Here is a 112110-nt window from a genome sequence, read left to right on the forward strand (position 1 = left end):
TGATGGGCCAGCAGGACTCCGAGGGTTTCGCGCGCTCCGAGCTCACGTACTCCGTCGAGCCGTTCCGCGCCCTGGAGGGCTGGGACACCGGTTTCGGGGTGGTGGCGCTGCTGCTGACCGTGGTCGCCACCGTGCTGCTGTTCCGCGCGGGCCGGGCCGGGACCATGGCGGCGCACCGCTGGCTGGTGCTGCTGCCGCTGACCGGCGCCGGGCTGTTCGCCGCGTGGGGACACCGGGTGCTGACCGCCGGTGAGATCGGCGCCAACATCGGGGCCGGTCTGGTGCTCTTCGGCGCGCCGTTCGCGCTCGGCCTGGTGGTGGCGGCCCTCGTCCTGGCCGTCCACCAGCGCCCCGCCCGGCCCCGCACCTGACCGCGTTCCACAAGGCCGTGAGCCAGGTGCGAGGCCACCTGGCTCACGGTCTCAGCCGTACAGCTCGACGAGCGCGCCGCCGATCGCGGCCAGTTGGTCCCGCACACCCGGAGGGCCGGTCACCTCCAGCCATTCGACCAGCCCGGAGAGTTCACCGGCGAGCATGTACTCGCTGTGGCCGCGGATCACGACCTCGATGCGGCCGTCGCTCGTGGCACCTCCCACATCGAGCCGGGAGCCGAGCGCCATCCGGAGCACGCGCACCCCGTGGGGCGCGCACACCGCCTGGATCTCCACGGGCGTCCGCCTGCGGTCGACCTCGTCGGCGATCTCGCGCCAGCTCTCGGCGAGGTCGAAGTCCTCGGGCCGGTGCACGGGATCGCCGGTCGGGTCGGCGGACGACACGCGGTCGATCCGGAAGGTCCGCCGACCGGCCTCGGTGCCGGAGACGAGGTACCACGACGGGCCTTTGGCGACGATGCCCAGCGGGTGGACGGTCCTCTCGGTCTCGGCGCCGTCGCGGTCGACGTAGCCGAGCCGCACCTGAACGCCCCGGATCACCGCGTCCTGGAGCTCGTCGAGGAAGCGGGGCGGCCGGTGCTCGATCCGGTCCGACCCCCATCGGCGCGGGTCCGTGACCACGGCCCCCGCCGCTGCCTCGGCCTGCGTCCGGAAGGGCTCCGGCAGGGCGTGGACGAGCTTACGCAGAGCCGCTTTCACGGTCGGCGTCGCGGCCGAGGCCGGTCCGGCGACCAGGAACAGGGCGCGGGCCTCGCTCGCGGTCAGCCCGGACAGGTCGGTGCGGGCGCCGCCCACGAGGCGCCAGCCGCCGCCCCGGCCCTGCACGGAGTACACGGGCACCCCGGCCATGGCCAGGGCGTCGAGGTCTCGGCGGGCGGTGCGCTCGGAGACCTCCAGCTCCTGGGCGACCTCCGCCGCTGTGACCTGCTCGCGGCGTTGCAGCAGGAGGAGGACGGCCACCAGCCGGTCGGTTCGCATACCGACGAAACTCTCACATAAAACCGGTCGCGGGGTGACCGGTTTAGGTCGGCAGGATGGCGGCACGGCCTCACCGACGAGTCCACCGCCCACGACCGCATCGACCCCCCGGCATGTCCGGGGTGCGCCGACGTCGGCTCCGGGTACTTTCGCCGCCTGATCCCGAAAGATGGAGAAGAAGCGCCATGTTCAATCCGGCTGATTTCCCCGAACCCACCCTTGTTCCGGTCAACGGTGTGGAACTCGAAGTGTTCGAAGCGGGCCGGCAGAACGCCGGAAAGCCCATCGTGCTCTGCCACGGCTGGCCGGAGCACGCCTTCTCCTGGCGCCACCAGATTCCCGCGCTCGTCGCGGCGGGCTACCACGTCATCGTCCCGAACCAGCGGGGCTACGGAAACTCGTCCCGTCCGGCCGAGGTGACTCAGTACGACATCGAGCACCTGTCGGGTGACCTCGTCGCCCTCCTCGACCACTACGGATACGAAGACGCCACCTTCGTCGGTCATGACTGGGGCGCCATGGTCGTCTGGTCGCTGGCCCTGCTGCACCCCGGCCGGGTGAACAGGGTGATCAACCTCAGCCTTCCCTACCAGGTGCGCGGCGAGACTCCCTGGATCGAGTTCATGGAAGCCGTGCTCGGCGGCGACTTCTACTTCGTCCACTTCAATCGGCAGCCGGGTGTCGCGGACGCCGTGTTCGAGGAGAACACCTCCCGCTTCCTCCGGAACCTGTACCGGAAGAACGAGCCCCCCAAGGCACCGGCGCCGGGTATGGCACTGATCGATCTCGCCAGAGCGGAGACACCGCTCGGCGAGCCCGTGATGAGCGACGGCGAACTGTCCTTTCTCGTCTCTGCCTTCGAGACGTCGGGGTTCACGGGCGGTGTGAACTGGTACAGGAACCTCGACCGCAACTGGCACCTGCTGGCGGACGCGGACCCGGTCGTCCGGCAGCCCGCGCTCATGATCTACGGCGACCGGGACCCGATCGCGAAGTCCGAGAACCTGGCGGAGTTCGTGCCCCGCGTGGAAGTGGCCAGTCTGGACTGCGGCCACTGGATCCAGCAGGAGAAGCCGGAGGAGACGAACCGGCTGATCGTGGAATGGCTGGAGCAGCAGGATTCCATCCAGCCCCGGCTGGGGTCTGCGTCTCGACCGGAGTCTCCGTGACGTCGTGATCAGTCGGCGGCCTTCAGGAGGTCGCCGACCGGGGGCCGGGGTCCGTAGACGGTGGCCCAGGGCCCGACCTCGGCGGGCCCTCCCCCACTACCCGCTGGGCCTGAACCACCAGATCACGCCCTCGAACTGCTCCCGCAACCACGCGGGGAACGGACCGTACCCACCGATCGACAGACACCGCTCGATGAACCTCCCCTGTGCATGGGCGAGTTGCCTACGCGTCACGACCAAGGACCTACCGGATCCCGCCCCGCAAAGGGGCGGAACCCGGTGACTGATCACGCCATGAAACGGGACCTGGGGGTGGCTTGGCGGGCGACATCGATCGCTGCTGCGGTGAACTGACGCCGGAGGCGGGTTCCGCCGAGGCCGGTCGCGGGCGGCCCTGGACCTCTCGTGCAGCGCCCGCTGCCCTCGCTCCTGTCCGCCGGGGCCTTCCCATGGTCCGATCGAAGCGCTGTCGTGGGGCGGAAGCCATCTGTCCCCACAGAAAGGTGCCCTCCCCATGGCTCTCAAAGCCAACCGGTCTCAGGACTCCGACCACCAGCAGACTGCAGCGCGAGTCCCTCTCCCCACGTCTGAGGCCCTCAACCTCCAACGCACCGCCGGGAACAGTGCGCTGGTTCAACTGCTGCGCCAGGCAGGTCACCCCTGGGCTCAGGAGCAGCACCAGCACACGGCCGGCTGCGGCCACCAGCAGAGCACGCGGGCCGAACAGCCCGCGGTGCAGCGCTCTGCCGTCCACGACGTCCTCGCAGGCACCGGCCGCCCTCTGGGCGCCCCCCTCCGCGAGGAAATGGAAGCCCGCCTCGGCGCCGACTTCGCCGATGTCCGCATCCACGACAACCAGGCCGCCCGCGCCTCCGCCACCGAGATCGGCGCCCGCGCCTACACAAGCGGCAACAACATCGTCCTCGGCGACGGCGGAAGCGACAACCACACCCTCGCCCACGAACTCACCCACGTCATTCAACAACGCCAAGGCCCCGTCACAGGAATAGACCAGGGCAACGGGCTGAAGGTAAGTGACCCGTCGGACCGCTACGAACAAGAAGCCGAATCCAACGCACACCGAGTCATGAACAATCCGGCACCAGTTCAGCGGGACACCTCGTCGACCCGGCCAAATACACGTGACTACGTCACCACCGACGAGACCCCAGCGATCCAGCGGAAGATAACACTCGACCATCCGAAAGATCCTCAGAACTCTCGGAGCCTGGATAGCGTCACAGCCGTCCAGACATTCCTCAGCTCCCACGGAATTTCGATAGTCGAACGCGTCGCCGCCTCCGAGGGAACAACCCTCACCCTCTCCCGGGGGGCGGAAATAGGATACAAAGCGAATGCCGTAATGCATGACATGGTAGAGAACGCGACAGCGCTCACCTACAGCGACGACAAAGAAGGCGCGGAGGCTCTCGCTAAAGACATTTGCGATAAATTCGCCAAACTTCCCCATAGGAGTGACTGGAATTCAGGTGCACCTTCACAGCAGGAGGGCAGCCGGATGGGGATAGCAGACAGGATACTGGGCGCGGTTGGAGACAAAATAGAAGAGAAGACAGGCGATCTCTCATTCGGCGAAGGATTTAAATCGGGAGTGAAAAAAGCATTCAAAGACCGGTCTGACGCACTTCAAGGCAACATGAAGGTTCCGACGAAGGGAGAGCTGGAGACTCTGGCCGAAAATCTCCCGGACGGCGGAAAGCTCACCCTCTATGCCTTGATCAACGGACAGGACGATCTGCAGAAACTAGTGACCAAGGCCGCATCTTACGGAAGTCAGGAAGGGGGTGCGAAATTCAACCAGCAAGCCAACGAAGGGATGGACAGAGTCACACAGAATGCAGGTGGGACGATTGCTGGCAGCATCCTGACATCGGGGGCGTTCGGGGTGCTGGCAACTGTTATCAATCCTGCGTTCGGAACGGCGGTCAGGATCGGTTCCGGGGCGGTTGGAGCTGCAGCTGTCGTCAACGAGGGAGTCCATGCTGCCCAGAAACTGGAAGAGATCAGAAAAACCCACCCCGCAGCCTACAATCGCGCCATGATGGAAGTCGATCAAAGTCTGAACCAGACCTACGATAACGCAGCAAGAACCCTCAACGACAGCGCACAGAACCACAGCGAGGGAATGCCGGAACACTTCAGCAATACTTTCAGTAATTTCTAGGAACGCACTGACCACTCGTTCGGGTGATCACGCGGAATGGTGCGGCCTTCTTCGTGGTCCTGAACTCGGCTACGGGTACGGGAAGTTCACGAGAACGGCCGCAGCGGGCCAGTGTGATGCGGCCGGTGGGTGGACGTGAGGTGTTCGCGAAACTGTCGCGGCTCCGGGCTGACTCGTAGGCGTGGCCGTCGCGCCGGAAGGACGCGTTCTTCGAGCCGGCGGACCCGCTGCTGTGCGCTGACGGCCCGGCCAGGACGCCGGTGGAGCTCTCACTGGCGGCCGGGCAACGGCGCGGCGACGGCTCGGCCGCGATTTCCCGTCCTGGAATTCCGAACTCCTTGCGCCCGCCCGAGCCCGGCCACCAGCATCGGACGAGCAGAGACGGACGTGAGGAAGGAAGCCCACGTGAAGGTCACCAAGCTGGTCGGTTCGTGCGACCTCAAGGACTGCCCGACGATCTATGCCACGGACAGGGGAACCCTGTTGGTGCAGGGTGAAAGGCCAGCTGATCACGGTCTCGACACTCCCGCCCACGAAACCATCGTGGAGATCCCGGAGCAGCTCATCTTCGATCTCATCCGCAAGGGTCTCCGTGGTGTCTGAGACCCTGGGCGACCTGTTCGACTCGTTCCAGGAGGAAGCCTTCCGGCTGGAGACCCTGGACGACTACAGCAGGTCCGGCAACGTGGACGCGTACCGGGCCTTCCTCGCGGGAGAGGCCCGACCGGCCGACTACAACGATGGCTGGGTGGAAGAACTCCGCGGCCACACCAGCGAGGGGAGACGCGTCTACCGCGTCCACGTCCTCTCCCGGCCCCTCACCCCGTACCTCAGGTTCGAACTCGGCTGGGGCTACCGGAAGAACGCCACCGGCGGGGAGGAGTTCTTCATCCTCGACACCACGGACCGGAGCGATCCGCTGCACGGCGTCCCGGACTTCTGGCTCTTCGACGGCGCCACCGCAGCCGTGATGCGCTACGGGGAGGACGGCTCGTTCACCGGGTCCGACGTCCTCACGGACGCCCGGTCACCGGAGTTCCGCGCCTACCGGGACACCGCCCTGGCGAACGCCGTGCCCTTCGCCGACTGGTGGGCGCGGCACGGCGAGTGAACAGAGCACGGCCCGGCTCCGCGCTGCGGGCACGCACCGGGGCCGGTCCGGCGGTCTTCCGCGCACCCGAGGCCCGGACGTTCGCCCGCCCCCGGGACGAGGTGCCGGAGCCCCCGTCTTCCGGTCCTCCCCCGGGGCGGGGAACCGCCCGTACGTCGTGAAACGGCGCTTCCGCCCTCGGAGACCGGTCGTCCTGGGGGCGGAAGCGTGTCGGGGTCGGGGGACGTTCAGTCGCGGCTGCCCCGGTCCTTGTCGTCCTTGTCCTTGGGCTTGACCTTGCCGTGGGTCGTGCAGCGCGGGTCGGTGCCGTAGGCCGGGCAGTTGTTGCCCGGAGTGGCGGAGACGACCGTGTTGTCGAGCTTCAGGTCGCCGAACGGGCGGGCGTTGGTGGTGATGGAGAAGGTGATCGTCGCCTTCTGTCCGGGCGTGAGGGCGCCCCGCCAGGTCAGTGTCGGCGCCTGGTAGGAGACGGAACCGCTGGTCGCCTTGGCGTCGTTGTCGTACCTGGCGTCGTCGAGGAGGTCGCTGAGGTCGTCCGTGAGGACCGCGGGCGCCGAGGCGGTGTAGGTGGTGGTGCCGGTGTTGGTGACGGTCAGGGTGTACGTGACCTTGTCACCGGGCTTCACCGTGACGGGCCCGTTCTGCTTCTTGACGATCGTGAGCCCCGGCTTGCCGTTCACCGTGGTGGTGACGGTGTCCTGGTCGTTGTCCGGGTTCGGGTCGGGCTCGTTGCCCTTCACCTTCGCCGTGTTGGTGATCGTGGTGGGGGAGTTCGCCGCCGTGCCCGTGAGGGCGATGGTGCTGCTCGCGCCGACCGCCAGCGGGCCACCCGTACACGTCAGGGTGCCCGACGCGACCGCACAGCCCGCTGTCGTCGTGGCCGCGTTGGTCAGCCCGGCGGGGATCGTGTCCGTCACCGTCCAGCCGGACGACGCCGAGGGGCCGTTGTTGGTGACCTTCAGCGTGTACGAGACGTTCGCGCCGGTGTCCACGCTCGCCGGGCCGCTCTTGTCGATGCCCAGGTCCACCACCGGGTTCACCGTGGTCGTGGTCGTGTCCTGGTCGTTGTCCGGATTCGGGTCCGGCTCGTTGCCCTTGACCTTCGCCGTGTTCGTGATCGTCGTCGCCGAAGGCGCCGCCGTACCCGTGAGGGCGATGCTGCTGCTCGCGCCGACCGCCAGCGGGCCACCCGTACACGTCAGGGTGCCGGACGCGACCGCACAGCCCGCCGTCGTCGTCGCCGCGTTGCTCAGACCGGCGGGGATCGTGTCCGTCACCGTCCAGCCCGACGAGGGCGAAGGCCCGTTGTTCGTGACCTTCAGCGTGTACGAGACGTTCCCCCCGGCGTCCACGCTCGCCGGGCCGCTCTTGTCGATGCCCAGGTCCACCAGCGGGTTCACGATCGTCGTGGTGGTGTCCTGGTCGTTGTCCGGGTTCGGGTCCGGGTCGTTGCCCGCGACCACCGCCGTGTTGACGATGGTGGTCACGCCGGGTCCCGCCGTGCCGGTGAGCGCGATGGTGCTGCTCGCGCCGACCGCCAGCGGGCCGCCCGTGCAGGACAACGATCCGTTGGTGACCGTACAGCCCGTCGTGGTGGTGGCCGCGTTGGTCAGACCGGCCGGGATCGCGTCCGTCAGGGTCCAGCCGGACGACGGGTTGGGGCCGTTGTTCGTGACCTTGATCGTGTACGAGACCGTCCCGCCCTCGCTGACCGATACCGGCCCCGACTTGTCCACGCCGAGGTCCACGGGTGCGTCGTAGCAGGAGGTGGCGTCGACCGCGATGGACATGGCGGGCGCGGCCTGTGTCGACAGCTGGGTCAGGACGGGGGTGTCCGGGGTGTCCAGCTGGACCCGGATGATGGTGCCGCCGTTGTTGTAGAAGCCGAGGTCGCCGTTGCCGTAGGTGAACGCGCCGCCGAAGCCGGTGCCGGGCGCCGGTCCCGTCAGGATGCCGGGGTAGGAGGTGACCGTGCCGGTCGCCGGGTCGATCCGGATGATGTCGTTGTCGAGGTCGGCGCCCCAGAAGTAGCCGCCGCTGTACGCGATGTCGATGACACCGTTGAGGGTCTGGTCCAGGGTGATCGGCGTGGACGTCTTCGTAGCGATGTCGACCCGGTACAGCATGTTGTTGTAGCCGTTGCCGACGACGTAGCTCCCGGCCCCGTCGAAGGCCCCGGCGGCGTAGTTCTTCGCCCCGGTGGTCGGGGTCGGCAGCCCGGCGGAACCCAGGTCCGTGACCGCGCCCGCGTTGTCGATGCGCAGCAGGTTCAGGGAGACCCGGTCGATCGCGTAGATGTACTTGTCGTCCGGGTCGACGCCCATGCCGTTGTACTTGGCGGTCGCCGGGCCCACGGGCGTGAAGTCGATCGTGCCCGGCCCGGTCATCCCGTCGTACAGCTGGGTCGCGGTGTCGCCCGCCGCCAGCAGGATGTCACCGGCGCAGGACAGCGGCGCCCGCGCGCGGCTCTGCGGGGCGGCGGGGTGCGGTGCCACGGGCGGCGGAGCGGCCGTGGTCCGGGCCGTCTGCGGGGCGAGAGCGGTGGCGGGGGCGGGGGCGGTGGCATGGGCGGGGGCGGTGGCCGTCAGGGAGGCACAGGCCATGGAGACCGCCGTGCTCACCGCCAGCAGCCAGCTTCTCGTGATCATCCGGGGGGAGCCTTCTTCCGTGCGGGGGACCCGTGACCACGGGAACGGAGGAGGCAGGGGGCTCCGGGCCGTCTGTGGTCCACAGGGTCACTCCCCTGGCCCGCCGGAGGACGCAACCCGGACCGGGCAGGACAACACGCACGCCGCAGCCGTTCACTCGGCGGGGCGCGGCCGTACGGGGGCACGCCGGGTTCCTGGGCCGTCCGGGCGGGGCCTGGCCGGAGTCCGCCGTCGTGGGGGGTGGCGGGGCCGTACGGGTGACTCGCCGCACCCAGGACTGTGGCCCCGGAATCCTGCCCCGGACTCGGCTTCGGCTTCGGCTTCGGCTTCGGCTTCGGCTTCGGACTACGGGCTACGGCTCCGGGCTCCCGTCCCGGCGGGCCGGTGTTCAGCCGTCCGAGCGCGAGCCCCAGACGTAGACGGCGTCCCCCTCGCGCAGCAGGTTCCACAGGACGCGGGCGTCCTCGTACCGGAGGTTGACGCACCCGTGGGAGCCGGGGTCCTCGAAGATCGGGCGGTAGCTCGCGTGCAGGGCCTGCCCGCCGCTGAAGAACTGCGCGAAGGGCATCGGCCCGTCGAACTGCGTCGACCAGAACTCCTTCTCCCGCTGGTAGACCGTGAACCACCCGGACCGGGTCTCGTAGCCCGGCCTGCCCGAACGCGCGGGCACGGGCGCGACGACGAGCCGCCCGCCGTCCTCGACCCAGAGGATCTGGCGCGTCTTGTCCACGCACACGACGAGCCCGCTCCGGTCGGGGCACCCCTTGATCGCGCTCCCCTCCGCGACGGCCCGCTCCCAGACGATCGCCCGGTACGTGTAGAGGCCCGCGTACCCCTCGGCGGGCTCGATCTCGACCCGCCGCTGGAACGCGGCGATGGCCCGGCAGTCCTCCGGGGACTGCTTCCCGTCGACCGGCAGCCCGAGGTGGCGCTCGGCCTCGCGCTGGTACGGCCCCGTGGACGTCGAGCACGCGGCGGCGCCCGCCGGGGCGGCTCCCGAGCGGACGGGCCGCACCGGATCCGCCTCCCCGGGCACCGCCACGGCGGCCACGGGTATGAGTGCGGCCGACACCGCTGCCACCAAGGCCGTGAGCGGCCTGACCCACGTCATGCGACCTGGACCTCCACCGAGAGGACGGAGCCGTACCGGTGACGGCGCACGGCCCGGACGGTGCATCCCTAACCGGGCGGAGGACCCTGTCAAACCGCCACGCCGTGATGTCACTCGGACGCCGCAGTGCTGGGGGGACGGCGCCGCCGCTCCCGGCCCCTCCCGGTGGGCGGGCGGATCGGAGGGCGGGGCGCGACCGCGCGCGGGGAGACCCGTACCGGCATCCGGCCAAAGCCCCTACGGGCTTGCTGACAGGCATTCAGCCCTCGGGCCCGTCCCGCTACCCTGAGCGCCATGACGGGGGAAACTGAACAGAGTTCACGTCCTGACGGGCTGGACGGAAGCGGGGCCATACCTCTGGAACCGGGCGACCCCCGGCAGATCGGCGCCTTCCGACTGCTCGGCGTCCTCGGCTCCGGCGGCATGGGCCGCGTGTACCTCGGGGCCGTACCGGGCACGTTCGCGGCGGTGAAACGGGTCCTGCCCGTGCTCGCCGAGGACCCCGACTTCCTGAGCCACTTCGGGCACGAGCTGGACAACCTGGCCCGGCTGCCCGCCGGGGCCAACACCAAGCTCCTGGCCAGCGACCGAACGGCCAAACCACCCTGGTTCGCCACGGAGTTCATCCCGGGAATCACCCTCAACGAAGCGGTCCGCCTCCATCGCGGGCCGCTCCCGCCGGACTCCCTGTGGCGGCTGCTCCACCACGCCGCCGCCGGGCTCGCGCTCGTCCACGGCGCCCACATGGTCCACCGGGACCTGAAACCCTCGAACGTCATGCTGACCGCCTCCGGGCTGTCCCTGATCGACTTCGGGGTGGCCCGCGCCGCCGACCAGAGCAGACTGACCAAGACCGGCATGGTCATCGGGACGCCCGCCTACATGGCACCCGAACAGGCCGTCGCCGACCGCGAGTTGACCGGCGCCGCCGATGTCTTCGGGCTGGGGAGCCTGGTCCTCTACGCGGCGAACGGACGGCCCCCGTTCGGCGACGGCTCCGGTCCCGGCCTGCTCTACCGGGTCGTCCACGGAGAGCCCGACTTCGGCAGGCTCACGGAGGCGGACCCCGAGCTGACCGCACTGGTGCGGACCTGCCTCGCCAAGGACCCGGCGGACCGGCCCACCGCCGCCGAGCTGGCCGGGCTCACCGCCGCACGGGCGGAGGACGCCGTCTGGCCCGCCGCCGTCGCGGAACGGATCGCACGGCGGGCGGCCTTCGCCGCCGGGGCGCCGACCGCCGAGCACCTGGCGGAACTGGCGGCGGCCGATCCCGCCGAGGACATCGCCACGCTCCCCCTGACCCCTCGGGGCGGGAAGGAGCCCGCGACCGTACCGCCGGAGCGGGTGGTCGTGGTGCCGGGACCCGTCTCCCGGGAGAAGCGGCGCAAGCGGGCGCTCCTGCTGATCGCGCCGATCGTCGTGACGACCGGCGCGACGCTGACGATGGCCCTGGGCCCGTACGAGATCGGCCGGCTGGGCGCGGCCCCCGGCCCCTCGTCCGCACCGCCGTCCACGACGGCCTCGCAGCCCGCCGGGGTGCCGTCGTCGGGCGGAACGGGCTCGCCGTCCGGGAAGACCCCGGGCACCGGTCCGTCCTCCTCGCAGCCGCCGGGCGCCACCTCCCCGGGCGTGCCCCCGCCCGGGGACGGGGGCGCCGCCGGGGGTGGCGTGGGCGGTGCGGTCGGGGGCGGCGTCGGAGGCGGCGGTGGCGCTGTCGGAGGCGGTGGCCCCGGAGGCACCGGCACGGGGCCCGGCGGCTCGGGGAACGGGGCGGGGAACGGGAACGCGGGCGGTGGCGGAACCCGTACGACCGCGCCCGCCGGTGGGGGCACGACGACCCGGCCCGCACCCCGGCCCACACCCACGCCCACCCCGCGCCCGACGACACCCCGGCCCACCCAGCCAGGCGGCGGCTCGACGACGCCTTCGGGGACGTACTCGCTGGAGAGCGCGAGCGAGGGCACCTGCCTGGCCGAGTACGACCAAGGCTTCGCCGTCACCGTCAACGACTTCGAGTGCGGCTCCGCACCAGCCTCGGGAACGGTGGCGTACTCCTGGACGTACAAGGGGAACGGCAACGGCACCTTCCGGCTGGTCAACCGGAGGACCGGGCACTGCCTCCAGCCGTCGAGCGGCGGCCCGCCCGGCGGCGGAGCCTTCGCCTGCAACGGCTCCAGCGCGCAGAACTGGAAGGTCTTCGCGACGACGTCCTCGGGCCGCGCGCTCCAGAACGTGGGCAGCGGGCAGTGCCTCGCGGCCGGGCCGCCGTTCGTCATGTCGTGGGACTGCGACGCGGGGAACAGCAGGATGCTCTGGCGGAACATCTCCGCCCGATGACAGAAGCCCGGCGGAGGGGGCCGCCGGGCTCCTCGGCGGCCGGGTCCCCATCTCCGGGGGCCCGGCCGGCCGGTCACTTGGACTGCGTGGAGAGCGTCACCCCGCTGAAGTTCTGCGTGGCGGCGAGGGTGAAGTACACCCAGCCGGACGGCGGGTTGTCGATCGTCAGGGTCTCGCCGTTCCCGGCGTTGGTGGACTTCGCCAGGAAGCTGGTGGGCGTGGCCCAGCTGCCGCCGCCGTAGTACAGGTCGGCGTTGCCGGTGCCGCCGCTGCTGGTGATCTTCAGCTGCTTGACCCCGGCCGGCAGGTACACGAAGTGGTAGCTGTAGTTGCCGGTGGTGGCGGCGAGGTTGTCCCGGCGGCAGTTCTGGTCGAACTGGCGGATGTCACTGCCCGTGCAGAGCGGGATCGTGGTGGCCGGGGGCGTGGCGTCCGGCAGCGGACCGCAGTCGTTCGTCGCGCAGTCGTTCGTCAGCCAGGTCTCGAAGTCGGCGTCGTAGCGGGTGCCGATGGTCTGCTTCAGGAAGGTGCGGGCCCCGGTCCAGTCACCCGTGCGGTACTTGCCGAGCACGGTCTCCATGTCGGCGGGGTGCTTCTGGAGCATGTAGCGGACCGCGAGGAAGCCCCAGCGGTAGACCCGGTTCGAGTTGACCTCGGGGTCCTCCTCCTGGCCGTACACGGTGTCGAAGAGGTCGCTGAGCCTGTACGTCTTGCGGGCGGCCTCGGCGATGGCGTCGGCGTTGCGCTCGTTGCGGTAGCCGAAGGAGATGTTCTCCGCGATGCCCTCGACCCACCAGATGGTCGGCGTGGTCATGCCCGCGTCGAAGTCGCCGTGCATGTTGAAGCGGCCGTCGAGGTAGTGGGTGTACTCGTGGTTGAGGTTCCAGATCTGGAAGTCCGGGCGCAGCCAGCTGGCCTCGTGGGCGATGAAGCGGGCCTGGTTGCCGGGGACGGCCGGGTTGCCCTCCTCGTACATGCCGCCGTTGTCGACGTCGATGTTGTAGATGGCCCAGGCGTACAGCGCGTACTGGGTGTAGTCGTCGAAGGCGACGACCTCCAGGTCGGTGTTCACGTCACCGGGGATCGCGCCCTTGTCGCCGATGATCCGGTGGAAGTAGGCGTCCTGGCCGACCAGGCTCGTACAGGTGCTCGCGAGCTGGCCGGGGGACATGTCCTGGGCGCGGATCTTGAGGCCCGGGGTACAGGTGTGCTGGATCGGCAGGACGGCCGGGAGCACGCGCTGGCCGAGGTCGCAGATGGCGTAGGCCGCGCAGTTGTTCTTGTCGTACTGGCGGGTGTACCAGCCGAGGTTCATGGTGATCGGCGCGGTCGGGCCGACGTTCGGGTAGCGGTTGATCAGGTCCTTGAGGAGGGGGCGGACCCGCTCCTTCAGCTCGGGGACGTCCAGGACGTTGCCGAGGTAGCGGCCGACGTTGCTGACGACGTCGAGGCGGTTGAGCTGTGCTTCGTTACGGGTGATGAACCCGGCCCAGGTGTCGACGATCGTGGGGTCGGCCTTGAGGGCGGCGCGCCAGCCACGGGCGTCGTTCTTGGCCTTGAAGGCGTTGTCGACGACCCACTCGACGTGCTGCATGGCGAGGTTCATCTGGCCGGGCCAGGTGCCGTTGTAGCTGCCCAGCATCCACTTGACGACACCGGCGTAGCGGCCCGCCTCGTGGGTGCTGTCGATGAGCGTGACGACCTCGTTGAGGATCTCGCCGTTGGCGTCGGTGACGTCCTTGCTGCGCGGGGAGGCGAAGTAGGCGTCGAGGGCGCCGCGCGCGGCGGTCGCGAGGGGGGTGCCGTAGTCGCCGACGGTGGCGGCGTTGTTGTCCTGCACGTAGTAACCGGCGCGCAGGAACAGCACCAGCTGGCCGGTGGAGGTGCTGTTGTTGCCCGCGTACGTGGCCGCGTTGTCGCGCAGGGCGTTGGCGACGGTCACCATCTGGTCTTCGCGGAAGGCCTTCCGCGCGTTCTCGCCGGTGAGGTTGAACAGCGGGTAGGTGCAGGTGATCTGCGGCAGGGCCTTGAGCTGCTGGACGAGCGCGGCGCCGGTGGAGTTGATGACGCCGGAGAGGTCGCCGCAGGCGTTGGCGGCGGCGAGCTTCGACGTCTTGGCGGTCCCGGCGGCGGACGTGGGCGCGGGCCTCGGGCCGGTCTCCTCGGTGCCGTCCTGCGAGGAGAGGCGGAAGCGGGGATTGGCGCTGATCGCGTCGGGCGACTTGGGGACCGGGATCGCCCGGGGCGCCGAGGCTCCCTGGAGGTTCCCGGCACCCGGGGCGGTGACGCCGACGGGGGCGGCCTGGCTCTGCGGCGCGAGCAGACCGAGCGAGAGGAAGGCGGCGGCGCCGAGCACGGTAAGTCTTCGCGCTCGCGTCTTCGATATCCGGAAGGGGGGAAGCATCGGTGGGGGCCTCCGAGGCCGTTGTGCCACGTGATGGGAAACACGGGCCGCTGTCATGTGACGTGTAAAATTTCACATGTCGCATTGTTCTGGAAGTCCTCTGGCCGGATTGATCGGTCACGGACGAGAAAAATTTGGAACGCCGCTGGTCAGGGGCGGGGAGTTGAGGGCCGTAGCACGAGCGGGGGCGGGCGGGGGCCGGGACTCCGCTCCTGCCCCGCACCCCGCGAGGTGACCACCGCCTTGCTGTGCGGCGCGGCAGCCGGGCCCGTGGCCTGCCCCGGGCGCGTCCGCGAGTGCCGGTCGTCCTCCGCACCCGTAGGGCCGGATCCGCGTACGCGGGCGCTCTCGTCAGTGGCCGGTCCCGCCCAGGACCTCCTCACCCAGGACCTCCTCGTCCACGGGCGCCACGGCCGACCGGGGACTCGTCGGCCCGGGGCTCGTCGGCCCGGGACTCGTCGGCCCGGGACTCGTCGGCCCGGGACTCGTCGGCCCGGGACTCGTCGGCCCGGGACTCGTCGGCAGGTGGGACGTCGGCAGGTCGCGGAGTGTCGGCGGGCAGGGTGTCGGCGGGCGGGACGTCGGCAGGTCCCGGTGCCGCCGGATCCAGGAGAAGAGTGGGATCGGTGCGGCGAGCGGGATCAGTGCCGCGAGCGGGACCCCTGCCCCCGTTCTGCCCTCGGGTCTGCCCTCCCGGCCCTTCCCGTCCGTCCCGGGCGCCGTGAGGCTCGGCGACGGCACGGCAGGCCATCCGGAGGCAGGAGAACCATGCACGCACGGCGGGAAGCGGAGACGGACAGGGCGAACACCGCCCCTCGGGCGAGAACGGAACGGCTCGGCCAACAGGCCGACCGGATAAGGGCGTTGCAGCGGACGGCGGGCAACGCGGCGGTCGTCCAGACGATGCCGGACACCATCCTGGGCCGGGGCAGCGGCGGGCGGGGCCCCGCCGGGCTGGTGGCGAACAGCGGGGCCGCGGAGCGCGAGAGGGAGCTCAGCGAGAGGTTCGGCGTCCGCATCGGGCCGCCCCCGAGTCGCCCGAACGACCACTTCAGCCACTCCATGCTCCATCGGATCGAGACGGTCCTGAGCAGCCTCCCGGAGGCGGACGTCCGCGACAACGAGGAGTTGCGCGTGATCGAACCCGCCGCGGCCGACTCGGACAGCACGGCCAGCACGGCCAGCACGGCCAGCACGGCCAGCACGTACAACGAGGAAACGCGGACCATCACCATGGTCAGCCCCTTCGGGATGCCCTCCTGGCTCTACACGGAGCTGAACCGGAAGGTGCCCTGGCAGCGGAAGCTGATGGACCAGGGCGCGATGGCCGACTACGACGGGATCAGCGAGGCCGGGGACGAGGCCCTCGGCATCGACGGGCGGGAGCGCGAGGTCATGGGCGGTTTCGGCAACGTCCTGGCCAACGGCAACCTGGTGAAGTGGACGCTGCGGCACGAGATCGGCCACTCCGTCGACAAGCGGACGCAATGGCTGGACGGGCTGAAGCACCTGCCCCACTTCGGAGGCTGGGAGACCTACGGAAAGGCAGGGAACCAGAACATCGAGCCGATAGTGAACGCGGTCCTGCGCAGGGCCGGGCTCGGAGACCACCTGACGGTCAGGGACAAGTACCACGCCACCCTTCCCCATGCCGTGGCACTGGAGCTGAACTCGGAGAGGGCGTGGCCCGACCCCGCGCTGCTGCTGAAGCTCGCCGAGAACTTCCCAGGGCAGGGCAAAACGTTCCACGACGGGCTCGCCAAGGTCGTGGAGTTCGGCCGGCTCGCCCTCGCGCAGCCGTGGACGCTGCCGGACGGCGGCGGGGACGTCCTCACCATCGACGGCCGGACCTACCACGTCGACCACTACGGGAACTGGGTCAGCTACCTGCGAGAACAGCGGCAACTGCATGCCGTGTCGAACTACATGTTCTCCACGCCGGACGAATGGTTCGCGGAGGCGTACGCGGCCTTCCACGACCCCAAACAGGGTGCACGCGACCGGCTCCACCCGGACGCGCAGGCATGGTTCGAGGATCCCGCCGCCTAGAGGAGCGTGCGGAACCACGGGCTGCGCGCCGCTCCCCAGGGACCATGTAGAGTGGTCCTACCGACGCGGGGTGGAGCAGCTCGGTAGCTCGCTGGGCTCATAACCCAGAGGTCGCAGGTTCAAATCCTGTCCCCGCTACTATCCGAAGGGCCCGGCATCAGCCGGGCCCTTCGTCGTGTCCGGACACGACGCTCACCGGGCGGGATGCGCGGAACCGGTGCCATGACGGCGACGAGCGCACCGGCATCAGCGGACTTTCGGCCAAGGATCCGAGCGGGTCCACCAGCCCCGGTCGGGTCGGTTACGTTCACGGCGGCGGCGTCCGCCGTCCGCCCCCGGCCCGGGGCCGGGAGGTCCCGGCGCCGCCCCGGGCGATCCGTACGAACGGAAGAAGCACGCCCGTGAAGAAGACACGTCTCCTGGCCGCCGTCCTCCTGACCGTGGGCGCCCTGGCCGTCCCCGCCACCGCCCAGGCCACGGAGCCCACCGGCCCGCACCCGATCTGCGGCGGCAACTACTACGCGCCCTACCCGGGCGACGTGACGAAGTACTACCAGTGCGACGACTTCGGCAAGGTCTTCGTCCTCCAGTGCCCCCCGCACTCGGCCTTCGTCGCCGACCTCAACACCTGTGTCCCCGACTTCTTCCGTGGGGAATCGCGCTGACGGCACGGGGGCCGGTCCCGACTCCCCGGACCGGCTCCCGTGGGCGCGGATCAGCAGACGGAGTTCCCTTCGGCGTCCGGACGGGCCGGGGCGAGGGAGCTGACCTGACCGCGCCGGCCCTCGGGGAGGACGTCGACGGAACCGCCCGCCTTCCACAGGCCCTTCTCGCCCCGGTAGCCGTAGTCGGCGTACCAGCAGAAGTCGTACGGGGTGTTGTTGCGGTACGAGGCCGTGGCGTCGTTCATGTCCCACCAGGACAGGTCGGTGACATCGGGAGCGTCGACGAACCGCACGCCCCCACCAGCCCCCGAGTCCTCCCGGTACAGGCACAGCTCGCCCTCCGGGCAGACGGTCCCGTCGTACGTCCGCCAGGCGGCGCGGTGCTCGTCCCAGTCCGCCCAGGGCTGGTTCTTCTTCACCTCCGGGCCGATCTTCAGGAACGTCTTCTCCACGTCGTCGTGCGGATCGAACCCGGCGAACACCCAGCCCTTGCCCCAGATGCCGGGACGGTCCGCCCAGTAGACCCGGAGCGTCAGCTTCTCGATCGGGGCGGGTGCGCACCCGGGCGCGTCCCAGGTGCCGTTGACGATGAAGACATGGGTCGTGTGCACGATCGCCTCCCGGTAGCGGGTGGCGTCGGCGGCCGTCCGCCACTGCCCGAGCGGACACGCCCCGGCCTCCACGGCCCGCGTCACCCCGGGCGCCGCCTGCCCGGCCCGTACGGCCTCGGGCCGTGGCGCGGCCTGCGCGGCCGATGCCCCGGCCGCGCCCAGCACCGAGGCGGCCACCGTCCACCGCACCGCGCGCCGCAGACTCCTGGTCCGTCGCTCCGGCATGTCGGCATCCCTCCTCACGGACGGGCCGCCCGACCTGGCCACGGGCACCGAAACCCGTCCTCGGGAGCGCAACGACCGCACGAGGGGGCACGACACGCCGGTCGCGCCCCCGGCGCACTCACGAGAACGTTCCGGGATCAGCAGATGAGGAGAAGGGCGGTCACGGCGGCGCAGGAGCGGACCGCCGTGTTGTTGCCGGGGACCGGGTCGGCGGGTGTGATGTCGGGGAGGGCCGCGGTGACCGGCAGGGGCAGGCCGATGGTGAGGAGTCCGGCCGTCAGGCCGAGCGTCCGGGTGACGCCGGCGCCGTTGGCGAGGGGGCCCAGATCGCAGCTGGCGGTGCGGGTGGTGGCGTCGGTGGTGCAGCCGGTGGCCGTCGGCAGGCGGAAGCCGGGGCTGTACGTGAAGTTCAGTTTCGCGTGCGCGGTCGCGGGGCCGTTGTTGGTGACGGTCGCGGTGAAGGCCGCGTTCACCGAGCCCAGGCCGTGGGGCGAGGCCGCGAGGGTCACGCCCAGGTCGGCCGCCGCCGGGACGGGCGGGGTGATGTCGACCGTTCCCTGGCCGATGTCCACGGGGTTGACGCCGGTGCTCGCCGCCCTGCCGCCGATGGTCAGCGGGCCCGAGGTACCGGTCCGGACCGTCATCCCGACCTGGGTGGTGGCCGTCGCGCCGGGCGGGACGGCGGCCCAGGTGACCTGGAAGACGCTCTCGCTGTCGAACACGGCGGGGCTGCCGCCGTAGGTGTAGCCCTCGCCGCCGTCGACGTACGAGGAGTCGTTGACGTCGATCTTCGCGTTCTGCGGGGACGGGAAGGAGATCGTCAGCGTGGCCGACGGCACGGTGTAGTCGTAGGTGTTGGTGAAGGAGGCCAGCACGTCCAGGGACTCGCCCGGCGCCACGGTCCTCGGCACCGTCAGCGTCGTCTTCCCGACCGTGCCCAGGACGAACGTCTCCGCCTCCGCGCCGACCGGCACCGCACCCGCCACCGGTCCGGGTGCGGCTACCAGGCCGGATGCGGCCACCGGGCCGGGTGCGGCCGACGCCCCCGTCTGACCGCCCCACAGCGCCAGGCCCGCGACCGCCAGCCCGGCGGCCACCCTGCCCACCCGTCCGCCGGCGGTCGTCCATCCGCTGCCGGTCGTCCGTGCTCTGCCGGTCGTCCGTACGCTGCCGAACATCCCGCCACCACCCTTCAGCCCCACCCGGGGCACTCGGCACCACCGGACCGCACACCGGCCGGGACGGCCCCGGCACCACGGCCCCGGGCGATCATTCACCCGGCGCGCCCGCCGGACGCCCCGCTCGGCGAGGAACGCCCGGATAGGGCCACCGCCTGGCGGGAAAAGGCGGTGGGCGTCGACGGACGGAAGCGCGAGGTGACGGGTGGCCGCTCCGGCGAGGTCATGGGCGGCGGCCCAGGCAACGTCATGGGTGGCGCCCCGGCGAGGTCATGGGGGGCTCCGGCAAGGTCATGGGGGGCGGCTCCCGTGACGCCCCGCCCCGCCCCACGGCAGACGGATGGATCGGCCACCTCAGCACCCAGCGGGTACAGCACCACTCCCTGGCCCGCTGCCAGTTACCCGTTGCCCGCTGCCCGCTGCCCGCTGCCGGTTGCCGGTTGCTCACACCGGACGCGTGGCCGACGGGCGCGCACGCGGCCTTCCCCTGCCCCTGCCGGGAAGCACACGACCGGCGGCGACCGCGCCCCGCCGGTACCGCTCCCGGAGACCGAAGCCCGGCACCGCGACCACATTCGCGTGACGATCATGATTCTGGCTCGTTGGAGTGACAGTGCGCCGATGAGCTGACGGTCGCGCGGGGCGTGCCGTGGCCCGAGGGGGCGCGCGGCCGGGGCCGGAAGCGGTCGCCACCGCCTGCTGGTCGGCTCGTCAGTGCCCTATGACCTACGGCGATGGCCCGGAGAGCGTGAACGGGTGTGCCATCAGCCGCCGTTCGCTCACCACGTCGAACTCTCCGCGCGATGTGATGTCTGATCAGGAGGCCCCCATGCTGCAGCTGCCCGTCGAGGACATGGAGCCGGCCCCCGGACACGCCGTGGAATGGACGGTGTCCGCAGCGGGAACCGCCGGGCGCGCCGGGGGCTCCTGTCCGGGTGCCCTCGCCTCGTACAACCAGAAGGACCACTTCTCGGTCGCCCAGGGTCTCCGGGCGGCGGACATCGGCTACTCCTCGTACATCGGCGGTTCCTTCGAGATCCGGGGACGTGTCGATCTCGACGCGCTGGAAGCGGCCCTGCTGCACTTCGTGCGCCGCCACGACGTGCTGCGCTGCGACTTCGGGGAAGCCGGGCAGGACGCGGAGACCGGGCGGGGCGCGGACGGTCCCGAACCGAAGGTCGTCCCGCCGCACGACGTGAAGCTGGAGCGCGTCGACGCCGGGCGGCTCGACACCCCGGCCGAGGCCCGCGCCTACATCCAGCGCTTCCTGCAGGGCACCGACACGCTCCGGGGACCCTGGATCGTCATGGGCGCGACGGTGCGGGACGACTCCGCCACCGTGTACCTCGCCTGTGACCACCTGCTGGCCGACGGGGTCTCGACTCCCGTCGCCGTGCGGGACATCGCCGTGGCGTACGAGGCGTACGCCCAGGGCCGGGAGCCGGTGCTGCCCGAGACGGGCGGCTTCGTCGGCTACGCCACGGCCGAGCGGCACCGGGGCGCGGCGATGGGCCCCGACGACGCGCTCCTCGACCACTGGAAGGGGTTCGTCGCGCGCAACGGCGGGGAGCTGTTCCCCCGGTTCCCGCTGGACCTCGGGATCGAGCCGGGGGTGGTGTACCGCGCGGTGAACGAGGCGGACGCGCTGCTCCCGGCCGACCGCCTCGACGCGATGGAGGCGCACTGCCGTGCGGTGGGCGGCAGGGTGTCGACCGGTGTCCTCGCCGCGCTCGGCGTCAGCCTGCGGAGGGAAGGCGGGCCGGACGTCCACCGGGCGCTGCTGCCGGTCAGTACGCGTGACCGCGGCCCCGGCGCCCACAGCATGGGCTGGTTCGTGAACACGCTCCCGGTCGAGTTCCGCGTGGCCGCCGGGACGGACTTCGCGGGCGTCATGGCGGGCGCGCAGTCCGCCCTGGACGCGATGCGGCCGTACGCCGAAGCCCCGTTCGTCCGTGTCTTCGACCTCCTGACCTGCGACCAGGACGGGCCCCAGGTCTGGCCGTACGCCGTCAGCTTCTTCTCGTACCTGGACTTCAGGACGACCCCGGGGGCCGACCGGCACGAGGAGTGGAAGGCGCGCAAGTACGTCTCCACGTCGCACAGCAACGGCATCTTCTTCTGGTTCCACCGCAACCACACCGGGCTCCACCTGAACTCCATCTTCGTGGACACCCCGCAGGCCCGGCGCACCAAGACCGCCCTCGTCGGGACGCTCGTACGGTCGCTGGAGAGCGTCGCGCGCAGCGGCCGGTTCTGACGGTTCCACCCAGGTCACGGGCGGACGCCCACCATCGAAAGGGGCGCCGACCGGTGCTTCAACTCCCCAGCTCGGAGCTGGTGCTCGCACCCGGGCACGCCGTCGAATGGCGTGTGCACACCTCCGCCGCACGGACCGCCGCACCGCGCGGCACGGCCGGACCCGGTGTCCCGGAGCCGTCCCGCCCCCTGCCCTCGTACAACCAGGAGTACCACTTCGGCGCGTTCGCCCCTCCGGCCGGCGAGGCCGGGGCCGGGGGCCCCGAGCGGAACGGGAGCCGCACCGACTCCTACGCCGGGACCTTCGAGATCCGGGGCGGGCTCGACCGCCCGGCGCTGGAGGCGGCCCTGCTCCACTGCGTGCGGCGCCACGCGGCGCTGCGCGGCGCGTTCCGCCCGTCGCCCGGCGGTCTCGTCATCGAGATCGCCGCGCCGCAGGACGTCAAACTCGAACCGGTCGACCACGGGCCGGTGGTCTCGGCCGCAGCGGCCCGCGCCCACGCGGAGCGGTTCCTGCGGGCCACCGACACCCGCGACGGCCCCTGGATCGTCATGGGCGCGATGGTCCGCGAGGAGTCGACGACGGTCCACTTCGCCTGCGACCACCTCGTGACCGACGGCACCTCGATGATGATCGTCCTGAACGACATCGCCACCGCCTACGAAGCCTTCGCGTCCGGCCGCGAACCGGACCTTCCCGAGGCGGGGAACTTCGCCGACCACAGCCGGGTGGAACGGCAGCGGACCGTGCCGGTGCGCGCCGACGACGGCGCGCTGGACCACTGGAGGGGCTTCATCGCCCGCAACGGCGGCCCGTTCCCCCGGTTCCCGCTGGACCTCGGGATCGAGCCCGGCACCGGCGGTCCCGCGCGCAACACGACCGACACGCTGCTGGACGGCTCCGGCGCGGCGGCCCTGGAGGCCCGCTGCCGGGAGGCCGGTGCGAGCGTGGCGACCGGTGTCCTCACCGCCGTCGGCGTCGGCATGAGGAAGCTGGGCGGGCCCGAGGTCCACCGCACCCTGGTGCCCGTCGGCACGCGCGGTCGCGGGCGCCACGCGCACAGCGTGGGCTGGTTCGTGAACCTTCTCCCGGTCGAGTTCCCGGTGCCCGAAGGGGCGGACCTCGCGCGGACCGTGGGAGCCGCCCGGGACGCGTCGACGCGGATGATCCGGGGCGGCCGGGTCCCCTTCGTGGCCGTCCTGCGGCTGCTGGCCCCCGAGCACTACGCCCGCCCCTGGCCCCACGCCGTCAACTTCTTCTCGTACATGGACTTCAGGGACGTCCCCGGCGCGGACCGCCACGCCGACCGGGAGGCCGGTGTGTACACCTCGGTCCCCGCGACGAACGGCATGTTCCTGTGGCTGCACCGCACCCACGACGGCATCCATCTGAACACCGTCCACGTGGACAACGCGCGGGCCCGCCGGACCAAGGCGGCCCTCGTCGACGCCCTGACCCGGACGCTGGAGAACATGGCCGCCCACGGCACCCTGTGAGCCGCCGCCCCCGGAGGGGCGGCCGTTGGGAGGGGAGGCCGCCGGGGGCGGGCCGGTTCGGCGGCGGCTCGTGGCTCACCGGCCCGTGACGGACCCGTGCGTGACGGACCGGCCCGTGGCTCAACGGTCCATGGCTCACCGGTCCGTCACGCCGGGTGGGCGGCGGCGGTGAAGACCGGGACCGTGACGCCGTCCTCGCCCGTCCGGAAGCGCACCACCAGCTCCATCCCGATCCGCAGGCCGTCCTCCGGGACGTCCACGACCTCCGTCATCATGCGCGGGCCCTCCGCCAGGTCCACGACCGCCGCCACGTACGGGACGCGGTCGCCGAACGGCGGGAGGTCGTTGCGGTGCACGACCGACCAGGTGTAGAGCGTGGCCCGCCCCTCCGCCGCCACCCAGTGCACGTCCTCGCTCCAGCAGGACGGGCAGAACTCGCGCGGGTAGTGGTGCACGCGGTCGCAGGCGGCGCAGTGGCGCAGCAGCAGCCGCTCCTCGGCGGCGGCGTCCCAGTAGGGGCGGGTGAAGGCGTCGACGTCGGGGGTGGCCGTCATCAGAAGAGTCCGATCGCGTGGTCGAGGGACCAGGTCTGCCAGGACATCGCGAGGAGGGCGACGAGGGAGATCAGCGCCATCATCGCGTTCTGCCCCTGCTCGGCCCAGTCGTGGATCATCAGGACGAGGTAGAGGAGGTTGAGCAGCAGGCCGCCGACGAGGGCGACCGGGGTGAGGAAGCCGGTGACGAGGCCGAGCCCGAGGGCGAGTTCGGCGTAGACGACGACGTACGCCATGAGCTTGGGGCGGGGCGCGACGACCGCGTCGAAGCCCTTCCGGACCACGGGCCACCGGTGCCGCCCCGCGACGTCGGCGGCCCAGGCGATGCCCGTACCGCGCTCGAACCAGCCCTTGCGGTCCTTGTGGCGCCAGCTCTCCAGCCACCACAGGCCGAGGCCGATGCGGAGGACGGCGAGCCACTCGGCGCCGGTGAGCCAGACGGTCTGCATGTGCGCTCCCTCGGAAGCCTGATCTGACAGTACGTCAGTTCAGCGCAGGAGGACGCGGGGCGCAAGAGGCGGGGACACGGACGGGGTTCGGGACGCCGGATCGGACGGGACCCCGGGCGGGACCGGGGTCCGGGCGGGACCGGGGGCCGGGACGGAGCACGGGGGCCGAGGTGGGGCCGGGGGCTCTCACTGCCGGGCGCGCCCGGCCACTCCGAGCGCTCCGGCCACTTCCACCTCCCTGACCACTCCGGTCACTCCAACCGCTCCGACCGGACGCGGCTGTGGGCTGGATCACCGTTGAGGTTGACCTTGGGGCAGGGTGGAGGGTCGTCACATCGGCACGACGCCGAGCCGGGTACGACCGATGTGAAGGAGCACCATGTCCACCAGCGTTTCCCACCAGGGGCAGGACCGTCCGGAGCTGCGGAAGGCGGTCGAGGAGGTGGCCGGGTCCGGTTTCGCCGGCGTCCAGCTCCGGGTGGGCGACGAGCGGGGCGAGTGGGTCGGCGGCGCCGGGGTGCGCGAGCTGGGGCAGAGCGCCGGGGTGCGGACGGACGGACATTTCCGTATCGGCAGCAGCACCAAGAGCTTCGTGGCCGCCACGGTGCTCCTGCTGGTGGCCGAGGGCAGGATCGGCCTGGACACCCCGGTCGGCAACCATCTGCCCGAGTTCGGTCTCGACCGGCGGATCACGGTGCGGATGCTGCTCCAGCACACCAGCGGGATCTTCAACCACACCGGTGAGCTCTACGAGGACGGGACGATCGTGCGGGGGATCCCCTGGCAGGGCAGGGAGTGGGTGGACAACCGGTTCACGACCTATCCGCCCGAAGAGCTGGTCCGGCTGTCGTCGTCCAAGCCCGCGCGGTTCGCGCCGGGCACGGGCTGGAGCTACGCCAACACCAATTACGTGCTGGCCCGGCTGGTGGTCGAGAAGGTCACCGGTCATTCGTTCGCCGAGGAGCCGCGGCGGCTGGTCCTGGGGCCGCTGGGGCTGACCGGCACCGTGGCGCCGGGCGCCTCTCCGGAGATCCCCGAACCGCACAACCACGGCTACTACCGCTACGAGGAGGCCGGGAAGGAACGGACGGTCGACGTCACCCGCCAGAACCCGTCCTGGGTCGGAGCGGGTGGCGACATGATCTCGACCACCAAGGATCTGCACACCTACTTCTCCGCGCTGATGGGCGGCAGGCTCCTGCCGGCCGGGCTGCTGGCCGAGATGCGCACGCCCGAGGCGACGGCCGGCTACGGCCTGGGGATCTTCGCGCAGGAGACGCGGAACGGCACCCTCTTCCACCACAACGGCGCCGTCATGGGCTCGGCGGCGCTGATGTACGGCACCCGCGACGGCAGCAGGACCCTCACCGCCGGGCTGACCTGGACCGACGACGCCGACCTGTCGATCGCACCGGCGTTCCAGGCGGCCCAGGAGCGTCTCGTCGACGCCGTGTTCTGCGGCAAGCTGGGCTGATGCGCAACGGAGTGACGATCGGACAGGCAGCGGCATTCGTCGGCGTCACGGTGAAGACCGTGCGTCACTACCACAGGCTCGGCCTGGTCGCGGAACCGGAACGTGACGGCTCCGGCTATCGGCGGTACGGATCCGGCGAGCTGCTGAAGCTGGTACAGGTGCGGACGCTGGCCGCCGCGGGCGTGCCGCTGGCCGAGATCGGGCCCATGCTCGGCGCCGGTGCCGAGCGGTTCGGCGCCGCGCTCGCCGACGTCGAGCGGCGGCTCACCGAGCGCATCGACGAACTGGCCGCCCGCCGCGACACGCTGCACCGGCTCGCCGACGGCGACCGGGCCCTGCTGCCCGAGCGCGCCTGCGCGATCCTGGAGCGGATGCGCGGCCTCGGCTTCGGCCCCTCCTACGTGGCCGCGCAGCGCGAGGCCCTGGTACTGGCCCGGGCACTGGTGCCGGAGGGTTTCGACGGCTTCCTGACCCAGCTCGAACACGGGCTGGACGACCCCGAGTACATCGGCCTGACCCTGCGCGGCCAGGAGGCCGAGAGCTGGGAGCCGGACGACCCCAGGATCGAGGAGCTCGCGGCGGCCATGGCCGACCGCTACCTCGCCAACCCCGCCCTGTTGGGGGACCACGCCAGCCTGCGGGCATGGTCCAGGGCTTCCGCCCAGTACGAGCTGATCAACAACCACCGCGAGGACCAGGCACCGGTCGCGGCCCGGCTGACCGCGCTCACCGAGGCCAGGCTCCGCGCGGCGGGCGTCCGCGTCCCTCACCGCTGAGGTCCCGCACGCCCTCCCTCGCGACTCCACAGCCGACCGGCAGGCGGGGTGCCGGGGGCGAGCAGGCCGCGTACGGGTGGGAATGTGTGCCGACTCCCCCGTGGGCGGCCCCAGTTCCTGGCCGGAGTCACCCCCTCGGGAGCTCGCGTGATCGATTCGCAACCGAAACCCCTCCCCGTCGAGACCCACTCCGTGTACACGTCATTACGCTCAGCGGTCATGGCCTCCACTCCGCGCACCCGTCCCGGACCGCCCGCCCACCCCGTCTACGTCATCGGTGGCGGTCCCGGCGGGCTCGCGGTCGCCGCCGCGCTGGGCGCGCGGGGCGTCCGGGCCGTCGTCCTGGAGAAGACCGACGCCGTCGGCGCCTCCTGGCGCACCCACTACGACCGGCTGCGGCTGCACACCACCCGGCGCCTCTCCGGCCTCCCCGGGCTGCGGATGCCCCGCTCCTTCGGCCGCTGGGTCGCCCGCGCGGACGTCGTCCGCTACCTGGAGAAGTACGCCGAGCGGCACGAACTGGAGATCGTCACCGGCGTCGAGGTGCACCGCGTGGAACGCGCCGGGAGCGAGTGGCTCCTGCACGCCACCGGCGGACGACGGCTCACCGCCCGCGCGGTCGTCGTCGCCACCGGCTACAACCACACCCCGCGCCTCCCCGACTGGCCCGGACTCGACACGTACCGGGGCGAGTTGAGCCACGCGCGCGCGTACCGCAACCCGGAGCCGTACGCCGGGAAGGACGTCCTCGTCGTCGGCATCGGCAACACCGGCGCCGAGATCGCCGCGGACCTCGCCGAGGGGGGCGCCGCACGCGTCCGGCTCGCCGTACGGACCGTCCCGCACATCCTGCGCCGCTCCACCGCGGGCTGGCCCTCCCAGCGCTCCGGCATCCTCGTGCGGCGGCTGCCGGTCCCGCTCGTGGACCTGCTCGGGAAGCTGCTCGCCCGGGTCGCGGCGCCGGACCTCTCCGCGTACGGCCTGCCCCGGCCGGACACCGGTCTCGCCACCCGCCAGCGGGCGGGCGCGGTCCCGGTCCAGGACGTCGGCCTCGTGGCCGCCGTACGGACCGGGAAGGTCGAGATCGTGGCCGCCGTCGACGACCTCGACGGGCCCGACGTGGTCCTCGCGGACGGCACCCGGATCACCCCCGACGCGGTCGTCGCCGCGACCGGCTACCGGCGCGCCCTCGAACCGCTCCTCGGCCACCTGGACGTCCTCGACGACCGGGGCCACCCGCTGGCGCGCGGCGCCCGCACCCTCCGCCGGGCCCCCGGCCTCTACTTCACCGGCTTCACCAACCCGATCAGCGGAATGCTCCGCGAACTGTCCCTCGACGCCGAACGGATAGCCCGCCGGATAGCCCGGACCCGCCCGTCCGCGACCTCCTGACGGAACGGCCCCGCTGAGGCCCGCTCCCGTCCGGTGCTCCCCCGGACGCCGACGGCGGCGGTCCCCCGGTGGGGGCCGCCGCCGCTGGGGTCAGGGGGTGGTCAGGCCGCGGCGCCCTTGGCGGGGCGGATCTTCTGGGCGTCCACGACGGCCCGGTCCAGGATCGCGGTGAGCTCGGTGACCGTGCCCGGCTTCACACCGCCGAACTCCTTGACCTGGACGCTCCGGCTGCCGAGGTAGGTGAAGGTCGTCCGGTCGAAGACCAGCTCCAGGCGCTCGCCGTACTGCGGGTCCAGACGGGCGAGGGCGAGGCCGGTGCGGCCCGCCGCGTCCTGGGAGTTCTGGACGACGACCACACCGGGGATCTTCGCGGCGGCCCGGTAGAGCGCGGCGGCGGTCCGGGCCGGGACGAGCTGCTCGCCGATGATCGCCCTGATCTCCTGGAACGCCCGCTGGTCGCGGTCGCGCGGGCCGCTGCCCTTCGCGTAGATCGACTTCAGCAGCGCGTCGGGGTTGGTGGGCTGGGCCTTGAGCCAGTCGTACGACAGGTGGACGGGGGCCTCGCCGGGGATGTCCTTGCCGTTCACGGGCTTGGAGTGGGGGGCGTCGTCGCCGAGGGGGACACCGCCCTCGTCCTGGTAGCCGGGCTCGTCGAGCCAGCCCTTGCGCCCGTCGGGGGACTTCCAGACCTCACGCTGGTGCAGCGGCTGCACCCACGTCTTCTTCTCGCCCGTGTCGAAGTTGTGCGAGGCCGACATGAAGGAGACCTTGCTGTTGATGTAGATGTACTGGCCCGGCTTCGGCTCCGGGGTCGGCCGCTGGGTCGCGGCGTCGGCGATCCGCTGGACGGTGGAGACGAGCTGGACGGTGCTGCCCGCCTCGACCTTGACGACGGACGCTTCCACCAGGCCGGGCCTCGCGGGTCCGCCGCCCTGGGTCAGCGCGCCGACGGCGAAGACCGCGGTGAGCGCGGCGGCGGTGACCGGGACGCCGATCAGCAGGGCGCGGCGGACCGGGCGGGCCGGGGTCTTCGCCTCGGGTGCGGAGGTGCGGATCTCGTTCAACAGGTGCTCCTCGAAAAGCAGCTGACGGTCGGGCGTCATCCGGGGGGCCGACGGGGCCGGCAGCAGCCGGGCGAGCTCCGCGTGGTCCAGCTCCGGGTGGTCCAGGGGCTCGGTCCGCTTCCAGAACTTGCGGGTCATCCGTACGTCTCCTCATGCGCCTCGTACGACCGGGCCGCGAAGGTGCGGCCACCCTGTACTTGTCCGGGGCCGGGAAGCGGTTCCCGGTATTTTCTGAGTTCCTGTTCGGCGAGTTTGCGCAGTCGCGTGCGGGCGCGGGAGAGCCGCGAACGGACCGTGCCGACGGGGACGCCCAGTGCGGCGGCGGCCTCGGCGTATCCCAGCCCGGACCACACGCACAGGGTGAACACCTCGCGTTCGGTGCGGCGCAGCTTCTTCAGCGCCCGCTGGGCGGCGGCGAGTTGGTCGGCGTCGGCCATGCGTCCGACGATCTCGTCGGAGAAGTCCGGGACGGTGTCGCGGGCGGGCAGCCGCCCGAGGGCCGCCTGGTGACGGCGTGCGGCGCGACTGGTGTTGCGCAGTACGTTGACGGCGATGCCCATGAGCCAGGGGCGCGGTCCGGCCTCGTGGTCGAGGAGCCGCTCCCGCAGCCGCCACGCCTCCAGGAAGGTGAGCGAGACGACGTCCTCGGCGAGGGCGTGGTCACCGGTCACACGGACACCGTGCCGATGGACCAGGGGGGCGTGATCACGGAAGATCTCCCTGAACGCCTCGGGGTCCCCCGCGCGTATCCGGGCGTGCAATGAATAGTCCACGACCTGCCTTGTCCACCGGACGCCCCCGGTTCCGGTGACCTGCCTCACACGCGCCCTCGGCCGGCCCGCCCCCGCCGTACGGCCCCGGGGGCCGGTCGTCGAGGCCTGAAGCGTACGAGGTGCACCGCGCGGGCGGCCGCCGGTCCCACCGGTGACGAGTGACCCACTGCCAGTGATCTACGGCCTGCGGGCCCGGTGCGCGTGATCCATGCGTGTGGCCCGTTCGCCCCTGACCCGCGCCTCCCGGCTCCCGCCCGGCGCGGGCGGCGGCCAGGCGTCGGCGCCGGTCGTCCCGTACGCGACGGGGCTTTTCGTACGGCCCCGGTCCCGCCGGGGTGCCGAACGGGCCCCGCCCGGCCCCGTTCCGCGCCCCGGAACCGCCTCCGACCGTCCCGGGACGGCATCCGGGACGCTTTCCGCGCTCCTTCGCTCATCCCCCGGGGCCCGGCGCGCGTCCTCCCTCCCGCCCTAGTGGTCTAGACCTATCGACAGGGGGCCCGGCGGCCCCCGAAGAGGGACGGAAATGCGACGTCACACGTGCGCCCGGGGAGACTGCGAACTGATCCTCACCCGGCCCGACCCACGACTGCGGCCCGGAGTCGTCGGCTACTGCCTCTACCGCCTGACCGGAGACGGCCCCCGGCAACGGATCTTCGCCCCCGGCGGCGCCGTCTCCCTCTTCCTCGGCCTCGACGGGGAGATGTCGGCGGGCCACACGGGACCGGACGCCCCCGTCTCGCTCCGCCGGTCCTCCGCCTTCTACGGCCCCCACCTCCACCCCAAGCTCCTCGGCCACCGGGGAACCGCCGAGGGCGTCGAGATCAGCGTGCTGCCCTGGGTCGCCCGGCTGCTGTTCGACGCCCCCCTGGGCGACCTCGCCGACGCCGTCGTGGAGGCCGACGCCGTCCTCGGCCGCTGCCTCCCCTCCCTCGCCGAGAACCTCCGCTCGGCCCCCGGCCCCCGCGCCCGCTTCGACGTCCTCGACCGGCACCTGCTGCGCTGGACCGCCTGCGCCGACGCCGCCCGCGCCCCTTCCCCGACCGTCCTGCACGCCTGGGACCTCATCACCCGCTCGGCGGGCACCCTGACCGTCCGGGACATCGCGGCCCGCACCCGATGGAGCAGCAGACTGCTGGAACTCCGGTTCCGCGAACAGATCGGCCTCTCCCCCAAGCGCCTGGCACGGGCCCTGCGGATGGAACGGGCCATCGGCCTGCTCGCCACCGGCCGCAGCCAGACCGACACCGCGCACACCGCCGGGTTCAGCGACCAGCCGCACCTGTCCCGCGAGTTCAGGACCCTGACGGGACTGCCGCCCGGCCGCTTCCTGAACCACCTGGCCCCCGGCTGCGCCTGGCCGACCGTCGCCCAGGACAGCACCTCGTCCTTCGCATTCGTACAAGACCCGGCCGGAACCCCACGACGAGACTCGGACCACGACGGGACACCACACCCCGCGAACGCGCACCAGCACCAGCACCCATATCCGTACCCGTACCCGTACGTCTCCCTCGAGAGGAACCCGCGATGACCCGCGCAACGAACCGCCTCCTCGGCCGCGCCGCCGCCGTGACCACCGGCCTGGCGGCCGTGCTGGGCACGGCGCTCGCCGGGGCACCGACCGCGTCGGCGGTGGGCAGCTCCATCCCCAGCTACCTGACCGACAACAACTCCTGCATCGGGATCGACGGCAACGGCTACGCCATCCTGTGGAGCTGCAACGGCAACCCCGACCAGCGGTGGACGTTCGTCGCCGCCGGCGGCGGCTACGTGCGGCTCGCGAACGAGCAGAACGGCTGCCTCGACATCCCGCAGGGCTCCACGGCCCCCAACACCCAGGCCATCCAGTGGTCGTGCAACAACGGAACCAACCAGCAGTGGAAGGTGGAGAACCTCCCGAACAGCAGCTTCCGGCTGCGCAACCGGAACTCCGGCCTCTGCCTCGACGCGGCGGGAGCCTCCTCCGCCAACGGCACCCGTCTGATCCAGTGGGACTGCAACGGCGGCGACAACCAGCGCTGGCTGTACTGACCCCTTCCGGACGCCCGGGTCCCTTCCGGCCGGACCGGTCGAAAGGGACCCGGGGCCCTGGGCCGACCGGAAGGGGCCCGGGGCCCGGGACCGACCGTAAGGGACCCGGGGCCCGGGACCGGCTGGAAGGAGGCCGAAGGAACCGAAAGGACCCGTCCGGCCGGACGATCGGCACCCCACCCGTACCGTCCGTTCACGCTTCCCCGCGCACAACCATTCCTGACAGACTGTCAGTTCGGTAATCTGACTAAGCGTCAGGTGTATACGGATGGGTGAAGGGCGGGCGGAACACATGCTTGGATCGACTCACGGCACCTTCACGGCCGGACTCCGCGCCCGTGTGGTCGCCTGCGGGGAGCCGGACCGCGAGGCCGTGCACGGCACCACCGCCGCCCCCGGCGACCTGGACGTCAGCGGACGCCCGCTGCACGCCCCCGTACCCGACCTCGACCGCTTCTTCCGGCCCGAGTCCGTCGCCGTCGTCGGCGCCTCCGACACCGAGGGCCGCCCCAACACCGGCATCACCCGGCAGCTCCTCGCCTGGGCCGAACGCGTCGGCGCCCGGCTGGTGCCCGTCCACCCCACCCGTACCAGCGTCTTCGGGATCGACTGCGTCCCGTCCGTCGCCGCCCTCACCGAACCCGTCGACCTCGCCGTCCTCCTCGTCGCCGACCCGCTGCCCGTCATCGAGCAGCTCGCCGACACCAAGGTCAGGTTCGCCGTCGCCTTCGCCTCCGGCTTCGCCGAGACCGGCGAGGCGGGCGCCGCCGCACAGGAACGGCTCGCCGCCGCCGTGCGCCGCTCGGGGCTCCGCCTCCTCGGCCCCAACACCAACCTCAACGCCTTCGAGCACTTCCGCGAGGACCTCGAAGGCCCCGCCGTCGCCCTCATCACCCAGTCCGGCCACCAGGGACGGCCCGTCTTCTCCCTCCAGGACATCGGCGTCCGCCTCTCCCACTGGGCCCCCACCGGCAACGAGGCCGACCTGGAGACCGCCGACTTCCTCTCCTACTTCGCCGGACGCCCCGAGGTCGGCGCCATCGCCTGCTACGTCGAAGGGCTCAAGGACGGCCGTTCCTTCCTCCTCGCCGCCGACCGCGCCGCCCGCAACGGCGTGCCCGTCGTCGCCGTCAAGGTCGGCCGCACCGAGACCGGCGCCCGCACCGCCGCCTCCCACACCGGCAAGCTCACCGGCGCCGACCGGGTCGTCGACGCCGCCATGCGCCAGTACGGCGTCATCCGCGTCGACGGGCTCGACCAGCTCCAGGACACCGCCGCCCTGCTCGCCCGCGCCCGCCGCCCGCAGGCCGACGGCGTCGTCGTCTACTCCATCTCCGGCGGCACCGGAGCCCACTTCGCGGACCTCGCCACCGCCGCCGGACTCCGGCTGCCCACCCTCACGGAAGCCAAGCAGGACGAACTCCACACCTGGATACCGGAGTACCTGAACGTCGCCAACCCCGTCGACAACGGCGGCCACCCCGTCGGCGACTGGCGCGGCCGGAAGATCATCGACGCGATCCTCGCCGACCCCTCCGTCGGCGTCCTCGTCTGTCCGATCACCGGCCCCTTCCCGCCCATGAGCGACAAGCTCGCCCAGGACCTGGTGGACGCCGCCGAGGCCACCGACAAACTCGTCTGCGTGGTATGGGGTTCCCCGGTCGGCACCGAGGACGCCTACCGCACCACCCTCCTCGGCTCCTCCCGCGTCGCCACCTTCCGCACCTTCGCCAACTGCATCGGGGCCGTGAAGTCCTACCTCGACCACCACCGCTTCACCGCCGCCTACCGCTCCCCCTTCGACGAGGCCCCCCGCACCTCCTCCCCCTCCTTCCGCAAGGCCCAGGCCCTCATGCGGCCCGGCCACCGGCTCAGCGAGCACGCCGCGAAACAACTCCTGCGCGCCTACGGGATACGGGTCCCCCGCGAACAGCTCGTCACCAGCGCGGCGGCGGCCGTCCGCGCCGCAGGGCTCGTCGGCTACCCCGTCGTGATGAAGGCCTCCGGCGCCCAGCTCGCCCACAAGACGGAACTCGGCCTGGTGAAGGTGGGACTGACCTCCGCCAGCCAGGTGCGGGACGCCTACCGGGAACTCACCGACATCGCCCGCTACGAGTCCATCGACCTCGACGGCATCCTCGTCTGCCAGATGGTCGGGCGCGGGGTCGAGATGGTCGTCGGCGTCACCCGCGACGACCTGTTCGGCCCGACCGTCACGGTCGGACTCGGCGGGGTCCTGGTGGAGGTCCTCGACGACACGGCCGTACGCGTCCCGCCGTTCGGGGAGCAGGAGGCCCGCTCCATGCTCGGCGAACTGCGCGGCCGGGCCCTCCTCGACGGCGTCCGGGGCGCCCCGCCCGCCGACGTCGACGCCCTCGTCGAAGTGGTCCTGCGCGTGCAGCGCATGGCCCTCGAACTCGACGGCGACCTCGCCGAACTCGACATCAACCCGCTGATGGTGCTGCCGCGCGGCCAGGGCGCGGTGGCCCTGGACGCGCTCGCCGTCTGCCGACAGGAGCCCCTGGCATGACCGCCGACCCCGCGCACACGGACCCTCAGCACTCCGACGGCCCACCGCACACCGACCCGCAGCACACCGGCGACCCGCAGCACACCGACGACCTGCTGCACACCCTCGGGAACGGCGTCTCCCGGATCGTCCTCAACCGCCCCGAGGCGATGAACGCGGTCACCTGGGACCAGCGGGAACGGATCATCGCCCTGCTCGAAGCGGCCTCCGCCGACCCCGCCGTACGGGCCGTGGTGATCACCGCCACCGGACGCGGCTTCTGCGCGGGCGCCGATCTGCGGGGCGCCCCCGCGACCGGCGAACGGACCGCCGGGGACGTCACCCGGACCATCCGGCGCGGGGCCCAGCGGTTCATCGGAGCCGTACTGGACTGCGAGAAGCCGGTGATCGCGGCGGTGAACGGGACGGCGGCGGGGATCGGGGCGCACCTGGCGTTCGCCTGTGACCTGGTCCTGGCCGCCGAGTCCGCCCGCTTCATCGAGGTGTTCGTCCGGCGGGGTCTGGTCCCGGACGGGGGCGGGGCGTATCTGCTGCCCCGGCTGATCGGGCCGCAGCGGGCCAAGGAGCTGATGTTCTTCGGGGACGCGCTGTCGGCGGCGGACGCGCGGGAGTGGGGCCTGGTGAACCGGGTCGTCCCGGCGGAGGACCTGGAGAAGACGGCGACGGAATGGGCGGAACGCCTCGCCCGGGGCCCGACCCGGGCCCTGGCCCTCACCAAGCAGCTGGTGAACGCGGCCCTGGACACCGACCGGGCGACCGCCTTCGCGGCGGAGGCGACGGCACAGGAACTCAACATGACGACGAGGGACGCCCAGGAGGGCGTGGCGAGCTTCGTGGACCGCCGGGAGGCCCGCTACCAGGGGAGATAGTCGCGCGACGAGTGTCGGGGGCTGCCCGTAGGGTGTGACGCGCATATGACACACACCGCTCCGGGGGGAACGGAAACATGCTCCATTCCGCGCGTTCGCGCAAAAGATCCAGACGCTCGCCCAGGACCGCGCTGCTGGTCCCCGCCCTGCTGACGGCCCTACTGGGCCCGATGCTCCCGGCGGGGACGGCGTTCGCGACCACGGGACCGGGAGCGGGAGCGGCCACGGGACCGGCACCGGCATCGGCCACGACGTCGGTCCCGGCGCCCGCCACGGCCCCGGCGAGCGGCGCGCCCGCGCCGGAAGCCCCGGCCACGACGGCCCCCGCGCCCGAGCCGACGGCCACCACCTCGGAGGAGCCGACCGGCGAGCCCGCGCCCGAACCGTCGCTCACCACCGAGCCGACGCCCGAGCCCACGCCGACCAAGGCCCCCTGCCCCGCGCTGCCGCTCGCACCGCTGGGCGATCCGGGCGACGCGGTCAGGGACGTCACCATCGAGGGCGACGGCACCGCGTGCTTCACGGTCACCGTGGAACGGCCCGGCACCCACCGCCTCGCCATCGACGGCAGCCACGACACCTACCCGGCGCTGTACGCGGGTGAGGATCAGGTCACCTGCCAGACCTGGTCCTACAAGGAGGCCTGGTGCGACCTGGCCGCGGGCGCGTACACGCTCCGGCTCACCCACCATGCCTGGGGGACCGCCAAGAACCGGGTCGCCCTCGTCCCGCTGATGAGCAGCACACCGGGTGACTGCCCCGCCATCCCCGGCACCGGGTACGACACCGCGCCGGTCACCGGCACGGGAACGGGCGCGCTCGGCGTCGTCTGCCACTCCTTCACCGCCGCTCCGGGCGATCGGATCACCACGGAGCTGCAGCGCGTCAACTACGGCGAGTCGGCGCAGTGGGTCTCCGACGAGACCGGCGGGCGCCTCTGCGTGCAGCGCAACGAGGACGGCTCAGAGGGCTGCGTCCTGCCCGGGGGGAGCCGCGGCTACCGGGTCTACGGCATCGTCGAGGACGAGTCGGACGGCACCCGCGCCCCGTACACCCTGACGGTCCGGCGGCTGTCCGACCCCGCGGGCTGCGCCACCGTCGCCCCGTCCGTCTACGGCACCGCGCCGGACCGGTCCGGGCCCGCTACCGGCTGCAAGACCTTCACTCCGACCGTGACCGGCGGCTACGACGTGCGGTCCGTGAGCGAGAGCGGCCAGCGCGACAAGGTCTCCGTGTACGAGCGGGACGGCACCTACGCCTGCCGCGGCTACGAGAATCTGTGCACGCTCACGGCGGGCAGGACCTACACCGTCCTCACCGACCAGGCCGTCCAGGTCCTGGGCCGCACCTCCACCAGCGGCTGCGTCGGCGGGGTGACCCTCGCCACCCCGTACCGGGGCACGTTCTCCGCCCCCGGCGAGGTGGACTGCCTGAACCTGGCGCTGCCCCCGGGCGCGCACCTCGCCGTCCAGTCCGACCGCACCACCGACATCACGGTGTACGACGCGAGCGGCGTCGAGCAGTGCCTCAACGCCACGAACCTGTGGGACGCCACCTGTGTGCTCGGCGGCACCGCCCCCTACCGCGCGCTCGTCACCGACGAGGACATGACCGAGGGCGGCGACCGCTACGGACTCGTCGTCCACCGGACCGACGCACCCACCGCCTGCCCGGCCTTCGCCGCCGCCGACTTCGGCGCGGTCCCGGCCCGGTCGGTCATCAGGACCGGCGGCGGAGTCTTCGCCGGATGCCTGACGATCCCCGCCACCGCCCACTCCTCGATGGAGGTGTTCCAGATCAGGCAGGGCGCCGGAGGCTCGTACGCCGAGGCCGTCGTGGTGGACGCCAAGGGCAGGGTCAGCTGTGAGATCCGCAGTTACCACGGCACCTTGTCCGCCTGCGACCTGACGCCGGGCCTCGCCCACACGGTCCTGGTCCAGGGCCGGGACGTGAAGGCCGAGACGCTGCTGACCCGACAGGACGTCACCGCCACCGCGCGCGGCTGCGTCAGCACCCCGGCCGTCGCCGTCGGCGGCCCGTCCACCGGAGGTGTCCCGGCCGCGCCCGGCACCTTCACATGCCACCGGGTCACCACCCCGGCCGCCGGGGACACCCTGCACCTGGACGTGCGGGACGGGAACGATACCGTCCGGCTCATGGCCTTCGACGCCAAGGGCGAGGTGGTGTGCGACTACTTCTCCAGGGGCTGCGCCACCAGCGGCTCCGCCGCCTACCAGGTGCTGCTCCACGTCCCCGTGGGTGGCACCGCACCCACCGCCTACCGTCTCGACGCCGCCCGGATCGCCACGCCGACCGGGCCCGCCCCCGGGTGCGCGAAGGTGACGAACGTGAGCTACGGCTTCGGTCCGCTCACCGGCACCCTCACCGAGCAGCGAGCGACCCAGTGCTGGGCGCTGCCGACCGCCGAGAACGACCGCTTCAAGGTGGCGTTCGGTCCGGCGGGCACCTTCGAGACCATGCCGCGGCCCCGGATGTACGACGCCGTCAGCCGGGTGGACTTCTGCCGCGGGTGGTACACCGGCGAGGGCCAGATCTACCAGTGCTCGCTCTCGGGCTCCCATGCGAAGGCGGCCAAGCCGACCACGCTCGTGATCGGACTTCCGGAGAAGCCCGCGCAGACCTCCCTGCCGGTCCGGGCGCAGTTCTCCTGCGACAGCTTCCTCTGCGGCACCGACGAGCGTTCCATCGGCACCGTGGGCCCGGCCACGGTCGGCCGGGGGAAGATCTCGATGACCGTCACCGGTTCGGCGCTGCCCGACTCGGCCAAGGTCGTCGTGACGAACGGGTCCTTCCGCGCCGAGTCCACCACCCTCTCCGTCGCCCCGGACCGGCGCGGCATGACGGTGGGCCTGGACCTCACCCGGGCCCCCCTGGGCCCGCTGGGCGTCAGCGTGATCATGTCGGGCACGCAGTACTCGATGCCCTCGGTGACCGTCGTCGCCGCCCTGCGCAACACGGCCGTGCCCGGCTACTCCGGTACGGCGGCCGTCGGCGCGAAGGTGACGGCGAAGACCGGGTCGTGGTCGCTGCCGGTGACCTCGCTCGCGTACCAGTGGCGGGCCAACGGGACCGCGATCGCGGGGGCCACGGCCGCCACGTACACGATCCCGGCCGCGCTCCGGGGCAAGCAGCTGACGGTCGCCGTGATCGCGCGGAAGACCGGGCACCCGACGCTCACCTCGGTCAGCGGCTTCCTCGTCGTGAAGGGCGCGGCGCCGAAGGCGACCAAGGCCCCCGCCCTCACCGGGACCGTCAAGGTCGGGCGGACGCTCACCCTGAACCGGGGGACGTGGACGCCCGCGCCGACCTCGTACGCCTACCAGTGGTACGCGAACGGGCGGGCCGTCGCCGGGGCCACCCGGGGCACGTTCACCCTCACCAAGGCGCAGCGCGGCACGAAGATCACCGTCCGGGTGACCGCGCACCGGACCGGGGACCTCTCGGGGGTCGCCTGGACCCGGGCGAGCGGGGCGGTCGCGGGCTGATCCCCCACCGGGGGGACCGGACGGCCACGGGCTGATCCGCTCCCGGGGAGACCGGACGGCCTGCGGGCCGGTCCGCTTCCCCCTCGTCCACGAAGCCCCCGGGGCGACGGAACCGTCCGTCGCCCCGGGGGCTTCCCATCTGACGAGTCGTCAGTTTCAATGGGCGGTGTGATGGGACACGCGGGGATGGCGGCCAGCGCCGTCCGACACCTGAGAGCGGCCGGTTCGCCGACGGCCGTGGAACCACTGCCCCGGCCCGTGCTGCGCGCGGTACGGGACGACGAGCGACCGCCCCTCGACCCGGCCGAGTTCCGCCGCGTCCTGGGCCACTTCGCGAGCGGCGTCACCGTCGTGACCGCCCTCGCCCCGGAAGGACCGGCCGGATTCGCCTGCCAGTCCTTCGCCTCCCTCTCCCTCGACCCGCCGCTCGTCGCCTTCATGGTCGCCCGCACGTCCACGACCTGGCCCCGGATCGCCGCCGCGGGCGCCTTCTGCGTCAATGTGCTCGGCGCCGCACAGGACGGACTGTGCCGGTCCTTCGCCGTCAGCGGCGCCGACAAGTTCGCGGGCGTCGACTGGGCCCCCGCCCCGGTGACCGGCGCGCCCCGGCTGACCGGCGCGCCCGCCTGGATCGACTGCGCGATCACCGCCGTCCACACCGGCGGCGACCATCTGATCGTGGTCGGCCGCGTGGAGGCGCTCGGCGCGGCCGGGGCCGGGGACCCCCTGCTCTTCCACCAGGGCCGGTTCGGCCGGTTCAGCCGCCTCGACGGCTGAGACGGGCCGGTACGGGCGGTCCCCCGGCGAGCGTCGGCTCAGACCGTCACTGCCACCGTCACTGCCACTGCCACTGCCACTGCCACTGCCACTGCCACTGCCACTGCCACCGTCACCAGGCGTCCTCGGCCGCGAACAGTTCCCGTACCCAGTGGGCGCTCGCCTCCCGGCTGTCGGCGAGCGGGGTGCCGGGGAAGAGACGGAACCAGGAGCCCGCGCGGCCCAGCGCCGCCAGCCGTACCGCGAGGAGCGCCGCCCCGCGCAGTTCCCCGGCCGAAGGACCCAGGTCCGCCCACGGCTCCAGATACGCCTCCACCAGCGGGGCCACGGCACCGGGGCCGTACCGCTCGGCCACCGCCCGCACCGGGACGAGGAGACTGCCGAAGGGGTGCGCCACACAGGCGTCCCCCCAGTCGAAGAAGGTGAAGCGGCCCGGTGCCGGGGCGAGGATCTGGCCGTCGTGCAGGTCGCAGTGGTCCAGCGAGTCGGGCACGCCGTACGCGTCGAGTTCCGCGCACCAGTCGACGAGCAGGGACCGCCGCCCCCGCAGCGCGGCCCGCTCGGCCGCGTCGAACAGCGGATTGCCCTCGACGAGCGCGTCGAAGACCTCCGGCAGGTCCCGCGTCCGGGCGCCCGGCACCCCGAGCCCCACCATCCGGTCCGCGTACGGCAGCAGCCGCCGCTGGGTCCGCGCGTACCGGCCGACCGCCGCCGCCCACTCCGCCGGGCCCGCCGCCCCCGCGTCGAGCACCTTCCGGAACAGCGGCCCGCCGTCCGGCAGCAGCGTCCAGCCGCGCTCCGCGTCCACCGCGAGCGGCGCCATCACGTCCTGCGGCACCCACTCCGCGAGCGCCTCGGAGAGCCCCGCCTCGAAGGAGTTGGCCGGCGCACCCGCCTTCAGCCAGGCCGCGTCCCGCTCGCCCTCCCCCGTACGGAAGCGCACCAGGACCGACCAGGGGCGCACCCGCACCTCGCGCGGCCCGGTCGCGGTCCTGCCGTGCGCGGCGAGTTCCCGCCCGGCCCAGCCGAGGGCCTCCCGCCGCCACTCCCGGTCGTCCCAGGGCGTCACCGCGTCCGGGTACAGCCCCCGGTCCACCACCGTCTCGGGCTCTCCACTCGTCCTCATCGCCCGATTCCACCACCGGCGTCCTGCCCGGCGCACCGGATTATGGGGGGGGCTCAGGCGGCGATCACGCCCGTGCTCAGGCCGACGCCCCCGAGGGCCAGCGTGCCCAGGACCGCGAGGGTGCCCCAGTACAGCAGGCGCACGAACCAGCCCCGGCGGGCCGGGCGGGTCAGCAGGACCGTCACCGCCAGGACCGCCGCGCCCACCGGCCAGGCCCACCATCCGGCGAACGGGACCAGGAGGGCGCCCGCGGCGCCCGCGAGCGTCAGCTGCCAGCCGATCGGGCACCCGCCCGCCTTCCGCGCGAGGCCCTCGCCGCCCAGCACGGCGGGCAGGACGACCGCCGCCGACACCACGACCGCCGCCAGCAGACCCAGCAGCGTCACGAACGGAAGCCCGAAGAGCTGGAGCGGACTGAGCAGCGACCCGTCCTCCGCCGGCCGCCCGGCCTCGCCGAACACCACCCCCAGGACCATGAACAGCGCGCCTTGCAGCGCCAGGGCCAGCACCGAGACCCTCACCATGCGGGCGTACGTGCGCCCTTCGACCGGACCGCTCATCGCGATCACCCCCTGAGGGTCATCATGCTCCCGCCATGACCGGCGACTGTGCCCGGGGCCGCCTGATCACCAGCGCCATCAGCGCCGCCGCCGCGCACAGCGCGCCCGAGGCGTACCAGACCACGTCGTAGCTGCCGAAGACGTCCCGGGCGAGCCCGCCCGCGAACGCGACCACCGCCGCGCCGACCTGGTGGGAGGCGAGCACCCAGCCGAAGACGATCGCCGAGTCCTCGCCGTAGTGCTCACGGCAGAGGGCGATCGTCGGCGGGACCGTCGCCACCCAGTCCAGACCGTAGAAGACGATGAAGAACACCATCGGCGGCTGGACCGTCGGCGCCAGCAGCATCGGCAGGAACAGCAGCGAGATCCCGCGCAGCGCGTAGTAGACGGCGAGGAGCCTGCGCGCCTCGAAGCGGTCGGTGAACCAGCCCGAGGCGATCGTCCCCACCACGTCGAACACACCGATCACCGCGAGCAGTCCCGCCGCCGCCGTGACGGGCATCCCGTGGTCATGGGCAGCGGGCACGAAGTGCGTCTTGACCAGGCCGTTCGTGGAGGCCCCGCAGATCGCGAAGGTGCCCGCGAGCAGCCAGAAGGGGCCGGTGCGGGCCGCCTTGAGGAGCACGCCGACCGCGCGCCGGGCGGCGCCGGGCACGGGCGCGGGCTTCTCCGCGTACTCCCCGCCGTACGGGGCGAGCCCGACGTCCGCCGGGTGGTCGCGCAGCAGCAGCCACACGAACGGGACCACCGCGAGCGCGGCGAGCGCGACCGTCACGGCGGCGGGCCGCCAGCCGTGGTGTTCGACCAGCCAGGACAGCAGCGGCAGGAAGACGAGCTGCCCGGAGGCCCCGGCGGCGGTGAGGATGCCGGTCACCAGACCCCGGCGGGCGGTGAACCAGCGGTTGGTGACGGTCGCCGCGAAGGCCAGCGCCATGGAGCCGCTGCCGAGCCCGACGAGGACGCCCCAGAAGAGGACGAGCTGCCAGGCGGCCGTCATCCACACGGTGAGCAGCGATCCGACGGCGATGACCGTCAGCGCGACGGCGACCACCCGGCGGATGCCGAAGCGGTCCATGAGGGCGGCGGCGAAGGGGGCGGTGAGTCCGTAGAGGGCCAGGTTCACCGAGACGGCGAAGCCGATCGTGCCCCGCGACCAGTCGAACTCGGCGTGCAGGGGCTCGATCAGCAGACCCGGCAGGGAGGCGAAGGCCGCCGCCCCGATGATCGTGACGAAGGTGACCGCCGCGACGAACCAGGCGCGGTGGACACGGGCGGTGCGGGTGGTGCGGGGTGTCCGCCCGTCGGGCGTACGGGCGGGCGTCTCGGTTGTCTGGGCCATGCCACGAGCATCCCGGCCCGCCCGGCACCGGACCATTGGCCCGAATGACAGCTTTCGAACGGATCGGGACACGGGACCGGGGCCCGCCGGGCGGGCGGGGGCACAGGACGGGACCCCGCCGGGCCGCCGGGCCCTCCCCCGCTCATCCCCCGCCCTGGTCCGTCCCCCTACACCCGTGGCAGCGTCTGCACCCGTGGCAGCGTCCTGATCGGACGGACCACCAGCAGCGCGCACACCACGAGTACCGCGATGCCCGCGCCGGTGAGCAGGACCGCCTCCGTGCCGACCAGCCCCGCCACCGGGCCCGACAGGGTGCGGCCGACGCCCATCATCAGGAGCGAACCGGCCACGTCGTGCGCGTGCATCCGGTTCAGCGCCTCCTGCGGTACGTGCGTCTGCACCGCCGTCGACCACATCACCAGCCAGAACGCGAAGGCCGCGCCGCCGATGAACTGGCCCGCCCCGAGCAGCGCCACGGGCGCGCCGAGCCCGAGCAGCACGAGGCCCACGGGGAGCCCGAGGAGGGCGACCGCCCCCGCCGCGAGCGGCTTGCGCGGGCGGACCCGGAGCGCGAGGAGACCGCCGACGGCACTGCCCGCCCCGTTGACGGCCATGAGCACGCCGTACGTGGCCGCGCCGTGGTCCTCGGTGACCAGGCTCGCGGTGAGCGGCACCATGGGCCCCGCGACGGTCAGCCCGTACACCGTCCAGATGGAGATGACCCCCCAGAGCCACTTCCGGGCGGTGAACTCCCGCCAGCCGCCGACGAGTTCGACACCGAGGGAGGCGCGCCGGATCGAGTCGGAGGGCAGCGGGGCCATCCGCAGCAGGACGAGGCAGAGGGCGCTGGCCGCGAACGTGGCGCCGTTGACGGCGAAGGCGGAGCCCGCGCCCCAGAGGGCGACGAGCAGACCGGCGGCGGCCGGTCCCGCCATGGTCATGAGGGCTTCGGCGACGCGCAGCACCGCGTTGGCGCGCTGCACGTCGGGGGCTATGCGCGGGATCGTGGAGGCGACGCCCGGCTGGAAGAGGGCGGCGCCGACGCCCATGAGGACGGAGAGGGTGTAGACCGCCCACAGGGGCGGGCTGCCGAGGGCGAAGGAGACGGCGAGGACGGCGGCGCCGGGCAGCCGCAGCAGATCGGCGAGGATCATCATCCGGCGGGCGGTGAACCGGTCGGCGAGGACCCCGCCGAAGAGGACGAAGAGCGCGAAGGCGGCGGTCCAGCCGCCGAGCGCGTAACCGACGGTGGCGCCGGAGTGCCCGGCGCCGAGGAGTCCCGCGGCGAAGGCGACCGGGACGGTGCCCTCGCCGAAGACGGCGACCGCGCGGGCGACGAAGAAGAGCCGGAAGTTGCGGTTCCACAGTGCGGGCGGCTCGGCCGGTACGGGAATCCGTTCGGCGGCCTCAGACTTGTACGTGTTGTCCGTCACGGACACGAAGAGCTACCAGTGACTGGTCTGAACCACCACTGAATTTCGGAGGGAGCACCGCCCGTGCCGTCGCCGCACCGTGTCGCCGTCCTCGCCCTGCCCGGCCTCCTCCCCTTCGAACTGGGCATCCCGCACCGCATCTTCGGGCGCGCCCGGGACGCCTCGGGGAACCCGCTGTACGAGATCGTCACCTGCGCCCCGACGGCCGGGCCGGTCCCCACCGACGCCGACTTCTCCATCCACGTCGAGCACGGTACGGAGGTCCTCGCCACCGCCGACACCGTCGTCGTCCCCGCCTCCTACGAGCTGGGGCCGGTCTTCGACGAGGGGCGGCTCACCGGGGAGCTGGCCGCCGCCCTCGCCCACATCCGGCCCGGCACCCGGCTGGTCTCCATCTGCACCGGCGGGTACGTGCTCGCCGCCGCCGGGTACCTCGACGGCCGCCCGGCCACCACCCACTGGGCGACCGCCGCGCACTTCCAGCGGGTCTTCCCCCGGGTCCGGGTCGACGCCGACGTCCTCTTCGTCGACGACGGCGACGTCCTCACCTCGGCGGGCGTGGCCGCCGGGATCGATCTGTGCCTGCACATCGTGCGCCGCGACCACGGGACGGCGGTCGCCAACGACGTGGCCCGCAGGACGGTCGTGCCGCCGCACCGGGACGGCGGGCAGGCCCAGTACATCGAGCGCCCGCTGCCGCAGGCGGGCACCCACACCACGACCGCCGCGCGGGCCTGGGCCCTGGCCCGGCTGCACGAGCCGATCCAGCTGCGGGACCTCGCGGAGAAGGAGGCGATGAGCGTACGGACGTTCACCCGCCGGTTCCGCGACGAGGTCGGCATCAGCCCCGGCCAGTGGCTCACCCAGCAGCGCGTGGAGCGGGCCCGGCACCTCCTGGAGACCACCGCGCTGCCCGTCGACCGGGTGGCCAGGGACGCGGGCTTCGGCACGGCCCAGTCACTGCGGGTGCACCTGATGGGCGCGATCGGCGTGACCCCGACGTCGTACCGGCGCACGTTCCGGGCAGGGACGGAGACAGGGGTGGAGACGGAGACGGTCTAAGGGGTCCGGCCGGTACGGCCGGTCTGCCCGTACGGGCCCGGGCCGGGCACTAGGGGACACCCGTACGGGGTGGCCTACCGGTTCGCCTTCCGGGCCAGAGTCTCCTCCGGAAGCGGTGCGGGGCTCCGGCGGTCCGCGCGGTGTTCGCCCAGCGCGCCGGCGAGGGTGAGCAACAGGGTCAGGCCGACCCCGCAGAGGATGGCCGTGGAGGGGGCCACCACGTGGAGCAGCCCGCCCGCGAGGGCGCCGCTCACCGCGTAGCCCGCGCCGACGGCCGCGTACATCACGGAGTACCCGGCGGCGAGCGCGGACGGCGGCAGGAGCTGCCGGAGCGTCAGGTTGCGGGCGAGGCTGGCGGGGGCCATGAGGAGCCCGGCGCAGGCCAGGGCGATCCCGATGGCCGGTGTTCCGGGCAGGACGGCGACCAGGGCAACCCCGGCGGTCACGCCCAGGATCAGGACCAGCGACTGCACCGGCAGTCTGCCGGGCCAGCCGCCCCGGAGGCCGTACACGAAGGCGCCGACGGCCGAGGCGACCGAGAACCCGGCGAGCAGCGGGCCGGTCCAGCCGATCCCGATCCCGCGCTGTTCGAGGAGGGCGGGCAGGGTCAGTTCGGCGAGCGCGAGCAGGGTCATGGCGCCCGCGCCCATGAGGTACACGGGCCAGGCGGCGAGCAGCGCCCGCCGTACCGACGCGCCCTTCTCCTGCGGCCCACCGGCCCAGCCGGGCGGGAGCAGCCACAGTCCGGCGGTGGAGAGCGCCATGGACGTCCCGGCGAGCAGCAGCGGGAGGGCGGGGTCGACGCCGAGCGCGAGCCCGGTGGCGAGGGCGGGGGCGGCGGCCCAGATGCCGAAGGTCAGTACCGATTCCATGCTCATCGCCTGGGTGACGGCCCGCTCGGGGACCAGCCGGGTGAGCAGGGCCCGCATCCCGCCGGGCACGGCGGCCGGACCGGCGCCCGCGAGCAGCGCGAAGGCGGCGAGCACGACGGGGTGGGCGTCGGGCCGGAACCCGATGCCGAGGAACCCGGCGGCGCCCGCCGCGAGCCCGGCGGCGAGCTGTGGCCGGGCCCGTTCGGCCTTCATCCGCAGCCCGAGGACGGGTGCGGCGAGGATCTCCCCGAGGACGTACGCGGCGGCGAGCACCGCCCCGAGCGCGTACCCGCCGGGCCGCTCCCGCACCAGGAACACCAGCGCGAGCGGCGCCATGGCGACGGGCAGCCGCCCGGTGACGGTGACGGCGGACCAGACGAGGACGGGACGGGTGGCGAGCGAACGGTAGGACATGCCCAGGACCGTAGGGGCTGACGCCCCTGTTGCCCAGGGGGTGCCGGGCCGCCGGGCCGCCCGTACGGGAGGACCCGCCCCCGCCGGACCCGCCCGGCAGGCGGCCGTCCGGCGACCGGCCGGTGTGCGGTCCGCCCGCCGTGGTCAGAAGGTCAGGACCCCCCGGGCCACCTTCCCCGCCTCCGCGTCCTCCACCGCGCGGGCGAAGTCCTCCACGGGGTAGGTGGCGGTGACGAGTTCGTCGAGCAGGAGGGTGCCCGTGCGGTACAGCTCCGCGTACAGCGCGATGTCCCGCTGGGGGCGGGAGGAGCCGTAACGGCAGCCCAGGATCGACTTGTCGAGGAACATCGCGGCGGGCAGGAACGTCGCCTCCGCCTTCGGGCCGGTCATGCCGAGGAGGACCGCCTGCCCGTGCCGGTCGAGCAGGTCCACGGCCGTGCGGACCAGTCCGGTGTGCCCGACGCACTCGAAGACGTGGTCGGCGCCGGTCGGCAGGATCTCCCGCACCCCGTCCGCCGAGGACAGGAAGTGGGTCGCGCCGAACCGCCGCGCCACCTCCTCCTTCGCCGGGTTGGTGTCCACGGCCACGATCGTCAGGGCGCCCGCGATCCGGGCCCCCTGGAGGACGTTCAGCCCGATGCCCCCGGTGCCGATGACGACGACGGTCTCGCCCCGGCCGACCCTCGCCCGGTTCAGCACCGCCCCGACCCCGGTCAGCACCCCGCAGCCCATGAGCGCGGCCGAGGTCAGCGGGATGTCCTCCGGAATGCGCACCGCCTGCACCGCCTTGACGACGGTCCGCTCGGCGAACGACGAGTTCGACGCGAACTGGTACAGCGGGGTGCCGTCGCCGGTCCGCGAGAACGGGCGGCCCGGCCGCCCGATGGCCTTCCGGCACATCGTGGGCCGCCCCCGGTCGCAGTCCGCGCAGGCACCGCAGTTCGCGAGCGTGGACAGGGCCACGTGGTCACCGGGGACGACATGGACGACCCCGGGACCCACCGCCTCGACGACCCCCGCGCCCTCGTGCCCGAGCACCACCGGCACCGGGAACGGGATGGTCCCGTCGACCACCGCGAGGTCGCTGTGGCACAGTCCGGCGGCGGCCACCCGGACCAGTACCTCACCGGGCCCGGGGTCCCGGACCTCCAGGTCGTCGACGACCTCGATCCGCTTCCCGTCGAAGACCACCCCCCTCATGACGACGCACCCGTCTCACCGGAAGCACCGGACGCACCCGACGCACCGGACGCACCGGACGCACCAGAGACACCAGAAGCACCAGAGGCCCCCGCCGGGCCCCCCGCACCCGGTGCTCCTCCCCCGCCCGCGTCCGGGCGGGCACCCGCGTCCGGGCGGGCCCCCGCGTCCGGGCGGGCCCCCGCGTTCGGACGGGCTCCCTCCGCCGCCGCCCTGGCCATCTCCTCCAGCCGGGCCAGCATCGGCATCGGGTCGACGCCCACCGTGCCCGGCAGGAAGTCGGCGATGCGCTCCGGGGTCCAGCCGCCCTCCGCGTACCCGGCGCGCAGTTCGCGCGGCTGGGCCCAGACCGCGATCTTGGGACCGGCGATCGTGTAGACCTGCCCGGTGATCTTCTCCTCCCTGGCCCGGTCGGAGAGGAGGTAGACGACGAGCGCGGCCACGTCCTCCGGCTCCCCGATCTCCTTCAGCTCCATCGGCACGTTGGCCGACATCCGGGTCCGCGCGACCGGCGCGACCGCGTTGGCGGTGACCCCGTACTTGTGGAGGCCGAGCGCCGCCGAGCGGACGAGCGAGATGATCCCGCCCTTGGCCGCCGAGTAGTTGGCCTGGGCCACGGAGCCCTGGTGGTTGCCGCTGGTGAAGCCGATCAGGGTGCCGCCGCCCTGCTTGCGCATCACCGCCGAGGCCGCCCGGAAGACGGTGAACGTGCCCTTGAGGTGGGTCGCCACGACCGGGTCCCACTCCTCCTCGGACATGTTGAACAGCATCCGCTCGCGCAGGATGCCCGCCACGCACACGACCCCGTCGACGCGCCCGTACTCGGCGAGGGCCACGTCCACGAGCCGCTGCCCGCCCGCCATCGTCGCGATGTCGTCGGCGACCGCGACGGCCGTGCCGCCCGCCGCCTCGATCTCCTTCACCACCCCGAGGGCGACCTCGGAAGCGGGCTCCCCGCCCTCGATGGACACCCCGTAGTCGTTGACGACGACCTTCGCCCCCTCCGCCGCGCACGCGAGGGCGACGGCACGGCCGATGCCCCGCCCCGCGCCCGTCACGGCGACGACCTTGCCAGCCAAGAAGTTCCCCATGCCCGGCCCCTTCCCGCACTTTCTGACGGTCCGTTAGATTCATTCGTCGAACCGGATTCTACGACCCGTCAGATACCGGATAACAAGACCCCGGAGGCCCCCGATGTCGCTGCCCGCCGCATTCCACGAGATCGCCGCGCGCGTCAACAACTGGGGGCGCTGGGGCCGGGACGACGAGATCGGCACCCTCAACCTGATCACCGACGAGGTGGTGCGGGAGGCCGCCGCGACCGTCAGGAGCGGACTGCGGGTCCCGCTCGCCGTGGAGCTGAAGCAGGACGGCGTGCAGACCGGAATGATCCCCGGGCGGGTGAACCCGCTCCACGCCATGGTCCAGATCAACCAGGAGCTCTTCGGCCCCGGCACGGTCGCCACCAGCGACGACACCGCGACCCTGGGCCTCCAGGCGGGCACCCACTGGGACGCCCTGACCCATGCCTCGCACTCGGGCCGCCTCTACAACGGACGCCCCGCCGACTCCGTCACCCCGCACGGCCGGTCCGCGTACAGCGGCATCCACACGGCCCGGCACCTGGTCTCGCGCGGGGTCCTGCTGGACGTGGCCGCCGCCAAGGGCGTGGACCGGCTGCCCGGCGACCACGCCGTCACCCCGGAGGACCTGGACGAGGCGGCCGACTTCGGCGGGGTGACCGTACGCGCCGGTGACGTGGTGCTCGTGCGGACGGGTCAGATGCGGCTGTACCTGGCGGGGGACCGGCACGGGTACGCCTTCCCGTCCCCCGGGCTCTCGATCCGCACCCCGGAGTGGTTCCACGCGCGGGACGTGGCCGCCGTCGCCGACGACACCCTCACCTTCGAGATCTTCCCGCCGGAGATAGAGGACCTGTGGATGCCGGTGCACGCCCTCGACCTGGTCGAGATGGGGATGCTCCAGGGGCAGAACTGGAACCTGGAGGAACTGTCCACAGCCTGTGCACAGGAGCGGCGCCACTCCTTCCTGCTCGCGGCGACGCCGGAGCCCTTCACCGGTGGCACCGGCGCTCCGGTGGCGCCGGTGGCGGTCCTGTGATCCCCCCACGGTCCTCGCGGGTGGCGGCGCGCTCGCACGCGCCCCGAGCGCGGCACGGACGCCGCCACCCGGTCACGACCCGCACCTGTCGAGGGCCCGCCCGGACAGACGCCGGACCGCGCGGCCCTCGGCTCCCCTCGCCACGAATCGCTCACTCCAGAGTGGGCAGAACGCCATGAACCGTCAACAGCGCACCCGTCCGGGGGACATCGTTCCCGGCCCGTGCCCGGGGGCCGCCGGCGCCCGGTCCACCTCGCACCAGATGTTCTTGCCGCGCCCCTCGGGCTCCCAGCCCCACCGGTCCGCGAGGCCGTCCACCAGCTCCAGACCGCGCCCGTTGGTGTCCCCGCCCCGCGCGTGCCGGGGTCTCGGCGGGCGGTCGCTGCGGTCGGCGACCTCGACCCGTACCCCACCCTCGGACCCGAACAGCATCCGGAGCACGGCCGGGCAGCCGGTGTGCACCACGGCGTTGGTGACGAGTTCGGAGATGAGCAGCACCAGCGTCTCGGCCAGCGGCTCGTCGTCGCCTATGCCCGAGCCCGCGAGCCGCGAACGGGCCCACCTCCTGGCCCGCCCCACCTCGGCCGGGTCGGCCCCGACCTCCAACTGCATCTGAAGCACCTGCACCGCTCACACCATCCGAACCGGCGGACACACCTTCACGGAACGTGATTCCCTTGTGGGACAGCATGGTTGACGTAAAGTCACCGCAACAAGCGCTTCGGGCATATTCCAGCGCGAAGGAGTACGTGTGCTCCATACTGTGCGACGCACGTCGCGGGGAGTCGAACGCCGGGCGCGAGAAGCGGGCGTTCCCCGTCGCGGGGCCGCCCCGGGGGCGGCGCCGGGACGATCCGGGCAGACGAGCACGCGCATCCCACGGAGAGTACCGGAGGCGGGGGCCGACTCCGGGCCGTGACGGCCCCGCCCGAGGACACGACACGGTATCGACGGTGCGTGATCCGGCGGACGCGGAGCGCGACTCCCCCGGTCACCCTGCGGAACCGGCCTCCGCCCCGGGCGGAGGGCGGCGGCCCCGCCCGGTCACAGCGCGGCGGCGAGCACCTCCTCCGCGCGAGCGGCGGGCAGCCGCAGACCGGCCCGTACCCAGGCCCGTTTCAGATGCAGATGGACGTCCGCCTCCCAGGTGAAGCCCATGCCGCCGAAGACCTGGAGGCAGTCCCGGGCGTTGGCGGCGGCGGCCGTGTCGGCGAGCAGTTTCGCCCCGGCGATCTCGACCGGGTGGGCGGTGAGCGAGGCCGCGCGGACGGCGACCCGGGCCAGCTCGGCGCGTACCAGCATCCCGGCGCACAGGTGCTTGACGGCCTGGAACCCGCCGATCACCTGTCCGAACTGTTCCCGCTGTGTGGCGTGGGCCACCGCCAGGTCGGTGGTGGCCGTCGCGCCGCCCACCTGTTCGGCGGCGGTGAGCAGGATCTCGACCGGTCCGCCCGCGTCCCGCCCGCCGGGCACCCGGTGGAGCGGGGTGAGGGGGTCGAGGGAGCGGATCGGGACGGCGCCCGAGGCGTCGCCGACGACCACGTCGGCCTCGTCCAGCCAGGCGACCAGGCCCTCCCCGACGGAGGTGACGACGACGGAGCCGTCCGCCGCTCCCGGCACGGTCCCGGCCGCCGCGTGGGTGGCGGCCAGCGGGCCGGGCAGCAGGGCCCGGCCCGCCTCCTCGAAGACGAGGACCGCCTCGGGGAGGCCGAGGCCCACGCCGCCGTCGGCCTCGGGGAGCCGGAGCGCGAAGAACCCGGCCGCGCCGAGTTCCCGCCAGAGGGCGCGGTCCAGGGTCCCCCCGGAGTCGACGGCGGCCCGTAGTCCGGTCCGTCCGAAGCGGCCTTCGAGGAGGTCCCGCACGCCCCGGCGCAGGGCCCGCTGGTCGTCGGTGAGTCGGAAGTCCACGGCGGGTCACCGGCCCTTCGGCAGGCCGAGGAGGCGCTCGGCGACGATGTTGCGCTGGATCTGGGAGGTGCCCGCGGCGATCGTGTACGAGAGCGAGGACAGCCGGTCCAGGGTCCAGTCGCGGCCGAGGTCGAGCGCGTCGGGGCCGAGGACGTCGGCGGCGGTGTCGTACAGCTCCTGGCGCGCGTGCGAGTAGTGCAGCTTGAAGACGGAGCCGCCCGTGCCCGGCACCCCGCCGGTCGCCCGGGCCTCGCTGACATTGGCCTGGGTGAGCCGCCAGAGGGCCAGGAACTCGGCGGAGAGCCTGCCGAGGCGGCGGCGCAGGACGGGGTCGTCCCAGGTGCCGTTCTTCCTGGCCGTACGGGCGAGTTCGCCGAGGAGGCGGCGGCAGGCGACGACCTCGCCGACGAAGGCGGTGCCGCGTTCGAAGGAGAGGGTGACCATGGTGACGCGCCAGCCGTCGTTCTCCTCGCCGACGCGGTTCTCGACGGGGACGCGCACCTCGTCGAGGAAGACCTCGGCGAACTCGGTGGAGCCCGCGAGGGTGCGCAGGGGGCGCACGGTGACGCCGGGGGCGTCCATGGGCATCGCGAGCCAGCTGATGCCCCGGTGCCTGGGGCCGGCCGCCGGGCCGGTGCGGACGAGGAGTTCGCACCAGTCGGCGACCTCGGCGTGGGAGGTCCAGATCTTCTGGCCGGTGACGACGTAGTCGTCGCCGTCGCGGACGGCCCGGGTGCGCAGGGCGGCGAGGTCGGAGCCCGCCTCGGGTTCGCTGAAGCCCTGGCACCAGACCTCGTCGCCGCGCAGGATCGGCGGGAGCCAGCGGGCGCGCTGCGCGGGGGTGCCCTCGGCGGCGACGGTGGGGCCCGCGTGGAGGAGTCCGACGAAGTTGGCGCCGACGTAGGGGGCTCCGGCGCGTTCGGTCTCCTCCAGGAAGATCAGGCGCTGGGTCGGGGAGGCGTCCCAGTGGACGTCGGCCCAGCCCGCGTCGTGGAGCCTGCGCTGCCAGCCGCAGTCGTAGGCGCGGCGGGCGGGCCAGTCCAGCGGGTCGGGGCGGGCGGGGAGGTCGGGCAGGGCGGTGGCGAGCCATTCCCTGAGGCGGGCCCGGAACTCCTCCTCCTCGCCGGTGCTGCCGAGGTCCATCAGACGATGCCGAGGTCGAGCATGCGGATGGCGTTGCCGCGCATGAGTTTGTAGACGGTCTCGTCGTCGAGGCCCCGGACGTGGTCGAGGGCGACCTCCTTGGTGTGCGGGAAGGTCGAGTCGACGTGCGGGTAGTCGGTCTCGAAGGTGGCGTTGTCGCGGCCGACGACGTCGAGCGAGGCGATGCCGTGCTTGTCGCGGAAGAAGCAGCAGAAGATCTGCCGGTAGTAGTACGTGGAGGGGGGTTCGGGGATCAGGTCGCGGACCCCGCCCCAGGCGCGGTGCTCCGCCCACACGTCGTCGGCGCGTTCGAGTGCGTACGGGATCCAGCCCATCTGGCCCTCGCTGTAGGCGAGCTTGAGCCGGGGGAACTTCACCAGGACGCCGCTGAAGAGGAAGTCCATCATCGAGGCCATGGCGTTGTTGAAGCTGAGGGAGGCCTGGACGGCGGGCGGGGCGTCGGGGGAGGCGGCGGGCATCTGGCTGCTGGAGCCGATGTGCATGTTGACGACGGTGCCGGTCTCCTGGCAGACGGCGAAGAAGGGGTCCCAGTACCCGGAGTGGATCGACGGCAGGCCGAGGTGGGTGGGGATCTCGGAGAAGGTGACGGCCTTGACGCCCCGGGCGGCGTTGCGCCGGATCTCGGCGACGGCGAGGCCGATGTCCCAGAGGGGGATGACGCAGAGCGGGATGAGGCGTCCGCCGCTGTCCCCGCACCACTCCTCGACCATCCAGTCGTTGTAGGCGCGGACGCAGGCGAGGGCGACCTCCTTGTCGTGGGCCTCGGCGAAGGTCTGCCCGCAGAAGCGGGGGAAGGTGGGGAAGCAGAGGGAGGCCTCGACGTGGTTGAGGTCCATGTCCTTCAGCCGGGCGGCCGGGTCCCAGCAGCCCCGGCGCATCTCCTCGCGGGTGATGCCCTCCAGGGTCATCTCGTCGCGGTCGAAGCCGACGGCGGCGATGTTCCGCTTGTACGGGAACTTGAGGTCCTCGTAGATCCACCAGTCGGTGGGCGGTCCGGCGGGGTCCATGGTGATCCGGTACTTCCCGCCGACGTACTCCAGCTCGCCGATCCCGGCGGTGAGCGGGCGGGGGCCCCGGTCCCGGTACTTCTTCGGCAGCCAGGTGTCGAAGAGGTGGGCGGGCTCGATCACATGGTCGTCGACGCTGATGATGCGGGGCAGTTCCGTCATGGCCCGTCCTCTTCCCGAAGGCTTTTCTGATGACCCGTCAGATATCGGCTGGACATCAGGCTAGCCCCGCACCCCTGGACCGACAAGGACCGGACCTCTACGCTCTCCGCACGATCTGACACTCCGTCAGTCACGAGGGGGTACGGGCATGAACGCCACCGCACACGCCCTGAGCGGGTCCCGCACGCTCTGGGAACTCGTCGAACGCCGCGCCGCCCTCACCCCCGACCGGCCCGTCCTCCTCCAGGACGACCGGACCCTCACCTTCGGCGGGCTGCGCGACCGGGCCGAGCGGTGCGCCGCCGGTCTGTACGGCATGGGGGTGCGGCCCGGCACGGTCGTCGCCTGGCAGCTGCCCACCCGGATCGAGACCGCCGTGCTGTCCTTCGCGCTCGCCCGCCTCGGAGCCGTACAGAGCCCGGTCATCCCCTTCTACCGGGACAAGGAGACCGGCTTCGCGCTGCGCGCCTCGGCGGCCGAGTTCTTCGCCGTGCCCGGCGTCTGGCGCGGCTTCGACCACACGGAGATGGCCCGGCGGCTCGGCGCGCGCGGGATCTTCGAGGTCCACGGCCCCGGCACCCTGCCCGACGGCGACCCGGCGGTGCTTCCCCCGCCGCCCGCCTCCGGCACCGACGTCCGCTGGATCTACTGGACCTCCGGCACGACCTCCGACCCCAAGGGCGTGCTGCACACCGACCGCTCCCTCCTCGCGGGCGGCTCCTGCCTCGCCCACGCGCTGCGGCTCACCGACGCCGACGTCGGCTCGATGGCGTTCCCGTACGCGCACATCGCCGGGCCCGACTACACGGTGATGCTGCTGCTCTACGGCTTCCCCGCCGTCATGTTCGAGCAGTTCGCGCTGCCCGCCGCCCTCGACGAGTACCGGCGGCACGGCGTCACCGTGGCGGGCGGCTCCACCGCCTTCTACGCGATGTTCCTCGCCGAGCAGCGCAAGCGGCCCGACGAGCCGGTCATCCCCACCCTCCGGCTCCTCGCGGGCGGCGGCGCGCCGAAACCCCCGGAGATCTACCACGCCGTCCGCAAGGAGCTGGGCTGCCAGCTCACCCACGGCTACGGCATGACGGAAGTCCCCATGATCACCATGGGCGACCCGGACGACACCACCGAGAACCTCGCCACCACCGAGGGCCGCCCGCCCGCCGGGATGGAGATCCGGATCACCGGCTCGGGCGAGGTCCTGCTGCGCGGCGAGGCCGTCTGCGCGGGCTATCTCGACCCGGCGCAGACCGCCGCCGCCTTCGACGCGGACGGCTTCCTCATCACCGGGGACCTCGGACACCTCACCCCGAGCGGCCACCTCGTCCTCACCGGACGCCTCAAGGACATCATCATCCGCAAGGGCGAGAACATCTCCGCCAAGGAGATCGAGGACCTCCTCCACGAGCACCCCGGCGTCGGCGACGCCGCCGTCGTCGGGCTGCCCGACCCCGAGCGCGGGGAACGCGTCTGCGCCGTCGTCGAACAGCCTCCCGGCGCCGCCCCGCTGGACCTCCCGGCCGTGACCGCCTTCCTGCGCGGGGCGGGTCTCGCCCCGCACAAGCTGCCCGAACAACTGGAGGTGGTGGACGCGCTGCCCCGCAACGAGACCCTGCGGAAGGTCCTCAAGTACCGGCTCAGGGAGCGGTTCGGCGCGCCACGCTGACGCGCCGGGCGTGGGGCCCGCGCGCGAGGGGCACCCGGGCGTCGCCCCCGGGGGCGCCGGGCCCGGCCTCCACCGCCTCGGCCACGCTCCCGTACACCTCGAAGAGGCGGCGGACGCCCAGGGTGGCCAGCACCTTGCCGACGTGTCCCTCGCGGTCCTCCGGCAGGATCAGCCGGAGCCGCCCGCCGCAGGACCGCAGCAGTCTGCGGGCCGCGATCAGCACGCCGACCCCGCTGGAGTCGCAGAACCGCACCCCGGACAGATCGACCACCAGATCGTGCCGGCCGCCCGCGACCGCGTCGTGGACCCGGCGGCGTATCCGGGGGGAGGTGATCAGGTCCAGCTCCCCGCGCACCCGGAACACCGTCCAGGCGCCGTACTCGTCCTCGTCGACCTCGATCGTCGTCACGCCCCCCGCCTGCCCCGACGGGAACGGACGAAACCCCCGGACCGACCGTGACGCCCTCCTTACCACCCGCGCCCGCGTCAAGGGCGCACTTGCGGCAAACAGGCGTGCGCCGTCCGCACGGCCGTTACTTTGGAAGGGCACCCGGAGAACCGGGAGACCGCGGAGCCGCACGGAGGCCGGGAGGGGCTGGAGGACCGGATGGCGATGGACACACCACCGCGCTGGGACCGCAGGATGCAGCAGCGCCTGGCGCGCGGCGAGGCCGCCGCGCTCGGCGAGCTGTACGACCGGTTCGCCTCCCTGGTGCACAGCCTCGCCCACCGCGTCCTCGACGACGACGACGCGGCCGACCAGGTCACCCGCGAGGTCTTCGGCTACATCTGGGAGAACGCCGACGCCTACGACCCCAAGCAGGGCAGCATGAGCTCCTGGGTCGCCGGGCTGACCCAGCGGCAGGCCGTCCAGCGGCTCCGGCAGACCGAGGCGACGGCGTACGCGGAGACCGGCCGGGGCTCCGCCGAGGAGCTGGAACAGAAGGTCCGCCGGGCCTCCGCCGCCGCCCGCGCGGACTACATCGTCACCTCCATGCCGACCCCGCTGAGAGCCGCCCTCGAACTGGCGTACTTCCAGCGCCGCGACTACCGTCAGACCGCCGCCGACCTCAGCATCACCGAGGACGAGGCCCGGCGGCGGCTCAGACTCGGTCTCCAACTGCTCTCCTCGGCCAACATCCGGCCCTTCGAGGGCGGGGCGCCGCCCGGCTTCGGGCGGACCCGGTGACCGGGGCGAACGGCGGCGCGGAGGACGTCGCACGCGCCTCCCGGGCCCCGGTTCGACACCGGGCCCCGGACCACCGCGCGGACCTCCCGTCCGGCTCGACGGCGGACCTGGCCGGGGACCCGGCGGCCCCCGTGGGGGGCGCGGCGCACGGCGACGACACGGAGGGGAAGTCCGGGGTGGCACCCCACGAGACGTCCGGCACGGAGGCGGAACCGGAGCCCGAGGTGCCGGTCCTGACCCATGGAGTGCTCAAGTCCCTGCTCGGGGCCTGGGCGCTCTCGGCGTGTTCGGCGGGCGAGACCAGAGCCGTCGAGGACCATCTGACCTCGTGCGCGCCCTGCGCCGACGAGGCCCTCCGGCTGCGGGACGCCGTGGCCCTGCTCCACAAGGACCGCGAGCTGGACCTCGACCCGCTGCTGCGGTCCCGGGTCCTGGAGAACTGCCTGGGCCGCCGCCCGGCCCGCATCCCCGTACCGGACTGGGTCACCCCGTACGACGCGGAGACCGCGCGGCTCGACGCCCTCCTCCGGGACATCGACGAGTCCGAGTGGCACGCGCCGGTGCGCCTCAAGTGGTACGAGGAGGACCGGCCGGTGCGCCGCAAGGCGACCGTCGCCGGGGTCATCGGGCACCTGCTGGCCGTCGACGGTCTGGTGACGGCCGCGCTCGGACTCGACGACCCGCTCGGCGCGGGCACCCCCGAACTGTCGCCGACCGAACGCACCGAGACGTTCTGGTCGGGGCTCGACCACCCGCCGGGCCGGACCCTGCGGGGGCCCTGGCGGGACCAGACCCACACCCTGATCCGCACGGTCTCCTTCGCGGGCCGGGACACGGCGGACCTGACGGTCACCTACAAGGACTTCGCGCTGCCGCTGCGGGACTCGCTCCTGGAGCGGGCCTTCGAGTGCTGGGTACACGCGGACGACATCGCGAACGCGGTGGCCTACCCGTACGCCCCGCCGAGCAGCGCGCATCTGCACGGGATGATCGACCTGGCGGCACGGCTGCTCCCGGCGGCGCTCGCGGGCCGACGGCGGGCGGGCCGGGCGGCCCCGGCGCGCCAGCTGGTCGCGGCGGGCGCACCGGGCCGTTCGCTCCATCTGGAGGTGGAGGGCGCGGGCGGCGGCCACTGGTACATCGCCCTGGACTCGCCCGCCGCGATCGGCTCCCCGGACCTGTCGGTGGCCCAGGTGGCGATGGACGGGGCGGAGTTCTGCCAGCTCGTCGCGGGCCACATCTCCCCGGAGGACGCGGCGGCGGGCCAGGACGGCGACCGGGAGGCCATCCGGGACGTCCTGTCGGCGGCGGCGTCCCTGAGCAGACTGTAGGCGGGGCGGCTCCGCCGGGCCGACGGTGAACGGGCCGCCTGTGGGCGGGCCGCCTCCCGGGCGCCGCCCGCGGGCCGGGTGCCTTCCCCAGGTGGACCCCACAGGCCGGGGGCCTCCCCCGAGTGGACCTCGCAGGCCGGGATCTCCGGCCCCCCCTCGCTCAAGTGGCCCACTCCCAGGGCCCGTCAATGGACCAAGGCGTGCGGGCCATTTCGCCATACCGTCGTGTCCATGGCGAACACTTCCCTCCCCCCGGAACACATCGGCGACGGCCTCGGGACCACCCGCGCGCCCCGCGCGCTGCTCCTCGCCCAGGGGAGCAACTCCGTCGGCGACGGCGCCTTCTACGTGGCCTCCGCCCTGTACTTCACCGAGATCGTCGGGCTCTCCGCCGCGCAGGTCGCCGCCGGTCTCGCGGTCGCCTGGGCCGTCGGCTCGATCGCCGGGGTGCCGCTGGGGGCCCTCGCCGACCGGCGCGGACCGCGCGGCACCTCCGCGCTCCTCGCGCTGGTGACCGCCCTCGCCGTCGGCGCCTTCCTCCTCGTCGGCTCGTTCCCCGCCTTCCTCGCCGCCGCCACCCTGTACGCCTCCGCGCAGACCGGCCTCGCCGCCGCCCGGCAGGCACTGCTCGCCGGGCTGGTCGCCCCCGCCGCCCGCACCGCCGTCCTCGCCCGGCTCCAGGCCGTCCTGAACGCCGGGCTCGCCGTCGGCGCGGCCCTCGGCGGGATCGCCCTGCACGCGGGGACGCGCGGCGCCTACCTCACCGTGTTCGCGCTCGACGCCCTCGGGTTCCTGCTCTGCGCGCTGCTCCTCGCCCGGCTCCCGGCCCCCGTGCCCGCCGCCGCCGGGCCCGTACCGGAGTCGCGGCGGTCCGGGTGGGGGGCGGACGTGCTGCGAGACCGGCCCTATGTGCTGCTCACCCTGCTGAACGCGGTGATGCTGCTGCGGATGCCGGTCCTGAGCCTCGCCCTGCCGCTGTGGATCACCCAGCGGACGGCCGCGCCGGGCTGGACGGTCTCCGCCCTGTTCGTCCTCAACACCGTGGCCGTGACGCTCTTCCAGGTCCGCGCCGCCCGTTCCGTCACCGGTACGGACACGGCCGCCCGCGCGGTGCGGGGAGCGGGCGCGGTCATGGGCGCGGCCTGCGCCGTCTTCGCGGTCACCGCCCTGCCCGGGCTGGGCGCGGGACCGGCCGTGCTGGTCCTCGTCCTCGGTTCGGTGCTGCTGGTGGCCGCCGAGATGCGGCACTCGGCCGGGTCCTGGCAGCTCGGCCTCGGGCTCGCACCCGCCGACCGGGTCGGCGCGTACCAGGGCTTCTACGGCGCGGGCGTCCCGGTGGCCCGTACGCTCGGCCCGCTCGTCGTCACCACCCTGCTGGTCGGCGGCGGTCCGGCGGGCTGGCTGCTGCTGGGCGGGGTCTTCGCGGCGGCGGGGGCGGCGACCGGCCCGGCCGCCCGCCGGGCGGCCCGCCCGGCACCCCGCACGGCCCCGGTCCCCGCGCCGTGAGGCCCGTGGCCCGTACGCCGGACCTTCCGCGACACCTGTCAGGCGAAGACGACCGTCCGGCGCCCGTTGAGGAGGATGCGGCGCTCCGCGTGCCACTTGACCGCGCGGGCCAGTGCCTGGCACTCCACGTCGCGGCCGATGGCGACGAGCTGGTCCGGGGTCACCTCGTGGCCGACCCGCTCGACCTCCTGCTCGATGATCGGGCCCTCGTCGAGGTCGGCCGTCACGTAGTGGGCGGTCGCGCCGATCAGCTTCACTCCGCGCGCGTGCGCCTGGTGGTACGGCTTCGCGCCCTTGAAGCTGGGGAGGAAGGAGTGGTGGATGTTGATGATCCGGCCGGAGAGCTGCTTGCACAGGTCGTCGGAGAGGACCTGCATGTAGCGGGCGAGGACGACCAGTTCGACGTCCTCCTCCCGGACGAGGTCGAGCAGTTCGGCCTCGGCCTCCGCCTTGGTGTCCTTGGTGACGGGGATGTGCCGGAACGGCAGCCCGTAGGAGCCGACGAGCTCCTCGAAGTCGGTGTGGTTGGAGACGACGGCGACGATGTCCACCGGGAGCGCGCCGATCCGGGAGCGGAACAGCAGGTCGTTCAGGCAGTGGCCGAACTTCGACACCATGAGGACGACCCTCATGCGGTCGTCCGCGCGGCTGATCCGCCAGTCCATGGCGAACGAGTCGCCGACGGCGGTGAAGCTGGCGCGCAGCTTGTCCACGTTCACGGGGGCTTCGGCGGAGAAGTGCACCCGCATGAAGAAGAGCCCGGTGTCACGGTCCCCGAACTGCTGGCTGTCCTCGATGTTGCAGCCGGTGATGAACAGGTAGCTCGACACGGCGTGCACGATGCCCTGCTTGTCCGGGCACGAGAGCGTGAGGACGTACTGGTCGGTCATTCCGTCAGCCTGCCACACCGGGGGGTCCCGGGCCGTGCACCGTCCGTCAGACGGACCGCGTCATGACGCGGAGCGCTTCGAGCGAGCACGGGGGCGTGTCGGGGTCGTCGCCGTCCGCCCGCGCGAGGCGGACGTGGGCCTCGCGGGCGGCCCGGACGGCCTCGGGCCAGCCGGGGTCGGCGAGGTAGGCGGAGACGGGGGCGTCGGGTCCCACCTGGTGCGTGATGCGCACCACCCGGTGGACGGCGGCGTCGACGAGCGCCGCCTCCGCGCCGTCGCGGAAGATCGAGCCGACGTACTTCTCGGCGGACCAGTTGTCGAGCCAGGTGTCCTCGACCAGGCGGTAGACGGCGTCGGTGACGTCGCCGTACCCGTCCCGGCCGGCCAGCCAGGTCGTCTCGTGGAACACGGGGTCGGAGAGCATGTGCAGCGCCGAGCGCACGTTGCTGCGCCAGCGCCACCACGGCATGTCGTTGAGCGGCATGACCCCCATGGTGGAGGAGCGACGGCCGCGACGGGAAGGGTTCTCCGTACCGGAGGCGGGAGGAGAGGCCGGGCCGGAGGCGGGCGGGGAGGCTGGACTGGACACCTTCCGATCGTACGGTCCCCCGTCCGGTCACCGGACGCACCCCCTCGCCGCCCCCGCAATTCACCCTCGCGTCACCCACCGTTGAACCCCGCTCACTCCCGCGTTACCCCGGGGGCGGAAGCGTACGGGTCCATGACCGGCAGGCGACTGACCTCACTCCTCGCGTACGTCACGACCACGGCGGCCGGAGCCTCGTTGCTCACCGGGTGCGGCGTGCTCCCCGGGACCCCGGGTGGCTCCAGGGAGCCCATCACGGTGATGACGTGGGCCCCCGACCGGACCCGTGCGACCAACATGCCCGGGATGCCCGCGATGGCGCAGGCGTACGCCCGCTGGGTCAACTCCCGGGGCGGCATCGACGGGCACGAACTGCGCGTCCTCACCTGCAACGAGCACAACACCCCCACCGGCGCCGCCGACTGCGCCCGCCGCGCGGTCCGCGAGCGGGCCGTCGCCGTCGTCGGCTCGTACAGCCAGCACGGCCGTGCTTTCATGGCCCCGCTCGAAGCGGCCGAGATCCCGTACATCGGCGGTTACGGGCTGGCCAAGGACGAGTTCAGCAGCCCGCTGTCCTACCCCGTGAACGGCGGACAGGCCTCGCTCGTCGCGGGGCACGGCATGCAGCTCGCCGAGTCCTGCCGGACGGTCTCCCTGGTCCGCCCCGACACCCTCGCGGGGAACCGGCTGCCCGCGCTGCTCGACTCCGGGCTCCGCGAGGGCAGCCACCGCGGCGCCGTGGACATCCCGGCCGTGGAGGACGCCGCCGAGTACGCCGCGCAGGCGTCCCGCGCCCGGGAGAGGGCCGGGGACGACAAGGGTTGCGTCGCCGCCGTCCTCGGCGAGCGCACCCAGACCTTCTTCGACTCCTTCCGCCGCCTCCCCGAGGAGGAGGCCGGGCGGGACGGCGACGGCGACGGCGACGGCGGGGAACGGAACGGGGTGCGGATCTCCTCGGTGCTCGGCAGTGTCGACCAGCCCCTGATCGACCGTACGGGCGGCGCGCACAGCCCCTTCGAGGGCGCGTTCGTCACCGGCTGGTACCCGGATGCCGAGGACCGCAGCTGGGCGCCGATGCGGGAGGTCATCCGGGAACACGCCTTCGTCGACAACCGGGTCGATCCCACCGACACGGGCGTGCAGACCACCTGGATCGCCTACACGGTCCTCAAGGCGGTCGTCGAGTCCCTCGACACGGACCGCGTCACGGCCGTCCGGATCGCCCAGGCCCTCGACCGGGGCCAGCGGATCGACACCGGCGGCCTCACCCCGGACCTGCGCTGGAAGTACGAGGACCTGCTCGGCGCGGCGGACTTCCCCCGGATCGTCAACCACGAGGTGACGTTCCACGTCGTGCGCGAGGGACGGCTGGTGGCACAGCGCCCCGGCTTCGTGGACGTCGGGGAGACCGTCCTCGGCGCGCAGTGAACGGGCGGGCCGGGCGACGGCGGGGCCCGGACAGCGGGCCGCCGGTGCCGGGCCCGGTGGGGGTCCCGTCGGTGAGGGGCCCCGGCGGCGGACCGTTCCCGCCGCCGGGGGCGGCCCTCAGAGCTGGGTGAACGTCCGCTTCTCCAGGCCGTACTTGGCGGCGGTCGGGTTCCAGAGCCCGGCCGCCTCCTTCTTGGCGGTGGTGGCCTCGCCGCTCTTCGCGTTCGCCGCCGCCGTCCGGTTCGTGGAGCGGGCCTTGCCGCCCTTGCACGCCTTCTTCGACTTCATCTGGTCGGCCCAGGCCGCGTAGTGGTCGTCCGCCTCGGCGGACGCCCGCCACGCCTCGGTGAGCGCCTCGGTCAGCGCGGGGCTGTCCGGGATCTTGTCGACGTCGAGGGACTGGAGCCGGGTCACCAGGCCCCGGCGCTGCTCGGCGGCGCCCCGCAGGTCGTTCGCCGCCTTGTCCAGGTCCTCGCACCGCTTGATCAGCTCGACCGAACTGATCACCGTGTCACGGCTGTTGCTGCTGTCCGCGAGGAGCTTGCTCAGCTCCCGCGCCTGCGGCTCCGCCGGGTCGGCGGGCTTCTCCTCGGCGGGCTTCTCCCCCTCGGAGGGGGCGGCGGAGCTCGCGGCCACGTTCTGGCCGGGCTTGTCGGACGGCTTCTCGCCGCCGCTGAGCAGCGCACCCGCGCCGAGCCCGACGACGGCGCAGCCCGCCACGACGGCCGCGATCAGCGCGACCGGCGACTTGCGGCGCGGCGGCTCGGGCTCGCCGGGACCGTTGTCGTAGTACGCGTCCTGGTAGGCGTACTGCTGGGGCGGCGGCGGAGGCGCCTGATGCTGCTGCTGGTACGGGGCGGGGGGCTGCTGGTACGGAGGAGGGGTGTGCGGCTGCTGGTACGGGGGCGGGGTGTGCGGCTGCTGGTACGCCTGCGCCCGGGGCTGCTGGGGGGCCCTCGGCGCCTCCGTGCGGAAGAGGCTGTCGAACTCGGGGGGCGGCTGACGCTCCCCGGGCTCCCGCGCCGGTACGGGAGCGATGTACTGGGTGGCGTCCGACGCCCCGGCGGGCCCGGCGCCCTGCCCCGGGACCGGCCCGCCGCCCGGGAACCGCGCGGCTCCCGCGTCCTGGGCCGGCGGCACCGGCGGTATGTGCTGCGTGGCCCCCATGTCTCCGGCGGGCGGTGGATAGCCGTATCCGGGCTGCGGTCCCGGCGGGTAGGCGGGGGGCATCGAGCCCGGCACGGGGGCGATGTGCTGGGTGGCGCCCATGTCCCCGGCGAAGGGCGGCGGATAGCCGTACCCCGGCTGCGGCGGGACCGGCGGCAGGTACTGGGTCGACTGCGCGTCGGCGCCCCCGGGGGTCGCCTCGGGAGGCAGCGGCTGCGCGGGCGGCAGCGGCTGTCCGCCCGGCTGCCCGGCGGCGGGGCCCCAGGCTCCGCCGTCCCACGACGGTGTTCCCCCGTGGGCGTCGTACGCCGGGGGCACCGCCGGGTACTGCGGCTCCGGACCCTGTCCGTTCTGCGTCACCGGGACTCCTACTGATGGACCAACGGAATCGTCGGCTCACGCTACCGGGTGGGCGCGGGGCTCCGCACACACGTGTGAGCCCGGTTACACCTCCCTTCACGAACGGCCGCGCCCGGAGGGCTCCTTCCCGTTCGCGGGCCGGTCCGTACGGCTCTGGCGGCCCGGGGCGCCGCCCGTGGCCGCCGGGCCTCCGGGCGGTTCCGGCAGGGCCGCGCGGAGCCGGTCGAGAAACACCCTGGCCGCGGGCCCCGAGGGTCCGGCGGCGCGCCAGGCGACCGCGACACGGGCCCGCACCCCGGGCCGGACGATCCGCAGGGTACGGAGCCCGGGGCCGGGGCCCTCCTCCCCCGCCGGGAGCACGGCGACGCCCAGACCCCGGGCCGCGAGCTGGGCCAGCACCCGGGGGGCCGCCGCCTCGAAGGCGACCCGTGGCCGGAACCCCGCCCGCGCGCAGCCGTGTTCGAGGGCCGCGCGCACCCCGGTGCCACGCGGCAGGCAGATCAGCGGGCGGTCGCGCAGCGCGGCGAGCGGGACGGTCGTACGGCCCCGGCGGCCGAGGAGCGGATCGCCGGGCGCGACGGCGGCGGCCAGTGGGACGTCGAGCACGGTCCGGAAGGCCACTCCGGGCCCCGGCGCCTCCGCCCCGAGACCGAGGACGGCGAGGTCGAGCTCGCCGGACAGGAGCGCGGCCGTCATCCGTTCCGTGGTGTCCTCGGTGAGCGCCACCTCGACCGAGGGGTGGTCGTCGTGGAAGTCCGCGAGGAAGGCGGCGATGTCGAAGGCGTGGCCCGTGGCGCCGGAGACCAGCCCGAGCGCGACCCGGCCGCGCAGCAGCCCCGTGCAGGCGTCCACCGTCTGCCGCACCGCGTCCACGGCGGCGAGCGCGGCACGGGCGTGGGGCAGGACCGCCCGGCCCACCTCGGTCGGTGTCACCGTACGACCGGAGCGGTCGAGCAGCGGCTGGCCCAGTTCCCTCTCCAACTGCCGGATCTGGGAGCTGAGACCGGGCTGGGCCAGGTGCAGCCGGGCGGCGGCCCGGGTGAACCCGCCCTCGTCGACGACGCTGACGAAGTAGCGCAGTTGGCGGAGCTCCATAAGCGCTGATTCTAGGTGGCAGCAGAACTGTCTACTGGAGTTGTGGGCGGTCCGGTCACAGGCTTGGCCCATGGGAAACGTGACGGCACGCGAGGAGAAGAACGCCGGGACCAGGGCCGCCATCGCGGCGGAACGCCGGGAGCTGGCCGACCTGTTCGACAGCCTGCGGCCCGTTCAGTGGGACGCGCCGAGCCTCTGCGGGGGCTGGCGGGTGCGGGAGGTCGTGGCCCACATGTCCATGGGCTTCCGGCTGTCGCTGCCCGCGACGCTCGGCGAACTGGTCAGGGCGGGCGGGAGCCTCCACCGGATGACGGACCGCGTCGCGCGCCGGGACGCGGGCGCCCACGCGCCCGCCGCGCTCGCCGCCTTCCTGCGGGACAACGCCCACCACCCCTGGAAGCCCCCGGTCGGCGGGCTCCCGGCGGCCCTCGGCCACGACGTGGTGCACGGTCTCGACGTCACCGTCGCCCTCGGCATCGGCCGTCAGGTCCCCGAGGAGCGGCTGCACCCGCTCCTCGGGGAGATCCGGCCCAGCGGCCTGAGGTTCTTCGGCGCCGATCTGGACGGCGTACGGCTGTGCGCGGAGGACCTCGACTGGTCGTACGGCTCCGGCCCGCCGGTGTACGGCCGCGCCCAGCACCTCCTGCTGCTGGCCTACGGCCGCCGCCTCCCGGCCGGACTGCTCCGGGGAGAGGCGGCCGACCGCTTCACCCGCGCCCCGGACCGCACCTGAACGACGGCCGTCCCGCCCGCCGCCGTCACCGCCCGCCGACGGGTCGGCCCCGGACCCACCGAACCCACCGAACCCGCCGGACCCGCCCGACTGGCCGGGAAGGTCCTGCCGGGCCGACGGAGCCCGGCGGGGCGCCCCGGCCCGGCGGGCTACGCCGCGTACATCTCCATCCGGGCGCCGAACTCCCTCACCACCGGCTCCCCCGCGTACGGCGACAGGCGTTCGCGCAGGTCGTCCAGGTACTCCGCGCCCCGTGACGACCGCAGGGTGCCCAGGAGTTCCAGGGCCTCCGTGCCGATCCGGCACGCCTGCTCCACCTCCCGCTGCTGCACCCGCGCCGAGGCCAGCAGGGCCAGGCCGATCGCCCGGCGCCGGGCCCGGGTCTGCGGATGTCCGGCGATCGACTCCTCCGCGGCCCGCGCCGCCGCCTCCGCCTGCCCCAGGTCCCGGTGGCAGTGGGCCAGTTCGTCCGCGAGGTACGCCCCGTCGAAGTGCGCGATCCACGAGGGGTCGTCGCCCGCCGCCGGTTCGGCCCGCTCCAGCGCCTCCAGCGCCCGGCCCGCCGCCGTCTCGAAGGCGCGGACGTCACCGAGCAGCGCGTGTCCGCGCGCCTCCGCCGCGAAGAACATCGCCTCCGCGCGCGGCGGCACCTTGCCCCGCGCGCCCTCCTGCGCCGCCCGCGCGAGCTGCGCGATCTCCCGGGGGTTGCCCAGCTGGGCGGCGAGGTGGCTCATCGAGGCGGCCAGCACGTATCCGCCGTAGCCCCGGTCACCGGCCGCCTGCGCCATCCGCAGCGCCTGGATGTAGTACCGCTGCGCCAGGCCCGGTTCACCGGTGTCCACCGCCATGTACCCGGCCAGTTCGGTGAGCCGGGCGACCGCCGCGAACAACTGCCTGCCGACCGCCTCCCGGTAGGAGCCGGACAGCATCCCCGACACCACGCTGTTGAGGTAGTGCACCACCACCTGGCGCACGTGTCCGCTGCCGAACCGCCGGTCGAGATCGACGAGCGCGTCCGTCATCTCCCGTACGGCCGCGACGTCCGCGACCCCGACGCGGGCTCCCGCCGTCCTGGCCACGTACGGGTCCGGGCCCGTGATCAGCCAGTCCCGGCTGGGTTCCACGAGCGCCGACGCGGCCACCACCGAACCGGACAGGAAGTCGCGCCGCCCCACGTCGCTGCGCCACAGCTCGCAGACCTGCTCGATCGCCCCGGGCACGGTCGGCGCGAACTGGAGCCCCACGCCCGCCGCGAGGTTGCGGCCGTTGGCCATGCCGACCTCGTCGATCGTGACCGTGCGGCCGAGCTTGCGGCCCAGCGCCTCGGCGATGACGCCGGGCGCCCGGCCGCGCGGTTGTTGCCCTCGGAGCCAGCGGGCCACCGAGGTCTTGTCGTACCGCAGGTCGAGGCCGCGTTCCGCGCCGACCATGTTGACCCTGCGGGCGAGGCCGGCGTTGGAGCACGCGGCCTCCTGGATGAGCGACTGGAGCCGTTCGTTGAGCTGACGCGGAACGAGTGGCCTGGCTGCCATGAGTACCCCCTGAGCCGTGCGGAGATCACCGGAGGAGTGATCAATGCCCGGCGGATATCCGGTCAATGCCGATGTGAACACGCGAAACCGGACACGCCGGTCGCGCACGCTCCGGCGCCCCCCTCCTCTCCGTACCCACCCCCGCTCCCGGCCTCTCCACGCGCCCCCGCACGTGCTCCGATGCGCCCCGCGTGCGGGATCGATGCCCCGGACCGCCGCACGCCCCGCCCGTAACTCCCGGTGGTGGGCGGAGTTGTGCTCAGCGTGGAAGAGACCATGGGAGTCACGGACGTCGCCCAGATCCCCGGGCAGCGGGGCGAGCAGCTGCTGGACAGCGCCGTGCGGTACGCGGAAGAGCGGCACTGGGACGTGTTCCCCGGGACCTGGCTGGAGGCCGTCGAAGGCCGGGAGCGCTGCTCCTGCGGCGCGCAGGAGTGCGTCACGCCCGGCGCCCACCCGGTCCGGCCCGACTGGTCGACGCAGGCGACCGGCAGCGGCGTCGGCGCCCGCCGGATGTGGTCGAAGCAGCCGAAGTCCTCGATCCTGCTGCCGACCGGCCGCACCTTCGACGCGATCGAGGTGCCCGAGTCCGCCGGGTTCCTGGCGCTCGCCCGCATGGAGCGGATGGAGCTGACGCTGGGCCCCGTGACCTGCTCCCCGGACCGGCGCATGTACTTCTTCGTCCTGCCCGGCGCCGCCACGAAGGTGCCGGACCTGGTCCGCAGGCTCGGCTGGGCCCCCGCCTCCCTCGATCTCACCACCCTCGGCGAGGGCCACTACGTCGCCGCCCCGCCCACCCGCGTCGGCGGCAGCGGCGCCGTGCAGTGGGCCCGGCGCCCCACCCAGGCGAACCGCTGGCTGCCGGACGCGGAGGAGCTGATCAGCGCCCTCGCGTACGCCTGTGGCCGGGAAGCGGCGGAGACCAGGGCCCGGACGGTCTGACCCCTGGGAGCCGTGACGCCTCACCCGTAGGGTGGTGCCCGTACGAACGGGGACCACCGAAAGGGTGACGCACCATGCCTGACCAGGCATCTGACGGAAAGTTCGACGTGGCGGGCGCCGCACCGGGAGACAGTGCGACGCCCGCCGTCCGCGTCGAAGGACTATGGAAGCGTTTCGGCCAGCAGATCGCGGTGAACGGGATCGATCTGGTCCTGCCCGCGGGCAAGTTCATCGGGCTCGTCGGACCGAACGGCGCGGGCAAGACCACCACCCTGTCCATGATCACGGGCCTGCTCCGGCCCGACCACGGCCGCATCCTGGTCGCCGGGCACGACGTGTGGGCCGACCCGGAGTCCGTCGCCCAGGTCAAGGCGCGGATCGGCGTCCTGCCGGAGGGCCTGCGGCTCTTCGAGCGGCTCTCGGGCCGTGAACTCCTCGCGTACAGCGGACGGCTGCGGGGGCTGCCCGGTGCCGAGGTCGACAAGCGGGCCGCGCAGCTCCTCGACGTCCTCGACCTGACCGGCTCGCAGAACAAGCTGGTCGTCGACTACTCCACCGGCATGCGGAAGAAGATCGGCCTCGCGGCGGCGCTCCTGCACAACCCGGAGGTCCTCTTCCTCGACGAGCCGTTCGAGGGCGTGGACCCCGTCTCGGCGCAGACCATCCGCGGTGTCCTGGAGCGGTACACCGCCTCCGGCGCCACCGTCGTCTTCTCCAGCCACGTCATGGAACTGGTCGAGTCGCTCTGCGACTGGGTCGCCGTGATGGCCGCGGGCCGGATCCGGGCCCAGGGCACGCTCGCCGACGTGCGGGGCGACGCGCCCTCGCTCCAGGCGGCGTTCCTCGAACTGGTCGGCGCGCACGGGCGCGACACGGCCGGGGACTCGCTGGACTGGCTGGGCGGCGGTGCCGGGCGATGAGCGCCGTCACGACCCCGGCCGCCCCGGCGCAGTCCCTCACCCGGGTCTTCGTCCTGCTGAAGCTGGCGCTGCTGCGCAACGGGCTGCGGCAGTCGGGCGGCCGGACCGCCGCCTACATCGCCACGATCGTCTTCGGCGCGGTCTTCGCGGCGGGTGCCGTGCTGGGCTTCGTCCTGCTGCGGGGCCGTACCGACGCGGACACCGTCGCGGTGCTCCTCACCGGGGTCATCGCGCTGGCCTGGACCGTGATGCCGCTGTTCATCCCGAGCGGTGACGAGACCCTCGACCCCTCGCGGCTCGTGATGCTGCCGCTGCGGCCCCAGCCGCTGGTCCGGGCGCTGCTGGTGGCCTCGCTGGTCGGTGTCGGGCCGCTGTTCACCCTGTTCCTGGTGTCCGGTGCCGTGCTGTCCGTCGCCCAGGGGGCGGCGGGGACGGTGTTCGCGGTGCTCGCGGTGCCGCTGGTGACCGTGACGTGCGTGGCGCTGTCCCGGGCGGTGGCCGCCGCGAACATCCGGCTGCTGACCTCCCGCAAGGGCCGGGACCTGGCGCTGCTGAGCGGTCTGGTGATCGCGGTCGGCATGCAGCTGGTGAACTTCGGCGCCCAGCGGCTCGGCCAGGCCGGTGGCCTGGAGTCCCTGGAGCCCGCGACGGCCGTCGTCGGCTGGCTGCCGCCGGCCGCCGCGATCGGCGCGGTGGACGCGGCGAGCCAGGGCTCGTACGCGGTGGCGGCGGCCCGGCTGCTGCTCACGGCGGGCGCCCTGGCGGCGCTCGTGCACTGGTGGCGGCGGAGCCTGGTGCGGCTGATGGTGGAGCCGGACGGTTCCACCATCGGTGCCGCGCCGGACGCCGGGCGGGAGAAGTCCGCCGGTGCGGGGCGGCTCGGGCGGCTGCTGCCGGGCGGGCGGACGGGCGCGGTCATGGAGCGCAGCCTGCGGTACATCTGGCGCGACCCGAAGACGAAGGCGGCGTGGGTGACCTCGCTGGCGGTCGGTCTGATCGTGCCCCTGTTCAACGCCTTCCAGGGAACGGGCTCCATCTACTTCGCGTGCTTCGCGTCGGCGATGCTCGGCATCCAGATGTACAACCAGTTCGGGCAGGACACCTCGGCGTTCTGGATGGTGGCGCAGACCATCTCGACGGCGGCCGACGCGTACGCCGAACTCCGGGCGCGGGCGCTGGCACTGCTCGCGGTCACCCTGCCGTACACGGCTCTGGTGACGGCGGTGACGGCCGGGGTCCTCGGTGACTGGTCGCAGCTGCCGGAGGCGCTCGGCGTGGCGTTCGCGCTGCTCGGCGCGATGCTGGCGACCGGCGCGGTGGCCTCGGCGAGCTTCCCGTACTCGATCCCGCAGGACAGCGGCTACAAGAACGTGGCGCCGGGGCAGGGCGGGCTCGCCTGGATCTCGATCCTCGGCGGCATGGTGACGGCGGCGGTGCTGTGCGCGCCGGTCATCGCGGCGACGGTGTACCTGCACGTCTCCGACCAGGAGTCGCTGCTGTGGCTGCTGTTCCCGGTGGGCATGGCGTACGGCGCGCTGATCGCCTGGGCGGGTCTGAAGGCGGCGGCGCCGCGCGCGGCCCGGCGGCTCCCGGAGATCCTCGCGGCGGTCAGCAAGGGCTGAACCGTCCGGACGCGCCGGGTCGTCTCCTTGGGGGAGGCGTCCCGGCCGTCCCCGGGCGCGGGCCCCCTCCCGTACGTCACCGCCCCGGCCCGGACGTCACCGCCCCGGCCCGCCCGCGCCGAGCGGCCCGCTACCGCTGAGGGGGCCCGAGGTGGTGGGTCGGCGCGGGGCCGTGGCGCCCGGTCGGGCCTCCGGCGCCGTCCGGCCCCGGCCGCCGGGTCCGGGCGGGGCTGCCCGGTCCGCCCCTGGCCGCCCGTCAGGCCTCCGGCTCCCCCCTGGGGTGCGTGCTCAGCGTCCGAGGAGGTCGAGGGCGGCCCGGACGGTGTCCAGGAGGGGCTGGCCCACCGTTCCCACGGCCACGGCGACGGCCGCGAGGGCCATCAGCGACCGGCGCTGGGCGCCCGGCCCGGCGGCCGGTTCGGCCGCGAGGACCGGCAGCGCCGCGTCGATGGAGGCCCGGTCCTCCTCGGGGACCTCGCCGCGCAGCGCCCGTGCCAGGTCAGCGACGGCTTTCAGCGTCTCCTGGAGCGTGGGCGCCGGGGCGTGATGGTGGTGGACGATACCCTGGTGGTTCTGGCCGCCGTGGATGTTGACCACGTCCCCGAAGTGCCGGTCGCCGCCCGTCACCGGGTCACTCCCGTGTGCCCGCTGCCGCCGTAGATGTTGACCGAGTCGCCGAAGTGGTAGTTCCCGTAGTTGGTGATCGCCAGCGACGCCACCGTGGCGTGGAGTTCCGCGTCCGGCCGGTCGATCGCCTCGGCGATGGTGAGCACCAGACCGTTCAGGTAGTCGCGCCGCCCTGTCACCAGGGCCGTGGACCGGCCGTTCGTCTCCACGGCGAGGACGGGGTGACTCACCGCGAAGACCACCGCGAGCATGTCGCCGATGAAGTAGACGAACAGGCATCCCGCGACGAGGAGGGCGAGCCCCAGGAAGTCCTCGATCCCCGAGGACGATCCGTAGCCGCCCGTCGAGTCACCGATCCACGTCAGGAGCAGGATCAGGAGCAGGGTGAAGCCGCCGCGCTTCAGGAACCGGGCGAACGCCTCGCCCCTGCGCGGTCTCAGTTTGAAGGTGTAGACGCGGACGATGTTCTCCAGCGGATACGCGGCCCCGTGCACCCAGAGCAGCCGCTTGCTGATGACCAGGCCCTGGCGCGGCGGGACCCCGGGCCGGGGTGCGGACGACGGCGCACGGACGGACGGCGGGACCGGCGCGGCCCTCGGCGGCCCGGGAGCCGGGGCCGGAGGCGTGGGGACCAGTGGTGTGGGGGCCGGAGCCGACGGGCGGGCCGGACCGGAGGCAGCGGCCGGACCGGACGAGGGCGCCGGACCGGACGCCGGGACCGGACCGGACGAGGAGGCCGGATCGGGCACGCGCGGCGCGGGCGCCTGCGGCGGCGCGGGCTCGTGCGTCGGTCTCGGCGGTGGCTCTTCGGACGTCCCCATCTTTCCCCCCGAGCTGGAACCGTTGCGGCGTGGCACTCATTACGCTCCCGAACCACCTTTCCCACAAGGCGAGTTCAGGACTGCCGGGTGGTGGATCGCGCCACTGTGCGGGCCGTGGGGCCGTCCGGGTCAGGGGGTCAGGACGCCGTGCAGGAAGGGGGCGACGGCCTCGTGCCAGGCCCCCGGGTGCTCGTAGTGGAGGAGGTGACCCGCGTCGGGGATCTCCGCGTACGCCCCGTGGGGCAGCACCCGGACCATCTCCTGGGCCTCGGCGCGGCCCAGTTCGCCGTCGAGGCCACGGACGACGAGAGTGGGGCAGCGGACCTGGGCGAGCGAGTCCCAGTGGGCGTCGTGCACCCAGGTCTCACGGGAGGCCAGCATCTGTTCCGGGTCGAAGACCGGGCGCCAGCCGTCCGGGTGCTCGACGAGGACTTCGGCGAAGAAGGCGCCCCGGGCCGGATTCGGCCGCTCGACCCACGGGTCCTCCGCGCCGAACCAGCGGCGGGCGTCGTCGAGCGACGCGAACGGGACGGGCCAGCGCGGGAACCAGTCCCGCCACTCGCGCTGCGAGGCCGCCCCCAGCGCCGAGGCGCGCATGTCGCAGATGACGAGCGCGCGGACGAGGTCGGGACGCTCGGCGGCGAGCTGCCAGGCGGTGAGGGCTCCCATGGAGTGCCCGATGAGGGTCACCGGACCGAGCCCGAGCTGCTCGACGGCCGCCGCCGCGTCCGCCACGTACGCCTCACGGGTGAAGGGGGCGGTGGCGGGCTTGTCGCTGTGCCCGTGGCCGCGCTGGTCGAGGGCCACGGTCCGGAGGCACGGGCCGGGTTCTTCGCCGGGCCGGGGGCCGGCCGCGAGACGGGCGACGGCCGGGGCCCAGTGGGCCGCGTGGCCCATGAGCCCGTGGAGGAGCAGGACCCCGGGGCCGGTCCGGGGAGCCGCGTCCCCGGGTGTGAGGTCCCAGGCCGCCAGCCGCACGCCGTCGGCTCCGCTGACGTCGAGTCGTCGCGCCATCCCTGGCACCCCCTCTTTCCGTCGCACCACACCAGACTATCGAACTCGCATTCGAAAATGCGCTCCTGCCACACAACACCCCTCGTTCGAGTGACAGGGCTCAAGGATTGGCCGCCACCGCCGAGGGGAGATCTTGAACGGGAGGCGGACCGCTCGGGGAAGACGGTCCGCGGGGACCGACCTCGGGAGCTCGGGGCTCCAGGTCGGACAAGGGGAGGGCAGGCCCCGGCGCCGCGAGGCGCCGGGGCCTTCTGTCTCCGGGGCGGGCCCGGTCGGGCACACGGAAAGCGCTCGCCGCACGGCCCCACCCCTCCCGGTCTCGCACCTCTCGCCCCAGCGTGGCACGCCGAGGAGTCGGGCGTGGCCCATTCCGGCGTAAACCGGGGCGCACACCCGCCACCTCACCGGAAACATTCGAATATCCGTACCCACTGGCCCCCGCCGGAGCCCCCGGACCCGCCGGAGGACCCGGGCACCGCCCGAGGTTCCCGGAACGGCGAAAGGGGGTGCCCCACCGGGTCGGCCTTCCGGCGACCGGCGGGACACCCCCGAAAGGACGGCGTCCTCAGCGCTTGGCGACGAACACGTGCGCCGCGACCTCCGCGTTCAGCTCCGCCGCCTCACCGCTGCTGCCCACCAGGACACCACCGGCCGACTCCGTCACCGACACCACCGAGCCGGGCTGCACGCCCGCCCTGCGCAGCGTGTACATCAGCTGGGCGTCCGTCTGGATCGGCTCGCCGATCCGCCGCACGACCACGGTCTTGCCCTCGCTCGCGTCCAGGTCCGCGAGCGACACCATCGAGTCGTCCAGGAAGGCCTCGGCCTCCGCCTTCTCTCCCAGCTCCTCAAGGCCCGGGATCGGGTTCCCGTACGGCGACTCCGTCGGGTGCCGCAGCAGCTCCAGGACGCGCCGCTCCACGGCCTCGCTCATCACGTGCTCCCAGCGGCACGCCTCCGCGTGGACCTGCTCCCACTCCAGGCCGATCACGTCGACGAGCAGGCACTCCGCGAGGCGGTGCTTGCGCATGACGCGGGTGGCGAGGCGGCGGCCCTCCTCGGTGAGCTCCAGGTGCCGGTCGCTGGCCACGGCCACCAGGCCGTCCCGCTCCATCCGGGCCACCGTCTGGCTCACCGTGGGGCCGCTCTGGTCGAGCCGCTCGGCGATCCGGGCGCGCATGGGGACCACACCTTCTTCCTCGAGCTCGAGGATGGTGCGGAGGTACATCTCCGTTGTGTCGATCAGTCCGGACATACGTGCCCCTCAATGAGTCGTGCGCTGGCCCTGCACCAATTCTGACGCATCGCGCCGACAACCGGACCGTACCGGCCTCCGGCGGTATTGACAGAGCAATGGTCCAGACCGCACCGTGAGCGGCGACCAGGGCACGACCATGACACGACGGCGACACCACGGCGACGAGAAGGAGCTTCTGGAATGGGCGACAGCGTGGGCGAGAGCAAGCTGGCCGGACAGTTCTTCGACGCCGCGATCGGCCTGCTCCAGCAGGTCAGGGACGGCGACTCGGCCGAGATCGCCGCGGCGGGCGCCGCGATCGCCGGGGCCGTCGAGAACGGCAACCGCCTCTTCGCCTTCGGCGCGGGCCACTCCTCCCTCGCCGCCCAGGACGTCGTCTACCGGGCCGGCGGCCTCGCCCTGATGAACCTGCTCGTCGTCCCCGGCGTCCTCGGCGTCGACGTCATGCCCGCCACCCTCGGCTCCGCCCTGGAGCGGGTCGACGGCCTCGCGGGCGCGGTCCTGGACTCCTCCCCCGCCAAGTCCGGGGACGTCCTGATCGTCATCTCCCTCTCCGGGCGCAACGCCCTGCCCGTGGAGATGGCGATGAACGCCCGCGCGCTCGGCCTCACCGTCATCGGCGTCACCTCGGTGGCCTACGCGACGGAGACGAAGTCCCGGCACGTCTCGGGCACGTACCTCAAGGACCACTGCGACATCGTCCTGGACTCGAAGATCGCCGTCGGTGACGCCGAGCTCAGCCACGAGGGCATCGAGGCCCCCTTCGCCCCCGCCTCGACCGTCGTCACCAGCGCCCTCATGCAGGCCACCCTCGCCGCCGCCGCCGAGGAGCTCGTCCGGCGCGGCATCGAGCCCCCGCTGCTGCGCTCCGGGAACGTCGACGGCGGACACGAGTGGAACGGCCGGGTCATGACGGAGTACGGCGACCGGATCTTCTACCGGCACTGACCGCCGGGGCCCGCCCCGCGGGGCATCCACCGCGCCGCACGGCGGCGCGCGGCCCCGGACGCACGGGCGGGGCGGAGGCACTCCCGCCCCGCCCCGCCCGGCCGCAGGGCGGACCTCGCCCCCTCCGCCGCTTCTCCCGCGCCCCCCGTCACCGGGTGCGCCTCAGCCCCTCGCGAGGAAGGGCCTCCGCGGCGGAGCGCCTCAGTACCGGAGGTCCTTCTGCTCCGTGATCAGGCGGCCGGCGATGGAGAGGTTCCCGTCCGAGTCGAGCACGGCGATGATCTTCTTCGTCGCACCGTGGTGGGTCGTGAAGTAGATCTTATCGGCCTCCTGGGAAGAGGAGTGGTTCGTGTTCACCGAGAGCTCGATGCTCACCGGCGATCCGATGACCAGGTCCTTCTTGTCCGAGTTCGGATAGACCCGGCTCGACTGGAGCGAGATGCGGGCGTGGTTGTCGCCCTCGTTCCAGTCACTTGCCACCCCGAGATCGATGTCGGTCATGATGCGCGTCCCTCCGACGTCCGGTGCATGGGCTTCCAGGCCGGAGGGCACACACATCACCCCCCGAACCGCTACGGAACCTACCCAGCTCCTCCACGGCCGGGCAGGGGACCTGCACGGCAATGACCGATTCCGGAGCCGTCTTCGTCTCGATACGCGACCCTCGGGTCACCACGCGTCACGGAAGGGGCGGGAGGTCCAGGGCCGCCGCCACCCGTGAGGCGACCGCCTCGGCGAAGACCACGTCCTCGCGCTCGAACGCCGGGCGGCAGGCGGCGCGCAGGAAGGTCACGACGCCGAGCGTCCGGCCCCGGGAGCGCAGCACCGCGCACACCGCGTGCGCCGCGTCCCCCGGCCACAGGTGCGCCTCCGCCCACACCTCGGCGGTACGGCCCGCGCTGGCCCGGACCGTGCCCACCCGGTCCCAGGCCTGGAGCGCCGGGTGCCGGGGCCCGTACCGCAGCGGGATGCCGCCGCCCACCACCGGGGACGACGGGCCGGGGGCGGTGGACGCCGGGGTGGTGAGGGTCCGGGTCAGCCGCCGCTCGCCCGCGGGCCGGTCCACGAGGGCGTGGTCGGCGAACCCGGCCAGTGCGAAGTCCAGCAGGACCGCCGCCGCCTCCGCCGGGTCCTCGCACTCGGCCGCCGCCGCGCCCGCCCGGTGCAGCTGGCTCCACCGGAAGCGCAGCCGGTCCGCCTCGCGGGCGGCCAGCCGCTCCTCGGTGACGTCCTGGAACAGCCAGGCCACCCCGAGCGGCACGGGCTCCTCCGCCATCGGCGACGACAGCCGCAGGAAGCCGCTGCGCCAGCACCGGCGCCGCTCCCCCGAGGGGGTCCGCAGCGTCACCCACACCTCGGCGGGCGCGGACGGGGTGCCCTCGGCGAGGACGTGCTGGAGGGCGGCCTCCAGTTCCTCGGCGCCGTGCACGACGACATCGCCGAGGGGGCGGCCCAGGAGGGACGTGCGGCCGGTGCCGAGGGCGCGGCCCGCGTGCGCGTTGACCGTGGCGGGGCGCAGGTCGGCGTCGACGAGGACGACGCCCCAGGGCGCGCCGTCGAAGAGGGCCTCGCTGAGGGCCACCGAGCGTTCCAGGTCGAGCTGGACGTGGACCTCGCTGAACGCGCAGTACACGCCCGCGGGGGCGCCGTCCGCGCCGCGCACGCCCGCCGCCTGGCTGCGGACCAGGACCCGGCCGCCGTCCTTGCGGAGCAGGGCGAGTTCGAGGACCTGGCGTCCGGGGCCGTTCATGACGCCCATGAGTCCCCGGAGGATGTCCTCGGCGTCGGCGCTGCGCGCGGCCCAGCCCTCGAAGCCCCGGCGGCCGACCGCCTCGGCGGCGGTCCAGCCGAGGATGCGTTCGGCCTCGCGGTTCCAGTGGGTGACCGTGCCGTCGGCGGCGAAGGCGCAGAGTGCCGCGTCCATCCCGTCGAGCAGGGCGGCCAGCAGGTCGGCCCCCGCTCCGGGAACGGATGCGGTGTCGCTCGCGGACCCCGTGAATGCGCTCATCCCCCACCCCCCATGCTGCGGCCATTCAACTGGAACGTGACGCAGGGCACATCACCTTCCGGGAAATCGTCGCATCGAAGAGACGAATCAGGGTAGGCCGGGTCTCCCGCGCCGGACGGGTCTGTCAGGTCGGAGCCCCGCGGGGGCCGTCCCCGCCCCGGCGGGGCCCTGGCCGGTCCCGGGAGGGCTCAGGGCGCCAGTCGTTCCACCCGCCAGGTCTCGCCCCGGGGGCCGCCCTCGCGGACGTAGCGGAGACGGTCGTGGAGGCGGTTCTCGTGGCCCTGCCAGAACTCGACGGCGTCGGGGACGACCCGGATGCCGCCCCATTCCGGCGGGACGGGCACCGGGGTGCCCTCGGGGTGGCGGGCGGCGAGGTCCGCGTACCGGGTGAGGAGTTCCTCGCGGGAGCCGATCACCGAGGACTGGTGGCTGGCCCAGGCGCCGAGCTGCGAGCCGTACGGCCGGGTGCGGAAGTAGGCGGCGGTCTCGTCGCGCCCGATGTGCTCGGCGCGGCCCGTGACGACGACCTGACGGGCCAGCGGGTGCCAGGGGAAGAGCAGCGAGACGTACGGGTTGGCGGCGATCTCGGTGCCCTTGCGGGAGCCGTAGTTGGTGAAGAAGACGAAGCCGGACCGGTCGTAGTGCTTGAGCAGGACCGTACGGGAGGACGGCCGGCCGTCGGGGGTGGCGGTGGAGACGATCATCGCGTTCGGCTCGTGGATCGCCGGGTTCGCGGCGGTCTCCTTGAACCAGCGGGTGAACTGTCCGATCGGCTCGGGCGCCAGGTCGTCGGCGGACAGCTCCGTGGTGCGGTACTGCTCGCGCATGTCGGCGGGATCCGGGGCGTCGGGCGCGGGATCGGTCACGGGATCGGTCACGGCCTCATTGTGCGGCAGCGCCTCATTGTGCCCGGCACCGCCCGGCGTCAATCCTCAGTCGCCGGATCGGCGCAGTGTGCCGGATGTCACGCTTCCCCGCATCATCGGAACCGTACAGACTCTGGGGCTGGACGACTGTTGAGACCCGACCATCGACCAGCACTCGGTTGATCGATCATCGATTAGAGGAGCCGCCTGATGTCCGACTTCGTACCCGGGCTCGAAGGAGTCGTCGCGTTCGAGACGGAGATCGCCGAACCGGACAAGGAGGGCGGCGCCCTCCGCTACCGCGGGGTCGACATCGAGGACCTCGTCGGTCACGTCTCCTTCGGCAACGTCTGGGGCCTCCTCGTCGACGGCGCGTTCAACCCGGGGCTGCCCGCCGCCGAGCCGTTCCCGATCCCGGTGCACTCCGGCGACATCCGGGTCGACGTGCAGTCCGCGCTCGCGATGCTCGCGCCCGTCTGGGGCCTCAGGCCGCTCCTCGACATCTCCGCCGAGCAGGCGCGCGACGACCTCGCGCGCGCGGCCGTGATGGCGCTCTCGTACGTCGCCCAGTCCGCGCGCGGCCAGGGCCTCCCGATGGTCCCGCAGAGCCAGATCGACAAGGCGGAGTCGGTCGTCGAACGGTTCATGATCCGCTGGCGCGGCGAGCCCGACCCCCAGCACGTCAAGGCCGTCGACGCCTACTGGACCTCCGCCGCCGAGCACGGCATGAACGCGTCGACCTTCACCGCGCGCGTGATCGCCTCCACCGGCGCCGACGTGGCCGCTTCCCTGTCCGGCGCGGTCGGCGCGATGTCCGGCCCGCTGCACGGCGGCGCGCCCTCCCGGGTCCTCGGCATGATCGAGGAGATCGAGCGGACCGGTGACGCCGCCGCGTACGTCCGGCAGGCCCTCGACAAGGGCGAGCGGCTGATGGGCTTCGGCCACCGGGTCTACCGCGCCGAGGACCCCCGCGCGCGCGTGCTGCGGCGCACCGCCCGCGAGCTGTCCGCGCCGCGCTTCGAGGTCGCGGAGGCGCTGGAGAAGGCGGCCCTGGAGGAGCTGCACAACCGGCGCCCGGACCGCGTCCTGGCGACGAACGTGGAGTTCTGGGCCGCGATCGTCCTCGACTTCGCACAGGTCCCGGCGCACATGTTCACCTCGATGTTCACGTGCGCGCGGACGGCCGGCTGGTCGGCGCACATCCTGGAACAGAAGCGCACCGGCCGCCTGGTCCGTCCGTCGGCCCGCTACACGGGTCCCGGCCAGCGCGACCCGCGCGACATCGAGGGCTACGCCGACATCGCCGACATCGCGGGCTGAGCCCGGCGGCTCGTCCCGGGGCGCGCCTGGGGGTCGGCCTCGGGGTGCGTCCCGGGGTACGTCTCCGAGTGCGTCCCCGGGTACGTCTCCGAGTCCGCCTCGGGGAGCGTCTCGGGGAGCGTCTCGGGGTGCGTCTCCGGGTGCAGGAGGAGGTCCGCGTGGTGGCGGGCCGCCACCAGCGGGTGGGCCCGCATCTTGCCCTTCAGTTCGTTGCGCCCGTACTCGGCGAACAGCGGGTTCGCCGGGTCGGCCGTGGCACCGGGCGCGGTCGACGCGTACGGGAAGTCGAGCGGAGCTATGTGGGCGTCGAGCCTCGGATTGTGGAAGAACGGCACGGAGTAGCGCTCCGTGGTTCCGGGCGGTGACACGACCCGGTGGTCGGTGGCGAGGAGATAGCCGTTCGTCGCCACTTCGAGGAGTTCGCCGAGGTTGACCACGAAGGCGCCCGGCAGCGGCGGCACGTCGTGGAACTCCCCGTCCTCCCGCTGGACCTGGAGCCCGCCGACCTCGTCCTGGAGGAGCAGGGTGAGGAAGCCGTAGTCCTTGTGGGCGCCGACGCCCTGGGCGTCGCCCTCGCCGCTGCCGCCGGGGTAGCGCACCAGCTTGAGGTGCGGGTGGGCGCGCGGTCCGAAGGCGTCGTCGTAGAAGTCGGGGGACGCGCCGATCGAGGTCAGCAGCTCGCGCAGCAGCCGGTCGGCGACCCCGCCGAGCCGGTCGATCCAGTGCAGGGCGGCGGTGCGCAGCTCGGGCAGGGCCCCGGGCCACTGGTTGGGGCCTTCGAGCCACCAGTAGGGGGCTTCCCAGGGGGCGGGGGCGCGCGCGGGCCGTTCGGCGCCGATGTCGAGCTGGTCGCGCCAGTCGCGGGAGCCGCCGGTGCGTTCGTCGCCGACGCGGGTGTAGCCGCGGAAGTGCGGGGAGTTGATGTTGTCGAGGGCGAGCCGGTCCGCCTCGGGCAGCGCGAAGAAGGCGCGCATGGCGGAGGTGAGGGCGCGGGTCTCGGCCTCGGTGACGCCGTGTCCCACGAGCTGGAAGAAGCCGACGTCGTGGGCGGCGGAGTGGAGCTGCGCGTGGAGCAGTCGGCGGGCCTGGGGGCCGCGGTCGGCGGCGGAGAGGTCCACGATCGGGAGCTGCTGGACGTACGGGCTGTGAGTCATGGCTGTGTCCGCGGGGTGTACGGGTGCCCGGGGCGGCCGCCAGGGGTGGGGCGGGGGCCGCGGGTGCCGGTCGGCTGGGGCTCTGGGGGACCCTGGGGCGGCTCGGTGATGCCCTCGGGTCAGGCGGAGCGGCGACAGCTCATGCTCGTGACACGGACGAAGTCCACGTGGCGACGGCGTACGAGCGTTGACATGCGACCAGCGTACTGCGGTGCGCCCGGGGTGACTGTGGCCCGGGTCACTCGGGGCGGGACGGGGCCCGACCCCTCAGGGGCCCGGGGTCGTGGTCCGGGCCCCGGGGGGCTGGGTCGTGGTCCGGCCCCGGGGTCCTGGCCGGGGGCACTACGGGCCGGGCGCGGGCCCGTACCTCCCCGCCGCCGTCCGGCTGCCCGGCCGTACCCCGTACCCCCGTTGCCCCACGCCCCCGCGCCCCCGCGCACGAGGGACTACGACCGCTCCGGCCGACCGTCCTACAGCGCTTCGTCCAGCAGCCGGGACCACTGGGACACCACGCGTTCGCGGCGGGCGCGGTCGTCGGTGAGGAGGGTGGCGAGGCCGAGGCCCCGGGCCATGTCCAGGAGGCCCTGGACGGTCTCGCGGACCCCTGGGCGGGACTCGTCCGCGCCGAGGACGTCGACGGCGACGCGGTGCGACTCGCGGCCGACGCGGGCCTCGAGTTCCGTGACCCGGGCCCGGAGCTGGTCCTCTCCCGAGGCGGCCACCCACAGGTGGAGGGCGGCCCGGAAGAGCGGCCCGGTGAAGAGGTCCACGAGCGCGGCGACGGCCTCGTGCCGGTCGCGGGAGGGCAGGGCCCGCAGGGCGTTCGAGCGTTCCTCGGCGACGTACTCGACGGCGGCGGTGAACAGGTCCTCGCGGGTGGGGAAGTGGTGCTGGGCCGCGCCCCGGGAGACCCCGGCCCGTTCCGCGACGACGGCGACCGTGGAGCCCGCCCAGCCGTGCTCCGCGAGGCAGGCCACCGCCGCTTCCAGGAGCCGCTGCCGGGTGGCGCGGCTCCGGTCCTGCTTGGGTGCGGTCACAGCCGCCATGCGGGGTCCCGTCGTTCGAGGAAGGCCGTCATCCCCTCGCGCGCCTCGGCGGAGGCGAAGAGCGTGGCCGACCTCCGCACCAGGTCCTCCGCGTCACGTTCGAAGGTTTCCAGGACTCTAGCGGTGACCAGCCGCTTCGCCTCGCGCAGCCCCTGCGGGGAGGCGGCGCGCAGGGCGTCGAGGATGCCGGGCAGTTCGTCGTCCCCGGCGGTGACGAGGCCCGCCGCGAGCGCCTCGGGGAGCCCGAACCGTTCGCCCGTGAGGAAGAGGCGGGCCGCCGCGCGGGGTTCGAGCCGGGGCAGCAGGGTGAGGGAGATGACGGTGGGCGCGACCCCGATCCGGACCTCGGTGAGCGCGAAGTCCGCCGTCGGCGCCGCCGCCACGAGGTCGCAGGCGCCGAGCAGTCCGAGGCCGCCCGCGCGCGCGTGCCCGGTGACGTGGCCGACGACCGGTTTGGGCAGGGCGACGATCTGCCGGAGCAGGTCCACGAAGGCGTACGGGCTGGGCGGGCCCTTGAGGTCGGCGCCCGCGCTGAAGGTGGTGCCGGTGTGACCGAGGACGACGGCGCGGACGGCCGGGTCCTTGCCGCAGGCGGTGAGCGCGTCGGCGAGTTCGGTGACGAGCGCGGCGGAGAGCGCGTTGCGCGTGGCCGGGGAGTCCAGGGCGAGCGTGGTGATCCCGCGTTCCTCGGTGATGGCGACCAGGTTCATGTGCGGTCCCTCGTCTCTCTGTCCCGGAGCTCCCTCCGGAGGATCTTCCCCGACGCGGCGCGGGGTACGCCGCCGATGAACTCGACGGCCCGGACCTTCTCGTACGGGGGGACGCGGGCGGCGACGTACGCCATGAGGTCCTCGGCGGTGAGGCCGGGCGCGGTGGCCCGGCGCACCCCGTACGCCTCGGGGATCCCGGGCGCGGGCACGAGTCCGGCGGGGACGGGGTCGTACGGGCTGTGGAACACCATGCGGGCCTCCTGGGGAGGGGAAGGTGAGCACCGGGAGCGCGGTGACCGCCGCGATGCCGGGTGACCCTTCCAGTACCCCGGAGAACAATCAAGCACGCATGCATGATTCGGCCCGGACCGGCACCGCCGACAGCGGCGAGCGCACGGACCACAGACCGGTACGGCCCCGCACCGGAGTGCGGGGCCGTGGGAAATCCAGCGACCGGGAAGCGGCCGGAACTACAGGCGGCCGTCCCGGACCGCGTCCACCAGGGCGCCGAGGGCGCCGAAGCCCAGCAGCAGCGCGGGGCCGGTCGGCGCCTTGCTGTCGCGGACGGCGACGATCCGCCCGGCCTCGTCGACGATCCCGCACTCGACGCACTGCGCGGCGCTGTCCGAGTACGTCGACTTCCACCAGGTGGTGGGCAGGGCGGAGGCGTCGGCGATGTGATTCATAGGGAGTTCCTTATCTCGGTGATCAATTCCGCCGACTGCTCGACGGACTCAGCGGCGGAGGTGAGCCGCTGTATCGCGTCCCGGTACATGGCGACGTGCTCGCGCTCCTCCACGTACAGCGCCGCCGTCAGCGACTCGGCGTGGACGACGTCGAGATCGGGATGGTCCCCGAAGCCGAGGACCGAGAAGCTGCCGACCAGGCCCACGTTCGGCGGGGCGTCGGAACGGAGCACCTGGATGTTCACGTTCGGGCGCTCTCCGAGGAACAGCAGGCGTCCCAACTGGTCGCGCATGATCGCCGGATCGGCCGTCCGCGTGCGCAGCGCGCCTTCCGCGATGATGGCCCACAGGGTCAGCGGCTGTTCCCGCGTGAGGATGGACTGCCGCGCGAGGCGGACCTCCACCAGCGCGTCCACCTTGGCCTCGACCCCGTCCGACATGGCGGTGGCCCGGATGATCTCCCGGGCGTACTCCGAGGTCTGGAGAAGTCCGGGGATGATGCCGATCTGCCAGGTGGCCACGGAGGTCGCGTCGGCCTCCAGACTGATCAAGTCCTCGTAGACGGGGGCGAGAACACCCCGGTACGAGTGCCACCAACCGCGCTGCGCGCCCTCGCGGGTCAGGGTGATGAGCGCCTTGCGCAGCTCGTCGCCGACCTCGGCTCCCAGCCCCGCGAGGACATCGAGGAGGGCCTCGACGTCCTTGGCCTTCGCCGCGTTCTTGGCGTTCTCGAACCGGCTGATCCTCGACACGGTGAAGACACCGCCGGAAGCCGTGGAGACCTCCTCGATGGTCCGGCTGCCGCGCAGAGCGCGCAGCGTCGCACCGAGTCTGCGTCGACGCACCGTAGGCGCACTCACTCTGTCCCCTCCCTGCCCACCTGTCGCCCGGTCAGTCTGCCGTGCGGCGCCGCCCTCTGTCATTCGTCAAAGCTCTCGCCATCGCTATTCGCACGCAAGCATGCAAATTTCTACGATCGAGTGACTTTGCTTGCACAGAGAGGAGTTGGGCGAGCAGCATGAATGCATCAACTGCGTTGTGCTTATGCGGTCATGGCAGAGCCATGTGCGGATGAGCGCAGGAAGCGGAGGGATTCGCGTGACCACCATGCCGCCAGAACGGTTACCCGCGCCCGACCACCCGATGCCGGAGGGTCCGCCCCCGCAGAAGCGGTTCGCCGGGGCTCCGGAGTCCGTGAGAGCCGCACGCGACTACGTCCGCGACATCGTCAACGCCGCTCCCCACACCCTCACCCCCGACCAGGTGAACGACATCCGGCTCGTCGCCTGCGAACTGGCCACCAACGCCGTCCGGTACGGCACGGAGCCCGGCGACTCCTTCCTCGTGAAGGTCGTCGCCGGGCCCGGAACCGTACGGGTCGAGGTGCACGACCCCACCCGGCGGCGCCCCCGGCTGCGGCCCGAGTCGGAGGGCCGCCGCCGGGGGCGCGGACTGCACATCGTGGAGGCCCTGGCCACCGCGTGGGGCGTCGACGACCGGCCCCTGGGGAAGGTCGTCTGGGCCGAGTTCGGGTGACAGGTGTCACCGGCCCGCTCCCCCGCGGCGGGCCGGTAGTCCGTCAGCTCTCGCAGCCCACGCCGTCGCCGTCGCGGTCGAGGTGGCGGCCGTAGCCGGGGTCACCGCGGTACACCGGAGCGGCTCCGGCCGCGCGGGCGGCGGAGCAGTTGCGGTAGTAGGCGCTCTCCTGGGTGGGCTCCGGCTCGGGGGCGATCGTCGGGGGCTCCGTGGTCGGGCGCGGCTTCGGGGGCGGGGTCGGCTTGGGCTTCGGCTTCGGCTTGTGGAGCACCGTGTTCGGGGACGCGGGGCACGGGACGCCCGGCTCCGTCAGGTACACCACCGGCACCGTCGACGTGACCGGCGCACCGGCGTCGGGGCGCTGGAAGCAGACGAGCCAGGTGCCGTGCTCGGCGGGGAGTTCGACGTCCTTGTAGGCGGCGTAGACGCGGCCCTCGTTCTCGGCGAGGACCTCGGCGGCGGCGGCGTGGTCTCCGCCGACAAGCGAAGGCATCATCGGGACTTCAGGGGTCTTCGACGGCGTCGGGGTCGGGGTCGGCGTCGGCGTCGCCGTGGCACTCGGGGTCGCCTCGGCGGTGGCCGTCGGGCGCTCCGCCTTCGCGTCCGCCTCCGGCTTCTCCTCGGAGGGCGTGAGGAGGACCAGGAGGAACCACAGGCCCGAGAGGACCGTCGCCACGATCTTCTGCTTCTGCTTCCAGAGGCTCGTCCACACCAGGGCGATGCCCGCCGGCGCGAAGAACACCAGGAGCACGATGATCAGCGCCGGGCGCTGCCACCAGCGCCGGACGGGCGGGCGCGGGGGCAGGGGCGGCGGCGGAGGCGGGTACGGGTGGCTGGACGGCGGCGGATACACGGACGGATCTCCCAGAAGCATGAACGACATGTGAATGAGCTGTGTGCGAAGTGACGAGATCGTACACACGCTGTTCACGTCAGGAGACCCTCCGTGCGGAAATCGGGGACCATGACAGGGCCTCCGGTCCACCGGGCCGGGCCTGTCGGTCCCGACCCGACGGACCTGGTCCTCTGGCACTCCGGCCCTCCGGGACGGGTCGGGACCGTGCGGGACGGCTCCACCCGACCCTTACCGCCGGAAAAGGTTGTACGCGGAGGATCTTCTTTTCCGCTTGCCACGAGGCTTACGATCCGGACGCTGCCGACACGTCCCGTGTGGCGCCACCTCCGCCGGAGCCCCTCCGCAGCGGCCGTGGGCCCCGCCCCCGTCGGCCCCGCGTACACGGGACCGCGCTCCCGTCACCCCGTCCCAGGAGGGACTTTGCCTCACACGCATCACCCGCGCCGCGCCCAGCGCCTCGCGGTCTGCACGGCTCTCGCACTCGGCATGGGCCTGGTGTCCACGGGGCCGGCCGCCGCCACGAACCCGGCCGGCACCGGCGGCTCCCCCACGGCCCAGTCGTCCACGACCGCCCAGGCCGCCGCCGCGGCCCGCGCGAAGCCCCGCTTCGACCGGGACGGCGACGGCCGCGGCGACCGCGTCTACCGGTCGGCCACCACCGGCAAGCTGGCGGTGATCCTGTCGAAGACGAGCACCAGCGCCTCCTTCTCCCTCGCCGACGACGACGCCGCCAAGAACTCCAGCCTGGAGGTCCTGCCCGCCGACAACCTGGTCGGCACCCCCGCCCAGGACCTGCTGCGGCTCCACCCCGACGGCACGCTCCGGCTGTACGCCACCACGAGCCCCACGGCGGTCGACCGGGCCGTCTACTGGCAGGGCAACGGCTGGCACATCTACAACAAGGTCGTCGCCCCCGGCGACCTCACCAAGGACGGCCGCCAGGACCTGCTGGCCCGTACGCCCGCCGGCACGCTCTACCTGTACGCGGGCAAGGGGACCGTGGCCGACGGCGGACCGTTCCGGACGCGCGTCGAGGTCGGTCAGGGCTGGCAGGCGTACGACCAGGTCGTGGGCACCAACGACCTCGACGGCGACACGATCGCCGACCTCGTCGCCAGAACACCGCGCGGCGACCTCTACTTCTACAAGGGCACCGGCTCCGCCACCGCCCCGTTCAAGAAGCGCGTCAAGGTCGGAGGCGGCTGGAACGTCTACAACCAGATCATCGGCGCGGACGACCTCGACAACGACGGCAGGGCCGACCTGCTGGCCCGCACCCGCGACGGCGGGTTCTACCGCTACCTCTCCGCCGGTGGCGGCACGTTCAAGAAGCGGACGTACTTCGGCGGCGGCGGGCAGAACCTCTCCTACTACCTCGGCCAGGGCGGGGTGCCGGCCCACGGCAAGCGCGGCCTGTTCACCGTCGACGGCGCCGGGACCGCCTTCACCCACCCCGCTTTCGCCAACGGCGTGTTCGGCGCGCGCAAGCAGGTCGGCGAAGCGGGTCAGTACGCCTACCACTGGGGGACGTCCACCGTCCACGGGATGGACGGGGAGGACCGGGGCGTCCTGCTGAGCGCCGACAGCGGCGGCCTGTGGATGGAGGGAAACCGGATCTCGGGCAGCGCGGCCTTCCGCGACTACTACACCAGGCTCTCCGTCCGTGACGTCACCGGCGACGGCAGGAGCGACGTCCTCGGCCTCGACCCGTGGGGCAACCTGTTCCTCCACCCGGGCCTCAAGTACACGATGCCGACGTCCGTCGGCGCGGCCGTGCGGATCGGTACGGCCTGGAAGACGGACACGCTGGTCGGCACCGGGGACGTCACCGGCGACGGCCGCCCCGACCTGGTGTCCCGCTACGACGGACGGCTGTACGTGCACCCGGGCACCGGCTCGGCCACCGCGCCGTTCGGCGCGCGCGTGCTGGTCGGCACGGGCTGGAACGGATACGAGTACCTGGCCGCGCCCGGAGACATGGACGGCGACGGCCGGTCCGACCTGGTCGCCGTCACCCCCGGCGGCGACGTCTACCGCTACTCGGCCACCGGTCTGGGCGGCACCTCCACCTTCGCCGCCCGCGTCAAGATCGCCTCGGGGTGGAAGTACCAGCACATCAGCTGAACCCACCGGTCCGGCGCCCCCCTCCGGGGTGCCGGACCGGCACCGCTCAGTACGACTTCGGCAGCCCCAGCGTCTGGTGGGAGACGTAGTTGAGGATCATCTCCCTGCTGACCGGGGCTATCCGCGCCACCCGGGCCGCCGTGACCAGGCGGGCCAGGCCGAACTCCCGGGTCAGGCCGTTGCCGCCCAGGGTGTGGACGGCCTGGTCCACCGCCCTCACGCACGCCTCGGCCGCCGCGTACTTGGCCATGTTCGCGGCCTCGCCCGCGCCCGCGTCGTCCCCGGCGTCGTAGAGCTGCGCCGCCTTCGCCATCATCAGCCGGGCCAGTTCCAGCTCGATGTGGGCCTGGGCCAGCGGGTGCGCGACCGCCTGGTGGGCGCCGATCGGGGCCTTCCACACCTGCCGTTCCTTCGCGTACGCCACGGCCCGCGCGAGCGCGTACCGGCCCATGCCGATCGCGAACGCGGCCGTCATGATCCGCTCCGGGTTGAGCCCCGCGAAGAGCTGGAGCAGGCCCGCGTCCTCGTCGCCGACGAGCGCGTCCGCCGGGAGGCGCACCTCGTCCAGGGTCAGCTCGAACTGCTTCTCGTTCGCGTCGAGTTCCATCTCGATGTGCCGCCGCTGGAAACCCGGCGCGTCCCTCGGCACGATGAACAGGCACGGCTTCAGGTTCCCCGTGCGGGCGTCCGACGCGCGCCCCACGATCAGGGTCGCGTCCGCGATGTCCACGCCCGAGACGAAGACCTTCCGGCCGCTGAGGACCCAGCCGTCCCCGGTGCGGGTCGCGGTGGTGGTGATGCGGTGCGAGTTGGACCCGGCGTCCGGCTCGGTGATCCCGAACGCCATCGTCAGGGAGCCGTCCGCGAGCCCCGGCAGCCAGGCCCGCTTCTGCTCCTCGGTCCCGAAGCGGGCGATGACCGTGCCGCAGATCGCGGGCGACACCACCATCATCAGGAGGGGCGCCCCGGCGGCCCCCGCCTCCTCCAGGACCACCGACAGTTCGGCCATGCCGCCGCCCCCGCCGCCGTACTCCTCGGGCAGGTTCACACCGAGGTAGCCGAGCTTGCCCGCCTCCGCCCACAGCGCCGCCCGGTCGAAGCCGGGGCCGTGGCGGTGGCCGAGCGCGGAGACGGCGGCGCGGAGCGCGGTCAGCTCTTCGCTTTCGATCATGGAGCTCATGCGGTCTTCTCCTCCTGTGCTGCTGCTTCGGTCGGAGCGTGGTCCTGCGTGATCCCGGTCGGAGCGTGGTGCTGTGTCGTCGGCTCGGTCGGGGCGTGATCCTCCGTCGCTCCGGCCGAGGTGTGGTCCTGTGCCGTCGGCTCGGCCGCCGGGACGTGGCCCTGTGCCGTCACATCGGCCGCCGGGGCGTGATCCCGCGCCGTCGCCTCGGTCCTCGTGTCGTCCGAGACGACGGCGAGCAGGGCGCCGACCTCGACCTGACGGCCGGGGGCGGCGTGGAGCGCGGTGAGCGTGCCGGAGGCGGGGGCGATGACGCGGTGCTCCATCTTCATCGCCTCCAGCCAGAGCAGCGGCTGCCCGGCGGTGACCCGGTCGCCGACGGCGAGGCCGTCCGCCACCCGGACGACGGTGCCGGGCATGGGCGCGAGCAGCGAGCCGGGCGCGGTCTGCTCGCGGGGGTCGGTGAACCGGGGCCGGGCGGTGAACCGGTGGCGTCCGGCGTGGACGATCCCGTCCCCGTACGAAGCGACCTCGAAGTGCCGTACGAGTCCGGCGACTTCGAGGCTCACCCGGTCCGGGGAGGCCGCCGCGACCCGGATTCCGGCGGGGGCGGTGACCTCGTGGCCGCCGTCCCTGGTGGGCCGGTAGCGGACCTCGTGGCCGCCGTACGTCCGGCTCTCGTCCCGCGAGCGCAGATTGCGCCAGCCGCCGCCGAACCGGCCCCGCCGGGCGCTCGCGGCGGCCAGCGCGGCGGCGACCGCCGCGAGCCGCTCGTCGTGGCCCTCCTCGCCGCCCTCGCCCCGGTCGCCCTGATCGCCCTCACCCCCGCCCGGGGTGGTCAGCGCCGTCAGGTTCCGGCCGTAGAAGCCGGTGTCGAGCCCTGCCCCCGTCGCGTACTCCGGGTGCCGCAGCGAGGCCACCAGGAGGTCCCGGTTGGTGACCGGGCCGTGCACCCGGGCCCGTTCCAGTACGTGGGCGAGCTTGCGGACGGCCTCCGCGCGGGTGGCGGCGTGGACGGTCACCTTGGCGAGCATCGGGTCGTAGTGGACCCCGATCCCGTCCCCGGAGACGTACCCCGTGTCCACCCTGACCCGGCCCTCACGGGGTACGTCGAAGGCATGCAGGACTCCCGTCTGCGGGGCCCAGTCCCGGGCCGGGTCCTCCGCGTACAGCCGGGCCTCGACCGCGTGCCCGCGTGGCGACGGCGGCTGCGGCGGCAGGGCGCGGCCCTCGGCCACGGCGATCTGGAGGGCGACGAGATCGACCCCGTACACCTCCTCCGTCACCGGATGCTCCACCTGGAGACGGGTGTTCATCTCCAGGAAGTGCGCCCGCCCGTCCGCGACCAGGAACTCGACCGTGCCCGCGCCGACGTATCCGACCGCCTTCGCCGCGCGGACCGCCGTGTCCAGGAGGGACGCTTCGAGCGCGGCGGGCAGACCCGGCGCCGGGGCCTCCTCGATCACCTTCTGGTGCCGCCGCTGGAGCGAGCAGTCACGGGTGCCGAGCGCCCACACCGTGCCGTGGGCGTCGCCGAGCAGCTGCACCTCCACGTGCCGCCCGTTCTCGACGTACGGCTCGACGAAGACCTCCCCGTCCCCGAAGGCGCTCGCCGCCTCCGCCGACGCCGACATCAACTCGCTTTTCAGTAGTGCCAGTTCGCGGACGATCCGCATACCACGTCCGCCGCCGCCCGCCGCCGCCTTCACCAGGACCGGCAGGTCCTCCTCGGTGACGTCCGTCAGGGGCGCGATGCCCAGGAGTTCCTTCGCCCGGGTCTTCGAGGCCATCGCCTCGATCGCCTCCGGCGGCGGCCCGATCCACGTCAGCCCGGCGGCGAGCACCGCCCGCGCGAAGTCCGCGTTCTCGGAGAGGAAGCCGTAGCCGGGGTGGACGGCGTCGGCTCCCGCCGCGAGCGCCGCCGCGACCACCAGGTCCCCGCGCAGATACGTCTCCGAGGGCGCCGCCCCCGGCAGCCGTACCGCCGCGTCCGCCTCCCGTACGTGCAGGGCGTCGGCGTCCGCGTCGGAGTACACCGCGACGGTGGCGACGCCGAGTTCACGGCAGGTCCGGAAGACCCGGCAGGCGATCTCCCCCCGGTTCGCCACCAGGACGGAGCCGATGGGGGACGGGGGCGGCGCCGGGGACGGGGATGGAGACAGGGGCGGGGACGGAGACAGGGGCGGAGGCAACTTCCCTTCCTGGTAGGGGATTCGCTGGCTTCCCGTCGCCTGGGGGCTCACCTTCGGAAGACTCATCTGGGCCTCACATCCGGAAGACGCCGAAGCCGCCGCGCGCGCCCTCGACCGGTGCCGTGTGGATCGCGGACAGGCACAGCCCGAGGACCGTGCGGGTGTCGCGGGGGTCGATGACCCCGTCGTCGTAGAGCCGTCCGGAGAGGAACATCGGCAGCGACTCGGACTCGATCTGCGCCTCGACGAGGGCCCGCAGTCCCGCGTCGGCCTCCTCGTCGTACGGCTGCCCCTTCGCGGTGGCGCTCGCCCGCGCCACGATCGACAGGACCCCGGCGAGCTGCTGCGGGCCCATGACGGCGGACTTGGCGCTCGGCCAGGCGAAGAGGAAACGGGGGTCGAACGCCCGCCCGCACATGCCGTAGTGCCCGGCGCCGTAGCTCGCGCCCATGAGGACGGAGAGGTGCGGGACCTTCGAGTTCGACACCGCGTTGATCATCATCGCGCCGTGCTTGATGATGCCGCCCTGCTCGTACTCCTTGCCCACCATGTACCCGGTGGTGTTGTGGAGGAAGAGCAGCGGCACGTCCCGCTGGTTGGCCAGCTGGATGAACTGCGCCGCCTTCTGCGACTCCGGGCCGAACAGCACGCCCCGCGCGTTGGCGAGCACCCCGACCGGGTAGCCGTGCAGCCGCGCCCAGCCCGTCACCAGGCTCGGCCCGTACAGCGGCTTGAACTCGTCGAAGTCGGAGCCGTCCACGATCCGCGCGACGACCTCGCGCGGATCGAACGGGGTCTTCAGGTCGCCGGGCACGATCCCGAGGAGTTCCTCCCCGTCGTACCGCGGCGGCTGCGCCGGGCCCGGATCGGCGTGGTGCTTGCGGTGGTTGAGGCGGGCGACGATCCGGCGGGCCTGGCGCAGCGCGTCCGCCTCGTCCACGGCGTAGTGGTCGGCGAGCCCCGACACCCGGGCGTGCATCTCGGCGCCGCCGAGGGACTCGTCGTCGCTCTCCTCGCCGGTCGCCATCCTCACCAGCGGCGGACCGCCGAGGAAGACCTTCGACCGCTCCTTGATCATCACGGTGTGGTCGGACATGCCGGGGACGTACGCCCCTCCGGCCGTCGAGTTGCCGAAGACGACCGCGACCGTGGGGACGCCCGCCGCCGAGAGCCGGGTCAGGTCCCGGAAGAGCGCCCCGCCGGGGATGAAGATCTCCTTCTGGGACGGCAGGTCGGCGCCGCCGGACTCGACCAGCGAGACGAGCGGCAGCCGGTTGGCGAACGCGATCTCGTTGGCCCGCAGGGCCTTCTTCAGCGTCCACGGGTTGGAGGCGCCGCCGCGCACGGTCGGGTCGTTGGCGGTGATCAGGCACTCGACGCCCTCGATCACCCCGATGCCGGTGATCAGGGAGGCCCCCAGGGCGTAGTCACTGCCCCAGGCGGCGAGCGGCGACAGCTCAAGGAACGGGGAGTCGCGGTCCACGAGCAGCTCGATGCGCTCGCGGGCCGGCATCTTGCCGCGTCGGCGGTGCCGTTCGGTGTACTTCTCGCCGCCGCCCGCGAGGGCCTTGGCGTGCTCGGCGTCGAGCGCGGCCAGCTTGTCGAGCATGGCGTCCCGATGGGCCCGGTAGTCGGCCCCGCCGGTGTCGAGGGAGGTGCGGAGCACGGTCACGGGAGTGCCTCCGGTACGGGGACGGGGGCGGGCGGCGTCGGGGCGGGCGAGGCCGGTGGGACGGGGATCTCCCCCGGTGGGGCTGGAACGGTCGGTGGGGTGAGGGCGGCCGAGTGGGAGGGAGCGGCCGGGTGGGAGGAGGCGGCCGGGTGGGTCGGGGCTGCTCCTGGGGCGGGCCCGTAGGGGGTGGTCACAGGAGGTCCTCCGGGACGTCGAGGTGGCGGGAGCGGAGCCATTCGCCGAGCGCCTTGGCCTGGGGGTCGAAACGGGCCTGGGAGGCGACGCCCTCGCCGAGGATCCCGGCGACGGTGAAGTTGAGGGCGCGCAGGTTCGGCAGGACGTGCCGGACGACGTCGAGGCCCGCCGTCTCCGGCAGGAGTTCCCGCAGCCGGTCGACGGTGAGCGCGTGGGCGAGCCAGCGCCACTCGGCCTCGGTGCGGACCCAGACCCCGATGTTGGCGTCGCCGCCCTTGTCGCCGCTGCGGGCTCCGGCGATCCGGCCGAGCGGGACACGACGGACGGGCCCCGCCGGGAGCGGCTCGGGAAGCTCCGGTTCCGGTACGGGTTCCAGGATCCGGCTCGACGGCGGTACGGGGACGGGCAGGCGGGTCCCGTCCGGGAGCACCGCCGTGTGCGGGACGTCAGCCGCGGGCACGTACGCGCTCTCGCACACCCCGTAGGGGGCGCCCCTGCCAGGTGGGGCGGTCACATGGAAGCCGGGGTAGCTGGCGAGGGCCAGTTCGATCGCCGCCCCTGTCAGGGTCCGGCCGGTCCGCTCCGGGTCGGGGTCGCGGACGACCAGCCGCAGCAGGGCGCTGGCGGTCTCCTCGGTGGTGGCGTCGGAGTGGTCGGTGCGGGCCAGTTCCCAGCGCACGTCGGCCGGGGGCGCGGCAGCCAGCGCGTCGGCCAGCTGGGCGCGGACCAGGGCGGCCTTCTCCTCGATGTCGAGGCCGGTGAGGACGAACACGACCTCGTTGCGGAAACCGCCGATCCTGCTGACGCCGACCTTGAGGTCGGGGGGCGGGGCCTCTCCCCGTACGCCCTCGATCCTGACCCGGTCCGGGCCTTCGGCGACGAGCCGCACGGTGTCGAGGCGGGCGGTCGTGTCGGGGCCCGGGTAGCGGGCTCCGGCCGTCTCGTAGAGGAGCTGCGCGGTGACCGTGCCGAGGTCGACGAGACCGCCGGTGCCGGGGTGTTTGGTGACGACCGCGCTGCCGTCCTCGTGGAGTTCGGCCACGGGGAAGCCGGGGCGGCGCAGGACGGCGGGGTCGAGTTCGCGGAAGAAGGCGTAGTTGCCGCCGGTGGCCTGGGTGCCGCACTCCAGGACGTGCCCGGCGACGACCGCGCCCGCCAGTCTGTCGTACTCCTCGGGGCCCCAGCCGAAGTGCCACTGGGCCGGTCCGGTGACGAGGGCGGCGTCGGTGACGCGGCCGGTGACGACGACGTCGGCGCCCGCGCCGAGACAGGCGGCGATCCCGGCGCCGCCGAGGTAGGCGTGGGCGGTGAGGGCGCCTCCTCCGGCGGGCAGCCGGTCGCCCTCGACATGGGCGATCCGGGTCGGCAGGCCGAGCTTCGCGGCGAGCGCGCGGAGGGCGTCGGCGAGCCCGGCGGGGTTGAGTCCGCCCGCGTTGGTGACGATCCGGACGCCCCGCTCGTGGGCGAGTCCGAGGCCCTCCTCCATCTGCCGCAGGAACGTCTTCGCGTACCCGCCGGAGGGGTCCTTCAGCTGGTCGCGGCCGAGGATGAGCATGGTCAGCTCGGCGAGGTAGTCGCCGGTGAGGACGTCGAGCTCCCCTCCGGTGAGCATCTCGCGGACGGCGTCGAAACGGTCGCCGTAGAAGCCGGAGGCATTGCCGACACGGAGCACGGCTCAGCCCTCCCCGGGACGGGGGGCCGCGTGGGGGCGTCCCTGGGGGGCGGGGGTCCCTTGGGGGGTTGCGGGCCCGTCCGGGACGGGCGTCCCCTCCGGGGTGGGGGTCCCGTAGGGGGTGGGGGTCCCGTAAGGGGCTGCGGGACCGTAAGGGTTGGCAGTCCCTTCCGGGGCGGGGGTCCCGTAAGGGGTGGGCATCCCGTAAGGGTCAAGGGCCCTCTCCGGGGCGGCCGTTCCTTCCTGGTCCCCCGGCCCGTCCAGGGCACGGTCACCGCTCCGTGTGCGTCCCGGGCCCGCCGGGCCCGCGAAGGCCTGGGCGATGTCCAGCCAGCGTCCGGCGTCGGCGCCGTGCGCGACGAGGGCGGTGTCGGCGCGGTGGACCCGCTGGGTGACGAGGAGGCAGAAGTCGAGGGCGGGCCCGGTGACCCGGTCGGCGGCGCCCTCGGGGCCGTACGTCCACAGGGTCCCGTCGGGGGCGGCGATCTCGACCCGGACCGGTCCGGCGGGCACGGGGAGGCCCCGGACGAGGAAGGCGTAGTCGCGGGCGCGGTGACCGATCCAGGCGACGTGCCGGAGCCGGGCGGTGGGCGGGCGGACGGCCCCGAGGGCGTCGGCGACGTCCCGGCCGTGCGCCCAGGTCTCCATGAGCCGGGCGGTGGCCATGGCGGGGGCGCTCATCGGCGGCCCGTACCAGGGGAACCGGGCGCCGGGCGGCACCGCGCGCAACGCTTCCTGGAGCAGTTCGCGGCCCGTGCGCCACCGGGTGAGCAGTTCGGCGGGCGGCAGCTTCGCGCCTTCCTCCGCGCCCTCGTCGACGAAGCGTCCGGGTGCGGCGAGCGCCTTGCGGGTCTCGGCGGCGAAGGCCTCTGCGTCGGTGGCGGCGAGGAGCGCGGCGCGGTCGGTCCAGGCGAGGTGGGCGATCTGGTGGGCGAGGGTCCAGCCGGGCGCGGGGGTGGGCCCGGCCCACTGTTCCTCGCTCAAGTCCGCTACGAGACGGTCGAGTTCGTCACTCTCGTCGCGCAGGTCGTCGAGGACGACGGCGGGGGTCGGACACGGTGCGCTCCCCTCGGGGGACGGGCGGTCTCGGGCCTTCGCGAGGAGCATGGCAGCGCCACCATAAACAATCAAGCGTGCTTGCTTTACTCGATGGACGGGGCGGACCGGTGCACGCGCTCCGGGCGGAGTGACGGGCCGGGCGCGGGACGGACGACCGTGGTCAAGGTCGGCCGCGTCACGGCTCTGTCCCGGCGGGTGACAACCGCGCACGGAGCGCGCGGAGTTGGGGAACCACGGCGGGAACCGTCGTCCTGCCAGGTCAGCGGCGCCCCACCGGTGCCGGGCGGGCCTCCCGGCGGGCGTCGCGTGTCACAGGAAGGTACGAGCGGGCGGGCGCCCGGAACGGTTCTCCGGGCCGGGCGCCTCCTGGTGGGCAGAAGCACCCGCTCGTACGGAACAGCCGCTCGTACGGAGCACCCGGAACCGCCGACCGAAACTGGGGAAGAAACGATGCGCGTCCACAAGGTCACCTTCGCCGTCCTGGCCCTCGCCGCGAGCCTCTCGCTCACGGCCTGCCAGAGCACCGACGCCGCTGCGGGGAAGAGCGACCCGTCGTCCGCGCCGTCCTCCTCGGACGCGCGGCCCTCGTCCGGGGCCGCCGCCCCGGCCGGTGGCGCGAAGGCGGACGGCGCCGGTCCGGCCGGTACCGGCCAGGACGGCGGGTCGGGCACGGGCGGGTCGGACGCGGGCGGGTCCACCGCCGGGGGGACGTCCTCAGGCGGTACGCCCTCCGGGAAGAAGGGCTCCGGCGGTACGGGGGCGGGGTCCGGGTCCGACGCGAAGGCCACGGTCCCGAAGTGCACGACCGGCGACCTGAGGATCACCGCCTCGGACCGCACCATCGACGGCGACGGCGAGGGCACCGTCGCCGTGGAGCTGACGAACCGGGGCGGCCGGACCTGTGTGGTCTCCGGCTGGGCGGGGGTCGACCTCAGGACCAGCGCGGGAACGCTGTCCGCGAAGCGCAGCGGCGAGAAGGCCGGTCCGGTCACCCTCAAGAGCGGTGCGTCGATCCCGTTCGGCGTGCACTACCCGCTCAACGAGTCCGGCGGCTCCGGCATCCGCGTCACGGGTCTGGTCGTGACCCCGCCGAACGAGACCACGCCGGTCACCCTCTCCTGGCCGGGCGCCGCCACGCTGCCCGTCACGGAGGGCGGCGGCTCCCCGGTGCGCGTCGGCCCGCTGGGCGGCATCGGCCAGGGCGGCTGATCCGGCCACCTGGGTCCGGCAACCCCGGCCCGGCCGACCCCGGCCCGGCCTCCTGATGCCGACGGACGCCCCGGTCCCTGGACCGGGGCGTCCGCGCGTCCCTCTCCCCCTGCTTCCCAGCCGCCACGGAAACCCGCGGGCGCCCCTGATCTCTTCCAGCAGGCCATTGCCGTTGTAGTCGTAGGTGGCCGAGGTGCCGTCGCGCTCGTTGTCCGCCGAGGCCAGCCGCCCGTAGCTGTCATAGCCCAGCTTCACACCCCGCAAAGACGTCTGCACGGACCTGCCTTGCTCGTCTGCGGGCAGCCGGTCGTCCCCCTGTCCGGGTAGCGGATGTAGGCCGCCCTGTGAGGGAACGTCGAATTTGAATCCGACGGTCTCGACGTTCGTAGTTCCGTCGACGGATTCGGTCCGGACCTCGTGTTCGTCCTCGCCGTAGGTGTGGAACAGCGCGGCAATGGGCTGCCCGTAGCAGTCGACCGGCAACCGGGAGCCCTCGTAGCGGGCCTCGGCGAGCTTGCCATCGTCGGTGGACGTGAAGCTCTCCAGTCCGTCCGCGATGTAGCTCTCCGACATGCCGGTGCCCGCTTCCGCTCACTCGACATGCAATACACACCGAACGGTAACCACGAAGGTCAATGATCAAGAGATCCAGAAGGCCACCCCATAGACTTGCCGGACTTGCCGGACTTGGCAGATAGCTTCTAGCGCTGGTTGAGGTTGATGGGGCGGCGGATCTCGCGAGGCGCCGTCATCAGCCAGGGGCCGTAGCCCTCGAGCAACAGGACGCGGCCATTGGCCCCGCCCTTGCTGCGCATGTCGTTCACGCGCCGGTAACGGTTCTCCAGGAGGACGTAATCACCGATGCCGACGTCGCCGGGCGGGCAGTGCGTTGGCATCGTGCTACCCGGCGGGGTCGGCTTGTTCTCGGGTGTGTCGTCCACAAGCGTGCATCGCTTGGCCAACACTGTCCACGACCGTCCGGCCCTGTTCTGGAGGTGGAGAACCTCACCAGTGCGCTTCCACACCTTGCCCCGCATCACCCTCCCGTGATCCAGAACCACGGCCCCCACGACGAGGGCTCGCGTCCGATCGATGTCGGCTGCGTTCAGCGTCTGCCGGTTCCGTTCGGTGCACGCTTTATCGAATACTGCGCCATTGAGATCTGTCGCCCTTCCGGGGGCTGAAGTAGGCGTTCGGGTGGAGATCTATAGCTAGACTCTGAGACTCCGAGAACCCTCGAAGAGAATGGAGATCTTTCATGCCTAAGATCACCCGTCAAGGTGGAAGTGTTAAATCTCCGGAGGTTCCCCGAATTGCTTCAGCACTGAGGCCTGCGGATGGGGGCGAGCTGGAGGATGACGCGATCCTCAAGGGTCTGAGGTTCGACGGCGACACCTTCGTGGGGATGGAGGTCGAGGCCGTGGAGGCGCAGGGATGCTCCTTCGCCAACGTTCGCTTCACCGGCTCCAGCCTGCGCCAAAGTCAGTTCAGCGACTGCCAGTTGGAGACGTGCGACTTCTCGCAGCTCACTGCCGCAGACGTGTCCCTGCTCCGCTCCACCGTGACTGGCAGCAGGCTCACCGGGTCCTCATGGAAGTCGGGCACGTTCCGGGACGCGAAGTTCTCCGGATGTATCGCGACCCCTGGCGTGTTCCGGCACATGAAGATCTATGCGACAGAATTCGAGGATTGCCGGCTGACTGGAATCGACTTTCAGTTCACCGAATTCCATAACGTCAAGTTCACCAACTGCGACCTGACCGGTGCACAATTCGGAAACGTGAAAGTCGGCTCCGCGCGATTCGAGAATTGTACGCTGCTCGACGTAGGCGGTGCGGGCTTCCTCAAGGGGACCACCGTGGCAGGCCCGGGGGCGATGGAGCTTGCCCTGAGCCTGGCACGGGAGGCCGGTATCGCCTTCGAGTAGGTCAGGCTGGCACCTCCGGGCGGTACCCGGAGAACGCCGGGCTGCTGATGCCCCGGCCGATCTGGGCGAAGCCGATCGGATCGGCCGTGGCCCATTCCGTCATCTCGTCAAGGAGGAGTTGACCGTACTCGGTGAACCGGTCGCGCTTGGTCTGCATGTCGGCGCAGGCCTCGCGGAGCGATGCCGTGTACTGGTCGACGAGGGTGGTTTCGCCCTGGTGGTTCTCCATGTACATGAGCGGCACGGCGACGGCCGCCGCGTGGAAGGCCGCGTGCAGCGGGCGCTTCTCCCCGATCTTCACCGCCGACAGGGCGCGGTGCTCGTCCTTCTCCATCTCGCTGGGAGGGAGGTTGAACATCGGGTGCACGGAGTCCAGGACGAAGATCCCGGAATGCAGGCCCTCGTGGACGATGCACTCCGCGAAGTCGAGGGTGACCCACGCCCCGCCAGGGCTCATCAGCACGACGCCGGGCATCGTGTTGGCAGAGCCGCCGCCGTCCGCACCCGAGTTGAGTGCCACGATGTCCGTGACGAACAGGTCGACCATCTGACGGAGGCCGGGGTCGATCTCCTCGATCAGGTTCAGGGCCTCGGTGATCTGCCGGTCCCACTCCTCGCGAGTCGGCCCGTCTGAGGAGGAGGCGGGGCCGACGATGTGCGAGAAGATCTCCCGCTCCTTGCAGTGCGTGATCCAGGAGCTGTTCTCGTACCCGATCTTGATGCCCTCCGGCTCGGCCGGAAGGTCTGCGGGGCGCAGGGTGTTGATCGCCTCCACATAAGCGGGGCGCAGGCTCCCGAACGAGTCGACGTGCTTGCCGGTGATGGCGTGTACGAAGCGAGCCACGGACTCGACGTGGTGCCCGGTGTTCAGCATGTGCATGGACGTGCCCTTCTTCCATGGGGACGGAGCGCGCGCCCGGAGCGAGACCGACCTCGCTCCGGGCGCTCTGTGCTGGACCTGCGGGCGGGGCAGGGCTAGTTGGTCCAGCCGCCCATCATCACGACCTCCGCGCCGGACATGGCGTCCGAGACGCGGGCCTTGATGCCGTCCGCGACCTCAGTCGGGTCCTCCTTGATGGCCTCCAGCAGCGAGCTGAAGTCGGCGCTGGGCTTCTCGATCTTGACGGGGCTCATCGGAACCACTCCTTGTCTCGTTGGGCATGACGGTGAAACAAACCCGCCTCGAAAGGGACGGGGGTCTTTGGATCAGCCGGATTTCAGTCGGCTGACGAACATGGCGACGACGGTGGCCCAGATTGCTCCGAGGGCGATGTCGCCCAGCGCGGGGCGTCTCCACTTCACCGGGTGCGGCTCTTCGAGGTGTTGGCGGTGCGGTGCTGGGGGCACTCGCACGGCGGCCACACAAACGACACCAAGGGGACGGGGGGCTTCGTCCTGTCGATGTCGTACGTGGTCTTCCTCGCAAAGGTCTCGCCGCTGTCCCGGGAGACCCTGATGGTCATCGTCATGACGATCACCACGAGGCGACGGGCTGACCCCGGTGCGGGTGGTCGTGTATGACCCGGTTGCATTCGCCGTGGCGGCGGAGGTCGCCGTCCGCATCGGCGTCCCTGCAGTCGCTGTCAACCCTGGTGCAGGTGAGACACCTGAGGTGCGGTCGCGGGTCGGTGTGGGGCACCCGCTCAGAGAGCGAATCCAACTGCCGGCCGGACGAAGCCGACGTGGATTGGCGGGTCTGTTCCATCGCGCTGCTCCTGCCTTGAGGTGGGAGGGAGCCGCCCGGGGCTGGGGAGACGGAGTCTGAAGGGTTCGCTCCGAGCGGCTGACACCCAGTGAACGCCCGCACAGCCGCCGGTGACAGGTGAGAGAAGGAGTCGGCCCACCGCTGCACCCCGGTGATTTTTACCTTGGCGCTGTCGTGGTCTGATTGCCCAGCGCTACCTTCACTGTGTGTACGCAAACGTCAAGCTCGAAGCGCGGATGCTCCAACTCGGGTACTCACAGTCCGAGTTAGCGAAGAAGGTCAACCGTGCGATCGACCGACTGACCGGTCGGCCAGGGTCTGTGACCGACGCCGATGTGCGACGCTGGCTCAGGCACGATACGAAGTGGCCGCACGATCGCATCAGGCTGTGCATCGAAGAGGTCCTGGGAGCGTCATCCGAGGACCTAGGGTTCGTCCCTCGACGCAAGCGAAGCACCACCGCACCACCGGAGGACGGGCCAGTGCACCGTCGTACGTTCCTGACCAGCAGCTCCGGTACGGCCCTTGCCGTAGCTACTCCCACCCTCACCAGGCTCGGCATGAGCGATGCAGCGCGCTTCCAGGCTGAGTACGTCAAGATCCTCAAGGAGGACTGGACGATCGGAGGCGCCCACGCCGTCGAGCATCGGGCCGCAGAGCTGTCGCTGAGAATCAAGTCGGCGCTCAGTGCGGGTACCACCTCGACACGCGTGCGCCGGCGCCTGTACTGCCTCGCTGCCGACGCATCCAGTTCGGCGGCCTTCGCCGCTATCGACGCCAAGGTTCAGAGCAGGGCCCGGACCCACCTGGACCGAGCTGTGACCTTCGCAGGTCTGTCCGGAGACAGCGAAACGAAGTACCACGTCTGGAATCACCTCGCCATGACCGCAACCCAGCGCGAGGACTTCAGCGAGGGCGAGGCAGCAGCAGAGGTGATGAAGGTCTTGGTCATCGCCCGCAGAGACCCCCTGTACGCCTCTCTCGGGCACATGCGCAATGCTCGCTGCCTGGCAAAGCGGGAGTATCGAACGGAGGCCGTGCGCGCCCTGCGTGCCGCGGAGCAGATGTTCGAGCGAGCGGAACACATCGAGAGGCCAGAGTGGCTTGACTTCTACGATCAGAGTGAAGTGGACGGACTGGCCGCGAGTGTCTGGTTCACACTCGGGGACTGGGCAAGGGCGGAGTCGTTCTTCCACCGCGCCCTGTCCGCCATCAGGCCGGAGATGGTTCGCAACAGGGCTCTTTACAACGCGCACCTGGCACTGTCCCAGGCGCACCAGGGAGAGCTTGAACTCGCCTGTCACACGGGAAGTCAGGCGCATGAACTGGGAGAGGGGTCAGGTTCCAAGAGGACGAGCGACATGCTGGTCAAGGTACGCCGGGTGCTCGTCACCTCCGGGTCGCGGGCGCCTGAAGTAACAACCTGGGTTGAAAGGTCTCTCCAATGGAGCTGATGTTCTATGGCCACAGTGACGCGCGGGATATCCGATCGCTCCTGTTGGATATACACGACGAGGCATACTTCGACGAGGACGCTGAGTTCCACTCACGTGAACGGTTCGCTGAGTTCGTAGACAGATGGTCCAGTAGCGAGACGTGGTCCTGCGTGATCGGCTATGAGGAGACCGAACCCGCCGGATACGCGTACGGCGCGGCGTTCAGCCCGGGAGGCTGGTGGCGCGGCAGCGAGACTCCGGCCTCCGTGAACGATGACACCAAGGTCTTCGCTCTCTCCGAGCTGATGGTGCTCCCGAAGCGGAGGAGGACAGGAGCGTCGGAGGTGCTTCACCGCGCGCTTGTGGAGCATCAGGGCGTCGACGTGGTGACCCTGTTCGTGGACACGGCGCACCCGCGCGTGAAGAGCCTCTACGAGAGCTGGGGCTACGTGCAGGTCGATGAGTCGAAGCCGTACGACGACTCCCCGCTGTACGCGGTGATGCTCAAGGATCTCCGGTAGAAGCAAGATGCCCCGGCCGAAGCCAGGGGCATCTTGATCATGATCTCTGCGGCTATGCGGCCTGCGCCACGTCCTCCTGCCTGGTCGCCCGCAGTCGGGTCAGGGTCTGCGGAAGTACGAGGTCTTCGACCTCGAAGTTCCTCCGCATGACCTCGTGCCCCCATGCACGGCTCGTTCTCCTGGTACCAGCAGCCGTTCACCAGGCAAAGATCATCGAGTGCGCGGAGCCACGGGCCGAGGCCCGACCGCTCCCACGGGCTCATGGAACCGGACACGTCCGTGTCCTCTGCGAAGCGATGACCTTGGCGTTGCGGGACAGCGAGTCCGTCCAGTGGTCCACCTCGTCCGTCTGACGTTCGATCGAGGTGGACTCGTCGCTGGAGTCGGAGAGGCGGAGTGCGCCAAGGACGCGCAGCAGGTTCGCGCCCTGGGCCTTGGGGCGCTGGAGGGTGGAGGTGGTCAAGGTACTTTCCTGTCGCTTACATCCCCTATATGCAACTTGCAGACGCGTTTGTGCTATCCGGTAGGGACGGAGGCCTCTGGTTCGACTAAGGAGTGGCCGGAATTCCGGCTATATGCCATTCGAACCAGAAGGGCGTCTACTAGCCGATACCGGGGACCTCTATCTCCTCCGGATCGCGGAGGACAGGGCGGTGATGCCGACGACGAGGGCGAGGGAGCCGAACGGGAGCAGGGTGTAGGGGGCGTCGTCGATGGTGTCGATGCCGTTGCCGACGGCCGTGATCCAGCTGATCGTGCCGACGAGGACCATCGGGCCGACCCGGCGTTCGCCGGTGACGAGCATCCCGATCCACAGGACGATCGGCATGAGCAGAGCGGTGTTCATCATGGCCGCCGTGAACGCCTGGTCCGAGCTGAATCCCGACCCGGACCCCAGCGTCGCCGCCGCCTGGCCGCTGAAGGACAGATAGAGCCCGTCCGACATGATCACGTGCGACAGGGCGACGGCGATCGTCGAGACGATCAGCGCCTTGAAGAGACGGAGGCCGCGCGGGGTGGGCGAAGACGGTGCCATGAGGCGTGACTATACGCATCGTCTATACACGCGATGTATAGGGGTCGGGATCTCGGGATCAGGGAGGGTCGGGGAGAGGAGAGGGGAGACAGGGCCGGGGAGGTTCCGGTCCGGCGCGCCCCGCCCCTTGGCCCTCACGTCCTCACGCCCCCGGCTTCCCTCAGGCTCCCGGAGTGAAGACCGTCGCCGCGTACGCCGCCGCGGCCGGGGCGGGCTGGAGGGCCGCGTGCGCCCCGATCGCGTGGAGGTCGCGCCAGGCGCGTTCGAGGCCGCCGCCCGCGATGAGCCCCCGGGCGCCGCCCGTGCGCATGAGCCGCTCCACCGCACCCGTCAGAAGGTCCACGGCCACGGCCGCGTCCCGCTGGTTGAGCGCGACGGCCGCCGCGCCCCCGGTCACGGGCCCGGCCGGGTTACAGGCGCAGGGAGTGGGGCCCGGTGTGGCGGGTGCGGGGGCGAGCGGGCCGAGGGAGTGGCCCGCGCCCGTGGGGCCCGTGCCCGTACTCCTGTCGTCCTGTGCTCCGCCGCCCGCGCCCGCCCCGGACCAGCCGTCCGCGCGGGCCGCCGCCGACCGGAGCAGCAGGTGCGCCGCGTCGATCTCCGCCGCGCAGCGGGCGAACGTCTGCTGGACCACCGGGTCCGCCGTCAGCGGACTGCCGTCGGGAAGGCGGCGCAGGCCGGTGAGGACGGTCCACGCGTCGAGCGCGCCGCGCGCCGCGCCGAGCGCGGGGGCCGCGAACAGCAGCGCCGCGACCAGCGGGTACGGCACCCGGTGGCACGGCGCGGGCACACCGCCGGGCTCCGCCGCCTCCGTCGCCCCGGTCATCAGCGCCTCCCGCAGGAACGTGCGGTGCTCCGGTACGAACACGGCGTCCGCCGCGTCGACGGCCACGCTGTGACTGCCCGTCGCCCGCAGCCCCACCGCGTCCCAGGTCTCCCTGATCCCGACCCGCTCACGCGGCACCGCCAGGACCCGGTACCCGGGCGCGCCCGGCCCCGTACGGTCCAGGGACGCCAGCAGCAGCCACTCGGCGTGCTCGACCCCGCTCGCGAACGCCCACTCCCCCGACAGGGTCCACCCTCCCGGGACCCGGGTCAGCCGGCCCGCCGGGGGGACGACCGCCGCCGCGACCCGGGTGTCGGGCGAGTCGCCCCACAACTCCCGCTGCCCCTCGGCCGGCAGGTGCGCGGCGAGGCGTCCGTGCGCCGCGAGCAGCACCCCGCACCAGGCAGTGGAGGCGCAGGCGGCGCCGACCCCGGCGACCGTGTCGAGGAGAGCCGTGAAGGTCCCCGCCGTGCCGCCCCAGCGGCGGGGCACGAAGTGGCGGGCGAGACCGGCGCCGGTCAGCGCCGCGACCACCTCGGGGTGCAGCGCGCCGGACCGTTCCGACTCCTCGGCGCGCCGAGCGGCGACGGCACGCAGATGGCCGACGGCCGGGGCCCCGGGGGCGGGAACGGGGGTCAGGGCCGGGGTGGGGGTGGCGGTGGCGGTGGGTACGTGCGCCGGTGCGGGTGCGGGTCCCGGTGTCGGCTCGGCAGGGGCGGGGGCGGATGCGGTGGCGACGGGCATGACGTGTGCTCCTTGAGTGGCGGTACTGATGCGAGACGGGTACGAGTAGAAAAAGATTCGATCCAGAAGGTATTTTCTGAAGGGCCGTCATGGACCGCATGGAGGCCGGACACAGCGACGGGAGGCGGACGCTCGGTGAGGCGACAGGACAGGGCCCGCGTGACCTACGAGCTGGTGCTCGGGGCAGCAGCGGCCGAGTTCTCCCTGCACGGATTCGCGGGGACGAACCTGGCCGACATCACGGCCCGCACCGGACTGACCAAGGGAGCCCTCTACGGACACTTCTCATCGAAGGCGGACCTCGCCGGTGAGCTGACCCGTTCCTTCGAATCGGGCTGGGCCGACGCCCTCGCCACCGCCGTCGGCGAGGCGGAGGAGGACACGGCGCTGCCCGCCCTGCGCGGACTGCTCGTCGCCCTCGCGCGCAGACTGGACGAGGACCAGCCGTTCGCGGCGGGGCTGCGCCTGGTCCTGGACGCGGCCCGCGCCGAAGGAACCGTGCCGGCCCACCTCGGCAACCTGTGCGGTGTGGTGGCCCTGTTGATCCGGAAGGGACAGCAGGAGGGTTCCGTCTCCGGCACCCACCCGGCCGAGCTTCTGGCCCGGCTCGTGGTGGCGCTGCTGATCGGTGCCCCCGCCGTGGTGACGGCGACCGGCACGGACGGACCCGCCGCGTTCGTACGTGAGGTGTGGAACGTCCTGGAGCCGTCGCTCGCCGACACCTCCCGGCCCTCCCACGGCTGAACCGCCTTACGGACGGGCGGAGTCGACGGCCCCGTCGCCCCTGTGGCGGCGGGGCCGTTCCTCCTGCCCGGACCCGGGGCGACGGCGGGCACCACGGGACGCACGGCGGGGATTCCCGGCACGGCGGGGATACGAGGAGACCGGGGGCGTCTCGAACCGTGACGGGGCGAGGGTGGGGGTGGGGGTGGGGGTGGAGGGGAGGGAGTGGCGTGGGGGGAGCGGGACACGTACGAGGGCAAGGGCGGCGACCGGGCCGGTGCGGATGTGACCGGGTGACGGTGGCTGCGGCTGCGGCTCTGGCTGCGACGGCTGTTCCGGCTCGGGCTCGGGCCCCGGCCCCGGCTTCGGTCGGGCTCCGGGTCAGGCCCCGGCTCCGGCTCCGGGAATCGCGGTCGCGGCGGTGCTCCCCCGGCCCCGCCGGGCGGCTCGGAGGCTCAGGCCGCCTGCGGCGCCATCGCTCGGACCGGCACCACCGGCTCGGGGCCCGGGAGCCGGGTCCAGGAGTCTGTCTCGGAAGGCGGGGCGGAGACGGGGCCGTCGCCCACCAGGACGGGGTGGCCGACCGCGCGCAGCAACGGCAGGTCGCTCTCGTCGTCCGCGTAGGCGAAACAGTCGCCGGGCGGGAGGCCGAAGGCGGTCATGATCCGGCGGGCCGCCTCCGCCTTGGCCTCGCCGATCATCGGCGCGCCGACCAGCTCCCCGGTGAGCCGTCCCTCCGAGGTGACCTCGGGGACGGTGCACACCACCAGGTCCGCGCCGATCTCGCGGGCCAGCGGGTCGAGGCAGGCGGAGAAGGCGCCGGAGACGAGGACGATCAGGTCACCGGCGTGCGCGTGCCCTCGCAGCGCCTCGTGCACAGGGGTGTGGAGGAGTCCGCCCGCACGGGCCTTCTCGTACCACTCCCGGCCGCAGGACTCCAGGTCGTCGAGGTGGCTGCCGACGAGGAAGCGGAAGAACGACCGGTTCACCTGCTCCCGTGGCGCTCCCGCGCGGATCAGACCCTGGAGCGAGTCCCGTGCGGCGGCGAGCCGGTGGTCCGTCCGCTCCCCGTGCCCCCAGAACCGGGCGAGGACACAGGCCATGCTCTTGCAGGTGATCAGGGTCTCGTCGACGTCGAAGAACGCGGCCCGGACGGGAGCGAGGCTCATGCTCTCCCCCCTCTGTCACCGAGACGGGCGTTGCCGACACGGGCGTTGCCGCCACGGCTCTCGCCGATACCGCTCTCGTTGATGCGGGATTCCCCGACGCGGGCCTCTCCCCTACGGGATTCCCCGATCAGGGACTCGCCCATGAGGGTCTCCCCCCTACGGGACTCCCCCATGAGGGCCTCACCGAGCCGGGACCCGCCGAACCGGCCCCCGGTCGGCGCTCCGCCGCCCCCGGCCGGTCCTCCGCCGCGCGGAACGCCCGCGACGGTCGGCGCGCCCCTGCCGACCGGCACACCGACGCCGAGCCCCGCCCCTCCACCCAGGGGCACGGTGCTCCGGTCCCGTTCCCGGTCCCGGTTCCGCTCGGCGGTCCTCGGAACGACGGTCCTCGGATCGGCGGTCCTCGGATCGGCGATTTCGTCCTGGGCCGTCTCGACGAGTTCGAGGATGCGTTCCGCCAGGGGCCGCAGCCGGGCCCCCGCCGGGGTCAGCTCCACGGAGCGGTTGCCCCGGCGCTGGAAGAGCGACGCCCCCATGTCCTCCTCCAGGCCCTTGATCTGCGCGGTCACCGCGGGCTGGGAGTAGTGCAGGTTGTGGGCGGCGCGGGTGAAGCTGAGCTCTCGGGCCACTTCGCGGAAGGCCCGTAAGTGCTGGAGTTCCATCTCCTCAGCCTTTCTGTGCTCGTCCGGTCTTGCCTTCGGCCGTACCTGAGTTCTTTCCTTCGGCCGTACCTGGGTTCTTCCTTCGGCCGTACCTGAGTTCGTGCCCGGGGTCTTGCCGTACGGTCCCGCTCCGGTCCCGCCCGGGTCCCGCTCCGGTCCCGCCCGGGTCCCGCTCCGGCCCCGTCCGGGCGCGGACTCCGGCCCCCGTCCGCGTGCACTCCGGTCCCGGCCGAGCGCGTCTCCGGCCACCTGTCACGCCGTACGGCGGGCCGTGCCCGTGGCGAGGACCCGGCCGCCCTGGGTCGCGGACAGCCGGACCCGTCCGTCGCCGGCCCGGGTCGCGTCCACGGTCACCGGCGCGGACAGCTCGCCGAAGGCGGCGAACTCGGTGTCCAGGGAGACCAGCGCGCCCGCGGCGGAATCGGGGAAACCCTCGGGTCCCGTCCCCGGAACCCCTACGGCTCCCCCGGGGCGGCAGGCCAGCAGGGCCGCCTGCCGGAAGGCCTCCAGGATCAGCATCCCGGGCACATGGTCCGAGGGGTGCTCGAAGTACCCGGGGTGCGTGGGATCGACGTGCAGCCGCCACGCCCGCGTTCCCGCCGCCCCGGTCCCGGGGACGGGACACAGCACGCCCCGCCCGTCGGCGGACCCCCCGACCGGCCCCCCGGCGATCCCCGTCCCGGCCGGCCGGGCGGCGCGCCCCCGCTGACGGATGCGTGCGTACCGCACACCGTCGATCACGGTCACCCCGGCGGAGGCGCGGGCGCACTCCCGGCCGCCGACCTCGATCACCATGTCGAACCGGGCGTCGAACCGGCGCGGGTTGCGCGGCCCTTCCGGGGTCACGGCCTTCACGTCGAGGACGATCCCGAGCGGCCCGCCGCCGACCCCGAGGGCAGCCGGGTCGGTGATGTGCAGCGACAGGCCCTTGAAGATGAAGTGGTGGCCGAGGGGCACGTCGTGGTAGCGGTGGCTCAGGAAGATCCCGGCCTGCCGTACGACCTCGACGAGCAGCATGAAGTCGGTCCGCCCGGTCCCCTCCGGGCGGAACAGCGCGTGGTTGCGGGGCAGTTGGGCACCGACCAGGAAGCGCCCGGATCCGGCCACGATCGCGTCGGTGAGGAAGACCTCCGTCACCGAGGCGCGGTGGACGAGTCTTCGGGAGACGGTGCGGTCGAAGCCGATCCCCTCCTTGGCCTCCCGTATCAGGGACTCCAGCGATTCCAGGGGTTCAAGCGGCTCAAGAGGCAATACGTTCTGCAGCACACCGACGGACATCTCTTTCCCCCTCAAGATGAGTCATCTCGGTGACGAGGGGCTTCCGACGGCCCCTCGGCAGCAAGAAATATACCTTCGAGAATGTATATTGCAAGGCGTTGGAACGAGAGAGGCGGACAGGCATGGCGACACTCCGGAGCGAACCGAAACAGGAACGCGCCCGACGCACCAAGACGCACATCCTCCAGTCGGCTGCCGAGCTCTTCGCGGAGCGCGGCTACGCCACCGTGACCCTCCAGGACGTGGCCGAACGGGCCGAGATGACCAAGGGAGCGGTGTACTTCCACTACACGAACAAGGAGGCTCTGGCCGTCGCCGTGGTGCAGGAGCACTACGCGCGCTGGCCCGAGATCCTCAAGGGCGCCGAGGGCACCCACGCGGGGCCCTTCGAGATGCTCGCGGCCGTCCTCGACACCGTCACCCGCGCCTTCTCCGGGGACATCGTCGTCCAGGCGGGTGCCCGCCTCCAGATCGAACGCGCCCTGATCGACGCCGAGTTGCCCGAGCCGTACGTCGGCTGGGAGGACTACCTCAGCAGGCTCATCACGGAGGCCCGGGACGCGGGCCAACTGCGGGACGGAGTGGAACCGCGCGCGGCGGCCCGCGTCCTGGTCTCCGCCTTCTTCGGGATGCAGCACATCTCCGACGTCCTGAGCAGGCGCAGGGACCTGCCCGAGCGGTACGAGGAGCTGCGGATCGTCCTGCTCGAAGGGATGCGCGGCTGACCGGCCGCGTACGCCTGCCGTGAGAGAGGGGAAACGGCGTGGCCCCCCACGCGAGGTGGGAGGCCACGCCGTAGGCGTTCCGGGGGACTTCGGGGTCAGGAGCGGGTGCCCGACCCGACCGGCGCCGAGGCCGAAGCGGAACCGGGACCGGAGGCCCGTCCCCGAGCGGAACCGGAAGCCGGGGCGGCGGCCGGTCCCGAGGCCACCGGAGCCGGGGACGGCGCCGGGGCCGCCTTGGCCGCGATGCGCCGCAGGTACAGGTTGTTGAAGACGAGCGCCGCCGCCGTGAGCGAGGCGCCGGCGATCTGGACGCCCGCCGGGACCACCCCGGTCAGGGCGGAGATCACGAAGGCCGTCACCGGCACCACGTCCATGAACAGGACGCCGTTGAGCGGGCCGAGGTAGCGGTTGCCGAAGTTCCAGCCGAGGACGCCCACGAAGCCCGCGATGACGCTCATGTAGGCGAGCTGGGGAAGGATCGTGCCCACCGTGCCCACGGTCGGGACCGGCACGCCGCCCGCCGCCAGGATGACCGCCGTGATCACGGTCGCGCTGGCGAGGCCGAGGACCGTGGTGATCGCCGTGTACTTGATCGGTGACCAGGTCGGGAAGAAGCCCGCGCCCGAGGTGTAGACGACCCAGCACAGCGCGGCGAAGAGCAGCAGCGCGTCGGCGCCCGCCTCCCTCGGGGAGGAGATCAGCGAGGCGATGTCACCGTTCGAGACGACCAGGACGGTGCCGACGAAGGACATCGCGATGAAGACCAGCGAGCCCTTCGGCGGGACGAGCTTGCGCAGGACCCAGTTCACCAGGAAGCCCATCATGGGCATGGTGGCCATCATGATCGAGGCGTTGAGCGCGCCCCGCTCACCGATGAGGTCCTGCCCGAAGAAGACCAGGAACTGGAATCCGGCGAACCCGGCCGTGCCGAACAGCCAGGCCAGGCCGATGCGTTCGCCCTTGAGGCGCAGTCCCGCGCGCCCCTCCCTCATCCGGAGGAAGACCAGGAACATCGCACCGGCGATGGTGTACCGCATGACGGTGAAGGTGAACGGGTCGATGTGCTGGAGGGTGGAGTCCATCAGGGGGAACATCGCGCCCCAGGACACCGTGGCCAGGAGGCAGAGGAGGACGCCTCGCGTGTACGTGTTCTGACTGCTCATGACTCTTCCTGTCAGGCCGGATGCGGCTGGAGTTGAGGAGGGTGAGGGATAGGGGACACGGAGCCCGGAGCCGTACGGGAAGCGGTACGGGGAGTCCGGGATCCGCAGGGGAAGCGGTACGGACGGTCCGGGATCCGTAAGGGGAGGGCCTTACAGGTCCCGGAGCCGTAAGGGGTCCGGAGCCGTCGGGGGTCCGGAGCCGTCGGGGGTCCGGAGCCGTCGGGGGTCCGGAACCGTCGGGGTCAGACCCCGACCGGTTCCGCCTCCCGGGTGGCCGTCGGACGGACGTCGATCAGCGGCAGCACCGACTCCAGGAGCTGGGACGCCCTGACCTTCCCGGTCGGGCTGTACGGGATGGAGTCGACCGGCACCACGTACGCGGGCAGGCAGGGCACCCGGCGCGAGCAGGCGGCGCTGACCGCCCGGTAGCCGCTCTCCTGGCGCTCGGGCGCGACCGGGGTGAAGGGCACGACCAGGACCTCGCCCACCCCGTCGATCCGGGTCCTCAGGACGGCGGTCTCCCGGACGCAGGGCAGGTCCATCAGGTCGGCCTCCAGGCCGAATATGTTGACGTCGAGCGGCTTGCCCGCCTCCGCCTTGGCCACGCCGTCGTTGCGTCCGGTGAGTTCGAGACGGCCCGCCTCGTCGACGAGACCGCTGTCGCCGGTGAGCAGGAACCGCTGGGTGCGCCCGCCGTAGTCGAGGGTCATGAAATCGGGCTCGCTGGTCGCGTAACTGTCCATCAGCTGGTAACTGGCTATGGCGATCCGGCCCCGGCTCCCCTTGGCCAGGGGCCGGTTGTCGGCGTCGAGGACGACGACGGTGTTGCCGGGCATGGGGCGGCCGGAACGGGCGGGTGCCACGTGCAGCTCCTCGGGGCCGATCATGACGTTCACACCGGTCTCGGTGGTCCCGTAGTAGAGGTGGAGGACGGGCCCGAGGCGGTCCCAGGCGTTGTTGATGACCCAGCGGTTGAGGTGCCGGCCGCCGGAGAGCACGAAGTGGAGCCGGGACGTCTTGTGGAGGTGCTCGGAGTCCGGGTGGGCGACGACCCGGGCGAGGACGGGCGGCACCATGAGGGTGGTCGAGACGCCCTCCTCCTGGATGATGCGGATGAGGTCCCCGGCGTCGTCGTGCGGGCCGAGGACGACGGTGCCGCCGAGGGTGAGGAAGATGCGGGCCCAGCCGGGCCCGGAGGCGTGGTAGAGCGGCACGGTCACCAGGTGCACGTCCTCCTCGTCGAAGGCGTACTGGTCCACGAGGTCGGCGAACCTGCGGGCCTCGAAGGAGGTGCGGCGGACCACCATCTTGGGCACGCCGCTGGTGCCCGAGGTGAACGAGAAGGCCTCGAAGGGCTGTTCCACGGGGTGCGGTTCACCGGGCGCGGACACCAGGAGGTCGGTGAAGCTGACCGGGACGGTCTGTCCGTCGGGCAGGCCCACGGGCTCACTGTCGATGAATATGTCGAGTATGTCCCGGCCGCCCGGCCAGCCGCACTCCTCCACCAGGCCCCGGTGGGCCCGGGAGGTGATCACGACGGTCGGTTCGAGCTGGTCGAGCGCCGCCCTGGTGGCGACGGGCCCGGCGGTGTAGTCGAGGCCGACGCAGGGGATGCCGAGCGAGCTGACGGCGGCCATGGAGACCACCAGCTCCCAGCTGTTCTCGGCGACGAAGACGGCACGGGCGGGCCGGGTCTCGGGCA

96 protein-coding genes, 1 tRNA gene and 3 pseudogenes (2 of these 100 only partly in view) are annotated in these 112110 nt (G+C 72.8%); 42 read left to right on the forward strand and 58 right to left on the reverse strand.

What is annotated here, in order from left to right; translation table 11 throughout:
* Window positions 1–371, forward strand: partial view of a hypothetical protein gene (locus tag ACIRQY_RS06580; protein ID WP_403922682.1) — the 3' portion only. 73 nt of this gene lie to the left of the window's left edge; only the last 371 of its 444 coding nucleotides appear in the window; the start codon falls outside the window, past its left edge; its stop codon occupies window positions 369–371.
* A 51-nt stretch (window positions 372–422) separates the two neighbouring features.
* Here ACIRQY_RS06580 and ACIRQY_RS06585 read toward each other — a convergent pair whose 3' ends face one another.
* Window positions 423–1370 (reverse strand): helix-turn-helix transcriptional regulator, encoded by a 948-nt coding sequence (locus ACIRQY_RS06585; RefSeq protein WP_403922683.1) that lies wholly within the window; start codon window positions 1368–1370, stop codon window positions 423–425.
* 185 nt (window positions 1371–1555) lie between these two features.
* On the opposite strand from ACIRQY_RS06585, the gene ACIRQY_RS06590 reads away from it, so the two are divergent.
* Window positions 1556–2539 (forward strand): alpha/beta fold hydrolase, encoded by a 984-nt coding sequence (locus tag ACIRQY_RS06590; RefSeq protein ID WP_403922684.1) that lies wholly within the window; start codon window positions 1556–1558, stop codon window positions 2537–2539.
* Window positions 2540–2589: 50 nt separating this feature from the next.
* On the opposite strand, the pseudogene ACIRQY_RS06595 reads toward ACIRQY_RS06590, so the two are convergent.
* Window positions 2590–2773, reverse strand: a pseudogene (locus ACIRQY_RS06595) (hypothetical protein); the annotation flags it as partial.
* 280 nt (window positions 2774–3053) lie between these two features.
* On the opposite strand from ACIRQY_RS06595, the gene ACIRQY_RS06600 reads away from it, so the two are divergent.
* The 3 genes from ACIRQY_RS06600 (at window position 3054) to ACIRQY_RS06610 (ending at window position 5835) form a co-directional block, all read left to right on the forward strand.
* A complete protein-coding gene (locus ACIRQY_RS06600) occupies window positions 3054–4724 on the forward strand; it encodes a DUF4157 domain-containing protein (protein WP_403922685.1) in 1671 nt (556 codons plus the stop codon).
* 405 nt (window positions 4725–5129) lie between these two features.
* Window positions 5130–5327 (forward strand): hypothetical protein, encoded by a 198-nt coding sequence (locus ACIRQY_RS06605; protein WP_403922686.1) that lies wholly within the window; start codon window positions 5130–5132, stop codon window positions 5325–5327.
* Window positions 5317–5835: a DUF6879 family protein gene (locus ACIRQY_RS06610; RefSeq protein ID WP_403922687.1), complete on the forward strand. Its 519-nt coding sequence runs from the start codon at window positions 5317–5319 to the stop codon at window positions 5833–5835. Before ACIRQY_RS06605 ends, ACIRQY_RS06610 begins: the two co-directional genes overlap by 11 nt.
* Before the next feature lie 227 nt (window positions 5836–6062).
* Here ACIRQY_RS06610 and ACIRQY_RS06615 read toward each other — a convergent pair whose 3' ends face one another.
* Together ACIRQY_RS06615 and ACIRQY_RS06620 are read right to left on the reverse strand one after the other, a co-directional pair.
* A complete protein-coding gene (locus ACIRQY_RS06615) occupies window positions 6063–8483 on the reverse strand; it encodes a DUF6923 family protein (RefSeq protein WP_403922688.1) in 2421 nt (806 codons plus the stop codon).
* A 388-nt stretch (window positions 8484–8871) separates the two neighbouring features.
* Window positions 8872–9594: a L,D-transpeptidase gene (locus ACIRQY_RS06620; protein ID WP_403922689.1), complete on the reverse strand. Its 723-nt coding sequence runs from the start codon at window positions 9592–9594 to the stop codon at window positions 8872–8874.
* A gap of 294 nt (window positions 9595–9888) precedes the next feature.
* Here ACIRQY_RS06620 and ACIRQY_RS06625 point away from each other — a divergent pair, with 294 nt between their 5' ends.
* Window positions 9889–11931 (forward strand): protein kinase, encoded by a 2043-nt coding sequence (locus tag ACIRQY_RS06625; protein ID WP_403922690.1) that lies wholly within the window; start codon window positions 9889–9891, stop codon window positions 11929–11931.
* 73 nt (window positions 11932–12004) lie between these two features.
* Here ACIRQY_RS06625 and ACIRQY_RS06630 read toward each other — a convergent pair whose 3' ends face one another.
* Window positions 12005–14287 (reverse strand): collagenase, encoded by a 2283-nt coding sequence (locus ACIRQY_RS06630; protein ID WP_403922691.1) that lies wholly within the window; start codon window positions 14285–14287, stop codon window positions 12005–12007.
* A gap of 816 nt (window positions 14288–15103) precedes the next feature.
* Here ACIRQY_RS06630 and ACIRQY_RS06635 point away from each other — a divergent pair.
* The 3 genes from ACIRQY_RS06635 to ACIRQY_RS06645 all read left to right on the forward strand — a co-directional run bounded on the left by ACIRQY_RS06635 (window position 15104) and on the right by ACIRQY_RS06645 (window position 17049).
* Window positions 15104–16384, forward strand: a complete 1281-nt coding sequence (locus ACIRQY_RS06635) for a hypothetical protein (protein WP_403922692.1) — start codon at window positions 15104–15106, stop codon at window positions 16382–16384.
* 64 nt (window positions 16385–16448) lie between these two features.
* Window positions 16449–16522: transfer RNA gene (locus ACIRQY_RS06640), tRNA-Met, on the forward strand.
* A 263-nt stretch (window positions 16523–16785) separates the two neighbouring features.
* Window positions 16786–17049, forward strand: a complete 264-nt coding sequence (locus ACIRQY_RS06645) for a chitin binding peritrophin-A domain-containing protein (protein ID WP_403922693.1) — start codon at window positions 16786–16788, stop codon at window positions 17047–17049.
* Window positions 17050–17099: 50 nt separating this feature from the next.
* Here the strand turns inward: ACIRQY_RS06645 and ACIRQY_RS06650 are convergent, their stop codons facing one another.
* Window positions 17100–17885, reverse strand: a complete 786-nt coding sequence (locus ACIRQY_RS06650) for a peptidase inhibitor family I36 protein (RefSeq protein ID WP_403922694.1) — start codon at window positions 17883–17885, stop codon at window positions 17100–17102.
* A 137-nt stretch (window positions 17886–18022) separates the two neighbouring features.
* Window positions 18023–19063: a hypothetical protein gene (locus tag ACIRQY_RS06655; RefSeq protein WP_403922695.1), complete on the reverse strand. Its 1041-nt coding sequence runs from the start codon at window positions 19061–19063 to the stop codon at window positions 18023–18025.
* A gap of 829 nt (window positions 19064–19892) precedes the next feature.
* Between ACIRQY_RS06655 and ACIRQY_RS06660 the strand changes: the two genes are divergently transcribed.
* Window positions 19893–21320 (forward strand): condensation domain-containing protein, encoded by a 1428-nt coding sequence (locus ACIRQY_RS06660; RefSeq protein ID WP_403922696.1) that lies wholly within the window; start codon window positions 19893–19895, stop codon window positions 21318–21320.
* A 53-nt stretch (window positions 21321–21373) separates the two neighbouring features.
* Entirely contained in the window at window positions 21374–22816 is a 1443-nt protein-coding gene (locus tag ACIRQY_RS06665; RefSeq protein WP_403922697.1) for a condensation domain-containing protein, read from the forward strand.
* 146 nt (window positions 22817–22962) lie between these two features.
* On the opposite strand, the gene ACIRQY_RS06670 is transcribed toward ACIRQY_RS06665, so the two are convergent.
* The gene (locus ACIRQY_RS06670; protein WP_403922698.1) at window positions 22963–23370 is read right to left on the reverse strand and encodes a Zn-ribbon domain-containing OB-fold protein; all 408 of its coding nucleotides are present in this window, start codon (window positions 23368–23370) and stop codon (window positions 22963–22965) included.
* Window positions 23370–23819, reverse strand: coding sequence for a DoxX family protein (locus tag ACIRQY_RS06675; RefSeq protein WP_403922699.1), 450 nt, complete (start codon window positions 23817–23819; stop codon window positions 23370–23372). Before ACIRQY_RS06675 ends, ACIRQY_RS06670 begins: the two co-directional genes overlap by 1 nt.
* Before the next feature lie 379 nt (window positions 23820–24198).
* Here ACIRQY_RS06675 and ACIRQY_RS06680 point away from each other — a divergent pair, with 379 nt between their 5' ends.
* From ACIRQY_RS06680 to ACIRQY_RS06690, 3 genes are all read left to right on the forward strand, one after another.
* Window positions 24199–25293 (forward strand): serine hydrolase domain-containing protein, encoded by a 1095-nt coding sequence (locus tag ACIRQY_RS06680; protein WP_403922700.1) that lies wholly within the window; start codon window positions 24199–24201, stop codon window positions 25291–25293.
* Complete coding sequence (locus ACIRQY_RS06685; protein WP_351780978.1) at window positions 25293–26069, forward strand: MerR family transcriptional regulator; 777 nt, start codon at window positions 25293–25295, stop codon at window positions 26067–26069. The genes ACIRQY_RS06680 and ACIRQY_RS06685 overlap by 1 nt, the downstream gene beginning before the upstream one ends.
* Before the next feature lie 219 nt (window positions 26070–26288).
* The gene (locus ACIRQY_RS06690) at window positions 26289–27461 is read left to right on the forward strand and encodes a flavin-containing monooxygenase (RefSeq protein WP_403922701.1); all 1173 of its coding nucleotides are present in this window, start codon (window positions 26289–26291) and stop codon (window positions 27459–27461) included.
* Between the two features lie 101 nt (window positions 27462–27562).
* On the opposite strand, the gene ACIRQY_RS06695 is transcribed toward ACIRQY_RS06690, so the two are convergent.
* Both ACIRQY_RS06695 and ACIRQY_RS06700 read right to left on the reverse strand, forming a co-directional pair.
* On the reverse strand, window positions 27563–28663 hold the full coding sequence (locus ACIRQY_RS06695) for a CU044_5270 family protein (RefSeq protein WP_403922702.1): 1101 nt from the start codon (window positions 28661–28663) through the stop codon (window positions 27563–27565).
* On the reverse strand, window positions 28660–29298 hold the full coding sequence (locus tag ACIRQY_RS06700; protein ID WP_351780972.1) for an RNA polymerase sigma factor: 639 nt from the start codon (window positions 29296–29298) through the stop codon (window positions 28660–28662). Before ACIRQY_RS06700 ends, ACIRQY_RS06695 begins: the two co-directional genes overlap by 4 nt.
* 523 nt (window positions 29299–29821) lie before the next feature.
* Between ACIRQY_RS06700 and ACIRQY_RS06705 the strand changes: the two genes are divergently transcribed.
* The 6 genes from ACIRQY_RS06705 to ACIRQY_RS06730 all read left to right on the forward strand — a co-directional run bounded on the left by ACIRQY_RS06705 (window position 29822) and on the right by ACIRQY_RS06730 (window position 39011).
* The gene (locus tag ACIRQY_RS06705) at window positions 29822–30829 is read left to right on the forward strand and encodes a helix-turn-helix domain-containing protein (protein WP_403922703.1); all 1008 of its coding nucleotides are present in this window, start codon (window positions 29822–29824) and stop codon (window positions 30827–30829) included.
* The gene (locus ACIRQY_RS06710; RefSeq protein WP_351780968.1) at window positions 30826–31329 is read left to right on the forward strand and encodes an RICIN domain-containing protein; all 504 of its coding nucleotides are present in this window, start codon (window positions 30826–30828) and stop codon (window positions 31327–31329) included. Before ACIRQY_RS06705 ends, ACIRQY_RS06710 begins: the two co-directional genes overlap by 4 nt.
* Window positions 31330–31621: 292 nt before the next feature.
* Window positions 31622–33859 carry an acetate--CoA ligase family protein gene (locus ACIRQY_RS06715; protein ID WP_403922704.1) on the forward strand — a complete coding sequence of 746 codons (2238 nt, stop codon included), beginning with the start codon at window positions 31622–31624 and terminating at the stop codon, window positions 33857–33859.
* A gap of 149 nt (window positions 33860–34008) precedes the next feature.
* Window positions 34009–34728 carry an enoyl-CoA hydratase/isomerase family protein gene (locus ACIRQY_RS06720; protein WP_403922842.1) on the forward strand — a complete coding sequence of 240 codons (720 nt, stop codon included), beginning with the start codon at window positions 34009–34011 and terminating at the stop codon, window positions 34726–34728.
* Between the two features lie 170 nt (window positions 34729–34898).
* Window positions 34899–38234 (forward strand): hypothetical protein, encoded by a 3336-nt coding sequence (locus ACIRQY_RS06725; protein WP_403922705.1) that lies wholly within the window; start codon window positions 34899–34901, stop codon window positions 38232–38234.
* 159 nt (window positions 38235–38393) lie between these two features.
* Window positions 38394–39011: a flavin reductase family protein gene (locus tag ACIRQY_RS06730; protein ID WP_351780962.1), complete on the forward strand. Its 618-nt coding sequence runs from the start codon at window positions 38394–38396 to the stop codon at window positions 39009–39011.
* Between the two features lie 112 nt (window positions 39012–39123).
* On the opposite strand, the gene ACIRQY_RS06735 is transcribed toward ACIRQY_RS06730, so the two are convergent.
* The 4 genes from ACIRQY_RS06735 to ACIRQY_RS06750 all read right to left on the reverse strand — a co-directional run bounded on the left by ACIRQY_RS06735 (window position 39124) and on the right by ACIRQY_RS06750 (window position 43475).
* A complete protein-coding gene (locus tag ACIRQY_RS06735; protein ID WP_403922706.1) occupies window positions 39124–40137 on the reverse strand; it encodes an aminoglycoside phosphotransferase family protein in 1014 nt (337 codons plus the stop codon).
* Window positions 40138–40190: 53 nt separating this feature from the next.
* Window positions 40191–40706 carry a hypothetical protein gene (locus ACIRQY_RS06740; protein ID WP_403922707.1) on the reverse strand — a complete coding sequence of 172 codons (516 nt, stop codon included), beginning with the start codon at window positions 40704–40706 and terminating at the stop codon, window positions 40191–40193.
* Window positions 40707–40719: 13 nt separating this feature from the next.
* Window positions 40720–42036 (reverse strand): MFS transporter, encoded by a 1317-nt coding sequence (locus tag ACIRQY_RS06745; RefSeq protein WP_403922708.1) that lies wholly within the window; start codon window positions 42034–42036, stop codon window positions 40720–40722.
* A 167-nt stretch (window positions 42037–42203) separates the two neighbouring features.
* Window positions 42204–43475 (reverse strand): MFS transporter, encoded by a 1272-nt coding sequence (locus ACIRQY_RS06750; RefSeq protein ID WP_403922709.1) that lies wholly within the window; start codon window positions 43473–43475, stop codon window positions 42204–42206.
* 57 nt (window positions 43476–43532) lie between these two features.
* Here ACIRQY_RS06750 and ACIRQY_RS06755 point away from each other — a divergent pair, with 57 nt between their 5' ends.
* Window positions 43533–44531 carry a GlxA family transcriptional regulator gene (locus ACIRQY_RS06755; RefSeq protein WP_403922710.1) on the forward strand — a complete coding sequence of 333 codons (999 nt, stop codon included), beginning with the start codon at window positions 43533–43535 and terminating at the stop codon, window positions 44529–44531.
* Window positions 44532–44605: 74 nt separating this feature from the next.
* Here ACIRQY_RS06755 and ACIRQY_RS06760 read toward each other — a convergent pair whose 3' ends face one another.
* From ACIRQY_RS06760 to ACIRQY_RS06770, 3 genes and pseudogenes are all read right to left on the reverse strand, one after another.
* The gene (locus ACIRQY_RS06760) at window positions 44606–45817 is read right to left on the reverse strand and encodes an MFS transporter (protein ID WP_403922711.1); all 1212 of its coding nucleotides are present in this window, start codon (window positions 45815–45817) and stop codon (window positions 44606–44608) included.
* Window positions 45818–45961: 144 nt separating this feature from the next.
* Window positions 45962–47017, reverse strand: a complete 1056-nt coding sequence (locus ACIRQY_RS06765) for a Zn-dependent alcohol dehydrogenase (RefSeq protein WP_351780951.1) — start codon at window positions 47015–47017, stop codon at window positions 45962–45964.
* 182 nt (window positions 47018–47199) lie between these two features.
* Window positions 47200–48108, reverse strand: a pseudogene (locus ACIRQY_RS06770) (SDR family NAD(P)-dependent oxidoreductase); the annotation flags it as partial.
* Between the two features lie 103 nt (window positions 48109–48211).
* Here ACIRQY_RS06770 and ACIRQY_RS06775 point away from each other — a divergent pair.
* Window positions 48212–49138, forward strand: coding sequence for a cyclase family protein (locus ACIRQY_RS06775; RefSeq protein WP_351780949.1), 927 nt, complete (start codon window positions 48212–48214; stop codon window positions 49136–49138).
* A gap of 183 nt (window positions 49139–49321) precedes the next feature.
* Here the strand turns inward: ACIRQY_RS06775 and ACIRQY_RS06780 are convergent, their stop codons facing one another.
* The 4 genes from ACIRQY_RS06780 to ACIRQY_RS06795 all read right to left on the reverse strand — a co-directional run bounded on the left by ACIRQY_RS06780 (window position 49322) and on the right by ACIRQY_RS06795 (window position 53379).
* Window positions 49322–49765 (reverse strand): ATP-binding protein, encoded by a 444-nt coding sequence (locus tag ACIRQY_RS06780; protein WP_351780947.1) that lies wholly within the window; start codon window positions 49763–49765, stop codon window positions 49322–49324.
* 417 nt (window positions 49766–50182) lie between these two features.
* Window positions 50183–51046, reverse strand: coding sequence for an acyl-CoA dehydrogenase family protein (locus ACIRQY_RS06785; RefSeq protein WP_351780945.1), 864 nt, complete (start codon window positions 51044–51046; stop codon window positions 50183–50185).
* Between the two features lie 6 nt (window positions 51047–51052).
* Complete coding sequence (locus ACIRQY_RS06790; protein WP_351780943.1) at window positions 51053–52189, reverse strand: acyl-CoA dehydrogenase family protein; 1137 nt, start codon at window positions 52187–52189, stop codon at window positions 51053–51055.
* On the reverse strand, window positions 52189–53379 hold the full coding sequence (locus ACIRQY_RS06795) for an amidohydrolase family protein (RefSeq protein ID WP_351780941.1): 1191 nt from the start codon (window positions 53377–53379) through the stop codon (window positions 52189–52191). Before ACIRQY_RS06795 ends, ACIRQY_RS06790 begins: the two co-directional genes overlap by 1 nt.
* A gap of 148 nt (window positions 53380–53527) precedes the next feature.
* On the opposite strand from ACIRQY_RS06795, the gene ACIRQY_RS06800 reads away from it, so the two are divergent.
* Window positions 53528–55042 carry an AMP-binding protein gene (locus ACIRQY_RS06800; RefSeq protein ID WP_351780939.1) on the forward strand — a complete coding sequence of 505 codons (1515 nt, stop codon included), beginning with the start codon at window positions 53528–53530 and terminating at the stop codon, window positions 55040–55042.
* On the opposite strand, the gene ACIRQY_RS06805 is transcribed toward ACIRQY_RS06800, so the two are convergent.
* Window positions 55014–55451: an STAS domain-containing protein gene (locus ACIRQY_RS06805; RefSeq protein WP_351780937.1), complete on the reverse strand. Its 438-nt coding sequence runs from the start codon at window positions 55449–55451 to the stop codon at window positions 55014–55016. The genes ACIRQY_RS06800 and ACIRQY_RS06805 overlap by 29 nt on opposite strands.
* A gap of 198 nt (window positions 55452–55649) precedes the next feature.
* Between ACIRQY_RS06805 and ACIRQY_RS06810 the strand changes: the two genes are divergently transcribed.
* From ACIRQY_RS06810 to ACIRQY_RS06820, 3 genes are all read left to right on the forward strand, one after another.
* Window positions 55650–56231 (forward strand): sigma-70 family RNA polymerase sigma factor, encoded by a 582-nt coding sequence (locus ACIRQY_RS06810; RefSeq protein ID WP_351781162.1) that lies wholly within the window; start codon window positions 55650–55652, stop codon window positions 56229–56231.
* Entirely contained in the window at window positions 56228–57562 is a 1335-nt protein-coding gene (locus tag ACIRQY_RS06815) for a maleylpyruvate isomerase N-terminal domain-containing protein (protein WP_403922712.1), read from the forward strand. The genes ACIRQY_RS06810 and ACIRQY_RS06815 overlap by 4 nt, the downstream gene beginning before the upstream one ends.
* Before the next feature lie 231 nt (window positions 57563–57793).
* Window positions 57794–59068, forward strand: coding sequence for an MFS transporter (locus ACIRQY_RS06820; protein WP_403922713.1), 1275 nt, complete (start codon window positions 57794–57796; stop codon window positions 59066–59068).
* A 38-nt stretch (window positions 59069–59106) separates the two neighbouring features.
* On the opposite strand, the gene purU is transcribed toward ACIRQY_RS06820, so the two are convergent.
* Complete coding sequence (purU, locus tag ACIRQY_RS06825; protein WP_403922714.1) at window positions 59107–59958, reverse strand: formyltetrahydrofolate deformylase; 852 nt, start codon at window positions 59956–59958, stop codon at window positions 59107–59109.
* A 46-nt stretch (window positions 59959–60004) separates the two neighbouring features.
* Window positions 60005–60451, reverse strand: coding sequence for a hypothetical protein (locus ACIRQY_RS06830; protein ID WP_351781158.1), 447 nt, complete (start codon window positions 60449–60451; stop codon window positions 60005–60007).
* A gap of 228 nt (window positions 60452–60679) precedes the next feature.
* On the opposite strand from ACIRQY_RS06830, the gene ACIRQY_RS06835 reads away from it, so the two are divergent.
* Window positions 60680–61972 (forward strand): ABC transporter substrate-binding protein, encoded by a 1293-nt coding sequence (locus tag ACIRQY_RS06835; RefSeq protein WP_403922715.1) that lies wholly within the window; start codon window positions 60680–60682, stop codon window positions 61970–61972.
* A 117-nt stretch (window positions 61973–62089) separates the two neighbouring features.
* On the opposite strand, the gene ACIRQY_RS06840 is transcribed toward ACIRQY_RS06835, so the two are convergent.
* Together ACIRQY_RS06840 and ACIRQY_RS06845 are read right to left on the reverse strand one after the other, a co-directional pair.
* Window positions 62090–63499, reverse strand: a complete 1410-nt coding sequence (locus tag ACIRQY_RS06840; protein WP_403922716.1) for a hypothetical protein — start codon at window positions 63497–63499, stop codon at window positions 62090–62092.
* A 96-nt stretch (window positions 63500–63595) separates the two neighbouring features.
* The gene (locus ACIRQY_RS06845; RefSeq protein WP_403922717.1) at window positions 63596–64594 is read right to left on the reverse strand and encodes a LysR substrate-binding domain-containing protein; all 999 of its coding nucleotides are present in this window, start codon (window positions 64592–64594) and stop codon (window positions 63596–63598) included.
* 70 nt (window positions 64595–64664) lie between these two features.
* Between ACIRQY_RS06845 and ACIRQY_RS06850 the strand changes: the two genes are divergently transcribed.
* Complete coding sequence (locus tag ACIRQY_RS06850; RefSeq protein ID WP_403922718.1) at window positions 64665–65327, forward strand: maleylpyruvate isomerase family mycothiol-dependent enzyme; 663 nt, start codon at window positions 64665–64667, stop codon at window positions 65325–65327.
* A gap of 149 nt (window positions 65328–65476) precedes the next feature.
* On the opposite strand, the gene ACIRQY_RS06855 is transcribed toward ACIRQY_RS06850, so the two are convergent.
* Window positions 65477–66859, reverse strand: coding sequence for a transcriptional regulator (locus tag ACIRQY_RS06855; protein WP_351780924.1), 1383 nt, complete (start codon window positions 66857–66859; stop codon window positions 65477–65479).
* A 276-nt stretch (window positions 66860–67135) separates the two neighbouring features.
* Here ACIRQY_RS06855 and ACIRQY_RS06860 point away from each other — a divergent pair, with 276 nt between their 5' ends.
* From ACIRQY_RS06860 to ACIRQY_RS06870, 3 genes are all read left to right on the forward strand, one after another.
* Window positions 67136–67801: a bifunctional DNA primase/polymerase gene (locus ACIRQY_RS06860; RefSeq protein WP_403922719.1), complete on the forward strand. Its 666-nt coding sequence runs from the start codon at window positions 67136–67138 to the stop codon at window positions 67799–67801.
* A 74-nt stretch (window positions 67802–67875) separates the two neighbouring features.
* The gene (locus ACIRQY_RS06865) at window positions 67876–68721 is read left to right on the forward strand and encodes an ABC transporter ATP-binding protein (protein ID WP_403922720.1); all 846 of its coding nucleotides are present in this window, start codon (window positions 67876–67878) and stop codon (window positions 68719–68721) included.
* A complete protein-coding gene (locus tag ACIRQY_RS06870; RefSeq protein WP_403922721.1) occupies window positions 68718–70343 on the forward strand; it encodes a transporter in 1626 nt (541 codons plus the stop codon). The genes ACIRQY_RS06865 and ACIRQY_RS06870 overlap by 4 nt, the downstream gene beginning before the upstream one ends.
* A gap of 288 nt (window positions 70344–70631) precedes the next feature.
* Here ACIRQY_RS06870 and ACIRQY_RS06875 read toward each other — a convergent pair whose 3' ends face one another.
* From ACIRQY_RS06875 to ACIRQY_RS06890, 4 genes are all read right to left on the reverse strand, one after another.
* The gene (locus ACIRQY_RS06875; protein ID WP_403922722.1) at window positions 70632–70970 is read right to left on the reverse strand and encodes a hypothetical protein; all 339 of its coding nucleotides are present in this window, start codon (window positions 70968–70970) and stop codon (window positions 70632–70634) included.
* On the reverse strand, window positions 70967–71491 hold the full coding sequence (locus tag ACIRQY_RS06880) for a DUF6232 family protein (RefSeq protein ID WP_403922843.1): 525 nt from the start codon (window positions 71489–71491) through the stop codon (window positions 70967–70969). The genes ACIRQY_RS06875 and ACIRQY_RS06880 overlap by 4 nt, the downstream gene beginning before the upstream one ends.
* Window positions 71492–71920: 429 nt before the next feature.
* A complete protein-coding gene (locus tag ACIRQY_RS06885) occupies window positions 71921–72805 on the reverse strand; it encodes an alpha/beta hydrolase (protein WP_351780917.1) in 885 nt (294 codons plus the stop codon).
* Window positions 72806–73370: 565 nt separating this feature from the next.
* Window positions 73371–74060 carry a metal-dependent transcriptional regulator gene (locus ACIRQY_RS06890; protein ID WP_351780915.1) on the reverse strand — a complete coding sequence of 230 codons (690 nt, stop codon included), beginning with the start codon at window positions 74058–74060 and terminating at the stop codon, window positions 73371–73373.
* A gap of 195 nt (window positions 74061–74255) precedes the next feature.
* On the opposite strand from ACIRQY_RS06890, the gene ACIRQY_RS06895 reads away from it, so the two are divergent.
* Window positions 74256–75011 (forward strand): SIS domain-containing protein, encoded by a 756-nt coding sequence (locus ACIRQY_RS06895; RefSeq protein WP_351781154.1) that lies wholly within the window; start codon window positions 74256–74258, stop codon window positions 75009–75011.
* Between the two features lie 201 nt (window positions 75012–75212).
* On the opposite strand, the gene ACIRQY_RS06900 is transcribed toward ACIRQY_RS06895, so the two are convergent.
* The 3 genes from ACIRQY_RS06900 to pdxH form a co-directional block, all read right to left on the reverse strand.
* Window positions 75213–75512 (reverse strand): DUF6342 family protein, encoded by a 300-nt coding sequence (locus ACIRQY_RS06900; protein WP_351780913.1) that lies wholly within the window; start codon window positions 75510–75512, stop codon window positions 75213–75215.
* 178 nt (window positions 75513–75690) lie between these two features.
* Entirely contained in the window at window positions 75691–77019 is a 1329-nt protein-coding gene (locus ACIRQY_RS06905) for a PAS domain-containing protein (protein WP_403922723.1), read from the reverse strand.
* Between the two features lie 188 nt (window positions 77020–77207).
* Window positions 77208–77846: a pyridoxamine 5'-phosphate oxidase gene (gene pdxH, locus ACIRQY_RS06910; RefSeq protein WP_403922844.1), complete on the reverse strand. Its 639-nt coding sequence runs from the start codon at window positions 77844–77846 to the stop codon at window positions 77208–77210.
* Window positions 77847–78095: 249 nt separating this feature from the next.
* Here pdxH and ACIRQY_RS06915 point away from each other — a divergent pair, with 249 nt between their 5' ends.
* Window positions 78096–79205 (forward strand): citrate synthase 2, encoded by a 1110-nt coding sequence (locus ACIRQY_RS06915; RefSeq protein WP_403922724.1) that lies wholly within the window; start codon window positions 78096–78098, stop codon window positions 79203–79205.
* On the opposite strand, the gene ACIRQY_RS06920 is transcribed toward ACIRQY_RS06915, so the two are convergent.
* The 6 genes from ACIRQY_RS06920 to ACIRQY_RS06945 all read right to left on the reverse strand — a co-directional run bounded on the left by ACIRQY_RS06920 (window position 79175) and on the right by ACIRQY_RS06945 (window position 83646).
* Window positions 79175–80359 carry an isopenicillin N synthase family dioxygenase gene (locus ACIRQY_RS06920; RefSeq protein ID WP_403922725.1) on the reverse strand — a complete coding sequence of 395 codons (1185 nt, stop codon included), beginning with the start codon at window positions 80357–80359 and terminating at the stop codon, window positions 79175–79177. The two genes, ACIRQY_RS06915 and ACIRQY_RS06920, sit on opposite strands and share 31 nt — an antisense overlap.
* Before the next feature lie 470 nt (window positions 80360–80829).
* Window positions 80830–81405: a TetR/AcrR family transcriptional regulator gene (locus ACIRQY_RS06925; RefSeq protein WP_403922726.1), complete on the reverse strand. Its 576-nt coding sequence runs from the start codon at window positions 81403–81405 to the stop codon at window positions 80830–80832.
* The gene (locus tag ACIRQY_RS06930; protein WP_403922727.1) at window positions 81393–82115 is read right to left on the reverse strand and encodes an enoyl-CoA hydratase family protein; all 723 of its coding nucleotides are present in this window, start codon (window positions 82113–82115) and stop codon (window positions 81393–81395) included. The genes ACIRQY_RS06925 and ACIRQY_RS06930 overlap by 13 nt, the downstream gene beginning before the upstream one ends.
* A complete protein-coding gene (locus tag ACIRQY_RS06935; protein WP_403922728.1) occupies window positions 82112–82366 on the reverse strand; it encodes a hypothetical protein in 255 nt (84 codons plus the stop codon). The genes ACIRQY_RS06930 and ACIRQY_RS06935 overlap by 4 nt, the downstream gene beginning before the upstream one ends.
* Before the next feature lie 219 nt (window positions 82367–82585).
* Window positions 82586–82801, reverse strand: coding sequence for a DUF397 domain-containing protein (locus tag ACIRQY_RS06940; protein ID WP_403922729.1), 216 nt, complete (start codon window positions 82799–82801; stop codon window positions 82586–82588).
* Window positions 82798–83646, reverse strand: coding sequence for a DUF5753 domain-containing protein (locus tag ACIRQY_RS06945; RefSeq protein WP_403922730.1), 849 nt, complete (start codon window positions 83644–83646; stop codon window positions 82798–82800). The genes ACIRQY_RS06940 and ACIRQY_RS06945 overlap by 4 nt, the downstream gene beginning before the upstream one ends.
* 298 nt (window positions 83647–83944) lie before the next feature.
* Between ACIRQY_RS06945 and ACIRQY_RS06950 the strand changes: the two genes are divergently transcribed.
* Entirely contained in the window at window positions 83945–84337 is a 393-nt protein-coding gene (locus ACIRQY_RS06950) for an ATP-binding protein (RefSeq protein WP_403922845.1), read from the forward strand.
* Window positions 84338–84380: 43 nt separating this feature from the next.
* Here the strand turns inward: ACIRQY_RS06950 and ACIRQY_RS06955 are convergent, their stop codons facing one another.
* Window positions 84381–85211, reverse strand: coding sequence for an excalibur calcium-binding domain-containing protein (locus ACIRQY_RS06955; protein ID WP_403922731.1), 831 nt, complete (start codon window positions 85209–85211; stop codon window positions 84381–84383).
* A 402-nt stretch (window positions 85212–85613) separates the two neighbouring features.
* Here ACIRQY_RS06955 and ACIRQY_RS06960 point away from each other — a divergent pair, with 402 nt between their 5' ends.
* Window positions 85614–87317, forward strand: a complete 1704-nt coding sequence (locus tag ACIRQY_RS06960) for an FG-GAP repeat domain-containing protein (protein WP_403922732.1) — start codon at window positions 85614–85616, stop codon at window positions 87315–87317.
* A 46-nt stretch (window positions 87318–87363) separates the two neighbouring features.
* Here the strand turns inward: ACIRQY_RS06960 and ACIRQY_RS06965 are convergent, their stop codons facing one another.
* The 5 genes and pseudogenes from ACIRQY_RS06965 to ACIRQY_RS06985 all read right to left on the reverse strand — a co-directional run.
* Window positions 87364–88497: an acyl-CoA dehydrogenase family protein gene (locus ACIRQY_RS06965; protein WP_403922733.1), complete on the reverse strand. Its 1134-nt coding sequence runs from the start codon at window positions 88495–88497 to the stop codon at window positions 87364–87366.
* A complete protein-coding gene (locus ACIRQY_RS06970) occupies window positions 88494–90605 on the reverse strand; it encodes a biotin carboxylase N-terminal domain-containing protein (protein ID WP_403922734.1) in 2112 nt (703 codons plus the stop codon). Before ACIRQY_RS06970 ends, ACIRQY_RS06965 begins: the two co-directional genes overlap by 4 nt.
* A 157-nt stretch (window positions 90606–90762) precedes the next feature.
* Window positions 90763–92361: an acyl-CoA carboxylase subunit beta gene (locus tag ACIRQY_RS06975; RefSeq protein WP_403922735.1), complete on the reverse strand. Its 1599-nt coding sequence runs from the start codon at window positions 92359–92361 to the stop codon at window positions 90763–90765.
* 190 nt (window positions 92362–92551) lie between these two features.
* Window positions 92552–94168, reverse strand: a complete 1617-nt coding sequence (locus ACIRQY_RS06980) for an acyclic terpene utilization AtuA family protein (protein WP_403922846.1) — start codon at window positions 94166–94168, stop codon at window positions 92552–92554.
* Window positions 94169–94498: 330 nt separating this feature from the next.
* Window positions 94499–95335, reverse strand: a pseudogene (locus ACIRQY_RS06985) (TIGR03084 family metal-binding protein); the annotation flags it as partial.
* Between the two features lie 402 nt (window positions 95336–95737).
* On the opposite strand from ACIRQY_RS06985, the gene ACIRQY_RS06990 reads away from it, so the two are divergent.
* A complete protein-coding gene (locus ACIRQY_RS06990) occupies window positions 95738–96496 on the forward strand; it encodes a DUF4232 domain-containing protein (RefSeq protein WP_403922736.1) in 759 nt (252 codons plus the stop codon).
* Between the two features lie 701 nt (window positions 96497–97197).
* Here the strand turns inward: ACIRQY_RS06990 and ACIRQY_RS06995 are convergent.
* Window positions 97198–97437 (reverse strand): hypothetical protein, encoded by a 240-nt coding sequence (locus tag ACIRQY_RS06995; RefSeq protein WP_403922737.1) that lies wholly within the window; start codon window positions 97435–97437, stop codon window positions 97198–97200.
* 317 nt (window positions 97438–97754) lie between these two features.
* On the opposite strand from ACIRQY_RS06995, the gene ACIRQY_RS07000 reads away from it, so the two are divergent.
* Window positions 97755–98423: a pentapeptide repeat-containing protein gene (locus ACIRQY_RS07000; RefSeq protein ID WP_403922738.1), complete on the forward strand. Its 669-nt coding sequence runs from the start codon at window positions 97755–97757 to the stop codon at window positions 98421–98423.
* 1 nt (window position 98424) lies between these two features.
* On the opposite strand, the gene ACIRQY_RS07005 is transcribed toward ACIRQY_RS07000, so the two are convergent.
* Window positions 98425–99303 carry an aKG-HExxH-type peptide beta-hydroxylase gene (locus ACIRQY_RS07005; protein WP_403922739.1) on the reverse strand — a complete coding sequence of 293 codons (879 nt, stop codon included), beginning with the start codon at window positions 99301–99303 and terminating at the stop codon, window positions 98425–98427.
* A 95-nt stretch (window positions 99304–99398) separates the two neighbouring features.
* On the reverse strand, window positions 99399–99557 hold the full coding sequence (locus ACIRQY_RS07010; protein ID WP_403922740.1) for a hypothetical protein: 159 nt from the start codon (window positions 99555–99557) through the stop codon (window positions 99399–99401).
* Between the two features lie 171 nt (window positions 99558–99728).
* On the opposite strand from ACIRQY_RS07010, the gene ACIRQY_RS07015 reads away from it, so the two are divergent.
* From ACIRQY_RS07015 to ACIRQY_RS07025, 3 genes are all read left to right on the forward strand, one after another.
* Window positions 99729–99944, forward strand: coding sequence for a hypothetical protein (locus ACIRQY_RS07015; protein WP_403922741.1), 216 nt, complete (start codon window positions 99729–99731; stop codon window positions 99942–99944).
* Between the two features lie 390 nt (window positions 99945–100334).
* Window positions 100335–101582 carry an XRE family transcriptional regulator gene (locus ACIRQY_RS07020; protein WP_403922742.1) on the forward strand — a complete coding sequence of 416 codons (1248 nt, stop codon included), beginning with the start codon at window positions 100335–100337 and terminating at the stop codon, window positions 101580–101582.
* On the forward strand, window positions 101573–102085 hold the full coding sequence (locus ACIRQY_RS07025) for a GNAT family N-acetyltransferase (RefSeq protein ID WP_403922743.1): 513 nt from the start codon (window positions 101573–101575) through the stop codon (window positions 102083–102085). The genes ACIRQY_RS07020 and ACIRQY_RS07025 overlap by 10 nt, the downstream gene beginning before the upstream one ends.
* Before the next feature lie 259 nt (window positions 102086–102344).
* Here the strand turns inward: ACIRQY_RS07025 and ACIRQY_RS07030 are convergent, their stop codons facing one another.
* The 3 genes from ACIRQY_RS07030 to ACIRQY_RS07040 all read right to left on the reverse strand — a co-directional run bounded on the left by ACIRQY_RS07030 (window position 102345) and on the right by ACIRQY_RS07040 (window position 104688).
* Complete coding sequence (locus ACIRQY_RS07030; protein WP_403922744.1) at window positions 102345–102548, reverse strand: hypothetical protein; 204 nt, start codon at window positions 102546–102548, stop codon at window positions 102345–102347.
* A gap of 159 nt (window positions 102549–102707) precedes the next feature.
* On the reverse strand, window positions 102708–103121 hold the full coding sequence (locus tag ACIRQY_RS07035) for a hypothetical protein (RefSeq protein ID WP_403922745.1): 414 nt from the start codon (window positions 103119–103121) through the stop codon (window positions 102708–102710).
* Window positions 103122–103281: 160 nt separating this feature from the next.
* Window positions 103282–104688, reverse strand: coding sequence for an acyl-CoA dehydrogenase family protein (locus tag ACIRQY_RS07040; RefSeq protein WP_403922746.1), 1407 nt, complete (start codon window positions 104686–104688; stop codon window positions 103282–103284).
* Between the two features lie 159 nt (window positions 104689–104847).
* Between ACIRQY_RS07040 and ACIRQY_RS07045 the strand changes: the two genes are divergently transcribed.
* Complete coding sequence (locus ACIRQY_RS07045) at window positions 104848–105432, forward strand: TetR family transcriptional regulator (protein ID WP_403922747.1); 585 nt, start codon at window positions 104848–104850, stop codon at window positions 105430–105432.
* Window positions 105433–105866: 434 nt separating this feature from the next.
* On the opposite strand, the gene ACIRQY_RS07050 is transcribed toward ACIRQY_RS07045, so the two are convergent.
* The 3 genes from ACIRQY_RS07050 to ACIRQY_RS07060 form a co-directional block, all read right to left on the reverse strand.
* A complete protein-coding gene (locus tag ACIRQY_RS07050; RefSeq protein WP_351780879.1) occupies window positions 105867–106580 on the reverse strand; it encodes an HAD family hydrolase in 714 nt (237 codons plus the stop codon).
* Window positions 106577–107242: a LysR family transcriptional regulator gene (locus ACIRQY_RS07055; protein WP_403922748.1), complete on the reverse strand. Its 666-nt coding sequence runs from the start codon at window positions 107240–107242 to the stop codon at window positions 106577–106579. The genes ACIRQY_RS07050 and ACIRQY_RS07055 overlap by 4 nt, the downstream gene beginning before the upstream one ends.
* 252 nt (window positions 107243–107494) lie before the next feature.
* The gene (locus ACIRQY_RS07060) at window positions 107495–108508 is read right to left on the reverse strand and encodes a ScbA/BarX family gamma-butyrolactone biosynthesis protein (RefSeq protein WP_403922749.1); all 1014 of its coding nucleotides are present in this window, start codon (window positions 108506–108508) and stop codon (window positions 107495–107497) included.
* 134 nt (window positions 108509–108642) lie between these two features.
* On the opposite strand from ACIRQY_RS07060, the gene ACIRQY_RS07065 reads away from it, so the two are divergent.
* On the forward strand, window positions 108643–109245 hold the full coding sequence (locus tag ACIRQY_RS07065; protein WP_403922750.1) for a ScbR family autoregulator-binding transcription factor: 603 nt from the start codon (window positions 108643–108645) through the stop codon (window positions 109243–109245).
* Between the two features lie 95 nt (window positions 109246–109340).
* On the opposite strand, the gene ACIRQY_RS07070 is transcribed toward ACIRQY_RS07065, so the two are convergent.
* Both ACIRQY_RS07070 and ACIRQY_RS07075 read right to left on the reverse strand, forming a co-directional pair.
* Window positions 109341–110408, reverse strand: coding sequence for a DMT family transporter (locus ACIRQY_RS07070; RefSeq protein ID WP_403922751.1), 1068 nt, complete (start codon window positions 110406–110408; stop codon window positions 109341–109343).
* A 242-nt stretch (window positions 110409–110650) separates the two neighbouring features.
* Window positions 110651–112110, reverse strand: the 3' portion of a protein-coding gene (locus ACIRQY_RS07075; protein WP_403922752.1) for a class I adenylate-forming enzyme family protein. The gene runs 139 nt beyond the window's last position; 1460 of the gene's 1599 nt are visible here — the last part of the coding sequence; its start codon lies beyond the right edge, outside the window — the gene reads right to left on this strand; the stop codon is at window positions 110651–110653.

Origin of the sequence: Streptomyces sp. NPDC101490 (assembly GCF_044767145.1) — a bacterium.
GTDB lineage: Bacteria > Actinomycetota > Actinomycetes > Streptomycetales > Streptomycetaceae > Streptomyces.

Excerpts from the sequence above, each read along its gene's own strand:
- ACIRQY_RS06590 (WP_403922684.1), top strand. The coding sequence starts at position 1,556 with ATGTTCAATCCGGCTGATTTCCCCGAACCCACCCTTGTTCCGGTCAAC.
- ACIRQY_RS06715 (WP_403922704.1), top strand. The coding sequence starts at position 31,622 with ATGCTTGGATCGACTCACGGCACCTTCACGGCCGGACTCCGCGCCCGT.
- ACIRQY_RS06870 (WP_403922721.1), top strand. The coding sequence starts at position 68,718 with ATGAGCGCCGTCACGACCCCGGCCGCCCCGGCGCAGTCCCTCACCCGG.
- ACIRQY_RS06585 (WP_403922683.1), bottom strand. The coding sequence starts at position 1,370 with ATGCGAACCGACCGGCTGGTGGCCGTCCTCCTCCTGCTGCAACGCCGC.
- ACIRQY_RS06655 (WP_403922695.1), bottom strand. The coding sequence starts at position 19,063 with ATGTTCGGCAGCGTACGGACGACCGGCAGAGCACGGACGACCGGCAGC.
- ACIRQY_RS06930 (WP_403922727.1), bottom strand. The coding sequence starts at position 82,115 with ATGAACCTGGTCGCCATCACCGAGGAACGCGGGATCACCACGCTCGCC.
- ACIRQY_RS06745 (WP_403922708.1), bottom strand. The coding sequence starts at position 42,036 with ATGGCCCAGACAACCGAGACGCCCGCCCGTACGCCCGACGGGCGGACA.
- ACIRQY_RS06915 (WP_403922724.1), top strand. The coding sequence starts at position 78,096 with ATGTCCGACTTCGTACCCGGGCTCGAAGGAGTCGTCGCGTTCGAGACG.
- ACIRQY_RS06855 (WP_351780924.1), bottom strand. The coding sequence starts at position 66,859 with ATGGCAGCCAGGCCACTCGTTCCGCGTCAGCTCAACGAACGGCTCCAG.
- ACIRQY_RS06730 (WP_351780962.1), top strand. The coding sequence starts at position 38,394 with ATGGGCGGTGTGATGGGACACGCGGGGATGGCGGCCAGCGCCGTCCGA.
- ACIRQY_RS07065 (WP_403922750.1), top strand. The coding sequence starts at position 108,643 with ATGGCGACACTCCGGAGCGAACCGAAACAGGAACGCGCCCGACGCACC.
- ACIRQY_RS06905 (WP_403922723.1), bottom strand. The coding sequence starts at position 77,019 with ATGAGCGCATTCACGGGGTCCGCGAGCGACACCGCATCCGTTCCCGGA.
- ACIRQY_RS06685 (WP_351780978.1), top strand. The coding sequence starts at position 25,293 with ATGCGCAACGGAGTGACGATCGGACAGGCAGCGGCATTCGTCGGCGTC.
- ACIRQY_RS07070 (WP_403922751.1), bottom strand. The coding sequence starts at position 110,408 with ATGAGCAGTCAGAACACGTACACGCGAGGCGTCCTCCTCTGCCTCCTG.
- ACIRQY_RS07050 (WP_351780879.1), bottom strand. The coding sequence starts at position 106,580 with ATGAGCCTCGCTCCCGTCCGGGCCGCGTTCTTCGACGTCGACGAGACC.
- ACIRQY_RS06820 (WP_403922713.1), top strand. The coding sequence starts at position 57,794 with ATGGCGAACACTTCCCTCCCCCCGGAACACATCGGCGACGGCCTCGGG.
- ACIRQY_RS06660 (WP_403922696.1), top strand. The coding sequence starts at position 19,893 with ATGCTGCAGCTGCCCGTCGAGGACATGGAGCCGGCCCCCGGACACGCC.
- ACIRQY_RS06705 (WP_403922703.1), top strand. The coding sequence starts at position 29,822 with ATGCGACGTCACACGTGCGCCCGGGGAGACTGCGAACTGATCCTCACC.
- ACIRQY_RS06940 (WP_403922729.1), bottom strand. The coding sequence starts at position 82,801 with ATGAATCACATCGCCGACGCCTCCGCCCTGCCCACCACCTGGTGGAAG.
- ACIRQY_RS07025 (WP_403922743.1), top strand. The coding sequence starts at position 101,573 with ATGGAGCTGATGTTCTATGGCCACAGTGACGCGCGGGATATCCGATCG.
- ACIRQY_RS06860 (WP_403922719.1), top strand. The coding sequence starts at position 67,136 with ATGGGAGTCACGGACGTCGCCCAGATCCCCGGGCAGCGGGGCGAGCAG.
- ACIRQY_RS06925 (WP_403922726.1), bottom strand. The coding sequence starts at position 81,405 with ATGGCGGCTGTGACCGCACCCAAGCAGGACCGGAGCCGCGCCACCCGG.
- ACIRQY_RS06865 (WP_403922720.1), top strand. The coding sequence starts at position 67,876 with ATGCCTGACCAGGCATCTGACGGAAAGTTCGACGTGGCGGGCGCCGCA.
- ACIRQY_RS06955 (WP_403922731.1), bottom strand. The coding sequence starts at position 85,211 with ATGCTTCTGGGAGATCCGTCCGTGTATCCGCCGCCGTCCAGCCACCCG.
- ACIRQY_RS07055 (WP_403922748.1), bottom strand. The coding sequence starts at position 107,242 with ATGGAACTCCAGCACTTACGGGCCTTCCGCGAAGTGGCCCGAGAGCTC.
- ACIRQY_RS07010 (WP_403922740.1), bottom strand. The coding sequence starts at position 99,557 with ATGAGCCCCGTCAAGATCGAGAAGCCCAGCGCCGACTTCAGCTCGCTG.
- ACIRQY_RS06845 (WP_403922717.1), bottom strand. The coding sequence starts at position 64,594 with ATGGAGCTCCGCCAACTGCGCTACTTCGTCAGCGTCGTCGACGAGGGC.
- ACIRQY_RS06725 (WP_403922705.1), top strand. The coding sequence starts at position 34,899 with ATGCTCCCGGCGGGGACGGCGTTCGCGACCACGGGACCGGGAGCGGGA.
- ACIRQY_RS06620 (WP_403922689.1), bottom strand. The coding sequence starts at position 9,594 with ATGACGTGGGTCAGGCCGCTCACGGCCTTGGTGGCAGCGGTGTCGGCC.
- ACIRQY_RS06790 (WP_351780943.1), bottom strand. The coding sequence starts at position 52,189 with ATGGACCTCGGCAGCACCGGCGAGGAGGAGGAGTTCCGGGCCCGCCTC.
- ACIRQY_RS06935 (WP_403922728.1), bottom strand. The coding sequence starts at position 82,366 with ATGGTGTTCCACAGCCCGTACGACCCCGTCCCCGCCGGACTCGTGCCC.
- ACIRQY_RS06775 (WP_351780949.1), top strand. The coding sequence starts at position 48,212 with ATGTCGCTGCCCGCCGCATTCCACGAGATCGCCGCGCGCGTCAACAAC.
- ACIRQY_RS06625 (WP_403922690.1), top strand. The coding sequence starts at position 9,889 with ATGACGGGGGAAACTGAACAGAGTTCACGTCCTGACGGGCTGGACGGA.
- ACIRQY_RS06950 (WP_403922845.1), top strand. The coding sequence starts at position 83,945 with ATGCCGGAGGGTCCGCCCCCGCAGAAGCGGTTCGCCGGGGCTCCGGAG.
- ACIRQY_RS06835 (WP_403922715.1), top strand. The coding sequence starts at position 60,680 with ATGACCGGCAGGCGACTGACCTCACTCCTCGCGTACGTCACGACCACG.
- ACIRQY_RS07000 (WP_403922738.1), top strand. The coding sequence starts at position 97,755 with ATGCCTAAGATCACCCGTCAAGGTGGAAGTGTTAAATCTCCGGAGGTT.
- ACIRQY_RS06680 (WP_403922700.1), top strand. The coding sequence starts at position 24,199 with ATGTCCACCAGCGTTTCCCACCAGGGGCAGGACCGTCCGGAGCTGCGG.
- ACIRQY_RS06675 (WP_403922699.1), bottom strand. The coding sequence starts at position 23,819 with ATGCAGACCGTCTGGCTCACCGGCGCCGAGTGGCTCGCCGTCCTCCGC.
- pdxH (WP_403922844.1), bottom strand. The coding sequence starts at position 77,846 with ATGCGCGAGCAGTACCGCACCACGGAGCTGTCCGCCGACGACCTGGCG.
- ACIRQY_RS06690 (WP_403922701.1), top strand. The coding sequence starts at position 26,289 with ATGGCCTCCACTCCGCGCACCCGTCCCGGACCGCCCGCCCACCCCGTC.
- ACIRQY_RS06695 (WP_403922702.1), bottom strand. The coding sequence starts at position 28,663 with ATGACCCGCAAGTTCTGGAAGCGGACCGAGCCCCTGGACCACCCGGAG.
- ACIRQY_RS06920 (WP_403922725.1), bottom strand. The coding sequence starts at position 80,359 with ATGACTCACAGCCCGTACGTCCAGCAGCTCCCGATCGTGGACCTCTCC.
- ACIRQY_RS06710 (WP_351780968.1), top strand. The coding sequence starts at position 30,826 with ATGACCCGCGCAACGAACCGCCTCCTCGGCCGCGCCGCCGCCGTGACC.
- ACIRQY_RS06765 (WP_351780951.1), bottom strand. The coding sequence starts at position 47,017 with ATGAGGGGGGTGGTCTTCGACGGGAAGCGGATCGAGGTCGTCGACGAC.
- ACIRQY_RS06890 (WP_351780915.1), bottom strand. The coding sequence starts at position 74,060 with ATGTCCGGACTGATCGACACAACGGAGATGTACCTCCGCACCATCCTC.
- ACIRQY_RS06650 (WP_403922694.1), bottom strand. The coding sequence starts at position 17,885 with ATGCCGGAGCGACGGACCAGGAGTCTGCGGCGCGCGGTGCGGTGGACG.
- ACIRQY_RS07005 (WP_403922739.1), bottom strand. The coding sequence starts at position 99,303 with ATGCACATGCTGAACACCGGGCACCACGTCGAGTCCGTGGCTCGCTTC.
- ACIRQY_RS06670 (WP_403922698.1), bottom strand. The coding sequence starts at position 23,370 with ATGACGGCCACCCCCGACGTCGACGCCTTCACCCGCCCCTACTGGGAC.
- ACIRQY_RS06980 (WP_403922846.1), bottom strand. The coding sequence starts at position 94,168 with ATGCTCACCGGAGGGGAGCTCGACGTCCTCACCGGCGACTACCTCGCC.
- purU (WP_403922714.1), bottom strand. The coding sequence starts at position 59,958 with ATGACCGACCAGTACGTCCTCACGCTCTCGTGCCCGGACAAGCAGGGC.
- ACIRQY_RS06760 (WP_403922711.1), bottom strand. The coding sequence starts at position 45,817 with ATGTCCTACCGTTCGCTCGCCACCCGTCCCGTCCTCGTCTGGTCCGCC.
- ACIRQY_RS07040 (WP_403922746.1), bottom strand. The coding sequence starts at position 104,688 with ATGCCCGTCGCCACCGCATCCGCCCCCGCCCCTGCCGAGCCGACACCG.
- ACIRQY_RS06795 (WP_351780941.1), bottom strand. The coding sequence starts at position 53,379 with ATGACGGAACTGCCCCGCATCATCAGCGTCGACGACCATGTGATCGAG.
- ACIRQY_RS06615 (WP_403922688.1), bottom strand. The coding sequence starts at position 8,483 with ATGATCACGAGAAGCTGGCTGCTGGCGGTGAGCACGGCGGTCTCCATG.
- ACIRQY_RS06735 (WP_403922706.1), bottom strand. The coding sequence starts at position 40,137 with ATGAGGACGAGTGGAGAGCCCGAGACGGTGGTGGACCGGGGGCTGTAC.
- ACIRQY_RS06850 (WP_403922718.1), top strand. The coding sequence starts at position 64,665 with ATGGGAAACGTGACGGCACGCGAGGAGAAGAACGCCGGGACCAGGGCC.
- ACIRQY_RS06830 (WP_351781158.1), bottom strand. The coding sequence starts at position 60,451 with ATGGGGGTCATGCCGCTCAACGACATGCCGTGGTGGCGCTGGCGCAGC.
- ACIRQY_RS06720 (WP_403922842.1), top strand. The coding sequence starts at position 34,009 with ATGAACGCGGTCACCTGGGACCAGCGGGAACGGATCATCGCCCTGCTC.
- ACIRQY_RS06800 (WP_351780939.1), top strand. The coding sequence starts at position 53,528 with ATGAACGCCACCGCACACGCCCTGAGCGGGTCCCGCACGCTCTGGGAA.
- ACIRQY_RS06990 (WP_403922736.1), top strand. The coding sequence starts at position 95,738 with ATGCGCGTCCACAAGGTCACCTTCGCCGTCCTGGCCCTCGCCGCGAGC.
- ACIRQY_RS06885 (WP_351780917.1), bottom strand. The coding sequence starts at position 72,805 with ATGGCGCGACGACTCGACGTCAGCGGAGCCGACGGCGTGCGGCTGGCG.
- ACIRQY_RS07035 (WP_403922745.1), bottom strand. The coding sequence starts at position 103,121 with ATGGCACCGTCTTCGCCCACCCCGCGCGGCCTCCGTCTCTTCAAGGCG.
- ACIRQY_RS06810 (WP_351781162.1), top strand. The coding sequence starts at position 55,650 with ATGGCGATGGACACACCACCGCGCTGGGACCGCAGGATGCAGCAGCGC.
- ACIRQY_RS06900 (WP_351780913.1), bottom strand. The coding sequence starts at position 75,512 with ATGACCGACATCGATCTCGGGGTGGCAAGTGACTGGAACGAGGGCGAC.
- ACIRQY_RS06965 (WP_403922733.1), bottom strand. The coding sequence starts at position 88,497 with ATGAGCTCCATGATCGAAAGCGAAGAGCTGACCGCGCTCCGCGCCGCC.
- ACIRQY_RS06635 (WP_403922692.1), top strand. The coding sequence starts at position 15,104 with ATGCACGCACGGCGGGAAGCGGAGACGGACAGGGCGAACACCGCCCCT.
- ACIRQY_RS06600 (WP_403922685.1), top strand. The coding sequence starts at position 3,054 with ATGGCTCTCAAAGCCAACCGGTCTCAGGACTCCGACCACCAGCAGACT.